The organism is Stenotrophomonas sp. 22LJNL06-5-1, from assembly GCF_056861455.1.
The window spans coordinates 452612-562763 of sequence record NZ_JBSPUE010000001.1 but is presented as its reverse complement, the minus strand read 5'-3'; the positions used below and the strand labels follow the sequence as shown (position 1 = coordinate 562763).

Annotated in this window: 116 protein-coding genes and 2 pseudogenes (2 of these 118 cut by a window edge); 46 read left to right on the top strand and 72 right to left on the bottom strand. The window is 66.4% G+C overall.

Features of this window, described 5'->3' with window-relative positions; all coding sequences use genetic code 11:
* From AC13GF_RS02650 to AC13GF_RS02590, 13 genes are all read right to left on the bottom strand, one after another.
* A protein-coding gene (locus AC13GF_RS02650) for a GPW/gp25 family protein (protein WP_483003137.1) crosses the window boundary here: on the bottom strand, positions 1 to 250 show its 5' portion. The gene continues 89 nt to the left of window position 1, outside the view; the window shows 250 of its 339 coding nt (coding positions 1–250); it begins with the start codon at positions 248 to 250; its stop codon lies off the left edge, out of view.
* 52 nt (positions 251 to 302) lie between these two features.
* Entirely contained in the window at positions 303 to 893 is a 591-nt protein-coding gene (locus AC13GF_RS02645; RefSeq protein WP_317614005.1) for a phage baseplate assembly protein V, read from the bottom strand.
* Complete coding sequence (locus AC13GF_RS02640) at positions 890 to 1444, bottom strand: hypothetical protein (protein ID WP_483003136.1); 555 nt, start codon at positions 1442 to 1444, stop codon at positions 890 to 892. The genes AC13GF_RS02645 and AC13GF_RS02640 overlap by 4 nt, the downstream gene beginning before the upstream one ends.
* Before the next feature lie 110 nt (positions 1445 to 1554).
* Positions 1555 to 1818, bottom strand: a complete 264-nt coding sequence (locus AC13GF_RS02635) for a hypothetical protein (RefSeq protein ID WP_483003135.1) — start codon at positions 1816 to 1818, stop codon at positions 1555 to 1557.
* Positions 1802 to 2179, bottom strand: coding sequence for a hypothetical protein (locus AC13GF_RS02630; protein WP_483003134.1), 378 nt, complete (start codon positions 2177 to 2179; stop codon positions 1802 to 1804). The genes AC13GF_RS02635 and AC13GF_RS02630 overlap by 17 nt, the downstream gene beginning before the upstream one ends.
* Entirely contained in the window at positions 2176 to 2661 is a 486-nt protein-coding gene (locus AC13GF_RS02625) for a glycoside hydrolase family 24 protein (protein WP_483003132.1), read from the bottom strand. Before AC13GF_RS02625 ends, AC13GF_RS02630 begins: the two co-directional genes overlap by 4 nt.
* Positions 2658 to 3008: a hypothetical protein gene (locus tag AC13GF_RS02620; protein ID WP_005408337.1), complete on the bottom strand. Its 351-nt coding sequence runs from the start codon at positions 3006 to 3008 to the stop codon at positions 2658 to 2660. Before AC13GF_RS02620 ends, AC13GF_RS02625 begins: the two co-directional genes overlap by 4 nt.
* Complete coding sequence (locus AC13GF_RS02615) at positions 3005 to 3433, bottom strand: Mor transcription activator family protein (RefSeq protein WP_019336914.1); 429 nt, start codon at positions 3431 to 3433, stop codon at positions 3005 to 3007. Before AC13GF_RS02615 ends, AC13GF_RS02620 begins: the two co-directional genes overlap by 4 nt.
* Before the next feature lie 355 nt (positions 3434 to 3788).
* On the bottom strand, positions 3789 to 4172 hold the full coding sequence (locus tag AC13GF_RS02610; protein WP_478471978.1) for a hypothetical protein: 384 nt from the start codon (positions 4170 to 4172) through the stop codon (positions 3789 to 3791).
* 154 nt (positions 4173 to 4326) lie between these two features.
* Positions 4327 to 4965, bottom strand: a complete 639-nt coding sequence (locus AC13GF_RS02605) for a deoxynucleotide monophosphate kinase family protein (RefSeq protein ID WP_483003130.1) — start codon at positions 4963 to 4965, stop codon at positions 4327 to 4329.
* A gap of 41 nt (positions 4966 to 5006) precedes the next feature.
* Positions 5007 to 5234 carry a hypothetical protein gene (locus AC13GF_RS02600; RefSeq protein WP_010483758.1) on the bottom strand — a complete coding sequence of 76 codons (228 nt, stop codon included), beginning with the start codon at positions 5232 to 5234 and terminating at the stop codon, positions 5007 to 5009.
* Between the two features lie 65 nt (positions 5235 to 5299).
* Positions 5300 to 5584, bottom strand: a complete 285-nt coding sequence (locus AC13GF_RS02595) for a DUF7696 family protein (protein ID WP_483003128.1) — start codon at positions 5582 to 5584, stop codon at positions 5300 to 5302.
* Complete coding sequence (locus AC13GF_RS02590; protein WP_483003126.1) at positions 5584 to 7920, bottom strand: VapE domain-containing protein; 2337 nt, start codon at positions 7918 to 7920, stop codon at positions 5584 to 5586. The genes AC13GF_RS02595 and AC13GF_RS02590 overlap by 1 nt, the downstream gene beginning before the upstream one ends.
* A gap of 488 nt (positions 7921 to 8408) precedes the next feature.
* Here AC13GF_RS02590 and AC13GF_RS02585 point away from each other — a divergent pair, with 488 nt between their 5' ends.
* The 5 genes from AC13GF_RS02585 (at position 8409) to AC13GF_RS02565 (ending at position 13290) form a co-directional block, all read left to right on the top strand.
* Complete coding sequence (locus AC13GF_RS02585; RefSeq protein ID WP_054171133.1) at positions 8409 to 8633, top strand: hypothetical protein; 225 nt, start codon at positions 8409 to 8411, stop codon at positions 8631 to 8633.
* Positions 8634 to 8644: 11 nt separating this feature from the next.
* Positions 8645 to 8899: a hypothetical protein gene (locus AC13GF_RS02580; RefSeq protein WP_054171134.1), complete on the top strand. Its 255-nt coding sequence runs from the start codon at positions 8645 to 8647 to the stop codon at positions 8897 to 8899.
* A gap of 210 nt (positions 8900 to 9109) precedes the next feature.
* On the top strand, positions 9110 to 9505 hold the full coding sequence (locus AC13GF_RS02575; protein ID WP_483003125.1) for a DUF2946 family protein: 396 nt from the start codon (positions 9110 to 9112) through the stop codon (positions 9503 to 9505).
* Between the two features lie 129 nt (positions 9506 to 9634).
* Positions 9635 to 11773, top strand: coding sequence for a TonB-dependent receptor (locus AC13GF_RS02570; protein ID WP_483003123.1), 2139 nt, complete (start codon positions 9635 to 9637; stop codon positions 11771 to 11773).
* An 11-nt stretch (positions 11774 to 11784) separates the two neighbouring features.
* On the top strand, positions 11785 to 13290 hold the full coding sequence (locus tag AC13GF_RS02565) for a PepSY domain-containing protein (RefSeq protein WP_483003122.1): 1506 nt from the start codon (positions 11785 to 11787) through the stop codon (positions 13288 to 13290).
* Between the two features lie 9 nt (positions 13291 to 13299).
* Here the strand turns inward: AC13GF_RS02565 and AC13GF_RS02560 are convergent, their stop codons facing one another.
* On the bottom strand, positions 13300 to 14433 hold the full coding sequence (locus AC13GF_RS02560; RefSeq protein ID WP_483003120.1) for an MFS transporter: 1134 nt from the start codon (positions 14431 to 14433) through the stop codon (positions 13300 to 13302).
* A gap of 11 nt (positions 14434 to 14444) precedes the next feature.
* Positions 14445 to 15221, bottom strand: a complete 777-nt coding sequence (locus tag AC13GF_RS02555) for a DeoR/GlpR family DNA-binding transcription regulator (protein ID WP_483003119.1) — start codon at positions 15219 to 15221, stop codon at positions 14445 to 14447.
* A gap of 160 nt (positions 15222 to 15381) precedes the next feature.
* Between AC13GF_RS02555 and smqnr the strand changes: the two genes are divergently transcribed.
* Complete coding sequence (gene smqnr, locus AC13GF_RS02550; RefSeq protein ID WP_483003118.1) at positions 15382 to 16029, top strand: SmQnr family pentapeptide repeat protein; 648 nt, start codon at positions 15382 to 15384, stop codon at positions 16027 to 16029.
* A 3-nt stretch (positions 16030 to 16032) separates the two neighbouring features.
* Here smqnr and AC13GF_RS02545 read toward each other — a convergent pair whose 3' ends face one another.
* A complete protein-coding gene (locus AC13GF_RS02545; protein ID WP_483003117.1) occupies positions 16033 to 16707 on the bottom strand; it encodes a class I SAM-dependent methyltransferase in 675 nt (224 codons plus the stop codon).
* 87 nt (positions 16708 to 16794) lie between these two features.
* Positions 16795 to 17493: a glutathione S-transferase family protein gene (locus AC13GF_RS02540; protein WP_483003116.1), complete on the bottom strand. Its 699-nt coding sequence runs from the start codon at positions 17491 to 17493 to the stop codon at positions 16795 to 16797.
* A gap of 115 nt (positions 17494 to 17608) precedes the next feature.
* On the opposite strand from AC13GF_RS02540, the gene AC13GF_RS02535 reads away from it, so the two are divergent.
* On the top strand, positions 17609 to 18553 hold the full coding sequence (locus AC13GF_RS02535) for a LysR substrate-binding domain-containing protein (RefSeq protein ID WP_483003114.1): 945 nt from the start codon (positions 17609 to 17611) through the stop codon (positions 18551 to 18553).
* Here AC13GF_RS02535 and AC13GF_RS02530 read toward each other — a convergent pair.
* Entirely contained in the window at positions 18492 to 19871 is a 1380-nt protein-coding gene (locus AC13GF_RS02530; protein ID WP_483003113.1) for an aminotransferase-like domain-containing protein, read from the bottom strand. The genes AC13GF_RS02535 and AC13GF_RS02530 overlap by 62 nt on opposite strands.
* Positions 19872 to 20004: 133 nt before the next feature.
* Between AC13GF_RS02530 and AC13GF_RS02525 the strand changes: the two genes are divergently transcribed.
* The 3 genes from AC13GF_RS02525 to AC13GF_RS02515 all read left to right on the top strand — a co-directional run bounded on the left by AC13GF_RS02525 (position 20005) and on the right by AC13GF_RS02515 (position 22826).
* Positions 20005 to 20868, top strand: coding sequence for a DMT family transporter (locus AC13GF_RS02525; RefSeq protein ID WP_483003112.1), 864 nt, complete (start codon positions 20005 to 20007; stop codon positions 20866 to 20868).
* Between the two features lie 159 nt (positions 20869 to 21027).
* The gene (locus AC13GF_RS02520) at positions 21028 to 21909 is read left to right on the top strand and encodes an SDR family NAD(P)-dependent oxidoreductase (RefSeq protein ID WP_483003111.1); all 882 of its coding nucleotides are present in this window, start codon (positions 21028 to 21030) and stop codon (positions 21907 to 21909) included.
* A 38-nt stretch (positions 21910 to 21947) separates the two neighbouring features.
* Positions 21948 to 22826: a LysR family transcriptional regulator gene (locus tag AC13GF_RS02515; protein WP_483003109.1), complete on the top strand. Its 879-nt coding sequence runs from the start codon at positions 21948 to 21950 to the stop codon at positions 22824 to 22826.
* Between the two features lie 13 nt (positions 22827 to 22839).
* Here AC13GF_RS02515 and AC13GF_RS02510 read toward each other — a convergent pair.
* The 4 genes and pseudogenes from AC13GF_RS02510 to AC13GF_RS02495 all read right to left on the bottom strand — a co-directional run.
* Positions 22840 to 23007 (bottom strand): annotated as a pseudogene (locus AC13GF_RS02510) (LysR family transcriptional regulator); the annotation flags it as partial.
* A complete protein-coding gene (locus AC13GF_RS02505; protein ID WP_483003107.1) occupies positions 23008 to 25101 on the bottom strand; it encodes a TonB-dependent siderophore receptor in 2094 nt (697 codons plus the stop codon).
* Positions 25102 to 25199: 98 nt separating this feature from the next.
* Positions 25200 to 26576, bottom strand: a complete 1377-nt coding sequence (locus AC13GF_RS02500) for a sensor histidine kinase (RefSeq protein ID WP_483003697.1) — start codon at positions 26574 to 26576, stop codon at positions 25200 to 25202.
* Entirely contained in the window at positions 26563 to 27246 is a 684-nt protein-coding gene (locus AC13GF_RS02495) for a response regulator transcription factor (protein ID WP_126928577.1), read from the bottom strand. The genes AC13GF_RS02500 and AC13GF_RS02495 overlap by 14 nt, the downstream gene beginning before the upstream one ends.
* A gap of 303 nt (positions 27247 to 27549) precedes the next feature.
* Here AC13GF_RS02495 and AC13GF_RS02490 point away from each other — a divergent pair, with 303 nt between their 5' ends.
* Both AC13GF_RS02490 and AC13GF_RS02485 read left to right on the top strand, forming a co-directional pair.
* On the top strand, positions 27550 to 28590 hold the full coding sequence (locus tag AC13GF_RS02490) for an efflux RND transporter periplasmic adaptor subunit (protein ID WP_483003105.1): 1041 nt from the start codon (positions 27550 to 27552) through the stop codon (positions 28588 to 28590).
* Positions 28591 to 28593: 3 nt separating this feature from the next.
* On the top strand, positions 28594 to 31689 hold the full coding sequence (locus AC13GF_RS02485) for an efflux RND transporter permease subunit (RefSeq protein WP_483003104.1): 3096 nt from the start codon (positions 28594 to 28596) through the stop codon (positions 31687 to 31689).
* A gap of 271 nt (positions 31690 to 31960) precedes the next feature.
* On the opposite strand, the gene AC13GF_RS02480 is transcribed toward AC13GF_RS02485, so the two are convergent.
* Positions 31961 to 32365 (bottom strand): GFA family protein, encoded by a 405-nt coding sequence (locus AC13GF_RS02480; protein WP_483003103.1) that lies wholly within the window; start codon positions 32363 to 32365, stop codon positions 31961 to 31963.
* A 171-nt stretch (positions 32366 to 32536) separates the two neighbouring features.
* Here AC13GF_RS02480 and AC13GF_RS02475 point away from each other — a divergent pair, with 171 nt between their 5' ends.
* The gene (locus tag AC13GF_RS02475; protein WP_483003695.1) at positions 32537 to 33511 is read left to right on the top strand and encodes an Lnb N-terminal periplasmic domain-containing protein; all 975 of its coding nucleotides are present in this window, start codon (positions 32537 to 32539) and stop codon (positions 33509 to 33511) included.
* Complete coding sequence (locus AC13GF_RS02470; protein WP_483003101.1) at positions 33511 to 35532, top strand: esterase/lipase family protein; 2022 nt, start codon at positions 33511 to 33513, stop codon at positions 35530 to 35532. The genes AC13GF_RS02475 and AC13GF_RS02470 overlap by 1 nt, the downstream gene beginning before the upstream one ends.
* A 38-nt stretch (positions 35533 to 35570) precedes the next feature.
* On the opposite strand, the gene AC13GF_RS02465 is transcribed toward AC13GF_RS02470, so the two are convergent.
* Positions 35571 to 36992, bottom strand: a complete 1422-nt coding sequence (locus AC13GF_RS02465; RefSeq protein WP_483003099.1) for an MFS transporter — start codon at positions 36990 to 36992, stop codon at positions 35571 to 35573.
* 29 nt (positions 36993 to 37021) lie between these two features.
* Between AC13GF_RS02465 and soxR the strand changes: the two genes are divergently transcribed.
* Positions 37022 to 37456, top strand: a complete 435-nt coding sequence (gene soxR / locus AC13GF_RS02460) for a redox-sensitive transcriptional activator SoxR (protein WP_032127734.1) — start codon at positions 37022 to 37024, stop codon at positions 37454 to 37456.
* 66 nt (positions 37457 to 37522) lie between these two features.
* On the opposite strand, the pseudogene AC13GF_RS02455 reads toward soxR, so the two are convergent.
* Positions 37523 to 38152, bottom strand: a pseudogene (locus tag AC13GF_RS02455) (short chain dehydrogenase); the annotation flags it as partial.
* 71 nt (positions 38153 to 38223) lie between these two features.
* Here AC13GF_RS02455 and AC13GF_RS02450 point away from each other — a divergent pair.
* Positions 38224 to 39099, top strand: coding sequence for a LysR family transcriptional regulator (locus tag AC13GF_RS02450; RefSeq protein ID WP_483003097.1), 876 nt, complete (start codon positions 38224 to 38226; stop codon positions 39097 to 39099).
* A 59-nt stretch (positions 39100 to 39158) separates the two neighbouring features.
* Here the strand turns inward: AC13GF_RS02450 and proC are convergent, their stop codons facing one another.
* Complete coding sequence (proC, locus tag AC13GF_RS02445) at positions 39159 to 39980, bottom strand: pyrroline-5-carboxylate reductase (protein ID WP_483003096.1); 822 nt, start codon at positions 39978 to 39980, stop codon at positions 39159 to 39161.
* 18 nt (positions 39981 to 39998) lie between these two features.
* Entirely contained in the window at positions 39999 to 40676 is a 678-nt protein-coding gene (locus AC13GF_RS02440; RefSeq protein ID WP_043398305.1) for a YggS family pyridoxal phosphate-dependent enzyme, read from the bottom strand.
* A gap of 87 nt (positions 40677 to 40763) precedes the next feature.
* On the opposite strand from AC13GF_RS02440, the gene AC13GF_RS02435 reads away from it, so the two are divergent.
* The 3 genes from AC13GF_RS02435 (at position 40764) to AC13GF_RS02425 (ending at position 44208) form a co-directional block, all read left to right on the top strand.
* Positions 40764 to 41801: a type IV pilus twitching motility protein PilT gene (locus AC13GF_RS02435; RefSeq protein ID WP_006422551.1), complete on the top strand. Its 1038-nt coding sequence runs from the start codon at positions 40764 to 40766 to the stop codon at positions 41799 to 41801.
* A 100-nt stretch (positions 41802 to 41901) separates the two neighbouring features.
* Entirely contained in the window at positions 41902 to 43044 is a 1143-nt protein-coding gene (locus AC13GF_RS02430; protein ID WP_006422552.1) for a PilT/PilU family type 4a pilus ATPase, read from the top strand.
* Between the two features lie 180 nt (positions 43045 to 43224).
* Complete coding sequence (locus AC13GF_RS02425) at positions 43225 to 44208, top strand: aldo/keto reductase (RefSeq protein WP_483003094.1); 984 nt, start codon at positions 43225 to 43227, stop codon at positions 44206 to 44208.
* Positions 44209 to 44258: 50 nt separating this feature from the next.
* Here AC13GF_RS02425 and AC13GF_RS02420 read toward each other — a convergent pair whose 3' ends face one another.
* Positions 44259 to 45155 carry a LysR family transcriptional regulator gene (locus AC13GF_RS02420; protein ID WP_483003092.1) on the bottom strand — a complete coding sequence of 299 codons (897 nt, stop codon included), beginning with the start codon at positions 45153 to 45155 and terminating at the stop codon, positions 44259 to 44261.
* Between the two features lie 93 nt (positions 45156 to 45248).
* Here AC13GF_RS02420 and AC13GF_RS02415 point away from each other — a divergent pair, with 93 nt between their 5' ends.
* From AC13GF_RS02415 to AC13GF_RS02405, 3 genes are all read left to right on the top strand, one after another.
* The gene (locus AC13GF_RS02415; RefSeq protein ID WP_005412490.1) at positions 45249 to 45458 is read left to right on the top strand and encodes a DUF4287 domain-containing protein; all 210 of its coding nucleotides are present in this window, start codon (positions 45249 to 45251) and stop codon (positions 45456 to 45458) included.
* 95 nt (positions 45459 to 45553) lie between these two features.
* Positions 45554 to 46003 (top strand): GNAT family N-acetyltransferase, encoded by a 450-nt coding sequence (locus AC13GF_RS02410; protein ID WP_483003090.1) that lies wholly within the window; start codon positions 45554 to 45556, stop codon positions 46001 to 46003.
* A gap of 92 nt (positions 46004 to 46095) precedes the next feature.
* Complete coding sequence (locus AC13GF_RS02405; protein ID WP_024956077.1) at positions 46096 to 46803, top strand: YitT family protein; 708 nt, start codon at positions 46096 to 46098, stop codon at positions 46801 to 46803.
* Positions 46804 to 46885: 82 nt separating this feature from the next.
* Here the strand turns inward: AC13GF_RS02405 and AC13GF_RS02400 are convergent, their stop codons facing one another.
* Both AC13GF_RS02400 and AC13GF_RS02395 read right to left on the bottom strand, forming a co-directional pair.
* Positions 46886 to 47431 (bottom strand): DNA-3-methyladenine glycosylase I, encoded by a 546-nt coding sequence (locus AC13GF_RS02400; RefSeq protein ID WP_483003088.1) that lies wholly within the window; start codon positions 47429 to 47431, stop codon positions 46886 to 46888.
* Positions 47428 to 49215: a DUF4153 domain-containing protein gene (locus AC13GF_RS02395; RefSeq protein ID WP_483003086.1), complete on the bottom strand. Its 1788-nt coding sequence runs from the start codon at positions 49213 to 49215 to the stop codon at positions 47428 to 47430. Before AC13GF_RS02395 ends, AC13GF_RS02400 begins: the two co-directional genes overlap by 4 nt.
* 91 nt (positions 49216 to 49306) lie before the next feature.
* Between AC13GF_RS02395 and AC13GF_RS02390 the strand changes: the two genes are divergently transcribed.
* From AC13GF_RS02390 to AC13GF_RS02375, 4 genes are all read left to right on the top strand, one after another.
* On the top strand, positions 49307 to 49873 hold the full coding sequence (locus AC13GF_RS02390) for a YqgE/AlgH family protein (protein ID WP_005408377.1): 567 nt from the start codon (positions 49307 to 49309) through the stop codon (positions 49871 to 49873).
* The gene (gene ruvX / locus AC13GF_RS02385) at positions 49866 to 50360 is read left to right on the top strand and encodes a Holliday junction resolvase RuvX (RefSeq protein WP_483003084.1); all 495 of its coding nucleotides are present in this window, start codon (positions 49866 to 49868) and stop codon (positions 50358 to 50360) included. Before AC13GF_RS02390 ends, ruvX begins: the two co-directional genes overlap by 8 nt.
* 15 nt (positions 50361 to 50375) lie before the next feature.
* Entirely contained in the window at positions 50376 to 51326 is a 951-nt protein-coding gene (locus AC13GF_RS02380; protein ID WP_126928593.1) for an aspartate carbamoyltransferase catalytic subunit, read from the top strand.
* A 132-nt stretch (positions 51327 to 51458) separates the two neighbouring features.
* On the top strand, positions 51459 to 51950 hold the full coding sequence (locus AC13GF_RS02375; protein WP_483003082.1) for an REP-associated tyrosine transposase: 492 nt from the start codon (positions 51459 to 51461) through the stop codon (positions 51948 to 51950).
* A gap of 69 nt (positions 51951 to 52019) precedes the next feature.
* Here the strand turns inward: AC13GF_RS02375 and AC13GF_RS02370 are convergent, their stop codons facing one another.
* The 16 genes from AC13GF_RS02370 to AC13GF_RS02295 form a co-directional block, all read right to left on the bottom strand.
* The gene (locus AC13GF_RS02370) at positions 52020 to 52817 is read right to left on the bottom strand and encodes a carboxylesterase family protein (protein WP_483003080.1); all 798 of its coding nucleotides are present in this window, start codon (positions 52815 to 52817) and stop codon (positions 52020 to 52022) included.
* 70 nt (positions 52818 to 52887) lie between these two features.
* On the bottom strand, positions 52888 to 53154 hold the full coding sequence (locus AC13GF_RS02365) for a hypothetical protein (RefSeq protein ID WP_483003078.1): 267 nt from the start codon (positions 53152 to 53154) through the stop codon (positions 52888 to 52890).
* 60 nt (positions 53155 to 53214) lie between these two features.
* Entirely contained in the window at positions 53215 to 54576 is a 1362-nt protein-coding gene (gene mgtE, locus AC13GF_RS02360) for a magnesium transporter (RefSeq protein ID WP_010483662.1), read from the bottom strand.
* 194 nt (positions 54577 to 54770) lie between these two features.
* On the bottom strand, positions 54771 to 56540 hold the full coding sequence (ptsP, locus tag AC13GF_RS02355; protein WP_483003076.1) for a phosphoenolpyruvate--protein phosphotransferase: 1770 nt from the start codon (positions 56538 to 56540) through the stop codon (positions 54771 to 54773).
* 2 nt (positions 56541 to 56542) lie between these two features.
* Positions 56543 to 56812 (bottom strand): HPr family phosphocarrier protein, encoded by a 270-nt coding sequence (locus tag AC13GF_RS02350; protein WP_005408385.1) that lies wholly within the window; start codon positions 56810 to 56812, stop codon positions 56543 to 56545.
* Positions 56805 to 57197 carry a PTS sugar transporter subunit IIA gene (locus AC13GF_RS02345; RefSeq protein ID WP_010483657.1) on the bottom strand — a complete coding sequence of 131 codons (393 nt, stop codon included), beginning with the start codon at positions 57195 to 57197 and terminating at the stop codon, positions 56805 to 56807. The genes AC13GF_RS02350 and AC13GF_RS02345 overlap by 8 nt, the downstream gene beginning before the upstream one ends.
* Before the next feature lie 412 nt (positions 57198 to 57609).
* A complete protein-coding gene (rapZ, locus tag AC13GF_RS02340; protein WP_483003074.1) occupies positions 57610 to 58494 on the bottom strand; it encodes an RNase adapter RapZ in 885 nt (294 codons plus the stop codon).
* 27 nt (positions 58495 to 58521) lie between these two features.
* Positions 58522 to 59472: an HPr(Ser) kinase/phosphatase gene (hprK, locus tag AC13GF_RS02335; RefSeq protein ID WP_005408388.1), complete on the bottom strand. Its 951-nt coding sequence runs from the start codon at positions 59470 to 59472 to the stop codon at positions 58522 to 58524.
* Entirely contained in the window at positions 59469 to 59921 is a 453-nt protein-coding gene (locus tag AC13GF_RS02330) for a PTS sugar transporter subunit IIA (RefSeq protein ID WP_032130191.1), read from the bottom strand. Before AC13GF_RS02330 ends, hprK begins: the two co-directional genes overlap by 4 nt.
* A 21-nt stretch (positions 59922 to 59942) precedes the next feature.
* Positions 59943 to 60260 carry a ribosome hibernation-promoting factor, HPF/YfiA family gene (gene hpf, locus AC13GF_RS02325; protein ID WP_004147311.1) on the bottom strand — a complete coding sequence of 106 codons (318 nt, stop codon included), beginning with the start codon at positions 60258 to 60260 and terminating at the stop codon, positions 59943 to 59945.
* A gap of 58 nt (positions 60261 to 60318) precedes the next feature.
* Positions 60319 to 61743 carry an RNA polymerase factor sigma-54 gene (locus AC13GF_RS02320; protein ID WP_483003072.1) on the bottom strand — a complete coding sequence of 475 codons (1425 nt, stop codon included), beginning with the start codon at positions 61741 to 61743 and terminating at the stop codon, positions 60319 to 60321.
* Between the two features lie 39 nt (positions 61744 to 61782).
* Positions 61783 to 62502, bottom strand: coding sequence for an LPS export ABC transporter ATP-binding protein (gene lptB, locus AC13GF_RS02315; RefSeq protein ID WP_126928598.1), 720 nt, complete (start codon positions 62500 to 62502; stop codon positions 61783 to 61785).
* Complete coding sequence (gene lptA, locus AC13GF_RS02310) at positions 62502 to 63053, bottom strand: lipopolysaccharide transport periplasmic protein LptA (protein ID WP_483003070.1); 552 nt, start codon at positions 63051 to 63053, stop codon at positions 62502 to 62504. Before lptA ends, lptB begins: the two co-directional genes overlap by 1 nt.
* 104 nt (positions 63054 to 63157) lie before the next feature.
* The gene (gene lptC, locus AC13GF_RS02305) at positions 63158 to 63733 is read right to left on the bottom strand and encodes an LPS export ABC transporter periplasmic protein LptC (RefSeq protein WP_126930646.1); all 576 of its coding nucleotides are present in this window, start codon (positions 63731 to 63733) and stop codon (positions 63158 to 63160) included.
* Positions 63730 to 64278 carry a KdsC family phosphatase gene (locus AC13GF_RS02300; protein ID WP_483003069.1) on the bottom strand — a complete coding sequence of 183 codons (549 nt, stop codon included), beginning with the start codon at positions 64276 to 64278 and terminating at the stop codon, positions 63730 to 63732. Before AC13GF_RS02300 ends, lptC begins: the two co-directional genes overlap by 4 nt.
* A gap of 66 nt (positions 64279 to 64344) precedes the next feature.
* The gene (locus AC13GF_RS02295; RefSeq protein WP_483003067.1) at positions 64345 to 65346 is read right to left on the bottom strand and encodes a KpsF/GutQ family sugar-phosphate isomerase; all 1002 of its coding nucleotides are present in this window, start codon (positions 65344 to 65346) and stop codon (positions 64345 to 64347) included.
* A gap of 54 nt (positions 65347 to 65400) precedes the next feature.
* Between AC13GF_RS02295 and AC13GF_RS02290 the strand changes: the two genes are divergently transcribed.
* The 3 genes from AC13GF_RS02290 to AC13GF_RS02280 are packed head-to-tail and all read left to right on the top strand — an operon-like array spanning position 65401 to position 67247.
* Positions 65401 to 65631, top strand: coding sequence for a BolA family protein (locus AC13GF_RS02290; RefSeq protein ID WP_005408396.1), 231 nt, complete (start codon positions 65401 to 65403; stop codon positions 65629 to 65631).
* Between the two features lie 21 nt (positions 65632 to 65652).
* Positions 65653 to 66924: a UDP-N-acetylglucosamine 1-carboxyvinyltransferase gene (murA, locus tag AC13GF_RS02285; RefSeq protein WP_010483637.1), complete on the top strand. Its 1272-nt coding sequence runs from the start codon at positions 65653 to 65655 to the stop codon at positions 66922 to 66924.
* Positions 66921 to 67247, top strand: a complete 327-nt coding sequence (locus AC13GF_RS02280) for a hypothetical protein (RefSeq protein WP_049459898.1) — start codon at positions 66921 to 66923, stop codon at positions 67245 to 67247. The genes murA and AC13GF_RS02280 overlap by 4 nt, the downstream gene beginning before the upstream one ends.
* Positions 67248 to 67361: 114 nt before the next feature.
* Here the strand turns inward: AC13GF_RS02280 and AC13GF_RS02275 are convergent, their stop codons facing one another.
* The 7 genes from AC13GF_RS02275 to purM all read right to left on the bottom strand — a co-directional run bounded on the left by AC13GF_RS02275 (position 67362) and on the right by purM (position 72289).
* Positions 67362 to 68045, bottom strand: a complete 684-nt coding sequence (locus AC13GF_RS02275; RefSeq protein ID WP_010483632.1) for a DUF3108 domain-containing protein — start codon at positions 68043 to 68045, stop codon at positions 67362 to 67364.
* A gap of 2 nt (positions 68046 to 68047) precedes the next feature.
* Complete coding sequence (locus AC13GF_RS02270) at positions 68048 to 68872, bottom strand: DUF3108 domain-containing protein (RefSeq protein WP_483003065.1); 825 nt, start codon at positions 68870 to 68872, stop codon at positions 68048 to 68050.
* A gap of 67 nt (positions 68873 to 68939) precedes the next feature.
* A complete protein-coding gene (gene purN, locus AC13GF_RS02265) occupies positions 68940 to 69599 on the bottom strand; it encodes a phosphoribosylglycinamide formyltransferase (protein WP_483003064.1) in 660 nt (219 codons plus the stop codon).
* Positions 69596 to 70258 carry a DUF2238 domain-containing protein gene (locus AC13GF_RS02260; RefSeq protein WP_483003062.1) on the bottom strand — a complete coding sequence of 221 codons (663 nt, stop codon included), beginning with the start codon at positions 70256 to 70258 and terminating at the stop codon, positions 69596 to 69598. Before AC13GF_RS02260 ends, purN begins: the two co-directional genes overlap by 4 nt.
* A 41-nt stretch (positions 70259 to 70299) precedes the next feature.
* Positions 70300 to 70722 (bottom strand): hypothetical protein, encoded by a 423-nt coding sequence (locus AC13GF_RS02255; protein ID WP_483003061.1) that lies wholly within the window; start codon positions 70720 to 70722, stop codon positions 70300 to 70302.
* Positions 70719 to 71207 (bottom strand): hypothetical protein, encoded by a 489-nt coding sequence (locus AC13GF_RS02250; protein ID WP_483003059.1) that lies wholly within the window; start codon positions 71205 to 71207, stop codon positions 70719 to 70721. Before AC13GF_RS02250 ends, AC13GF_RS02255 begins: the two co-directional genes overlap by 4 nt.
* 23 nt (positions 71208 to 71230) lie before the next feature.
* On the bottom strand, positions 71231 to 72289 hold the full coding sequence (purM, locus tag AC13GF_RS02245; RefSeq protein ID WP_094002053.1) for a phosphoribosylformylglycinamidine cyclo-ligase: 1059 nt from the start codon (positions 72287 to 72289) through the stop codon (positions 71231 to 71233).
* Between the two features lie 99 nt (positions 72290 to 72388).
* On the opposite strand from purM, the gene AC13GF_RS02240 reads away from it, so the two are divergent.
* The 3 genes from AC13GF_RS02240 to hda are packed head-to-tail and all read left to right on the top strand — an operon-like array spanning position 72389 to position 75401.
* Entirely contained in the window at positions 72389 to 73528 is a 1140-nt protein-coding gene (locus tag AC13GF_RS02240; RefSeq protein WP_483003057.1) for a DUF2066 domain-containing protein, read from the top strand.
* Positions 73525 to 74694 carry an AI-2E family transporter gene (locus AC13GF_RS02235; RefSeq protein WP_483003056.1) on the top strand — a complete coding sequence of 390 codons (1170 nt, stop codon included), beginning with the start codon at positions 73525 to 73527 and terminating at the stop codon, positions 74692 to 74694. The genes AC13GF_RS02240 and AC13GF_RS02235 overlap by 4 nt, the downstream gene beginning before the upstream one ends.
* Entirely contained in the window at positions 74694 to 75401 is a 708-nt protein-coding gene (gene hda, locus AC13GF_RS02230; protein ID WP_032130359.1) for a DnaA regulatory inactivator Hda, read from the top strand. Before AC13GF_RS02235 ends, hda begins: the two co-directional genes overlap by 1 nt.
* 426 nt (positions 75402 to 75827) lie before the next feature.
* On the opposite strand, the gene murU is transcribed toward hda, so the two are convergent.
* From murU to AC13GF_RS02210, 4 genes are all read right to left on the bottom strand, one after another.
* Positions 75828 to 76538: an N-acetylmuramate alpha-1-phosphate uridylyltransferase MurU gene (murU, locus tag AC13GF_RS02225; RefSeq protein WP_483003054.1), complete on the bottom strand. Its 711-nt coding sequence runs from the start codon at positions 76536 to 76538 to the stop codon at positions 75828 to 75830.
* On the bottom strand, positions 76535 to 77560 hold the full coding sequence (locus tag AC13GF_RS02220) for an aminoglycoside phosphotransferase family protein (RefSeq protein WP_483003052.1): 1026 nt from the start codon (positions 77558 to 77560) through the stop codon (positions 76535 to 76537). Before AC13GF_RS02220 ends, murU begins: the two co-directional genes overlap by 4 nt.
* Positions 77561 to 77623: 63 nt before the next feature.
* Positions 77624 to 77893 carry a GlsB/YeaQ/YmgE family stress response membrane protein gene (locus tag AC13GF_RS02215; RefSeq protein WP_483003051.1) on the bottom strand — a complete coding sequence of 90 codons (270 nt, stop codon included), beginning with the start codon at positions 77891 to 77893 and terminating at the stop codon, positions 77624 to 77626.
* Positions 77894 to 77963: 70 nt separating this feature from the next.
* The gene (locus tag AC13GF_RS02210) at positions 77964 to 79457 is read right to left on the bottom strand and encodes a M20 family metallopeptidase (RefSeq protein ID WP_010483606.1); all 1494 of its coding nucleotides are present in this window, start codon (positions 79455 to 79457) and stop codon (positions 77964 to 77966) included.
* A 199-nt stretch (positions 79458 to 79656) separates the two neighbouring features.
* On the opposite strand from AC13GF_RS02210, the gene AC13GF_RS02205 reads away from it, so the two are divergent.
* The 4 genes from AC13GF_RS02205 (at position 79657) to AC13GF_RS02190 (ending at position 82807) form a co-directional block, all read left to right on the top strand.
* A complete protein-coding gene (locus tag AC13GF_RS02205) occupies positions 79657 to 79983 on the top strand; it encodes a ComEA family DNA-binding protein (protein ID WP_012510302.1) in 327 nt (108 codons plus the stop codon).
* 352 nt (positions 79984 to 80335) lie between these two features.
* Entirely contained in the window at positions 80336 to 81421 is a 1086-nt protein-coding gene (locus AC13GF_RS02200; RefSeq protein ID WP_483003049.1) for a L,D-transpeptidase, read from the top strand.
* A 17-nt stretch (positions 81422 to 81438) separates the two neighbouring features.
* Positions 81439 to 82164: a murein L,D-transpeptidase catalytic domain family protein gene (locus tag AC13GF_RS02195; RefSeq protein ID WP_483003047.1), complete on the top strand. Its 726-nt coding sequence runs from the start codon at positions 81439 to 81441 to the stop codon at positions 82162 to 82164.
* A gap of 34 nt (positions 82165 to 82198) precedes the next feature.
* The gene (locus AC13GF_RS02190) at positions 82199 to 82807 is read left to right on the top strand and encodes a HutD/Ves family protein (protein ID WP_483003046.1); all 609 of its coding nucleotides are present in this window, start codon (positions 82199 to 82201) and stop codon (positions 82805 to 82807) included.
* Between the two features lie 112 nt (positions 82808 to 82919).
* Here the strand turns inward: AC13GF_RS02190 and AC13GF_RS02185 are convergent, their stop codons facing one another.
* The 13 genes from AC13GF_RS02185 to AC13GF_RS02125 form a co-directional block, all read right to left on the bottom strand.
* Complete coding sequence (locus AC13GF_RS02185; protein WP_483003044.1) at positions 82920 to 84524, bottom strand: sulfite reductase subunit alpha; 1605 nt, start codon at positions 84522 to 84524, stop codon at positions 82920 to 82922.
* Positions 84521 to 85492: an FAD:protein FMN transferase gene (locus AC13GF_RS02180; RefSeq protein ID WP_483003043.1), complete on the bottom strand. Its 972-nt coding sequence runs from the start codon at positions 85490 to 85492 to the stop codon at positions 84521 to 84523. Before AC13GF_RS02180 ends, AC13GF_RS02185 begins: the two co-directional genes overlap by 4 nt.
* Positions 85493 to 85546: 54 nt before the next feature.
* The gene (locus AC13GF_RS02175) at positions 85547 to 86350 is read right to left on the bottom strand and encodes a DUF4198 domain-containing protein (RefSeq protein WP_483003041.1); all 804 of its coding nucleotides are present in this window, start codon (positions 86348 to 86350) and stop codon (positions 85547 to 85549) included.
* A gap of 75 nt (positions 86351 to 86425) precedes the next feature.
* Positions 86426 to 86944 carry a DUF2271 domain-containing protein gene (locus AC13GF_RS02170; protein WP_004147429.1) on the bottom strand — a complete coding sequence of 173 codons (519 nt, stop codon included), beginning with the start codon at positions 86942 to 86944 and terminating at the stop codon, positions 86426 to 86428.
* A 26-nt stretch (positions 86945 to 86970) separates the two neighbouring features.
* Entirely contained in the window at positions 86971 to 87609 is a 639-nt protein-coding gene (locus AC13GF_RS02165; RefSeq protein ID WP_407626434.1) for a PepSY-associated TM helix domain-containing protein, read from the bottom strand.
* 201 nt (positions 87610 to 87810) lie between these two features.
* The gene (locus AC13GF_RS02160; RefSeq protein ID WP_483003040.1) at positions 87811 to 90231 is read right to left on the bottom strand and encodes a TonB-dependent receptor domain-containing protein; all 2421 of its coding nucleotides are present in this window, start codon (positions 90229 to 90231) and stop codon (positions 87811 to 87813) included.
* 146 nt (positions 90232 to 90377) lie between these two features.
* Positions 90378 to 90779, bottom strand: a complete 402-nt coding sequence (locus AC13GF_RS02155) for a hypothetical protein (protein WP_483003039.1) — start codon at positions 90777 to 90779, stop codon at positions 90378 to 90380.
* A gap of 164 nt (positions 90780 to 90943) precedes the next feature.
* Complete coding sequence (locus tag AC13GF_RS02150) at positions 90944 to 91621, bottom strand: Fe2+-dependent dioxygenase (protein ID WP_483003038.1); 678 nt, start codon at positions 91619 to 91621, stop codon at positions 90944 to 90946.
* Positions 91622 to 91631: 10 nt separating this feature from the next.
* Positions 91632 to 92351 (bottom strand): tetratricopeptide repeat protein, encoded by a 720-nt coding sequence (locus AC13GF_RS02145; RefSeq protein WP_483003037.1) that lies wholly within the window; start codon positions 92349 to 92351, stop codon positions 91632 to 91634.
* A gap of 69 nt (positions 92352 to 92420) precedes the next feature.
* Positions 92421 to 94712, bottom strand: coding sequence for a TonB-dependent receptor (locus AC13GF_RS02140; protein WP_483003035.1), 2292 nt, complete (start codon positions 94710 to 94712; stop codon positions 92421 to 92423).
* Between the two features lie 150 nt (positions 94713 to 94862).
* The gene (locus tag AC13GF_RS02135) at positions 94863 to 95267 is read right to left on the bottom strand and encodes a hypothetical protein (RefSeq protein ID WP_483003033.1); all 405 of its coding nucleotides are present in this window, start codon (positions 95265 to 95267) and stop codon (positions 94863 to 94865) included.
* Between the two features lie 203 nt (positions 95268 to 95470).
* The gene (locus tag AC13GF_RS02130; RefSeq protein WP_483003032.1) at positions 95471 to 95803 is read right to left on the bottom strand and encodes a non-heme iron oxygenase ferredoxin subunit; all 333 of its coding nucleotides are present in this window, start codon (positions 95801 to 95803) and stop codon (positions 95471 to 95473) included.
* Entirely contained in the window at positions 95800 to 96339 is a 540-nt protein-coding gene (locus AC13GF_RS02125) for a GNAT family N-acetyltransferase (RefSeq protein WP_126928473.1), read from the bottom strand. Before AC13GF_RS02125 ends, AC13GF_RS02130 begins: the two co-directional genes overlap by 4 nt.
* A 241-nt stretch (positions 96340 to 96580) precedes the next feature.
* Here AC13GF_RS02125 and AC13GF_RS02120 point away from each other — a divergent pair, with 241 nt between their 5' ends.
* The 10 genes from AC13GF_RS02120 to AC13GF_RS02075 all read left to right on the top strand — a co-directional run bounded on the left by AC13GF_RS02120 (position 96581) and on the right by AC13GF_RS02075 (position 108701).
* A complete protein-coding gene (locus AC13GF_RS02120; RefSeq protein ID WP_483003031.1) occupies positions 96581 to 101899 on the top strand; it encodes a wall-associated protein in 5319 nt (1772 codons plus the stop codon).
* A gap of 3 nt (positions 101900 to 101902) precedes the next feature.
* A complete protein-coding gene (locus AC13GF_RS02115) occupies positions 101903 to 102916 on the top strand; it encodes an RHS repeat domain-containing protein (protein WP_478465578.1) in 1014 nt (337 codons plus the stop codon).
* Positions 102917 to 103059: 143 nt separating this feature from the next.
* Complete coding sequence (locus AC13GF_RS02110; protein ID WP_279937795.1) at positions 103060 to 103395, top strand: hypothetical protein; 336 nt, start codon at positions 103060 to 103062, stop codon at positions 103393 to 103395.
* A gap of 608 nt (positions 103396 to 104003) precedes the next feature.
* Positions 104004 to 104396 (top strand): hypothetical protein, encoded by a 393-nt coding sequence (locus AC13GF_RS02105; RefSeq protein ID WP_483003030.1) that lies wholly within the window; start codon positions 104004 to 104006, stop codon positions 104394 to 104396.
* A 172-nt stretch (positions 104397 to 104568) separates the two neighbouring features.
* Positions 104569 to 105552: an RHS repeat-associated core domain-containing protein gene (locus tag AC13GF_RS02100; RefSeq protein ID WP_483003029.1), complete on the top strand. Its 984-nt coding sequence runs from the start codon at positions 104569 to 104571 to the stop codon at positions 105550 to 105552.
* A gap of 415 nt (positions 105553 to 105967) precedes the next feature.
* Positions 105968 to 106384: a hypothetical protein gene (locus tag AC13GF_RS02095; protein ID WP_483003028.1), complete on the top strand. Its 417-nt coding sequence runs from the start codon at positions 105968 to 105970 to the stop codon at positions 106382 to 106384.
* 153 nt (positions 106385 to 106537) lie between these two features.
* Positions 106538 to 106702, top strand: coding sequence for a hypothetical protein (locus tag AC13GF_RS02090; RefSeq protein ID WP_483003027.1), 165 nt, complete (start codon positions 106538 to 106540; stop codon positions 106700 to 106702).
* Positions 106699 to 107205, top strand: a complete 507-nt coding sequence (locus AC13GF_RS02085) for a hypothetical protein (RefSeq protein ID WP_483003025.1) — start codon at positions 106699 to 106701, stop codon at positions 107203 to 107205. The genes AC13GF_RS02090 and AC13GF_RS02085 overlap by 4 nt, the downstream gene beginning before the upstream one ends.
* Before the next feature lie 590 nt (positions 107206 to 107795).
* Positions 107796 to 108329, top strand: a complete 534-nt coding sequence (locus AC13GF_RS02080; protein WP_483003023.1) for a hypothetical protein — start codon at positions 107796 to 107798, stop codon at positions 108327 to 108329.
* 69 nt (positions 108330 to 108398) lie between these two features.
* Positions 108399 to 108701, top strand: coding sequence for a hypothetical protein (locus AC13GF_RS02075; protein WP_483003021.1), 303 nt, complete (start codon positions 108399 to 108401; stop codon positions 108699 to 108701).
* Between the two features lie 172 nt (positions 108702 to 108873).
* Here AC13GF_RS02075 and AC13GF_RS02070 read toward each other — a convergent pair whose 3' ends face one another.
* Positions 108874 to 110130: a cysteine desulfurase gene (locus AC13GF_RS02070; RefSeq protein WP_005408431.1), complete on the bottom strand. Its 1257-nt coding sequence runs from the start codon at positions 110128 to 110130 to the stop codon at positions 108874 to 108876.
* A protein-coding gene (gene sufD / locus AC13GF_RS02065; protein WP_483003019.1) for a Fe-S cluster assembly protein SufD crosses the window boundary here: on the bottom strand, positions 110127 to 110152 show its end. 1237 nt of this gene lie beyond the right edge of the window; 26 of the gene's 1263 nt are visible here — the last part of the coding sequence; its start codon lies beyond the right edge, outside the window; its stop codon occupies positions 110127 to 110129. Before sufD ends, AC13GF_RS02070 begins: the two co-directional genes overlap by 4 nt.

The window sequence follows — 110152 nt, the reverse complement described above, 5'->3', positions numbered from 1 at the left end:
GGAGGGAGACGTCGACGTTCTCGACGTGAAGCCGCGGTTCCCATCGCGCGAGTGCGTCGACGGTGGCCGCGATCAGGTCCATGCGCAGCGAGCGGTTGGTCGGCGCATCGATCAGTTCGAACACGCGCGAACCGTATTCACGGCGCAGTACCCGGGAGCCAAGGGGCGTGGTGAGAACGTCACGCACGGACTGGTGCAGATGGGCGAGCCCATCCAGTGATTTGCCGGTGTTGGCGTCGATTCCTCGCATGGCCTCTATCGTCGTGGAGTGCGGGTTTTCAGGGCATTGCACGCGTGGCCGCTCAGGGCTGCGCGGGCGTGGTGGGTGCGGTGGGACCCTGTGCGGTGTGCTTGTGTGCCTTCAGGCCGATGGCGCCGGCCTTGACCTCGCCCGGTGTGCTGATGTCCTTGCCGGCACTGATCGCACCGGTGACGTCCAGGTCGCCGGTCGCCTTGATCGACGGCGTATCGAGCACGATCGATTCGCTGGCGATCACCTGTGCACTTGCACAGGTGACGATCACCTTGCCGCTGCCGACATCGACGTTGAGCGTGGCGGTTTCCTGGTCGTACTCGACGACGCTGCCGTCGGCGAACTCGGTGCGGTGCCGCAGTCGCGAGTCGGCCGGCGCCGGGAACCGATCCTGGTACAGGCTGCCGAGAACGAGTGCCTGGCCCGGGTCGCCATAGGGACAGGCCAGCAGCACCTGCTCGCCGGGTTCGGGGGCACACCAGCTGCGCACGCCTGGACCAGCACGGCGCTCCAGCCAGGGAATCCAGTCGGTCAGCATGCCGTCTGCATCCACGCGCACGCGGCCGCCCGCTTCGTCCAGCTCGCGCACGACGCCGATCATCAGCAGATTGCCGATCAGGCGTGCGTGTTCGGCGCTCATGGTGTTGCTCCTTCAATGGGCTGGTAGCGCGCTTCGTGATCACGACCGATCTCCGGTACGAAGCTGTAGAAGGCCTGGGGAACTGCGCCTCCGTTCTCCTCCCAGGCGTTGCTGCCCAAGGCGACCGGCAACGACCACTCCACCAGCCAGGTGCGAAGGCCTGGCTGCGCCGCCGCCGCGTCTTCGGGCAGTGCGGCGATCACTTCGATCGCGCCGCTGGCCGCACCGGGGAACCGGCCAAGCTGGTGCAGCCAGGTGGCGAGCGCGACGGCGGCCTTGCGCAGCTGCAGTGCTGAGCCGGCAGTGGCGGCAGCGACGACGACGCGTGCCTCGAAGCGCAGCAGTGCCTGCATCTGCCCGCTGCCATCGTCCTTGTCCTTGCTGCGATCACAGCGGGTCATCGCCAGCAGGCAGGCCGGCGTGGCCAAGCCTTCAGCGCTGGGTTCGCGATAGAACTCGACGGTTGCGAAGTCCGGGAAGCGCACGCGGATCGCGGCTTCGATGGCGGAGTGCAGTGTGTCGAGAATGGAAGAGGGGGAGTCGGTCGCCATGTCAGCTCGTGCGTTGAATGGGAGGACGCGCCTGGTTGGAGACGCGCGCTGTCTGCATCCAGTGTTGCCATCACCCGTCGCATGGGACATTGCAGGCGTGGCCGCGGGGATCAGCGCTGTTGTTGCGTGGTGGCAGTGCCGGTGGCTGCGCACTCCGCAGGTGCTGTTGGCGCTGTACCGTTGAGGGTGATCCCCTGCTGGCTGCCGAGGCTGCACAGCAGGGCACGCAGCTGGTCCGCCAGTGCGTGGTACTGCCGCGCGACCGCAACGTGATTGCGTAGCAGCGCATCGTCGTTGGCCGCCTGCAGGTCTGGAAGCTCATCCGGCGCACGCAGCTGCGCCGGGGCGATGCTGAGATCAACGCGACAGGGCACGGCCGGCGTTGGCTTCGCGCCAGATGCGCACGAACTCAGCATCAGCATCGCCGCGATCACGGCCAGGAGTCTTGGCATGGGTCTCGATGTCCTGTTGCAGGGTTTGGAACTGCCGGGTGCGTTCGGCCTGCGTGGCCAGGCGCTGCGATTCGGCCTGCGCACCTGCGCGGGCGTTGCCGAGGTCCCGCTGATGTGCGGCCTGCGCCGCATCAGCGCGCGATGCCTGCTGTGCGGTCTGCACGGTGGCGATGGCAAGGTCCGCGCTGCGGTCCCGCAGCGTCCACCCCAGCCAGGCGCAGCCTGCGTGGGTACCGGCAAGGACCAGCAGGCCCACGCGGAAATGCAGGGCGAGGGGCGTCACTGCAGGCCTCCGCCGGCGGCGCGGTAGGCCACGCGCAGTGCTTCCAGTGCGTGCTCCTTCTGCCCGTAGCCGGCGCCCGGCAGTGACGCCCAGATGCGTCGTGCGGCGTTGACGCCGGCATCGAAGCGACCGAGGCGGATCAACTCGTAGGCACCGCATTGCTTGAGCAGCGCCACGGCCGCGCGGTCCTGCGAAACCGGGCCGAAGTCGGGCAGGCCCAGCCGCGCGCGCAGATCATCCCAGGTACTGCGCAGGAACTGGTAGCGGCCGGCGGCACTGGATTTGATGCCATAGCGTGGCAGCGACACCAGCACGCGGGGATGGTCGCGGTAGTCGTTGAACAGCTGACCACCAACGATCACGTCGTAGCCGCGGTCACGCGAGCGCTGGCTGGGAATGTCGGTGCCTTCGGATACCGCCAGCATGTCCAGGAATGCGGCGACGTTGGCACCACCGAGGGCGCTGGCTGCAGCGGCGGTCACGCGGCGGCCCCCGGCTGCTTGCGCACCAGGTTCAACAGAGCGTCTATCTGCACGCTCTGCTGGGCGATCTGCGCGCGCAGGGCGCTCACTTCTCCGCGCAGCTGGCCGATCTCCTGGGCCATGGCTTCGCGCTCGTGCATCAGGCCGTCGGCGCGGGTACGCTCGGCTGCGAGCTGCTCCTGCAGGGTGCGCAGGGTGTTGCTGGTGGCCTCGTCTGCGGTGCGGTCGACCTTGGCCGACGACAACCACTGGCGCAGCCACAGCGACACCGCGATCAGTACACCCGAGGTTCCCCCCAGATATTTGGCCCAGTCCGGTACACCGGCCAGCAGGTCGCTCTCGTTCATGCGCGTGCGTACCCCTTGAGCAGGGCCGGATGGACCGCGGGCGGTGGCGCGGAACGGGCGCCACGCAGGGCGCGCTTGATGGTGGTCTGCGAAACACCGAACTCGCGCGCGACGTGCTCGCGCGGCATGCCGCAGGCGACCGCTCGTGCGATCTGCTCGCGGCGCTCATGGGCATTGGCTGCAAAGCACGAGGCCAGGAACAGCAGCTCGCCACCGAAGTGGGTGACCAGCCGCTGGGCCACGTCGCGGCCGAGGATGTCGATCAGGCGATGCTGGTCGGGCAGGGTGGAGGGAACGTAGACGATGACGCGATGACGGCCGGTGGTGCTGGAGGTGGTCGGCGGCCACGCACGCACCAGCGTGAGGGCTGCGGATTCGCCGATGACCTCGGCCAGGGTCTGGATGCTGTCGGGCAGGGCGTTCATGGAGGATGTCTTCAGTGGCATTGATCTCCACTGTTGCCATCCCACTTCGCCAGTCAACACCTTTCGTCTACTTTCAGCTGTGTGTGCTGAAGATGTTCATCGGCACCCCGAGGACGGGTGAGGAGGGCTGCACGGCAGCGTGTGACGCCCTGCGGCTACTGGCTGTTGCTACTGGTGTTCGCTCTTTCCTTCGTACTCGCAGTCCTCACAGGGGGAGGGAAAGGCAGATCAAGGGGCTGTGGCAGGTACGGGGTGAGGATGGCGTCCCGGTGGCCGTCCTCATGCAGGTGAGCAGGCCCTGAAACGAAAAAGCCCCGGACGATGCCGGGGCTTCAGGACTGCAGGTGATGCTGGATCAAAGGTCGAATACCAGGTTGCCGCCGGTCTTGCGCGGAATGTAACCGGCATCACGCAGCCAGCGCGCTGCATTGACCTGGTCCATGCGCTTGACCGGGAAGCGGTTGGCGAACATCAGGAACCGCGCCACGGTGATCGACTCGCCCTTGCCCTTCAGGGCGGCCAGGGTCTCGGTGAACCACGGCGCGGGCGGCTGCTGGCTGCCGGGACGAGCCGCAGTGCGATCCTGCCGGGTGGTGCCGGTCTCGGCCCGGGCGTTGGCCAGCGAGCACAGCGAGATGAAGATCGCGTCCAGGCTCACGATGTCCTTGCCACCCTTGGGCTGCGACTTGAACAATTCGATGGCCTTCTGGCGCGTCGACGTGAACTGTTCGACCTCCATGACAATTCCTCTTTGCGAAAGTGGTTGGGGATGCAGGGTGACGACAGGTGCCGTCGGTGATGGGGGACGACCTTACATCATTTTCGCCGATGATGGGCCGGAACCTGCGGTTGGGGCAGGGGAAGCTGCAGGGCAGCGCGGCCCTGCTCCAGGCTCAGATCACGCCGCGCGACAGCAGCTGGTCCAGCGTCCTGCGTACCAGATCAGCCTGGCTGCCGTCGTTGCTCACCTCGATGTCGACCAGGTCATCGGGCAGTGGCTGCTCGCTGGCGTGGGTGTCATGGCCTCCATGACCCGGGCGGCTGACGCGGATCACGACACCCCCGCGGCGACGGATCGCGCGGGCTTCATTGCTGAAGCGGACGTCGGGAACCAGTCCTCCCGCAGGCAGGCGCGCGAACAGCGAGCGTACCCACAGCTCGGGATGGACGCGGTCGCGCCCCCATTCGGTACCCGCGGTCTGCATCAGGTGGCGAGGAGTGAGTTCGGCCAACCAGTCGATGGTGTCCTCCTTGCGGCTGTCCAGTTCACGCAGGGAGAGCCCGAGGATGGACGCGACGAACTGCCGCAGCGGTGCGGCGAAGCTGTCGCAGGGCAGTGCCAGTGCCGACGCCAGCCCGTTGGCGAGGGTGTCCTTGCCCGCACGCTTGGCGCCGGCGATGCCGATGTAGAGCGGCGGACCCGCCTGCGGGCGTGCGCGAAGCGCAGTGCTGGCCAGGGCAGGCCCGGCACGGAACGCGGCCAGTGTATCGGCGATCATGCGATGGCCGCTGTCGAGGGAAGCGGGAATCATGGGGAATCTACTCCTGGAAGGACGTGGCCGCTGCCGGTGGATCAGGAATCACGTGCGGCGGTGCTGCGGGCGCGCAGGATGCGCTGGGTGATGCGGCCACCGCGCGCAGCCGCCGCGATCGGGTCAAAGCACAACATGGCGGTACGCGTACGGCGGCCGGCAGCAAGGTGATCGCGGATGGTCCGCTCGGACAGTACCGGTACCCGTTGGTGGATCTGTCGCACGGTGAGCTGCTCACCTTCGAAGGCATGCAGTCGGGGTCGAGGCATGGCGGAAGCGCTCCTGGAAGGTGGCGTGGCCGATACAGTCATCTTGCCCTTGTGGACCATTCCAGTCAACACCTTTCATCTACTTGCGTCCTCGCCGGGTTGGGAGGGGGAGTGGCGATCCATTGCCGTACCGCCAGCGACGCCAATCGCTCGCGCTCCACAGGACCCCTGGCGGCCTGCACGCGCGCCAGGTACTGCTGGCGATGCCGGCGCGGACTGATCGTTCTGCACCGCCCTTGAGCGTCGGTGCAGCGATAGCCCGCCAGTTGCAGCAGGCGACGTGCCTCGCAGTCCAGGCGCCACTCGGCGCTGTCGCTGCCGACTTCGCGGCCATCATGGGTACGTGGCATCAGAACGGTCCTGCGATGTGTTCGGCGATGCTGCGGCTGCGCGGTGGCATCAGCCACACCTTTGCCCGCTCCTTGCCCACCACGCGGGTGCGTACGCCATGCCGCTTCACCACGTAGGCGGCAGCCTCGTTGACCTCGCGCCGGTTCGGTTTGTCGATGCCGACCGCGATGACGATCTCGGTGGCACGGTAGTGCGCGCTCCAATGCTCGGCGGGCAGGGACCAGTCGAAGTGGCGGTCGATCAGCTCGGCGATCGGTGAGATGGGCTCGTGCTCGCTGTTGGTGGCATTGAGGGCATCCAGCTCTTCGCCGGACAGGTGCCAGCTCTCGCCATTGCGGTACAGCGCATGGGCTTCGGCCCACACCTGCTGCATGTCGATCCGCGCCGGTTCTCCCAATGCCACGGCATGCACGGTCCACCAGCGGCTGTTGCCGGTCGCGTCACGCAGGAAGCGCTCGTCGTTGACACTGGCAAACAGGATGGTGCGCCGCGCATAGCGCGATTCGGTACGTGCGTAAGGCCGGCGGATTTCATCGTGGCTGCGCGAGATGAATGATTTCAGCGCGGCTATGTCGGTGCGGCGGAAGGTGGCGTCGACTTCACCCAGTTCCACGATCCACTTGGAAATGACCTGCTTGACGCTGTCCTTGTTGGCGGGGTCGAGTACCACGCCATCGGCGATCAGCTGCAGTTCGGCAGGTGCCAGCTGCCGTGCCCAGCGCGTCTTTCCCAGATTCTGCTTGGAGACGAAGGTCAGTACACCACGAGCGACCACGCCATCCGGTTCAAAGGCGGCCGCCACGCCGGAGATCAGCCAGCGCTGCATCAGCACCTCCTTCAGGATGCGGCCATCGGCCATGCGCGTGGGCTGGGCTTCCTGCACGGTGTCGAAGAACGCCTGGAGGCGGGACTGGCCATCCCAGGGCTGCGAGGTGATCCAGCTGGCAACGGGATTGTAGGGATTGGCTTCGGCCACCTGGCACAGGTTGGTCTCGAAGCTGGCGGTGGCCATGCCGGCACGGTGCATGCAGTCCATCACTTCGCCGGCGGCAACCTCCTTGGCATTGTCGATCGTGGACTGGAGGTCCGGCACCAGGATCTCCAGGTCCTTGCGGATGACGTTGTAGCGCACCGTAACGCCGGTGCGCCGGCACAGCTCGGCGAGATTGCGCGCGGTCGGCAACGGGCGGCCGCGTGCACTGCTGTCCGGGAACGGAGTGAAGGTATCGAAGGCGGAGAGGTTGCCGGGAACCTGGTAGCTCGCGGCGGCCGGGGAGCGTGTGCCGCTGTCGGCGGGTGCTTCGTCCGGTGCGCACGGCGGGTCGGGAAGCAGCTGCGCGCGCAGTGCCTCCAGGCCTTCACGCCGATGCAGGTCGTTGAAGTCGGTGGGGCGATCATCGTCGCCGTGCACGATGGCGAATTCCGGCCAGACCACCCGAGCACCGATGTCCGCCGCAGCCTGCGTGGCCTGGCTGACACCAGGGTTCTCCAGTGGTTGCAGCGTCCATTGGTCGTTATCCGCGCAGAGCACGAACGAGGCGTCGGGTACGGCGTTGTGCCAGGCACGGGCCACGGCCGTCAGGTTGCCTGCATCCCATGCGACCACGACGCACCAGCCGGTGGCCTGATGGATCGACGCTGCTGTGGCATAGCCCTCGGCAATGGCGATGGGAAGCCCGGGCAATGGCTTGCCGATGACATGGAAGCAGCCCTGCTTGCGGCCACCGGCCAGGAAGTCCTTGTCGCGTCCCAGTGCCGGGTCGGTGCGGGGAAGGATCGCCTGCAGGGAGACGATGCGCCCGGCAGTGTTCACCACCGGCACCAACAGCGCATTCTCGATGTGGCGGAACACCAGTCCATCGCTGTTGCGGACCGGCCACGCCGCCACGCGCAGGCCGTGAGCGTGTACACCCTTGCGGGCAAGATAGGGGTGGCTGTCGTCGGCGGGCATGGCCCGCTGCCACAGTACGTTGGCGGCCTTGGCTGCGGCATCCTCGCGCTCGCGTTGTTGCCGCTCCCGTTCGGTCCGGGCCGATTCCTGGCGCTGCCGGATCGCGCGCTGCTCGGTGGGACTCAGCGTGGCCGGTGATTGTGCACACCAGGCGTGACGGGTGCCGGTACGCCAGCTGCCGAACTCGCCGGCGGGTACGTTGTCGCCGAACAGGACCGCCCAGCCATTGCGCGTGCCACGGCGGTCACCCTCCACGTGGAAGCGCACCAGCGTGCCGTTGGCGTTGAGTGCATCGCGTCCGCGCGCATCCGGCACGATGCCGTGTGCATGCATGGCCTGCAGGAACGCTGGGACGACGTCCTGCGTTGGGTGCGGTGTGTACATTCGGCGGGACCCCTTTGGAACATTGTTCGGTGCACAGCGGCCGTGGATGGCAACGGCGCTGTGCGATGCCTGCCCTGTGCAGGCCATGCGGCGGCGGCCCGACGCGAAGTGGTCAGTAGGTGATGGGAGGTGTTGATGTGTTCATGGTGTCGGATGGATCCACCATTTGCAACACCTTTGGATACCTGCCGTCCCCGGAGACGCCACAGGCACTCCATGCGGTTGGACATGCGACTGCGATCGCAGATCAGCATCATCGCCGTCATGCGTCGCAATCGGCGAGAACCGGTTTCCGGATGATGGCCGGGCCGTTCGACGCGGCCCTTCACTCTCTCTCAAACGCCCGCCAGGGCGCCCATGCACAAGGAGCCCGCATGACTGAAGCCGACCTCAATGAAATGTCCTGGCACAACGCCACATGCGCGCCGCAGACTGCGGACGCGGCGTTCTCAATCAGTGCGACGACCCCTCGATAAAATACAACCCGCATGACGGACACCATCGACGAAGCGCAGGAACTGGACGCGCGCCATCTGCAACGAGCACTGGCCCAGCACGCAACGCGGGCCCGCAGCGTTGCCCCTCTCACGCCCATTGGGGAATGCCACAACCCGGACTGCAGCGAAGACTTCGACAACGATCCGGCCAGGCTGTTCTGTGGGCCCGCCTGTGCCGAGCGTTTCGAAGCCATCCATCAACACCGCAACGCATAGGAACAGGGGACATGTCTCTGAACAGCAACGACGCTGGCTTCACCGAACGCATCGCCGGATTGTCGGCCGAGCTCGCCCTGTTGGTGAGCCTGGTGGAGAACCACATCCATCTGCAGTTGGCTGACCTGGCCGACTCGGGTGATGTGGATGCACAGGAGCGATTCGCGGTGGCCGATCCGGAGCGCTGGTTGGAGAACGCCCGCAACAGCCTGCAGGCGGGCGTCATGTTCCTGGAACGCGCGGTGCAGCAGCCCGCGCGGTTCTAGCGATGTGACGCGGGGACGGAAGGGGCCGTCAGGTCGCCTTCCGTCCCCCTTGGTGCCATGGAGAGCGCCTGCGTCCGTGGCTGCGTCATAACGTCGCACCACCTTTCTGGAAACCCTGAACGTGGTCCAAGGTTGGCTGCAGCCCCGTAGAATGGCGGCGTGCTCCGTTCTGCTCTCCACCGCCGGTTCCAGGTCCTGGCATGGCTTGCCATGCTGCTGGTGCTGCTCGCCCCGCTGGTGAGCCGCTGGCTGGCGCATGGTCACGTGGCTACCGCTGCGCCGGTTGCGGCGATGGACCACGCGATGCACGCAGAGCATGCGCAGCACACGATGGAAGGGCACCACGAGCATCACGCGATGGCGATGCCGCACGGCGAGGCTGCAAAGAAGCCCGCTGCCGATCCACACGCCGACCATGAGATGGGCGTGGACTGCGATTACTGCCTGATCGCCGCGCGGCTGATCACTCTGCTGGTGGCGGCGTTGCTGCTGTTGGCGCCGATGGCGCCGGTATGCCGCGCGTTGCGCGGTGCGGTGCAGGCGTTGCCGCAACGGATCAGCGGCACATTGGGAGCGCGTGGGCCGCCGGCACTGATGGCCGTCTGAGCCCTGCGCGCACGCCTTTGGATTGATTTTCCCAAGCTGCCAGGCATGACCTGGCACTACTGCGTGCGCGTTCCCCGAACTCCCTGAGCTGCCCTGCCACTGCGGGGGGGCCCTGCATGCCGTGAACAAATGAAAACCAACCCCAACTCCGCGCGCCTGCGCAGGGCGACGCTGCCTGCGCTGTGCATGTCCCTGCTGCACGCCGTGCCGGCCCTTGCCGCCGATACGGCACCCCCGACCACGCTGGATACCGTGCGCGTGGTCGACACCCGCAGCGGTGAACTGTCTTCCACCGCCAGCGCCGGGTCTGCGCTGGGCCTGAGCGTGCTGCAGACGCCAGCAAGCCTGACCGTGATCTCGCGCGAACAGCTGGAGCAGCGTGGCGATGCCAACCTCAACGATGCGATCAGCCGGGCAGGCGCGATCAGCGCCATGCCGCACCCGGGCAATGGACTGAGTGCGCTGTCCAGCCGTGGCTTCACCGATGGCGCCTCGGTGATGCGCCTGTACGACGGGCTGCGCCAGTACGGTGGCGTGGGCATCACCTTCCCGTTCGATACCTGGTCGATCGAGCGCATCGAAGTGCTGCGCGGGTCGGCTTCGGTGATCCATGGCGACGGTGCGATCGGCGGCGTGATCAACATCGTGCCGAAAAAGCCCACGCGCGGTGCAATCGAAAACGAGATCAGCGTGACCGTGGGCAGCGAGGACACCGCGCGTCTGGGCTTCGGCAGTGGTGGCGCGCTGACGCCCGAGCTGGCCTACCGGCTGGATGTGAGTGGCAACTACAGCGGTGGTTGGGTTGATCGAGGGCGCAACAGTGACGCGACGTTCTCCGGCGCCTTGCTGTGGCAGCCCCGGCAGGACCTGCAGCTGACGCTCACCCATGCGCAGGGCTATCAGCAACCGATGCGCTACTTTGGCACGCCGCTGGTCGAGGGCCACCAGCTGGAGGCGCTGCGCCACCGCAACTACAACGTGGACGACAGCGAGATCCGCTACCGCGACCGCTGGACCCAGCTTGATGCGCTGTGGACACCGAACGCAAACGTCGAATGGCGAACGCGCCTCTACCAGATCGACAGCCAGCGCGATTGGCGCAATGCCGAAGCCTATGTCTACAGCCGCGCTACCGGCTTGATCGATCGCTCGGGCAATACCGAGATCACCCACAACCAGGACCAGACCGGGTTGACCTCGACGCTTCGGGTACAAGGGAACATCGCGGGCCTGGCCAACAGCTTCGCCGTGGGCCTCGATGCCAACCGCGCGCACTTCAAGCACACCAACAACACCTACGCGGGCAGTTCGGGCCCGGTCGACCCGTTCGATCCGGTGCCAGGCCAGTTCGCCAGCGATGCACCAAACCTGCCGCGCTATCGCAACCGCGCCGAGCAGTACGCGCTGTTCGTGGAGGACCGGCTGGCGTTGAGCGAACGCTGGTCGGTACTGGGTGGGCTGCGCCACGACCGCGCGCGCATCGATCGCACCGATCTGATCAGCGGCCAGAACGCGTTCTCGAAGACCTACAGCAGCACCGGCTGGCGTGCAGGTACGGTGTTCGCATTGCAGCCGACGCTGAGCCTGTATGCGCAGTACTCGCAGGCGGCAGATCCGGTCAGCGGACTGCTGATGATCAGCCCCGCCAATGGAGCGTTCGATCTGGCCAAGGGGCGGCAGCTCGAGGTGGGCCTGAAGCAGGCCTTCGACGGTGGCGAGTGGACGCTGGCGGCGTATCGCATCCGCAAGACCGGGCTGCTCAGCCGCGATCCACTGGTGCCGGATCGCCGGGTACAGGTGGGCGCGCAGACCTCGCGCGGTATTGAGGCGTCGCTGAACTGGAACTTCGCGCCGCACTGGTCGCTGGATGCCAATGCCACGGTACTGAAGGCCGAGTTCGAGGACTTCCTGGAAACCACCGGTTCGCCGGCGGTACTGGTATCGCGAGATGGCAACGTGCCGCCGAACGTGGCCGAGCGCTTGGCCAATGTGTGGCTGAGCTGGCAGTTCGCACCGGACTGGAATGCGACAGGTGGCGTGCGTTACGTCGGCAAGCGCTACGCCGACAACGCCAACACATTGGAGCTGCCCGGCTACAGCACCACCGACCTGGCACTGACCTGGCAGGCGGCACCGCGCACGCGACTGTCCGCGCGGCTGTTCAATGTGTTCGACAAGGCGTACTACGCCACCGCGTACTACACCAGCACGCAGTGGCTGCTGGGTGCGGACCGGCGCGTCGAATTCACCGTCGACCATCGCTTCTGAGGACGCCGGCCATGACGCTGTCATCCACCGCCAAGCGCTGGACCTACCTGGTGCATCGCTGGCTGGGCATCGGTGGGTGCCTGCTGATGCTGCTGTGGTTCGTGAGTGGCATGGTGATGCTGTTCATCGGCTACCCGAAGCTGACGCCGGGTGAGCGGCTGGCGGCGTTGCCGGTGCTGGCGGATGCCCGCGGCTGGCAGGGGCTGTCGGCATTGCCGGCCGCCGTGCAGAACGAGCCGGAGGCCGTGGCACTGACGACGCTGCGTGGCGAGCCGGCCTACGTGGTGCGCAGTGGCAGCAACGTGGGTGCCTGGTCTGCGGTGACCGGCCAGGCGCTGCTGCCGGTGTCGGCACAGCGCGCCGAAGCATCCGCTGCACAGTTCGCGGGCGGCCAGGCCTTCGTGGGTGCGATGCGCGTGGAGGAGGACCGCTGGACGCATTCGCGCGCACTGGATGTGCATCGACCGCTGTATCGCGTTGAGGTGGGCGGCGCGCAGCCGGGCGACCTGTATGTGTCCTCGCGTACCGGTGAAGTCGTGCTGGACGCTCCGCATGTGCAGCAGCGCTGGAACTATGTGGGCGCCTGGCTGCACTGGCTGTACTTCCTGCGCATGCAGTCGGTGGACCCGGTGTGGACGTGGGTGGTGATCGTGCTCTCCGCGCTGTGCACCGTTGCCGCCGTCAGCGGCATCGTGGTGGGAGTGTGGCGCTGGCGTTTCCATGGGCACTACCGTTCGGGTGCGAAGACGCCATACGTCGAACCATGGATGCGCTGGCACCATCTGATCGGGCTGGTGGCTGCGGCCTTCGTGTTTACCTGGATCTTCAGCGGGCTGATGTCGATGAACCCGTTGGGCGTCTTCAGCAGTACGCGCGAAGCGATCGACAGCGGACGCTATCGTGGCGGCGCGGTAGCGGTGGATGGCGCGCTGGCTGAGCCGGCAAAGCTTCTGGCGGTGGCCGATGCCGAGCGCTTCCGGCCGGTGGAGATCCAGTGGCGACGCATCGGTGGTGAGCTGTTTGCAGTGTTGCTGGACGGGCAGGGCGATACCCGCATTGTGTCCGGCAGTGACGGCCATCTGCAGGTTGCTCGGTTGCTGCCGGCCGCGTGGCTGCAGCAGAAGGTGCGGGCGCTATCGGATGCACCCATGCAGGGCTACCGGGTCCAGCATGCGGCGGATGCGTACTTCTACCCGCGTGCACCGGAAGCCATGAACGGCGCAGCGGTACGCCGCTTCCCGGTGGCGGTGGTGGATTTCGGCGATGCCGAGGCGACGCGCGTCTACCTCGATCTGGCCACCGGCGATCCGTTGCTGACGATGGGGCATCGCGAGCGGGTGGGGCGCTGGCTGTTCTACTTCCTGCACAGCTGGGACCTGCCGGCGATGCTGCGTCAGGACACCACCCGGCTGGCTGTGTTGCTGCTGCTGAGCCTGGCGGGCACCGCGCTGTGCGCGACGGCCACGGTGATCGGCTACCGCCGGTTGCGGATGAAGCTGCGGCGCAGGCTGCGCTGATGCCCTGGACTACACCCGCAGCCAGCGCGTGGACACGGCCACCAGCAACAAGGCGGTGGCCACGCCGACGAACGCGGCGATCAGGCCGAAGTGGTTGGCGGCAAAGCCGATCAGCGCCGGTCCGGCGAGGATGCCGGCAAAGCCCAGCGTGGAAACGGCGGTGATGGCCAGTGCGCCGGGCATGCGGGTCTGGTGGCCAGCCAGCGAGAACAGTGCGGGCGCGATGTTGGCGCAGCCGAGGCCGACCAGCACATAGCCGACCAGCGACGCCTGCCACGGCGTGACCAGGGTCAGCACCAGCACGCCCGCCGCAGCAAGCAGAGCGCCAAAGACAATCGCGCGCTGGCGGCCCACGCGTGCCACCAGTGCATCGCCGAACAGGCGTGCGACCGTCATGGTCAGGGTGAAGGTCACATAGCCGATGCCGGCGAGGCTGGCATCGACGCGACGCACATCGCTGAGGAACACTGCGCTCCAGTCCAGCATCGCGCCTTCGCCGAGGAAGGCGACGAAAGCGAGTACACCGATGAACAGCACGATGCCATGCGGCAGGGCCAGCATCGGTGTGTCATGCGGCATGCGTTCGCTGTGCCAGTGCGCTGCCGACAGCAGCATCACCAGCAGCATGGCGCCCACCCCGATCAGCACCGATGCCAAGGGCGGCAGCTGTGCGGACAGCAGCACGGTCATGGTGGCCGCGCCGAGGAAGCCGCCGATGCTGAAGAAGGCATGGAAGCCGGACATCATCACGCGCCGCGCTTCGCGCTCGACGATGACAGCCTGCACGTTCATCGTGCAGTCCATCGCGCCCACGGCGGCACCGAACACGAACAGCACCAGGCCCAGCGCCCACGCCGAACCGGCCAGTGCCAGGCCGGGCACGGTCAGGCAGATCAGCAGGCTGCTGGCCACCATCACCCGGCGGCAACCGAGGCGCGCGGCCAGCACGCCGGACAAGGGCATCGCCAGCAGCGAACCGGCACCGAGGCAGAGCAGTACCAGCCCCAGCGTGGCGTCGTTGATTTCGGTGCGTGCCTTTGCGAACGGCACCAGGGTGGCCCACAGCGCGGTGGCGAAGCCGGGAATGAAGAATGCAGCGCGGGTCGCGTGCTGTTCGGCACGCGCGCGGTTGGCAAGGGACATGAGCGGGACGGTCAGGGGGGAGTGGGGTGCACCGCGATGCCGGCGGCGCGGAAGCGTGCCGCCAAGGCGGGCGGTGCGGTGGTGGTCAGCACCAGGTCGTCGATCTCGTCCAGGCTGGCGATCTGCCAGTTGCCGCGCGCGCCGAGCTTTTCAGTGGTGGCGGCGACGATGACGCGGCTGCTGCAGGCCACCATCGCGCGCTTCAGCGTGGCTTCTTCCGCATCCATCGCCCACACGCCGGTATCGCCGTCCACCGCGCATGGGCCGGGCAGGTACACATCGGCACGCAGGCGCTGCACCTGGGCCAACGCTTCGGCACCGACCGCACCGCCACCGCTGGCCAGGCGGCCGCCGATCAGCTGCACCGAGGTGCCTTCCAGCATGCTGGCGGCGGTGGCGATCTGCGGGGCATTGGTGATCACCGTCAGCCCGAGAGCGGCCGGCAGCTGCTGGGCGATCGCCAGGTTGGTTGAACCGGCGTCGAGCAGTACGACCTGGCCGGGGTGCAGCAACGCGCAGACGCGGGCGGCCAGCTCGGCCTTGTCGCCGCGGTCGCGGGTCAGGCGTTCGCGCAACGGGCGTTCCTTGGGTGGCGGCAGCACGGCGCCGCCGTAGACACGCTGGCACAGCCCCTGCGCAGCCAGCTCGCGCAGGTCGCGGCGGATCGAATCTTCAGAGACGGCATAGCGGCGCGCCAGTTCGGCGGCGACCACGCGGCCCTGCTGGCGCAGTTCCTCGAGGATCTGCCGGGTGCGCTGGGCGGGGAGGGGGCTGGGATCGGAGCTCATGACGCAAGTCTGCACGTTCGCGCATAAACGTGCAACAACGTGCATTGGATGGAAGTGGGCACAGGGCGGCTGGACTGCCGGTGAACCCGCCGGCGCCCGGGGTCTATGGATCGCCCTCGCGGCCCGGCATCATGGCGGGGCACTTGGCATGGAATCCCTGATGTCCCCCACCGTTCACCGCAAGCTGCGCATCGGCGCGGACCAGTACACCGGCCAGAAAGTGGTCGACCAGCAGTTCCACGAGTGCGATTTCTCCGGCGCGGACCTGACCGGCACCGAGTTCATCAACTGCAGTTTCTACGATGCCGACAGCCGCACCGGCTGCCGCTTCAACGGCGCCACGCTGAAGGAAGCCAGTTTCCGCAGCTGCGACATCAGCATGTGCCACTTCAACTTCATCAAGGCGCTGGGCCTGGAGATCAGCGAGTGCCGTGCGCAGGGCGCGGACTTCAGCAACGCCAGCTTCATGAACCAGATCACCACGCGCAGCTGGTTCTGCAGCGCCTTCATCAAGAAGTCGAACCTGCGCTATGCCAATTTCTCGCGGGTGACGCTGGAGAAGTGCGAGCTATGGGAAAACCGCTGGGACGGTGCGAACGTGAGCGGCGCCAGCTTCGCCGGCTCGGACCTGTCCGGCGGCCAGTTCGAGGGCATCGACTGGAACAGCGCCAACTTCACCGACTGCGACCTGACCAACTCGGAGCTGGGCGAGCTGGACCTGCGCAGCACCAACCTGCGTGGCGCCACGCTGGACGTGCAGCAGGTGGCGCTGTTGATGCAGCGGATCGGCATCACGGTGGTGCCGTAGGCATCACCCGGCGTACGCCACCCAGCCCTTGAAGCTGAAGCCGGCATAGAACAGTTCCACGCCGTCGAAGCCGGCCTCCTGCAGCAGCGCCACTTCCTGTTCGGGGGCCAGCAGCGGCAGCCGCTCGGCAATGGCGTCGATCGCGCGCTGCGCATCGGCCCGGGCAACCCCCGAAGCTTCGGCGAACGCTGCGTAGCGCTGCAACCAGCGCAGCTTGCCGGCCGGATCCTGCGGCACGCTGTGGTGCGCCACCACCAGCGGCGCGCCGGGCTGCAGGCGCCGGTGCAGCTCGCGCAGCGTGTGCAGGCGCTGCCCGGCATCGAGGAAATGCAGGGTCAACAGGCAGCTGGCACCGTCGAAGCGCAGATCGGGCGCATCGTCGATGTAGCCTTCCAGCAGCTGCACGCGCGACATCAGCGGACCCAGTGTCTGTTCGGCCAGGGCCAGCATCGGTGCAGCCGGGTCCACGCCCAGCAGCTGCCAGCCCGGCTGCGCCTCGGCAAAAGCCTTCAGTTCCAGCCCGCCACCGGCGCCCAGCACCAGCACACGGCCCTGCGCAGGAACGCGTTCGGCCAGCAGCAGGCGGCTCATCTGCTGCAGGGCGAGGAAGCCGGGCACCTGGCGCAGTGGCGCTTCGGCATAGCGGGCCACCGCCTGCGGGTCGGAGAACGTGGACATGCGCGGATTCCTGCGGCGGGGGACATACCACTGTAGCGCGGCGCGCAAGAGGCATTGCGCGCCGCTGCCGCACGGGCAGGACAGGGCTCAGGCCGCCGCTGCCTCAAGCACGTCTTCCAGCCGCACCTCGCCGAGGAAGCCACCGCTGCTGGTTGCCGGCTGCTGCGCTTCGATGGCGTGGGCGAACTGCACGCCGGCGTCGTCCTGCAGGCGCTCGAACAGCTGCTGCACCCTGGGAAACTCGCGACGATCGACCACCTGGTGATAGTCGTTCCAGCGCGCGATGCCGGCGAAGTAGGCATCGGCAAAGCTGCGCTGTTCGCCCAGCAGCCACGGGCCCGTGCCGATCATCTGCTCCAGCGCCTGGTGGGCGTGGCGCACCTTGGTGGTGCCATAGGCACGCAGCGCCTCGCCGTCATCGCCCTCGGCGTGTTCCAGCGCATGCCAGAGCGGGGCGTAGGCACCGAAGAAGCTGGTGTTGAGATAGGCCAGCCGATGATTGAGGCTGTCGAAGCCGGACGTGCCCTGTGCGAAGCCCAGCCCACGCGCGATACCCAGCGCAGCCAGGTGGTTGAGGATGGCCAGGCTCTCGCTGAGCAGTTCGCCCCGCGCAGTGCGCAGGGTCGGGGTTTCGCCCAGCGGATTGAGGCGGCGGTAGTCTTCGCCCTGCACCTGGCCGGGCATGTCGATGCGGCACAGGTGATACGGCTGGCGCAGCCACTCCAGCGCAACGATGGAGCCGAACGAGCAGCCCGAGGGCACGCCGTAGAAGAGGATCGGGGTCATGGCAGGTTTCCGGTTCAAGCCGCGATGCGGCGGGTGATCAAAGCGTGCCTGCGTGGACATTGCCCCGGAAGCCGTTCGAATGGCATCCTGAAGTCCACATCTGTGGACGTTGCCCGTGCTCAACCTCAACGATCTGGCCCTGTTCGTGACCGCAGTGGAGCAGGGCGGGTTCGCTGCAGGCGGGCGCCATCTGGGCCTGCCGCGCTCGACCCTGAGCAAGCGCGTGGCGCTGCTGGAAGAACAGCTCCAGGTGCGGCTGCTACAGCGCAGTTCGCGCCGCTTCGCATTGACCGAGGTCGGTCAGGAGTTCTTCGAGCGTGCACGCGCGGCGCTGTCCGAGGTTGAGGCTGCCGAGGCCATTGTCCGCGACCGCCAGGCCGAACCCAGCGGCACCGTGCGCATCAGCGCTTCGATTCCGGTGGTGCAGGGCGAGCTCGCCACGTGCCTGCCTGCACTGGCCCGCCGCTATCCACGGCTGCGTATCGAAGTTGAAGTGAGTGATCGTTTCATCGATCTGGCGCAGGAAGGCATCGACATCGCCCTGCGCAGCCACTTCGGTCCGCTGCCGGATTCCGGGTTGGTGCAGCGAATGCTCGGCAGCGAACGCATCGTGCTGGTGGCGTCACCTGGTTATCTGGCAGCCGCGCCGGCAGTGGACACGCCCGAGCAGCTACGCGTGCATGCCGGCCTGCTGACCGCGCGCCATGCAACGCGCTGGACGCTGCACGGCGCCGACGCCCGCACCGTGCAGGTGGAGCCGCAGGTGGCGCTGGTCGGCAATGAATCGCAGCTGCTGATCGCGGCGGCAGAAGCGGGTCTTGGCATCACCGTGCTGCCACACAGCCTGTGTGCTGCGGCCATCGCCGCCGGCCGCCTGCAGCAGGTGCTGCCGGCGTGGCATGCCGGCGAAGTCACCACCAGCGTGCTGCTGCCGCATCGTCGCGGCCAGTTGCCGGGCGTCCGCGTGGTGGTGGATGCGCTTGTCGCGCATTACCAGCTCAACGCAGCGCGCGCGCCAGTACCTGCCAGATCCTTGGGTCCTGGCACTGCGAAACGTTGAAACGTACATAGTCGGCCGCGCGCTGCGACTGGCTGAACGCGTTGCCCGGCGCCAGCACGATGCCCTCGCGCAGGCATTGCCGCGCCAGTGCGGCGGCGTCGCGGCCATCGGGCAGCTGGCACCACAGGAACAGGCCAGCTTCCGGTTGCAGCCACGGCGTGATGCCCAGCGTCTGCAGCTTGCGCAGCGTGTGCCGGCGTGCATCGGCCAGGCGCGAACGTATCGACTGCATGTGGCGGCGGTAACCGCTGTCGGTCAGCGCGATGTGCATCAACTGTGCGGCCAGATGGCCACCGCCGAAGCTGGTCGCCAGCTTCAGGTCGGTCAGTGCCTCGATCCAGTCGTGGCGCGCAGCGATGTAGCCGCAGCGCGACGCTGCCGACAGCGTCTTGGAGAAACTGCCGACGTGGATCACCCGTGACAGCCCATCGAGCGCGGCCAGTCGCGGCGCCGGCTCCAGTTCGAAGTCGGCGAAGATGTCGTCCTCGACGATGATCAGTTCGCTGCGTTCGGCCAGGCCCAGCAGGCGGTGTGCGGTGCTCGCGGAAAGTACCGCACCGGTCGGGTTGTGCAGGCCGGAATTGGTGATGTACAGCCGCGGCGAATGCGCCTGCAGTGCCTGCGCGAACGCCTCCAGGTCCGGGCCGCTGTGCGTGTACGGCACGCCGATGGCCTGCACCTGGTGCGCCTTCAGCAGCGCGTGGTAGTTGAAGTAGCTGGGGTCATCGACCAGCACGCAGTCGCCGGGCTTGAGCAGGAAACGGCAGAGCAGATCGACCGCGTGCGTACCGGATTCGGTCAGCAGGATCTGCTCCATCGGTGCATCGATGCCGAGCGTGGCGCTGCGCCTCTGCAGCAGCTGGCGCAACGCGGGCAGCCCGAGCGGGCCAGCGTAGTCGACCAGCTGCATGGCATCGGCACGCGCCAGCCGGCGCAGGCCGCGGCGCACGCCATCGTGATACAGCCAGTCACTGGGCATCCAGCCGCAACCTGGCTTGAGGTGGCCCGCGGGCGTTTCCAGCGATTGCCGTGATACCCACAGCGGATCCACCGCGCGGTCCAGCCGCGGCTCCATCTCGGCCAGCGCCAGCGGTGCGGCCGGGCCACTGACGTAGAAGCCCGAGCCTGCGCGCGCACTGATCAGGCCTTCGGCCGCCAGGCGCTCGTAGGCTTCGACCACGGTGGAGACCGATACCCCCATCGCCGCCGCCTGCGCACGTACCGAGGGCAGGCGTGAGCCGGGGCCATCCAGCCGCGCACTGATGCGGGTGCGGACGGTCTGGATGACCGATTCGATGCGGGTGAGCGGACGCGGCATGGCGGAACCGTAGTGGAAGTGTGGGCAGTACAGTTACTTGCGACTGTACTGGATTGTAGCTGGGGTCGTCCCGCGCTGGATGCTTCCATACAGGTCCAGCCGGGCATCGTCCGGCACCTTCAGGAGTACAGGCGTGGAACGGTCGGCGAGTGGTTGGATCAATGGCTTCATCGGTGTGGTGATCTTCGCTGGCTCCCTGCCGGCCACCCGCCTGGCGGTGCTGCAGCTGGACGCCGGATTCGTCACTGCTGCACGCGCCACCATTGCCGCCGTGCTCGGCCTTGGCCTGCTCCTTCTGCTGCGCCAGCCGTGGCCGCGGCGCAATGACCTGCCCGGGCTGGTAGTGGTCAGCCTCGGGGTGGTGGTCGGCTTTCCGCTGTTGACCGCGCTCGCCCTGCGGCATGCGTCGTCGGCACACACCATCGTGTTCCTCGGGCTGTTGCCACTGAGCACTGCGGTGTTCGGCGTGCTGCGCGGTGGCGATCGACCGCGCCCGGCCTTCTGGCTGTTTTCGTTGCTGGGCAGTGCCTGCGTGGTCGGCTATGCGGTGCGCAACGGCATCGAGGCCTCGCTGCAGGCTGACCTGCTGATGCTGGCGGCGATTATGGTGTGCGGGCTGGGCTATGCCGAGGGCGGTCGGCTCGCCCGCCACCTGGGCGGCTGGCAGGTGATCAGCTGGGCGCTGCTGCTGGCCTTGCCGGTGATGCTGCCGCTGACAGTGCTGATGCGCCCGGCCTCCTTCACCGCGGTCGATGCCTCGGCATGGTGGGCGCTGGGCTACGTTGCGGTGTTCAGCATGCTGATCGGCTTCCTGTTCTGGTACCGCGGGCTGGCCCAGGGCGGTATCGCCGCCGTCGGCCAGCTGCAGCTGCTACAGCCCTTCTTCGGCCTGGCCCTGGCCGCGCTGCTGCTGCATGAATCGGTCAGCCTCAGCATGGTGCTGGTGACCGTGGTCGCGGTGATCTGCGTCGCCGGCGCACGCCGCTTCAGCCGCTGAACGAAAAAGGGGACGGAGGGGATTAAGTCGCTATTGCCCCTTATGTGCCGGAAGCGACTTAATCCCCTCCGTCCCCTTTTTCGGTGATAGCGCGGGCGTATCGTGCGCGGTGGTCAACGGTATTGGCCGAGTGCAGTGCGCTTGGCCGAAGCTGTGCCGATGCAGCCAATTTCTCGTATTTTCTTTGAGGGCCAGGTGGGCCTGGTGACCGGTGCCGCGGGTGGGTTGGGCCTGGCCTACAGCCGCCTGCTGGCCGAGCGCGGTGCGCAGGTGCTGATGCATGATGTCGGCGCCGGTACCGACGGCCGCGGCGCCGATCCACAGCGCATCCTGCGCAGCGTCGAAGCGCTGCAGCGGCAGGGTTTGCCGGTACAGGCCGCAAGCGGTCCCATCGACCATCGCGCTGGTTGCCATGCGCTGGTGCAGGAACTGCTGCAGGCGCACGGCCGCATCGACTTCCTGATCCACAACGCGGGCTGGGTCGAGTACCAAGCGCTGGAAGCGATCGAGGACGAGGCGCTGGAACAGATGCTGTGCCTGGCCGCGAAGACGCCGCTGTGGCTGGCGCAGGCGGCGTGGCCCGCGATGCGCTCGGCCGGCGGTGGACGCATCGTCATCACCACCTCCGATCGCGCGCTGTATCCGCAGTACGCACAGCGCGGACTGGCGGCCTACGCGATGGGCAAACTGGCCGCGCTCGGCCTGGTCAATGTGCTGGCGCTGGAAGGCGCCGAGCATGGCATCGTGGTCAACGCGGTTTCGCCGGTGGCGAAGACCCGCATGTGGGGCATCGACGGCGAGCCCGACGAACTGCATCCGGATGCAGTCGCGCAGGGCGTGGCCTATCTTGCATCCACGCGCTGCCACGAGGGCGGATGGGTGCTGCGCGCCAGCAACGGGCAGTTCCATGCACTGCGACTGCAGGAGGCCGAGCACGTGGCGTATCCGCGCGATCTGCGTGCGGTCAGTGCCGACAGCATCGAATCGGTCGCACTGCAATGGCCAGCCATTGCCCGCGCCAGCGTGGACGCGCGCAGCTGAGGGCGTACCCTAGGCGGGTTCCCACTGCCTGCATCGAGATGATCGACCTGCGCCTGCTTCGCCAGTTCGTGGCCGTGGCCGAAGAGCTGCATTTCCACCGTGCCGCAGCCCGCCTGCACATGTCGCAGCCGCCGTTGACGGCGGCAATACGACGGCTGGAAGACGAACTCGGAAGTGAACTCATCGTGCGCGGCAACCGTACCCTGGGCCTGACCGTGGCCGGGCAGACGCTGCTGGTGGAGGCGCGGACAACGCTGCAGCAGGCCGAGCAGGCGTTGCAGCGCACGCGCGAAGCCGCCGCCGGGCAGTCCGGCAGCCTGCGCGTGGGCTATGTGGGCAGTGCGCTGTATGGTCGCCTGCCGGGCTTGATCCGCCGCTTCCGCCAGATCTACCCGCACGTTCAGCTGCACCTGCAGGAAGCCACGTCGCGCCAGCAGCAACTGTGGCTACGTGAGCAGCGCATCGACGTCGGCGTGCTGATTCCGCCGATTCCCGCCGCCGAGCTGGTGCTGCACGATTTCGACCATGACCGCCTGGCCATCGCGCTGCCGCGCGCTCATGCGCTGGCCGACGCGCCGGAGGTCAGTGTGGCGATGCTGGCCGACGAACCGTTCGTTTCATGGCCGGCGGGCGAGGGCATCGGCTTCCACGCACAGGTGCTGGGCCTGTGCACCGCGGCGGGCTTCACCCCGCGCGTGGTGCAGGAAGCGCAGGGCATGCACGCGGTGTTGTCGCTGGTGGCGGTGGACGCCGGCGTGGCGATCGTCCCGGCCAGCATGGCCAGCTTCCGCCCGCAGGAAATCGCCTATCGCGTGCTGGAGGGCGAAGCCGCCCGCTTCGCCCTGCAGTTCTGCGTGCGCCCGGAACCAACGTCGCCGGTGCTGGGCAATTTCCTGCAGACGGCGGGTGCGAACTGATTCTGTGGATCCGCTACGCCTCATCGTCGCGGAACAGGTTGGCAACGGCATAGTCGATGAACACCCGCAGGCGTGCACTGGGATGGCGCCCACCGGGCCATAGCAACGAGAACTGCCCCTGATGCGTGGGCAGTGCTGGCAGTACCCGCTGCAGGCGGCCGTCGGTCAGCGCTGGCAATGCTCAGAACCGATAGCTGATGGTGCCGGTCACCACGCGCGGGTAGCCGGCGAAGCAGTCGCCAAACGTGCGGCACGGGGCGTAGTAGCGCTTGTCGGTGAGGTTGGTGATGTTCAATGCCATCGTCCAGTCGGTCACCTGCACTTCCACCAACGCATCGGCCAGCGTGTAGCTGGGAGTGATGATGCGTCCGCCATTGCCCAGCGACACCGTGTTGCCGACATGGCGCACGCCCAGGCCCAGGCGCAGGCGTGCGGCATCGTCCAGCTGGAAGCCCTTGGATACCCAGGCCGAGGCCAGGTCCTGTGGGGTGTCGTTGAGGCGCTGGCCCACTTCCAGCGCGAAGTTGCTGCGGCTGACCTCGGCCTCGTTGCGCGCAACGGCGGCGGTGATCGTCAGGTCGTTGGTGAACTGGAACTGGCCTTCCAGTTCCACGCCCTTGGAGCGGATCTGCCCGGTCTGCACCACGTTCAATACGTTGTCCGGGTCGTTGGTCTGCCGGTTGGTTTCTGTGATGCGGTATGCCGCCATCGTCAGCAGCAGGTTGCGTGCCGGTTGCCACTTGATGCCGGCCTCGCTCTGGCGGCCGCGCATCGGCTTGAAGGCCTGGCCGAACAGGTCCTGGCCAGTGACCGGGAGGAACGATTCGCTGTAGCTCAGGTAGGGTGATACTCCCGCGCCGAGGTCACCGATCAGGCCGGCGCGGTAGGTGGTGGCGTTGTCGGTCTGGCTGGGTTGGCCTTCGGTCCTGGAGCGTGCATGGTCGCGGCGCGCGCCCAGTACCAACGAGACGCGGTCGGCCCAGCGGATCTGGTCCTGCACATAGACACCCAGCTGGGTGGAGGTCTGGTCCGGCTGTCGATTCCAGCCACGCACGATCGGTGCGACCGATACCGGGGTGTAGATGTCGATCGGCGTGCCGGTGGCGTCCAGCCGCTGCAGCTGCTCCTTGTATTGGCTGTAGTCCACGCCGGCCAGCAGCAGATGCTGGAAGGCACCGGTGGCGAAGTCGAACTGCAGCGCATTGTCGGCGCTGAAGATCTGCACGTCGGGGCGGGTGCCGTAGGCGGTGCGGTTGACCACGCGGCGGTCGGCGTCGATGAAGGGATCTGCCGGATTGCTGTAGCTGTCCACGTACATCTGCTGCAGGGTGGTCCTGCCATCGATGTAGCGCACCGCCGAGCGCAGACTCAGCACATCATTGAAGCTGTGGTCGAACAGCGCGGTCAGGCTGTAGACGCGCGAATCGATGCGATCAAAGCCGGGGTGGCCGATGAAGGTGGAGGTGTCCAGGCGACGGCCTGGCGGCGCCAGCAGGGTCGCTGCCAGCGGCAGGAACTGCTGGCTGGAGCCGGTCCTGTCGTGCTGGTAGCTGGCCAGCAGGGTCAGCGTGCTGCGTTCGCCGCGCCAGCTGATCGAGGGTGCCAGGTAGATGCGGTCGTCGTTGAGTACATCGGTCTGCATGTTCGATTCACGCACCAGCCCGACGAAGCGTCCGGCAACCGTACCGGCATCGTTCAAGGCGCCGCCGATGTCACCCTGCAGCTGCCTGCGGTCGAAGCTGCCGAGCTGCACGCCGACCTCGCCCCTGAGGGCGTCGAAGGTCGGGCGCTTGCTCATCGCATTGATGATGCCGCCGGTGGCGCCGGCACCGTACAGCACCGAAGACGGGCCGCGCAGTACTTCCACGCGTTCCAGGCCGTAGATCTCCGGGCGGGCGAGGGGGCTGAAGCCGTAGCTGCGGCGCAGGCCATCCTGGTACTGCACCGGGTCCAGGCCGCGTACGGAGGTCGCATCGTTGCGGGTATCCAGGCCCCAGGCATCGGCGGTGACGCCAGCGCTGTAGCGCAGCACTTCCTGCAGGTTGTGTGCACCGCGGTCGGTGAACAGCTGCTGGGTGACCACGCTGATCGCCTGCGGCGTCTCGGTCAGGGCGGTGTCGGTCTTGGTCGCGGTGCTGGCCCGCTCGGCCACCACGGTCACCTTGTCCAGGGTACGTGCCGCTGGGTTGTCCTGGGCCTGGGCGATGGCCGAGGCCAGCAGGGTGGGCAGGGCGAGCGTGTACAGCAGCGGGCGGCGCGGCGACAGGGCGGGCATCGTCAGGAATCCGGGAAGGGCGGTGACGGCGGATTATCCGGATGCCTGTCCGCAAATACAAATGATTCCCAAGTGCGATTGAGTGCCCGAGGTGGATGTCAGGGCAGGCCGTCCGAGGCGCCGCGGATGCTCAGCCAGGCGCCACCGCCCGGGGCGCTGCCCGCGCGCAGCCGGAAGCCGTGGAGGCCGGCAATGGCGGCCACGATCGACAGGCCCAGGCCGAATCCCGGCCCCTGGCCGGCGCTGCTGCTGCCTCGGAAGAAGCGCTGGTAGATCAGCGTGCGGTCCTGCGGCGGGATGCCGGGCCCGTTGTCGATCACATCGATCCTCGGCGCGCCGTGATCATCGACCGCACGCAGCAGGATACGGCCGTGCGCAGGGGTGAACTGCAGGGCGTTGGACAGCAGGTTCGCCACCGCTTCGAACAACAGTTCACGGTCGCCACGCAGCAGGCCCACCTGTGGCTCCACCTGCAGCTCCAGCAACTGCTGCTTCTCTTCGGCCAGTGGCAGGTAGAACTGGTGCAGTTCCTGCAGCAGCTCGGCAACGTCGACCTCGTCGAAGGCCGAACGCCGCTGGTGGCTTTCCAGTTCGGACACCCGCAGCAGCGCGGTGAAGCGCGCCATCAGCATGTCCGTTTCCGCCAGTGCCTTGTCCAGCGGGTCGGCATGCGGATCCTGCTCGTCCAGGCCGACGCGCATGCGGTACAGATGCGCGCGCAGGCGGGTGAGCGGGGTGCGCAGATCGTGGGCGATGCTGTCGCACACGCCTTTGACCTCGGTCATCAGCTGTTCGATGCGTTCCAGCATGGCATTGACGATGCTCGACAGCCGATCGATCTCGTCGCGACGGTTGGATACCGGCAGGCGTTGACCGAGGTCACCGGCCACGATGCGGTTGGTGGCGGCTTCGATCTGCTGGATCCGCTTCAAGGGCCGCCGGCGCAGCAGATGCCATCCGGCCAGGCCGGGAATGACGGTCAGCGATACGCCCCACAACAGCGCATCGAGGATGATGCTGTTGACGGCGGTGAGCTTGCCGTTCTGGCGGACGAACACCAGCGTCCGCCCATCCCGGGTCACCATGCCCAGCGCATTGCCGCCGCTGTCGTGCCGGCCTCCGGCCAGCGTCCAGCCCTGTACCGGATGCGAGCGGCCATCCAGCGGTAGTCCGTCGGGAATGGCGATCAGCGTGCCGCCCTTGGGCGAGCCGCGGCTGTCGAACAGCCCGTAGGTGTACACCTGGTGCAGGTCGAAGCGCTGGCTGTCGCGCAATGCATCGTCCAGTGCCTGGCCGTCGAATGCCATGAACAGATGGGCACGCTGCTGCAGCCCGGATTCGGTCAGGTCATTGAGATAGTCCGAGATGCGCCAGTACATCACGCCCAGCAGCAGGCTCGACCAGGCCACGAACAGGATGCAGTACAACCCGAGCAGGCGGCTGCTGGACGAGCGCCACTGGTCAGGATTGCGCATCGAAGACATAGCCGGTTCCACGTACGGTGGTGATGGGTTGCGGGCGGCCCGGCTGCTCGATGCGTTTGCGCACGCGGCCGATGTGGACGTCGATCAGGTTGGTGCCGGGGTCGAAGTGATAGCCCCAGACTTCCTGGAACAGCATGCTGCGGGTGACCACCTGGCCGGCATTGCGGACCAGGAATTCGAGCAGCTTGAACTCGGTCGGCAGCAGGCTGATCTCCTGCCCGCCACGCCGGGCCGAACGGGTCATCAGATCCAGTTCGAGGTCGCCGGCGCGCAGGACACTGTCAGCAGGGCCGGACGGGTTGCGGCGGCGGATCAATACCTCCACGCGGGCCGCCATCTCATCGGAGGCGAACGGCTTGGTCAGGTAGTCGTCGCCGCCTGCACGCAGGCCGCGCACGCGCTCGTCCACGTCCGACAGCGCGCTGATCATCAGTACGGGGGTGACGATACCTTCGCGCCGCAGCGCAGTGACCAATGCCAGGCCATCTATGCCGGGCAGCATGCGGTCCAGGGTGATCACCGCGTAGTCGCCTGCACGCGCCAACGCGAGGCCGGCGGTGCCATCAACGGCAACGTCGACCTCGAAGCCATGGCTGCGCAGCTCGGTTGCGATTTCCTCCGCAGTGACAAGGTCGTCCTCGATGGTGAGTACGCGCGGCATGGGCCAGTGTGCAGGTTGGATGGCTGCCATCCTCGCAACCGTTCGCGGTGACTGCAAATGAAAAATGTTTCATGCGCGATTCGCCGGATTCCGCGCACGGGTCTTCTATATTCGGCGCCGAGCGTCTCCCCCCGGCGCGCGGAATCCCGGCACCCGATGAATCTCCTGCACACCCCCTTGCCACGACATGCCCGGCCACCGCGGCTCCGGCGGCCCCTGCTGCTTGCGCTCATTCTGCTCGGCCTGTTGACGGCCTGCGGCAAGGAGGCGCCCAAGACGGCCGGCAGGCTTCACGAGGTGGAAGTGCTGACACTGCTGGAAAGGCCGCTGGCGATGGAACAGGAGCTGCCGGGGCGGACCATCGCATCGCAGGAGTCGGACGTGCGTCCGCAGGTGGATGGCGTGCTGGTGAAACGCCTGTTCGAAGAAGGCGAAACCGTGCGTGCCGGGCAGCCCTTGTTCCAGATCGAGCCGGCCCTGTACCAGGCGGCACTGAACCAGGCCCAGGCCAACCTGAAAACCGCCGAAGCGGCGGCAGTCACCGCACGCCTGCGCGCGCAGCGGATGCAGGCGCTGGGCGGCGAGCAGCTGGCCGCGCGCCAGGACGTGGACGACGCCATTGCCAGTGGGCAGCAGGCCGCAGCCGCGGTGCAGGCGGCACAGGCGAGCCTCGATACCGCGCGTACGCGGCTTGGTTTTGCCACGGTTACCGCGCCGATTGCCGGGCGCATCGGTCGTGCGCTGTTCACGCCGGGCGCACTGGTCACCTCCGGCCAGGCCGACCCGCTGGCGCGGATCCAGCAGGTCGACCCGATGAACGTGGACATCACCCAGTCCAGCAACGAGTACCTGGCCTTGCGCCGCGCGATCGCCGACGGTGGCGTGCAGGCCACCACCGCCGCGGTGCGGCTGCGCCTGTCCGATGGCAGTGCGTATCCGTTGCCCGGTACCCTGGAATTTGCCGATATCGACGTGCAGCAGGAAACCGGCAGCATCACCCTGCGGGCACGTTTCCCCAATCCCGCCGGGCAACTGCTGCCGGGCATGTACGTGCGGGCGCAGGTGGGGCAGGGTACGCAGCGGCAGGCGCTGCTGGTGCCGCAGTCGGCGGTGGACCGCAGCCCGAAGGGCGAGGCGCAGGTGTGGGTGGTGGATGACGGCGGCAAGGCAAAGCTGCGCCTGTTCCGTACCGCCCGCGCGATCGGCGACCAGTGGCTGGTGCTGGATGGCATCGCCGCCGGTGAACGGGTGGTGGTGGCCGGCGCACAGGGGCTCTCCGATGGCATGGCGGTACAGGTGAAGCCCGCGCCGGCAGCCGTGCCGGCAGCGGCCGGGAAGGGCTGAGCCATGTTGCCGCGTTTCTTCATCCATCGCCCGGTGTTCGCCTGGGTGCTGGCGATCTGCATCATGGCCTTCGGCGCGATTGCCGTCAGCCAGCTGCCGGTCGAACAGTACCCGGACATCGCGCCGCCGCAGGTCAACATCACCGCCAACTACACCGGCGCTTCGGCGCAGACGGTGGAAGACAGCGTCACCCAGGTGATCGAGCAGCAGATCAAGGGCATCGACCACCTGCTGTACTTCTCTTCCACCAGTTCGTCGTCGGGCCAGGCGCGGATCACGGTCACCTTCGACCAGAGCGCGAACCCGGATATCGCCCAGGTCCAGGTGCAGAACAGCGTCAACCAGGCCATCAACCGGCTGCCGCAGGAAGTGCAGCAGCAGGGCGTGACCGTGGCCAAGTCGCAGGGCGATTCGCTGATGGTGGTCTCGCTGTACGACACCAGCCGGCGCATGGAACGCGTGGACGTCTCCGACTTCCTGGTCAGCAACGTACAGGACCCGATCAGCCGCATTCCCGGCGTTGGCGAGATCAACGTGTTCGGTTCGGCCTATGCGATGCGCGTGTGGCTGGACCCGCACAAGCTGCGTGCCTACGACCTGATGCCGGCGGACGTGCGTACTGCGATCCAGGCGCAGAACACGCAGGTGACGGCGGGTGAGCTGGGCGCGATGCCGTCCAGTCCGACGCAGAGCCTCAACGCCACGGTCACCGCGCAGTCGCGCCTGCAGACGCCGGAACAGTTCCGCGCGATCATCCTTCGTACGCTTCCCAGTGGCGCGGCGGTGTTGCTGGGCGACGTTGCACGGGTCGAGATCGGCGCGGAGAACTACCAGACCAGCAGCTATCTCAACGGTTATCCGGCGGCCGGCTTCTCGGTGACCCTGGCCTCCGGTGCCAATGCACTGGCTACTGCCGATGCGGTGCGCGCGGAGATCGAACGGCTGCGGCCGACCTTCCCGCCGGGGCTGCAGGTGGCCTATCCGCGTGACAGCACACCGTTCGTGCGGGTCTCGATCGAGGGGGTCATCCATACCCTCATCGAAGCCATAGTGCTGGTGGTGGTGGTGATGTTCCTGTTCCTGCAGAACCTGCGTGCCACGTTGATCCCGGCGATCACGGTGCCGGTGGTGCTGCTGGGCACCTTCGGCGTGCTGGCCGTTGCCGGATTCACCATCAATACGCTGACCTTGTTCGCGATGGTGCTGGCGATCGGCCTGCTGGTCGACGATGCCATCGTGGTGGTGGAGAACGTGGAGCGCATCATCCACGACGAGCATCTGCCGCCACGCGAAGCGACCGAAAGATCGATGGGCGAGATCACCGGCGCGTTGATCGGCATCACCGTGGTGCTGGGCGCGGTGTTCCTGCCGATGGCCCTGTTCGGTGGTTCCACCGGCATCATCTACCGGCAGTTCTCGATCACCATTGCTTCGGCAATGGCGCTGTCGGCGCTGGTCGCGCTGACGCTGACCCCGGCGCTGTGCGCGACCCTGCTCAAGCCATCTTCGGCGCAGAAGCCGCAGGGCCGATTCTTCAGGGCGTTCAACCGGGGTGTCGAGCGCAGCCAGTTGGCCTACCAGGGAAAGCTGGGGGGCGTCGTTACCCGGCCGCGGCGCTGGATGGCGTTCTACCTGCTGCTGGTGGTCGCCATGGTCGCGCTGTACGCGCGCATGCCCACCGGCTTCCTGCCGGTGGAAGACCAGGGCCAGGTGACCTTCCAGTTCTCCACGCCGGAGGGCACGCCAATGGCGCGTACCGAAGCGCTGGGCGAGCAGATCAGCCGCTACTTCATGCAGCACGAGAAGCAGAACCTTGACGTGGTGTTCGTGGTGGTCGGCCGCAACAATGCCGGCACCGGCCAGAACGCCGGCCAGGGCTTCCTCGCGCTCAAGCCGTGGGACGAACGCACGGGCGACAACACCGCTGCGGCGATCATCACGCGTGCCAATGCCTACTTCCGCAGCTTGCCGGATGCCAAGGTCAATGTACTGGCACCGCCGGCGGTGCGCGGCCTGGGTCAGTCCAGCGGCTTCGAACTGTGGTTGCAGGACACCAGTGCTGCCGGGCGCGTGGCGTTGCAGGCGGCGCAGGAGCAGGTGGTGCGCGCGGCCGGCGAGGACGATGGGCTCACCTCGGTGCGCCTGAACGGCCTGGGTGACAAGGCCGAACTGCGGCTGGACATCGACCATGCCCAGGCCAGTGCGCTGGGCCTGTCCCAGGCCGACATCAACTCAACCCTGTCTGCTGCCTGGGGCGGCAGCTACATCAACGACTTCCTCGACCGTGGCCGGGTCAAGCGGGTCTACATGCAGGGCGACCAGCCGTACCGCAGTATGCCCGACGACATCGGCCAGTGGTATGTGCGCGGTGGCAATGGCCAGATGGCGTCGTTTGCCAGCTTCGCCAGCAGCCACTGGGCGCGCGGGCCGCAGCTGCAGCAGCGCTTCAACGGCCTGCCGGCAATGCAGATCCAGGGCAGCGCCGCTGAAGGGCGCAGTTCGGGCGAAGCGATGCAGCGCATGCAGGCGCTGGTTGCCGATCAACCCGGGTTCGACCTGCAGTGGAGTGGCCTGTCCTACCAGGAACAATTGGCCAGCAACCAGACATTGTGGCTGTACACCGCCTCGATTGCCTTCATCTTCCTGTGCCTGGCCGCGCTCTATGAGAGCTGGACGGTACCGGTGGCGGTGGTGCTGGTGATTCCCTTGGGCGTGATCGGTACCGTGCTGGCGACCACGGCGGCAGGCTTCGTCAATGACATCTACTTCCAGGTGGGGCTGCTGACCACCATCGGACTGTCGGCGAAGAATGCGATCCTGATCGTTGAGTTTGCCGAAGCCCGCTATCGCGCCGGCAGTTCTGCGGTGGAGGCGGCGCTGCAGGGCGCACGCCTGCGCCTGCGCCCGATCGTGATGACGTCATTGGCCTTTGTGGCCGGTGTGATTCCGTTGGCGTTGGCCACCGGTGCCGGTGCGGTCAGTCGCCGTGAGATTGGCATGAGCGTAATCGGCGGCATGGTGTCCGGCACGGTGCTGGCGGTGGTGCTGGTGCCGCTGTTCTTCGTACTGGTGCGCCGCCTGGGCCGTGCGCCGGCCTGATGGCCGGTGCCGGCTGTCATCTGGCTGCAGCGAGGCCCTCACCCGTCCTTTGCCGGGCCATCGGTAGCGTAGAGCGTCCCCGTCCCCCACGGAGACCTGCCATGTGGCTGCTCGATCATCTCTGGCCCGGCCGCAGACCTGTTCCTCCCCCGGTCGCCGCCGAACCGCAGGCGACGCCGCGCCGGCCCTGGTTGAAACGCCCGGTGCGGGCCGGGCGCAGCGGCATGGCCCCCTGGCAGAAGGTCGCCGCGCCGCCGCGACGCACGCGCCACTAGGCGCCGCGGTCGGCCGGGTGGTTGACCCCGTCGTTGACTGGAATGATGCCCAGTGCGAACGGGTCGATGCCCTCCAGGCAAGCCACGTTGTAACCGTACTGGTCGGGGTTGGAGCGGCGCCGGTGATGGGTGTAGATGCCGCACACACCGCAGAAGTAGTGTTCGGCCACATGGGTGTTGAACTGGTACATCTGCAGGTGATTCTGCCCGCGCACCACCTGCAGGCCCTGGCGGGTGACGCTGGCGGCAATGGCGCCACGGCGCCGGCACATCGAGCAGTCGCAGCGGCGGGGATCGACGATGCCGTCCGGCAGGTCCAGCAGCAGCTCGACCGTGCCGCAGTGGCAGGTCGCACGGTGCTGGGGTTGGACCGGAACGCCGGCCACGGAAGTGATGCCCATCGTTGCTCCTGTGAGGTGAATCTGGCCGCAGAGGCCGCCGCCGACGGTGCGCCGGCCTGCCTGAACGGGCCGTAGATGCCACGGTGAACCCGCTTGTGGCTAACTATGCGGCTTCAAGACCGCGACAGGATGCCAGTGAAAGCCGCAGGACGATGGATGACAGGAAGTGCCATGGCGCTGCTGGCGCTGTGGGTGACCGGGCTGCTGGCCTATCAGTTGCCAGGGCCGGGCTGGCTGGCCACCGGCGTCGCCGGGCTGTGGCTGCTGGTTGCGCTGTGGGCGTCGTGGCGGGTCGCGCGGGGCCGTGCCTCGCGCCGCCTGGGTCTGGCGTTCGGGGCATCGCTGGCACTGGCCGGCCTGTGGTGGCTGCTGCTGACCCCGCGCCAGGACCGGTTGTGGGCCGATGACGTGGCCCAGCGCCTGCACGTGGTGTCCTTCGATGGCCGCCATGTGGTGCTGGACAACGTGCGTGACTTCAGCTGGCGCACCGAAACCGACTACGACGCACACTGGGTGCGCCGCGAGTACGACCTGGACCAGCTGCGCTCGGCCGACCTGGTGCTGTCGTACTGGATGGGCCCGGCCATCGCCCACACGCTGATCTCGTTCGGCTTCGAGGACGGTCGCCACGTGGTGTTCTCGCTGGAGATCCGCAAGGAGCGCGGTGAGTCGTTCTCGGCGCTGGGCGGCTTCTTCCGCAAGTTCGAGATGACCCTGGTGGCTTCGGAGGAGACCGACATCATCCGCACACGCACCAACGCGCGTGGCGAGGATGTCTACCTGTACCGCCTGCATGGCATGGACCGCGCGCAGCTGAAGGAACTGTTCGCTGCGTACATCGCGCAGGCCCGCGAACTGGATGCGAAGCCCGGCTTCTACAACACGTTGACCAGCAACTGCACCACGATCGTCTTCGACCTGGCCCGCCACATCGCACCGCGCCTGCCGCTGGATTACCGCCTGTTGCTGTCCGGTTACCTGGCCGAGTACGCGCAGGAGGTCGGCGCGCTCACTCCGGGCGTGCCGTACGCCGAGCTGCATGACAAAGGCCGCATCACCCAGCGTGCACTGGACCTGGGTGACGGCGACCACTTCTCCACCGTGATCCGCCAGGGCGTGCCCGGCACCGAGCAGGACCCGCAGTAATGAGCCAACTCTCTCTGACCCGCTGGCAGCGCCTGCTGCCGGTGTTGTTTGCCGCCTTCCTGCTGCTGGGCAGCAGCGGCTGCGCGATGGTCACCGTCAAGCAGGTCAAATCCAGCGATTCGCTGGTCAACAAGCGCGCGGACGTGCTCAACACCGGCAAGCTCAGCCCGGCCGCGCGTGAAACGCTCAGCGCGGCGGGGCTGGACGAGTCGCAGTGCGAGAAGGACTTCCTGGTCTGCCGCAGCACGCTGCTGATGACCGATGACCTCAATGTCGAGCAGCGGCTGTCGGCGCTGTCCGAACTGTGGGTGAAGGCCGCGCTGGCGATGACGCCGAAGAAGACGGCTGCCGGCGATCCGCCGATGAGTGATGCGGCATTGGATGCCTGGCTGGAAGCCGCGCGCTATGCCTATGCCTACCTGTTCTACAGCGGCCGCTCACCGTCCGACCGTGCCTTCGAGGACCGCCAGACGCAGGTGCGTGACTACTACAACTACGCGGCCGAGAAGGCGGCGGTGGTGCTGTTCGTGCGCGCACGCGCCGCTGCGCTGGCTGGCGAGGACTACACGAAGCCGCTCACGGTCGGCAGCTGGTCGCTGGCCTCCAACTACCAGCAGCTGGGCCTGAAGAGCATTCCCGCGCAGCTGGTGCCGGCGGGAACGGTCAGCTTCGTCGGCCTGCGCAGCACCTATCGCCGCGATGGCTTCGGCGCCGAACTGGTGATGGTGATGGACCCACCGAAGCTGGTCGCGCCGGTGATCGCGCCGGACGGCCCGAAGGCCGAAACGGCATCGGACGATGAGGACGGCGAGCGCCGTGGCCGCCGCCACCGGCATGACGATTCGGTGCCCGAGTTCAGTGAGATGTCCTCGATCAACGTCACCGCGCTGCTGCGCTTCGAGGGCAGCAGCCTGGAAGACGTGATGCGCACGCGCCGGGTCGAGCTGGATGCCTATTCGCCGGAAGCCACCGAGCGCATCACCCTGCACGGTGAGCAGGTACCGCTGGCCGGCAACTTCACTGCGGCCTACGGCCTGTGGCTGGCACAGAGTGGCTTCGCCCGGCAGTCGCTGCGCACCCTGTTCGGCATGAGTGAGGGCATCGGCGAACCGCACATCTACCTGATGCAGCCGTGGGACCCGAACCGCCGCATCATCTTCATGCTGCATGGCCTGGCCAGCAGCCCGGAAGCCTGGGTGAACCTGGCCAACGAGATCATGGGCGATCCCGAGCTGCGCCAGCAGTTCCAGGTGTGGCAGGTCTATTACCCGACCAATGCGCCGATCGCGCTGAACCGCTACGAGATCGCCAATGCATTCAACGACACGCTGAAGCATTTCGACCCCAACGGCACCACGCGCGCATCGAAGGACATGGTCTACATCGGCCACAGCATGGGCGGCGTACTGGCCCGGCTGCTGGTGAGCGATTCGGGCGACGTGCTGTGGAACGACCTGCTGGCCAACTACGATCTGAAGGGTGAACGGCTGAAGCGGGTGCAAAACAAGCTGGGGCCGTTGCTGCACTTCAAGGCGCAGCCGAACGTGGAACGCGCGATCTTCATCGCCGCGCCGCACCAGGGCACCGACATCGCCGGCAACAAGGTCGGTCGCCTGATCGGTCGCCTGGTGCGCCTGCCGCTGACCATCCTCGGCAAGTTCGAGGACGTGTTCATGGCACTGGCGCAGGCCGAGCAGCAGGTCGACGGCACCGCCAAGCCGAAGATCCCGAACAGCATCGACAACCTCAAGGCCAGCGATCCGTTCGTGAAGGCCGCCGCACAGCTGCCGATCGAAGCGGGCCTGAAGTACCACTCGATCATCGCCCAGCGCAAACCGGAACTGCCGGTGGACAAATCCGATGACGGGCTGGTGCCGTACTGGAGCGCGCACCTGCCGGGTGCATTGTCGGAGAAGGTGATCATTTCCGGCCACAGCGTGCAGGAGACCCCGCAGGCGGTGCTGGAGGTGCGGCGCATCCTGCATCGGGATATCGATGACATGGGGACTGGCCCCCGCTAGTGCCGGCCGCTGGCCGGCAATCCCGCAATGCGGCGGCGCTACACCCGCCGCGCGATTACCGTGGCCAGCAGCGCCAGGCCGAAGGTGATTGCCAGGCACAGCACGTAGCCGGTGTGGGGTGCGCTTTGCACGAACAGCGCGAACAGTGCGCCGGAAACCGCCAGCGCGGTGGTCACTGACAGCGCTTCGCTCAGCTGCAGTGCCGAGGTGTTGGCACCCTGCTCGTGCGGTGCGGACAACGACAGCGTAAGCACCGACAGGCTGGCGTAGATCATGCCCATGCCGAAGCCGGTCATGGCCCAGCCGATCAGGGCCACCGGCAGCGGCACCGCGTTGAACAGCACGGCCAGTGTGGCGGCGATACCGATCGTCATCAGCGGCGTGCCCATGCGCAGCAGCTGATGGCGCGACCAGCCACGCTGCTGGTGGCCCTGCAGCCATGAACCAGCGAACCAGCCCAGTGCGCCAAGACTGAGCACGGCGCCGGCCCAGCTGGGCGAGAGCCCGCGTTCGCGCTGCAGCAGCAGGGGCAGATAGGCCTCGCAGGCGAAGAATGCGGCTGCCGCGACGCCGCGCAGCGCGATCACGCTGGGCAGTCCGCGGCGCAGGATCAAAGTGCCGGCCGGCAGCAGGCGGTGCACGCAGAACAGCAGCGCCAGCAGTGCCACACCGATGCAGAGCAGCGCAGGCAGGCCCTGCTGCTGGCCGCCGAAGTAGAGCAGCAGCGCCGCCAACGAGGCGCCACTGGCCCAGCGCACCACGGTGCCTCGCCCATCGTCGGCGAGGCCGCCATCGGTGGGTTGCATGCGCGTAAGTGCCGGGCGCAGCAGCAGCGCGGCCGGAATGGCCAGCAGTGGCACGGCCAGGAACACCCAGCGCCAGCCGAGATGCTGCACGATCAGCCCGCTCAGCGCGGGGCCGATCATTGACGGCACCACCCAGCCCGCGGAGAACGCGGCGAATACCTTTGGGCGCAGGTGTTCGGGATAGCTGCGCCCGACCATCACGTACAGCGAGACCGAGATCGCACCCGCACCCAGACCCTGCAGCAGGCGCCCGGCCACCAGCATGCCCATGCGCATCGCAAAGCCGGCCAGCAGCAGCCCCAGCACGAAGCAGGCCAGGCCGTACCACAGTGGCTTGGCGGGCCCCTGGCGGTCGGCCCAGCGTCCGGCCAGGGTCATGCCGATCACGCTGGTAGCCAGGGTGCCGCCGAAGGCCAGCGCATACAGGCGCAGGCCATCCAGCGCCTCGGCCACGGTCGGCATGGCCGCCGCCACCGCCAGGGCTTCGAAGGCATGCAGTGCCACCAGCGCCACCATGCCGATGGTGGTGGCGCGATAGCGGGGGGACAGGATCGACGTATCAGCCGGCGCACGGGCGTCGGCGGGCGAAAGAGTGGGGGACATACGAGTCAGATGCGGGCCGCGCTTGTCAACTGGCGGCGAAGATAGCAGCATGCCACCTCAACCGCAGTTTAGGTCAAGCAATGGTGTCCCAGGAACTCAGCGTTGGCGAAGTCTCCCAGCGCAGTGGCGTGGCGGTTTCCGCGCTGCATTTCTACGAGCGCAAGGGGCTGATCAGCAGCCTGCGCACCTCGGGCAACCAGCGTCGCTACAGCCGTGACGTGCTGCGACGGTTGGCCGTGATCCGCGTCGCGCAACGGGTGGGCATGCCGCTGGAAGCCGTCGGCCGTGCCTTCGAAAGCCTGCCCGAGGGCCGCGCGCCGACCAAGGCCGACTGGGCCAAGCTGTCCGCGCGCTGGCGCACCGAGCTCGAGGAGCGCATCCACATGCTGGAACTGCTGCGCGACGAACTGACCGGCTGCATCGGCTGCGGCTGCCTGTCGCTGCAGCGCTGCCGCTTGGCCAACCCCGAAGACGTCCTCGGCGAACGCGGCGACGGCCCGATGCGCTGGGAATGAAAAAGGGGACGGAGGGGATTAAGTCGCAAATGCACAAACGACTTAATCCCCTCCGTCCCCTTTTTCTTACCAGACCGTGATCGTCTCGCCGCTCTGGATGCCTTCCACTGCACGCTGGAAGGCCAGCGCCGCGCGCTGTGCGCTTACCGCTTCAAAGCCCGGGAAGTAGGGGCCGTAGGTCGCCATTGATTCGACCAGCACGTTCGGGCTGACCACGTTGATGCGCAGGCCACGCGGCAGCAGTTCCAGCGCCGCCGCGCGCACGAAGCCTTCCAGTGCGGCATTCACCGAGGTGGCGTTGACGCCGTCGCGGATCGGTTGGGCGCTGATGATGCCGCTGGTCAGGGTGATCGAGCCGCCGGCGTTGAGGTGGTGCTGGGCGGCCAGTGCCAGCCGCACCTGCCCCAGCAGCTTGTCCTGCAGGCCGGTGTTGAACTGTGCTGGCGTCATCTGCTGCAACGGACCGAAGTGCACCGAGCCGGTGGTGGAGATCACCGCATCGACCGGACCGGTGCGCGAGAACAGTTCGGCGACGCTGGCGTCGTCGGTCAGGTCCACGCGCAGTTCGCCGCTGTTGCGGCCAGCGGCGAGAATCTGATGCTGTTGGCCGAGCTGTCGGGCGACTGCCTGGCCGAGGGTGCCGCTGGCACCGACGAGAAGGATCTTCATGGCCGTTCCTTGCGTGAGGGAGTGAGCGCAGTCTGCGCCGTCACAGTGGGGTTAGGTAAGCGGGGTATGCTTCGCAGATTCCTAACTCTGGATTAGCAATGGATACCCTTCGCTGCATGCAGGCTTTCGTCGCGGTAGCCGAGCGCGGCAGCTTTGCAGGGGCCGCCGAACAGCTGCAGGTGTCGGCGGTGATGGTCGGCAAGTACATCCAGCAGCTGGAGGCGCACCTGGGCACCGCGTTGCTGCAACGGAACACCCGCCGCCAGCGCCTGACCGAAGCCGGCAGTGCCTACCTGGCCGGGTGCCGGCAGGTGCTGGAGCAGGTGCAGCAGGCCGAAGCCGACGTGGCCGGCCTGCAGGTACAGCCGCGTGGCCTGCTTCGGGTTACCGCGCCGACCACCTGGGGCAGCTGCGTGCTGGCGCCGCAGCTGGCCGGCCTGCTGCGCGCGCAGCCGCAGTTGAACATCGAACTGGAGCTGAGCAACCGCCGTGTGGATCTGATCGAGGACGGCTTCGACGTGGCGATCCGGGTCGGGCCACTGCCGTCGCAGGAGGTGGTGGCGCGGCCGCTGCCACCGTATGCGATGAGCCTGTGTGCGGCACCGTCCTACCTGCGCCGGCGCGGCACGCCGCGTACGCCCGCGGATCTGCAGGGGCACGATTGCCTGAGCCACCTGGCCTGGCGCGGAGGCCATGGTTGGCAGCTGGCCAACGGCGAACAGGTGGACTGGGAGGCGCGCTTGACCTGCAATGATGGGTTGGCGCTGCGCGAAGCCGCCGTGGCCGGAGCAGGGCTGGTGCTGCAGCCGACCGCACTGCTGGCCGGCGAAATCGCGGCAGGGCGGTTGAAGCCGCTGCTGCGCGACTACCTGCCCGAACCGCGGCCGATGCACCTGATCTACCTGCCTGACCGCAGGCCGCGCCCGCGTTTGCAGTGCTTCGTCGATTTCGTCATGACCACGTTGGGGCAATGAGCATCCACGCATGGCGTGGATGACGGTGGGTGCCGACCGTTGGTCGGCACACATCGGGATCAATCATTCGCCGCAGACAGTTCCTGCCCACGCACCTGCGCGGCGCGCAGTGCGGTGTCTACCAGCGCCTCGAAACCACCGGCCTGGAAGCTCTCGATCGCGGCCTGGGTGGTGCCGTTCGGCGAGGTCACGCGGCGGCGCAGTTCCGCCGGGCTCTCACCAGCCTCATCCAGCATGCGCGAGGCGCCCAGCAGGGTCTGCACCACCAGCGTGCGCGCGGCGTCGGCCGGCAGGCCCTGGGCAATACCCGCCGCTTCCATCGCTTCGGCCAGCAGGAACACATAGGCCGGTCCGCTGCCGGATACAGCAGTGACCGAATCCATCAGCGATTCGCTGTCGATCCACACCGTGCGCCCGGCACTGGCCAGTACCTGTTCGGCCTGCGCGTGCTGCTGTGCATCCACCGAGGGTGTGGCGTACAGGCCGGTCACACCGGCGCCGAGCAGGGCCGGGGTGTTCGGCATCGCACGCACCACCGGCAGATTGCCGCCCAGCCAGCGTTCCAGCTGGGCGCTGGTGATGCCGGCGGCAATCGACACCACCAGCGGCTGGTTCGCCTGGGCCAGCGCCTGCAGCGACTGGCAGACCTCACGCAGCACCTGCGGCTTCACCGCCAGCAGCCAGATGCGGCCCTGCGCGGCGGCATCGGCGGCGTTGTCGTGCACCTGCACGCCGAAGTCGGCCGCCAGTGACGCGCGCAGTGCGGCGACCGGTTCGGCCACGTGGATGTGCGCGGCCGGCACGCCCTGGCGGATCAGGCCGGCGATCAGGCTGCGGGCCATGTTGCCGCCGCCGATGAAGGTGATGGAATCAGCTGCCATGGAAGTCTCCTTGGAAAATCAGGCCGGGCGCGGGCGCGCGCCGAACAGGGCGGTGCCGATGCGCACCAGGGTGGCGCCCTCGGCGATGGCTTCGGCGTAGTCGCTGCTCATGCCCATCGACAGCGTGTCGATCTGCGCGTGCTGGGCGGCCAGCGACTGGAAAAGTGTGCGCATGCGCACGAATGCATCCCGACGGCGCTCGGCCTCGGGCCACGGCGCGGGAATCGCCATCAGGCCACGCAGGCGCAGGGTGGGTTCGGCGGCAATCGCTGCGGCCAGTGCATCCACTTCTTCCGGTGCACAGCCATGCTTGCTGGATTCGTCGTCGATATTGACCTGGATCAGCACGTTCAGCGGGCCGCGCGCAGCCGGGCGGTGGCGTGCCAGCGCAGTCACCAGCTTGGGCCGGTCCACGCTCTGCACCCAGTCGAAATGGCTGGCCACGGCATCGGCCTTGTTCGACTGCAGGTGGCCGATCAGGTGCCACTCCAGCGCCAGGTGCTGCAGTGCCTGCATCTTGGCCAGGGCTTCCTGCACATAGTTTTCGCCGAAGGCATGCTGGCCCTGTGCGGCCAGCGCGGCCACGGCCTCGGCCGGCTGGGTCTTGGACACCGCTAGCAGGCGTGGATCGGGCCTGCCCGCGGCCTCGGCGGCGGCATGCAGGTTGCTCAGGATCTGGGGCAGGGGAGTGGCCACGTAACGCGTTCCGTTGAATCAGGAGGCTATACTGCCGCCCGGGGAAAGATCCTTCCAGTCGAAGCCGTTATTGGGGAGTAGCCGCTCATGGATATCGCCGAGCTGTTGGCGTTTTCCGTTAAGAACAAAGCGTCCGACCTGCACCTGTCCGCAGGCCTGCCGCCGATGATCCGCGTGGACGGCGATGTTCGCCGGATCAACATCCCAGCCCTGGACCACAAGCAGGTCCATGCGCTGGTGTACGACATCATGTCCGACAAGCAGCGCCGCGATTACGAGGAATTCCTCGAAGTGGACTTCTCCTTCGAGATTCCGTCGCTGGCGCGCTTCCGTGTGAACGCGTTCAACCAGAACCGCGGCGCCGGTGCGGTGTTCCGTACCATTCCGTCCGAGGTGCTTACCCTCGAGGACCTGGCCTGCCCGCCGCTGTTCCGCGAGGTGATCCAGCAGCCGCAGGGCCTGATCCTGGTGACCGGCCCGACCGGTTCGGGCAAGTCGACCACGCTGGCGGCGATGATCGACTACATCAACAAGAACGAATACGGGCACATCCTCACCGTCGAGGATCCGATCGAATTCGTGCACACCTCGCAGAAGTGCCTGATCAACCAGCGCGAAGTGCACCGCGATACGCATGGCTTCAATGAAGCACTGCGCTCGGCGCTGCGTGAAGACCCGGACATCATCCTGGTCGGCGAACTTCGTGACCTGGAAACCATCCGCCTGGCACTGACCGCTGCGGAAACCGGCCACCTGGTGTTCGGCACCCTGCACACCAGCTCGGCGGCTAAGACCATCGACCGCATCATCGACGTGTTCCCGGCCGGCGAAAAGCCGATGGTGCGCTCGATGTTGTCCGAGTCGCTGCGCGCGGTGATCTCGCAGGCGCTGCTGAAGAAGGTCGGCGGCGGTCGTACCGCTGCGTGGGAAATCATGGTCGGCACCCCGGCCATCCGCAACCTGATCCGCGAGGACAAGGTGGCGCAGATGTATTCGGCCATCCAGACCGGCCAGCAGTACGGCATGATGACCCTGGACCAGCACCTGCAGGACCTGGTCAAGCGCAGCCTGATCACCCGCAACCAGGCCCGCGACTACGCCAAGGACAAGCGCCTGTTCGAGTAAGGCGGGGCCGCAACGGGGCGGCGTGCGCCAGTGCGCCGTCGTTCCCGCGCCGTTTCCTCCACCGACCGTTTCCTGGTACACGCCCCATTGGGAGCCCGCCGTGAACACCACCGCGACCACCATCGATTTCACTTCGTTCCTCAAGCTGATGGCGCACCAGCGCGCCTCGGACCTGTTCATCACCGCAGGCATGCCGCCGGCGATGAAGGTCAACGGCAAGATCTCGCCGATCACGCAGACCCCGCTCACGCCGCAGCAGAGCCGCGACCTGGTCCTCAACGTGATGACCCCGGCACAGCGCGAGGAATTCGAGAAGACCCACGAATGCAACTTCGCCATCGGCCTGTCCGGTGTCGGCCGCTTCCGCGTGAGCTGCTTCTACCAGCGCAACCAGGTCGGCATGGTGCTGCGTCGCATCGAGACGCGTATTCCGACCGTGGAAGAGTTGAGCCTGCCGCCGATCATCAAGACGCTGGCAATGACCAAGCGCGGCATCATCCTGTTCGTCGGCGCCACCGGCACCGGTAAATCGACCTCGCTGGCGGCGATGATCGGTTACCGCAACCAGAACTCGACCGGCCACATCATCACCATCGAAGATCCGATCGAATTCGTGCACAAGCACGAGGGCTGCATCATCACCCAGCGCGAAGTCGGCATCGATACCGACAGCTGGGAAGCGGCGCTGAAGAACACCCTGCGCCAGGCGCCGGATGTGATCATGATCGGCGAGGTGCGTACCCGCGAAGGCATGGACCACGCCATCGCGTTCGCCGAAACCGGCCACCTGGTGCTGTGTACCCTGCATGCCAACAACGCCAATCAGGCGATGGACCGCATCGTCAACTTCTTCCCGGAAGACCGCCGCAACCAGCTGCTGATGGACCTTTCGCTGAATCTGAAGGGCGTGGTCGCGCAGCAGCTGATTCCTTCGCCCGATGGCCGCTCGCGCAAGGTGGCGATGGAGATCCTGCTGGGCACGCCGCTGGTGCAGGACTACATCCGCGACGGCGAGATCCACAAGCTGAAGGAAGTGATGAAGGACTCGGTCCAGCTGGGCATGAAGACCTTCGACCAGAGCCTGTTCGAGCTGTACCAGGCCGGCGAGATCAGCTACGAGGACGCGCTGCGTTACGCCGATTCGCAGAACGAGGTGCGCCTGCGCATCAAGCTCAGCCAGGGCGGCGACGCGCGTACGCTGTCGCAGGGGCTGGATGGCGTGGAGATTTCCGAGATCCGGTGACCTGCGTGTTCCGTAGAGTCGAGCTTGCTCGACTGTTCTTTTCGAGTCGAGCAAGCTCGACTCTACGGGCGGGCGGCTCTGCGCATTGATGAATTCCAGTCATGACCAACTGCGATGCTGCCCATTCAATCGGCGGCCCCTGCAGGCGTATCGTCAGCGCTCCCCCTCTGGAGCACGACGATGCAGACACGTGAACTCGGCCGCAGTGGCCTGAAGGTTTCCGCCCTGGGCCTGGGCTGCATGGGCCTGACCCACGCCTACGGCCAGCCGGTGGAGCAGGGCCAGGGCATCGCTCTGCTGCAGGCCGCCGTCGAGCGCGGCGTGACCTTCTTCGACACCGCCGAAGTGTATGGCCCGTACACCAACGAAGACCTGCTCGGCCGGGCGTTGGCGCCGTACCGCGACAGGCTGGTGATCGCCACCAAGTTCGGCTTCAAGGACGCGCGCGTCGACACCGGCCTGGACAGCCGCCCGGAGAACATCCGTGCAGTGGCCGAAGCCAGCCTCAAGCGCCTGCGCACCGACCATATCGACCTGTTCTACCAGCACCGCGTCGATCCGAACGTGCCGATCGAAGATGTGGCCGGCACCGTGCGCGACCTGATCGCCGAAGGCAAGGTCGGCCACTTCGGCCTGTCCGAGGCCAGCGCCGCCACCGTGCGCCGTGCGCATGCGGTGCAGCCGGTCACCGCCGTGCAGAGCGAGTACTCGCTGTGGTGGCGCGAGCCCGAGCGCGAGCTGCTGCCAACTCTGCAGGAACTGGGCATTGGTTTCGTGCCGTTCAGTCCGCTCGGCCGCGGCTTCCTGACCGGTGCGATCAACGCCGATACCACCTTCGACGCCAACGACTTCCGCAACACCGTGCCGCGCTTCGAAGTGGAAGCACGCCGCGCCAACCAGGCGCTGGTGGATCGCATCAGTACGATCGCTGCGGCACGTGGCGCGACGCCGGCGCAGGTGGCGCTGGCCTGGCTGCTGGCGCAGGCGGCGTGGATCGTTCCGATTCCAGGCACCACCAAGGTCCATCGCCTGGAAGAAAACCTGGGCGCGGCCGACCTGCAGCTGGCGCCGGAGGAACTGCAGCGCATCGCGCAGGCGCTGGATGAAGTATCGATTGTTGGTGAGCGCTACAACCCGCAGCGTGCGGCGCAGGCCAAGGGCTGACTCGCACCGTTGGTGGTGGGTGCGGACCGTTGGTCCGCACTCCTCAACCCTCACCCCATCGGCCCGCGCAGCGCATCAAGCACCGTGCGCATCGCCACGGTGACGTGGCGGCGCGACGGGTAGTACGCGTAGTAGCCATCGAAGTGCGGGCACCAGTCGTCCAGCACCGACTGCAGGCGGCCGTCGTCCAGCATCGGCTGCACCTGGTCTTCCGGCAGCCAGGCCAGTCCGCTGCCGGCCAGCGCAGCGGCGCGGGTCATGCCCATGGTGTTGAAGGTCCACTGGCCGCTCACGCGCACGCTCAGTTCGTTGCCGTCCTGGCCGAAATCCCACGGCATCAGCCCGCCATGCGTGGGCAGGCGCAGGGTCACGCAGTTGTGGTCTGCCAGCTCGTCCGGATGGCGTGGCACTACATGCTGGCGGAAGTAGCCAGGTGCACCGACCACGCGCATGCGCAGCGGCGGGCTGATCGGCACGGCGACCATGTCGCGCGCCAGGCGCTCGCCGAGGCGGATGCCGATGTCGTAGCGCTCGGCCACGATGTCGGCCAGCCCGTAGTCGGCAGCCAGTTCCACCTTCAAATCCGGATACTGCTGCAGCAGCGGCGCCAGCCGTGGCCAGGCGATGTACTCGGCGGCGTGGCCGGTGGCATTGATGCGGATGGTGCCGGCCGGGCGTTCCCGGTACTCGGCCAGTGCGGCCAGCCCATCCTCGATCTCGGCCAGGCGTGGGCCCAGGGTGTCGAGCAGGCGGGCGCCGGCTTCGGTGGTGGACACGCTGCGGGTGGTGCGGGTCAGCAAGGGCACGCCCAGGCGCTGTTCCAGGCCGCGCATGGCATGGCTGAGCGCGGACTGGGAGACGCCCAGCTGGGCGGCGGCCTTGGTGAAGCTGCCCTCGCGGGCAACGTGCACGAAGGCCTGCAGGTCGTTGAGGTTTTCGCGGGGCATGATCGGATGATAAGGCTCCCGGATTGAACGGGCCTGTCGAATTCCGGCTCCCCTGTTCGTCGTACCGGTACATCCAACGCAAGGAGCTTCCGCATGAGCACTGAAAAGCCCAAGGGCCCGGCCTCGTACTTCCCCTCCATCGAGAAGACTTACGGGCAGCCGGTTGCGCACTGGTTCGGGCTGCTGGCCGGGAAGAAGGGCCTGAAACACATGGAACTGGTCAGCTTCCTGAAAAGTGAGCATGGGCTGGGCCATGGCCACGCCAACGCGCTGGTGGCGCACCACCTGGCCGGCAAGGGCTGAGCAGGCAACCCCGCGCTGAACGGTTGTCGGCGGCCTCGCCCCGCGGATTGCAGGGGCGGGCAGACTGGGCGTTCATCCTCAGGCAGGACGCCCGCATGCAGGTCACGCTGGAAACGATCACCCCCGACAACTACGAGGCGGTGTGCGACCTCGACGTCAGCGAGGCGCAGCAGGGCTTCGTGGCCAGCAATACCTGGTCGCTGGTGCAGGCGGCATTCCATCCCGGGTACCAGACCCGCGCCATCCGTGCCGATGGCGAGTGGGTCGGGTTCTTCATGTGGGTGCCGGAGACGCCGCAGCGGATGTCGATCTGGCGCTTCATGGTCGATCAACGCTGGCAGGGCCGTGGCATCGGTCGACGCGCTCTGGAACTGGCGCTGGCGCAGATCCGGGCCACGCCCGGGCTGGCCGAGATCGAGATCTGCTACAACCCGCGCAACCCGGTGGCCGGCGCCTTCTACGGCAGCTTCGGGTTCGTCGAGACCGGGATGGACGACGACGGAGAGGACATGCTGGCCGTGCTGCCTGCAGTGGTCCCGAAATAACCTGAATGGGCGAAGTTGGCTGAACGATTTCATCTGCAACTGTCATGCAGATCGTGTCTAATACCGCTCCCCACCTGCTTTTCCCCACCCGCATGTCCCTTCCCTCCCATGGCCCCGCGCCGTGCGACGACGCTGACGGCCACCTGGTCACCGCTGGTCCGCTGACCCCGCCGCCCGACAGCGCCGGCACCACCGCCGACGAAAAAGCGCTGCGCCACTCGATCGCCGAGGACGTGCAGGGCATGGTGCTGGCCACGATGGTGGCCTCGCTGGGCCTGGCCATCTTCGCCAAGGGCGGGCTGATGATCGGCGGCATGGCCGGCATGGCGTTCCTGCTGCACTACTCGATGGGCTGGAACTTCGGCCTGGTGTTCGTGCTGGTCAACCTGCCGTTCTACTGGGTGGCGCTGCGGCGCATGGGCTGGGAATTCACCCTGAAGACCTTCGCCGCGGTCACCGCCTGTGGCGTGCTGACCGACCTGCTGCCGCGCTGGATCGACTTCTCGCACATCAACCCGCTGTATTCGGCGATCGTGGGCGGCGCGTTGTCCGGCCTGGGCATCCTGTTCTTCATCCGCCACCGCGCCAGCCTCGGTGGCATCGGCATCCTGGCGGTGTACCTGCAGCGCACCCGTGGCTGGAGCGCGGGCAAGGTGCAGATGTCCTACGACGCCTGCCTGATGGTGGCCGCGTTCTTCGTGCTGTCGCCGTCGAAGGTGCTGTACTCGGCCATCGGTGCGGTGGTGCTCAGCCTGGTGCTGATGTTCAACCACCGCCCGGGCCGCTACATGGGCGTGTGACGTCCAACGGGGTTGCCGGCCAGCGGCCGGCACTATCGGAACCCATGCGTGGTAACGCCGGGCCATGCCCGGCGGATACTCATCAACCGCCGGCGGCCTTCAGCCACGGCGGCGACAGCTTCAGCAGCCGCGCATGCACCGGGCAGTCCTCAGCATGCGCACCGGGCAGGTAGCCCAGGCTCATCAGGAACTCGCCGGTGATCTCGCCGCCGGTGAAACGGAATGTCTTCTTGAACAGCTTCACCCAGTCGGCCTTGCTGCGCGGGTGATGCGCATCCAGCCACGCCGCGAAGCTGCCATGACTGGCCCGCAGCTGCTGGATCACCTGCGCGTTGTGGATCGCCGCCAGTACCTTCAGCCGGTTGCGGATGATGCCTGCGTCCGACAGCAGGCGTTCGATGTCCTGCTCGGCATATGCTGCCACGCGGTCCACATCGAAGCCGTCATAGGCTGCGCGGAAGCCCTCGCGCTTCTTCAGGATTGTTTCCCAGCTCAGGCCGGCCTGATTGATTTCCAGCACCAGCCGCTCGAACAGCTCGCGCTCCTCACGCTGCGGGAAGCCGTACTCGTTGGCGTGGTAGTAGTCGTGCACCGGATGGCCCGGGGCGATGAGGCAGTAGCCGCTCATGGGGAAGACTCGTTGGATTCGGGTTCGGGATCGATGGCCAGCGCAGGGCGCCCACCGATGGACAGCATCGGCCAGCGCGGTGGCACGGGAGTGAGTTCGCCATCACGCAGGGCCTGGTTGATCGCCTCGGCCTGGCCGCTGACGGTGCCGAACAGTGAACCGGCCCGGCGCCACCGGGCATCCCTGCCACGTGCGTACAGCACGCAGTCCGGCCCACGGTGGGTGTACAGCTCGCACAGCAGCACTTCGCCGGTACCGTCGCCGTCCAGGTCGCGATGCACGATCAGGCAGTCGCGCTCGCTCTGGGCGCAGGATTCGCCATTGATCGCGCGCGTGGCCAGTGCCTGCCACCAATCGTCCGGCGGCGAGCTCGATCCCTTGGCCAGCTTCAGCGCGCGCTGCAGGGCGACGACGTCCTGCGGCCCCTTGTCGAGGCGCTGTCCGTCGTCCCAGCGTGAGGTACGTGCCAGTGCTGCGGCGATCACCTGTGGCGCGTTGGCATCGGCGGTGATGGCCGGATCACGCTGCAACTCGCGCAGCGCCTGCACGCCACGGCGCCCAAGATCGAAGCGCAGCACGTTGACGTCACTGCTGGTGATCGCCGGCGGGTCCGCGCGCAGGCGTGCCAGCTGGCTGGACAGGGCCAGCCGCACCGGGTCCAGCAGCGGCGAGTTGCCCAGCAAAGCCAGTGCCAGCACCGCCCAGCACATCCAGCGGTTGACCGACTCCAGCATCTGTAGCCAGCGGCTCTGCCGGCGCAGCACCGCCAGCGCGTAGCCCACGGCATAGCCGGCCACGGCCAACGCGATGAGTACTGCCCAGAACCGGTCCACGGTCCAGCCGTACTGCGCGACGCGCAGGCCCAGCGCGTACAGTGCCAGGGCCGCGTAGACCGGCAGCGCGAGCAGGCTGGCTTCAACAAGGCGGCGCAGCAGCAGGGGGTAGGGGGCGCTGTCTTCCCCCTGCTGGTAGACCGCATTGGTGAACGTCACCAGCAACAGCGACAGCACCAGCAGCAGGCTGGCGGCCGAGCGGGTCTTCCACAAAGGCTCCAGCCCGGTAAGCGGCAGGCTCAGCACGAACAGCACGGCGATGAACGAGAGCAGCGGCAGCAGCCCGCGGCAGATCGCGAACAGCACCTGGCGGGTGATCTGGATCGCGCGGTGCTGGGTGCGCCCGATCAGCACACCGAACCCAGCCAGGCTGCCGGTGGCCAGCGCGATGAACGCGTCCTGCCGGAACAGGTCGCGGAAGAACGTCACCTCCAGCAGCTGGAACAGCGCCGCCCACAGCCACAGCAGCAGCCAGGTCAGCCCGGTGAACAGTGCGGCGAGGGCCAGGGTCAAACCGTTCTGCCAGGCGCGCTCGAACAACTCGGGGTAGCTGGCGCGCCAATGCCCGTGCTGCAGCTGGAACTGCCACCAGGGCAGGGCCACGAACACCGCCACGGCCATGCCCAGGGTCAGTGGAAACTGCAGCGCGCTCGACTCCAGTGCGGTCTCGCCATTGAGGTTCCAGCCGATCCAGGCGGCCAGCGCCAGCACCACCGCCGAGCCGAGCGCGGCCTGCAGCCACAGGCGGCGCTGGCCCAGCTCGACCAGGCTCAGCGCCACCGCGCTGGGAATGGCCAGCACCCAGGCGTACCAGCAGTAGCGCCAGCCGATATCGCGGAACGGCCACGCATCGGACAGTTCCTGCGCGGCATACAGCATCAGACCCTGCAGCAGGGCGATCAGGACGATAGCGCTGCGTGCCGGCAGGGTCAGGGGCGATGAAGACTGCATCGATGACCTTCCATGGCAAAGCACCATCCTAGCCCATCGCTGTTCGGCGCCATCGCGCGACCATCCCGCCCCCAGCAGGTAGAATGGGCCCATGCCTGTAACGCCGACCTCCCTTGCCGATCACCTGCTCGTCGCGCTGCCGTCGCTGCTCGACGCGACCTTTGCCCGCAGCGTCGCGCTGATCTGCCAGCACGACGAGAACGGGGCGATGGGTGTGCTGGTCAACCAGCCTTCCGAGTACACGCTGGGTGAAGTGCTTGCACAGATGGACATCACCACCGGTGATGGCGACCTGCAGGCACGCATGGTGCTCAACGGCGGCCCGGTACATCCCGAGCGCGGCTTCGTCATCCATGACGACGCGCGGGCGTGGGATTCCAGCCTGACCGTGGGCGACGGCCTGTACCTGACCACCTCGCGCGACATCCTCGAAGCGATGGCGCGCGGCGAAGGTCCGGCCAATGCCGTGGTCACCCTCGGCTGTGCAGGGTGGGGCGCTGGGCAGCTGGAAAGCGAGCTGTCCGAGAACAGCTGGCTGACCGTGCCGGCCGATGCCGAACTGGTGTTCCAGCTGCCGCTGGAGCAGCGCTGGCAGGGTGCGGCCTCGCGCATCGGCGTGGACCTGTTCCGGCTGACCGACTACAGCGGCCATGTCTGAGCCCATCGCGCCCGCGTCGGATTCTGCTGCCCCGGCAATCCGTCGTGATGGCACCGTTCTGGGTTTCGATGTCGGCTCGCGCCGTATCGGTGTAGCCATCGGCAGTGCCTTCGCCGCGCATGCGCGTGCGGTGGCCGTGGTCGATGTGCACGGCAACGGCCCGGACTGGACCGCGATCGAACGCCTGCTCAAGGAATGGAAGCCCGACGGCCTGGTGGTCGGCGACCCGCTGACCCTGGACGGCCAGGACCAGCCCAACCGCAAGCGTGCGCAGGGCTTCGCCCGCCAGCTGCGGGAACGTTTCAAGCTGCCGGTGGTGATGATCGACGAGCGTTCCAGCTCTGTCGAAGCCGCCCGCCGCTTCGCCGTCGAGCGCGCCGAAGGGCGCAAGCGCCGCCGTGATGCGGCCGCCCTCGATGCCGTGGCCGCGGCGGTGATCATCGATCGCTGGCTGTCGTCCCCCGACGACGCCACCCCCATTCCCTGACTGCCCGACACCGCCATGACCGCCCAGCAAATCGATGCCTCCGGACGCCTGCGCCACCTGCTGACCCTGGAGGGCCTGCCGCGCGAGACCCTGCTGCAGCTGCTTGACCGCGCAGGCCAGATCCGCGATGCCGCAGTCGGCCGCGTCGGCAACAAGCGCCACGTGCTGGCCGGTTCGGCGGTGTGCACGCTGTTCTTCGAACCCTCCACGCGCACCCGCAGCTCGTTCCAGCTGGCCGCACAGCGCCTGGGCGCCGACGTGCTGAACTTCGATGCCTCCACCTCTTCAACGCGCAAGGGCGAAACCGCCTGCGACACGCTGCGCAACCTGGAAGCGATGGGCGTGCGTGGCTTCGTGGTGCGCCACCCGGATGATGGCGCCGTGGCCGCACTGGCCGAAGCGGCGGGCGAGGGCACTGCGCTGATCAACGCCGGCGACGGCCGCAGCGCGCACCCGACCCAGGGCCTGCTGGACATGCTGACCCTGCGCCAGGCCAAGGGCCCGGATTTCTCGAAGATGAAGGTGGTGATCGTCGGCGACGTGAAGCACTCACGCGTGGCCCGTACCGACCTGCATGCGCTGCGTACGCTGGGCGTGGGCGAGATCCGCGTGTGCGGCCCGCAGTCGCTGCTACCGGACGACGAGACCCTGAAGGGCTGCGTGGTCGGCGATGATTTCGACGCGATGCTGGAAGGCGTCGACGCGCTGATGATGCTGCGCCTGCAGCGCGAGCGCATGGAGGAAGGCCTGGTGCCGTCGCTGGAGCAGTACCACGCGCAGTACGGCCTGACCAATGATCGTCTGGCCCGCGCCGGCAAGGATGCAGCGGTGCTGCACCCGGGCCCGATCAACCGCGGCGTGGAAGTGACCGACGAGGTGGCCGACGGCCCGCAGTCGTGGGTGCTGCGCCAGGTCGCCAACGGCGTCGCCGTGCGCATGGCCGTGCTGGAAACCCTGCTGGGCTGATCGCCCTGGTGGGTGCCGACCTTGGTTGGTATTGCTGGTGTGGTGGGTGCCAACCTTGGTTGGCACTGGCCTACTCGGGCGAAGGTGATTTCCCTATGTTCAGGGAACATGCGCCCGCCCATGCTCTTCTGCATGAACAGCACCCGCCTCCTGCTAGGCCGTCATTCCAGTATCGGCCAGAGCTACATCCTCACGACGAACGTGCATGGCCGGGCGGCTCTGTTCGCCAATGACACCGTTGCGGTTACCGCCATGCAGGAGTTCCAGCGTCTGGATCTGGAAGGTCTGACCCATTCGATCGCCTACGTGGTCATGCCGGATCACGTCCACTGGTTGATGCAGCTGCGCGCGGCATCGCTCGACGTTGTCATGAAGCGCTTCAAATCGCGTACGGCCGTGCACGCAAACCGGGTACTGGGCAGGGTGGGGCGCTTCTGGCAGTCCTGCTATCACGATCATGCGATCCGCTCTGATGAATCGCTGTTCCGGCACGCAATGTATTTGATGGCGAATCCGATCAGGGCGGGGCTGGCAACACAGCTTGGTGAGTACCCGCATGCGTGGTGTGAGTGGGAACTCGAAGGTTCCTGTGCCAAGGCGAAGTTCATGGGCGCGGACAAATAGTGCCAACCAAGGTTGGCACCCACCGAAACCAGGCTTCAACCTTGGTGGGTACCTACCGGATGTCGTGGTTCATCGCTTCTGCGCGAACAGCCATTCCCACATTGCCGGGTCCGCATAGGTGGCGTCCCAGGCGTTGTGGTTGCCTTCCGGGAACTCGGTGTAGCGCACGTCACGTGCAGCGGCGCGCTGGAATGCGGCATGCAGTCTGCGGTCGTCGTCCGGCGGCACCACGTCATCCAGCGCGCCGTGGAAGATCCAGATCGGCGTGTGCCGCAGGCGCTGCGCGATCACGGCATACGGGTCGGTTTCCTGGGCGACCTGCTCGACGAACAGGGTCGGGCGCTTTGCGCGTGGTGCCAGCACGGCGCCACACACAGGCACGATCGCGGCAAAGCGGCGCGGGTCGTCCAGAGCGATGTTCCAGCTGCCGTAGCCGCCCATCGACATGCCGGTCAGGTACTGCCGTGCCGGGTCGGCGCCGAATTCGGCGATCGTCGCGTCCAGTGCGGCCACTGCCGCACGGTTGTTGCGCCCGCTCCATTCCTCGTGGCCCGGTACCTGCGGGAACACCACCAGGGCGCGAAAGTCGGGATGCTCGCGCAGGTAAGGTCCCAGCCCGGCGTGGGTCTGCTTGATGCCATCGGCGCCGCGCTCGCCGGAGCCGTGCAGGAACAGGATGACCGGGAGGTTGGTGGGAGCGGTGGCCTGCACGCCGGCCGGAATGAACACCTGGTAGTAGGCCGTGTCCCCGTCCACCTTCACCGCGCGGGCTTCGAAGCGGCCACGCGCGCTGTCCGGCAGCGACGTGCAACCACTCATCATCAGGAGGGCCAGCAGTGGCAGCCAGCGCGACAGCAAACGGACCATGGGGTTTCCCGAAGCGGCGAGATCGCCTGCATCGTAGTCCGCCGACGTCGGCCCGGCATCGTGCGCCGCGTCACTGCGGGCGCGGGAAGCTGGCGATGATGTCCAGCTGCTCCTGCGCCTCGGCATTGCCTTCGGCGGCAGCTGCCTGTACCTGCGTCATGTCCGGATGCAGCACCACCAGCAGCGGGTTCTCGCAGACCGGGCAGTCGTACTCGGTGGCATCCTCGTCCAGCTCCATCACCATGGCGCGCGAGCAGCCCTTCCATTCGCAGGCCGGGCAGGTGTGCTGCTGGTCGCGCCAGCCGGGCTGGAAGTAGTTTTCGATCGTTGTTGCCATGGGTGTTCCAGTTGGGATCGGATCAGAGCCCCGCGTGGCGGGGATCCGACCCTGCAGGGTTCAGTGCAGCAGTACCAGCGTGGCCAGGCCAAGGAAGGTGAAGAAGCCCATCGAGTCGGTCACGGCGGTCAGGAAGATGCCGCTGGCCAGCGCCGGATCGAAGCCGAAGCGTTTCAATGTGAGCGGCACCAGCACGCCGGCCAGTGCTGCGAACAGCAGGTTGCAGGTCAGCGCGATGGCGATCACCGCCGACAGCCCGGGTGAATGGAACCAGGCGAGCACGATCAGCCCCAGCACGGAACCCAGCATCACACCGTTCAACAAGGCGACCCGCACTTCCTTCCACAGCAGCGTGCGCGCGTTGGAGGCGCCCACCTGGCCCAGTGCCAGGCCGCGCACCATCAGCGCCAGCACCTGGGTGCCGGCATTGCCACCCAGGCCCGCCACGATCGGCATCAGCACGGCCAGCGCCACCAGCTTGTCGATGGTGCCTTCGAAGTGACCGACCACGCTGGAGGCCAGGAACGCCGTGCACAGGTTCACCGACAGCCACATCAGGCGGCGGCGCATGGCGCGCCAGACCGGGCTGAACAGATCTTCGTCCTCGTCCAGACCGGCGGCGCCCAGCGCCTGGTGTTCGGCCTGGCCGCGGATGATGTCGACCACGTCATCGATGGTGATGCGGCCGACCAGGATGTTGTTGTCGTCCACCACCGGCGCCGAGATCCAGTCATGGTCGGAGAACTGGCGGGCGACCTCCTGGTCGCTTTCACCGACATCGATCGCCGGCTGCTCGTCGTCGATCAGGCGGTTGATCGGGGTAGTGTCCTCGTGGGTCACCAGTGCCGCCAGCGACACCCGGCCGAGGTATTGATGGCGCCGGCTGACCACGAACAGGTGGTCGGTGTGGTCGGGCAGTTCGCCACGCAGGCGCAGGTAACGCAGCACCACGTCAACGTTGACGTCGGCGCGCACGGTCACCACGTCCGGGTTCATCAGGCGGCCGGCGCTGTCCTCGGGGTAGGACAGCACCTGCTCCAGGCGCTCGCGGTTCTCGCGGTCCATCGACTTGAGGACTTCGTCGATGACCGTGTCCGGCAGGTCTTCGACCAGGTCGGCCAGGTCGTCGATGTCCAGGTCTTCGACCGCGGCGATGATTTCGTCCGGGTCCATGTCCGCGAGCAGGCTCTCGCGCACGTCGTCGCCGACGTGGACCAGCACCTCGCCGTCATCTTCCGGATCGACCAGGCCCCACACCACCTCGCGCTTGCCCGGCGGCAGCGATTCGAGCAGGTTGCCGATCTCGGCCGGGGCCAGGGTGTTGACCAGGCGGCGCACCGGGCCCAGCCGACCGCTGTCCAGCGCGTCGGACAGCATCCGCAGTTGGCGTGCAGTCTTGTCGTGGCGTACAGCTTCAGCCATCGCAGCTCCCGCGGGATAAGAAAAGCCGCGATCCCGGCAAGGATGCGGCAACAGGGGTGTTCAGCGCGTCATTATCGCAAGGGGATGTTTCAACGCATAGCCGCCGGGCGGTGGTAGTGCCGGCCGCTGGCCGGCAATCGTCCCCATCGAAGCCCGTGAGGTTGCCGGCCAGCGGCCGGCACTACCCTGGGCGCTCAGGCCGTTTCGGCCACCAGCGCCAGCCAGCGCTCGATCGCGCGGCGGTCGCGTGCGGCCAGCAGCTTCGGTGCGCGCGCACGCAGCGTGGCCAGGTCGGCCTCGCGGATCGCGCGGCGCACCTCCAGCAGTGTGCCGGGGTGCAGGCTGAACTCGCTCAGGCCCAGCGCCAGCAGCAGCGGAGTCATCCGTGCATCACCGGCCATCTCACCGCAGACCGCCACCGGAATGCGATGCCGCGCGCCGGTCTCGATCACCATCTGCAGCAGCCGCAGCACGGCCGGATGCAGCGGCGAATACAGCTCGCCCAGTGCCTCGTTGTTGCGGTCGGCGGCCAGCAGGTACTGCACCAGGTCGTTGGTGCCGATCGACAGGAAGTCGACCAGGTCGATGAAGCTTTCCAGCGCCAGCGCAGCGGCCGGCACCTCGATCATCGCCCCCAGCGGCACATGGTCGGACACCATGTGGCCTTCGCCACGCAGCTGCTCGGTCAGCTTGAGCATGCGCCGGCGCACCGCCAGCAGTTCCTCGCGGGTGCTGACCATCGGCACCAGCACGCGCAGCTTGCCGTAGGCCGAGGCGCGCAGGATCGCGCGCAGCTGGGTGTCGGCCACCTTCGGCCGCGCCAGCGACAGGCGTACGCCGCGCAGCCCCAGCGCCGGGTTCTCTTCATTGCTCAGGGTCAGGCCGGTGCGATCGGCCTTGTCCGCGCCCAGATCGAGCGTGCGGATGGTGACCGGTCGCCCGCTCATGCCCAACGCGGCATCGCGGTAGGTCTGGAACTGTTCTTCTTCGTCCGGCAGCTCGTTGCGCTGCAGGAACAGGAATTCGGTGCGGTACAGGCCCAGTCCCTGTGCGCCCAGCGCATGCGCCTGGGTGACGTCCTCCAGCGATTCGGCATTGGCCAGCAGGGCGATGTCGACCTGGTCGCGGGTACGGCTGGGCTTGCTGCGCAGGCGGCCGAGCTCGCGCTGCTCGCGCGCATGCTCTTTCAGGCGCGCGCGGTAGTCACGCAGGTTGTCGGCCTGCGGGTTGGCGGTGATGCTGCCGTCGGCGCCATCGATGATCAGCACGTCGCCATCGGCGATGCGGCTGAGCAGCTGCGGCACGTTGACGATCAAGGGCAGGTGCAGGCTGCGCGCCAGGATCGCGCTGTGCGACAGCGCGCTGCCGGCGGCGGTGACGATGCCGACCACGCCCTGTGCCTGCAGCTGCGCCAGCTCGGACGGGGCGATGTTGTCGCAGACCAGGATCTCCCCGGCCAGGCCCTTCATCACCGGCGGCCGTTCGGGCTGCAGGAAGGCGTGGATGCGGCCGATCACATGGTCCAGGTCGTCCATGCGGCTCTTCAGATAGGCATCGTCCATGCCATCGAAGACCTTGGCCAGGCGGTCACGCTGCAGGCGCAGTGCGTAGCCGGCGCTGTAGGGGCCGCTGCGGATCAGTTCGTCCAGCCCGAACAACAGCTCGGGATCGTCCAGCAGCAGGGCATGCAGGTCGAGGAACTCGCCCACTTCCTGGTTCAGGGCGCCATGCAGGCGCTGGCGCAGCTCGTGCATTTCCGTGCGCGCGGCATCCACCGCACGGTGCAGGCGCGCCAGTTCGGCCTCGACCTGATGGGCGGCGACGCGCTGCTCGGCCACTTCCAGCGCATGCGGCAGGCGCACTCGCGCCCGGCCCATCGCCGCGCCACGGGCAGCACCGTGCCCGGCCAGCAGCTGTACCGGCCGCTGGCCGGAAGGGACCTGGCCGGCGCGTGCGCGTGGCACGCTCAGCTGTCCTCGTCGAAGCGGCGTTCGAACAGGCCGACCACCGCTTCCATCGCGGCGGCTTCGTCCTCGCCGTTGATGCGCACCGTGACCGGGGTGCCCTGGCCGGCGGCCAGCAGCATCACGCCCATGATGCTCTTGGCGTTGATCTCACGGCCCTTGGCGGCCATGGTCACATTGCAGCGGAACGGCGCCAGGGTCTGCACCAGCTTGGCGGTGGCCCGGGCGTGCAGGCCCAGGCGGTTGCTCACGGTGAGTTCTCGTTCAAGCATCGTCGACTATCGCTCCATTACGGGTACCCGCCGCGGCTGTGGCGGGCAGTTGATCCAGTCCCTGTTCCGGATAATTCATCACCCGCAGCAACATCGGCAGGCTCAGCGCCGACACCCGGCGAACCGGGGTCCCCAGCCGGGCCAGCTGCCCGGCAAGGTTGGCGGGGCTGGCGCCGTACAGGTCGGTCAGGATCAGCACACCTTCACCGCCATCGACCCGCCGCAGAGCGGCCGAGGCAAGCGGGAGAAGAGCGTCCAGGTCTGCGTCGAACGGTACTTCGAAAGCTTCGGTTTTCAGCGGCAATTGCCGCAGGAGCCGGGTCGCCACGTCAAGCAGGGCGGTCCCGACCCCGGGATGTGTTACTAGGAGAATGCCACAGGTCATTACTGCACGTTAACAGGTCAAGGTGAATCGGCGATAGCAGCAGATGAGGGGCACTGTGTCCCGTATTCAGTGTTGCTCGCAGGCGAGCCCTTTTTCGTTGAAAAAGAGATCCGACCCCATCCGTTTTTCGATGCCTGACAGCGATTCATCCACGCATGGCGTGGATCCATCGTGTCGACCAAGGTCGACACCCACCAACAGCACACGGAATCTGTCAGAGGCGGGGCGGTGTGGGTATGCAGGACCGTTGGCGCCATGGATGGCGCCATCGAGCCCCCAGGGACGGGTTCACGGCGTGTCCTGCATACCCACACCGCCCCGCCATCCCACGGAATGCCGCTTCTGCTGTTGCTGTTGCCGACCAGCGGCCGGCACTACCCGCGGGTGCCGGGCGCAGCCCGGCCGCCCCCCCTCAATCCTGTTCGCGGTGGTACGTCGCCACGTCTTCCCAGCCCATCTCGCGGGCATGCCGGGCCAGGCGCTCGGCCAGGAACACCGAACGGTGCTTGCCGCCGGTGCAGCCGAACGCCACGGTCACATAGCTGCGGGTGCCATCACCCAGCTTCGGCAGCCAGGTATCGAGGAAATCCATCAGCTGGGTCAGGTAGCGCTGCACGTCCGGCTGCGCTTCCAGGTAGTCGCGTACACCCGGTTCGCGGCCGCTGAGCGCGCGCAGGTCCGGGTCCCAGTGCGGATTGGGCAGCACCCGCGCGTCGAACACGAAGTCCGCCTCGGCCGGCACGCCACGCTTGTACGCGAACGATTCGAACAGCAGCGACAGGCCGGTGGCATGGTCCATCGCGAACTCGGTGATGATCCGCCGCCGCAGCTGATGCACGTTGAGGTTGCTGGTATCGATCACCGCATCGGCCTCGCGGCGCAGCGGTGCCGTCAGTTCACGCTCACGGGCGATCGCTTCGGGCAGCGACAGGCCCAGCTGGCTCAACGGATGGCGGCGACGGGTGTCGGCGTAGCGCTTGAGCACGGCCTCGTCGCTGGCCTCGAAGAACAGCACCTTCACTTCCACGCCGGCGTCGGTGGCCAGCTGCCGCCAGTCGCCCAGCTGGCTCAGGTCGGCCTGGCCGCGAACGTCGATGCCTACCGCCAGGCGGCGTGGTGCGCTGCCGTCGTGGTTGGCCAGCAGGCTGCGCACGAAGTCGGGCAGCAGGTGGATCGGCAGGTTGTCCGAGCAGTAGTAGTCCTGGTCCTCGAAGGTCTTCAGGGCGACGGATTTACCCGAGCCGGACAGGCCGCTGACGATGATCAGGGTCGGGGCGGAGGGGGTGACGGTGCTCATGGACAGGCTCTTCGAAGGGCAGGGAAATCAGGGCGTTCGCCGTTCCAGCAGGTTGCTGTGGCGGGCGATGAACATGGCCGCCGGGTCGATCCCCTTGGTGCGCAGGATGTGCAGGCGGGTGGCCGCCTCGGTCAGCACGGCCAGGTTGCGGCCGGGCATCACCGGCAGGGTGATCAGCGGTACATCCAGGTCCAGCACATGGCGGGTGCCCGAATCGCCGGTCAGGCGCTCGTAGCCATGCGGGGTGGGTTCGGTCATCGGCTTGGTCAGGTGGACGATCAGCCGAAGGTACTTGTTCTTCTTTACAGCCGTGTCGCCGAACATCTCGCGCACGTTCAGTACGCCCAGGCCGCGGACTTCCAGCAGGTCCTGCAGCAGTTCGGGGCAGGTGCCATCGAGCACGTCGGGCGCGATCTGGGTGAATTCGGGGGCATCGTCGGCAACCAGGCGGTGGCCGCGGCTGAGCAGCTCCAGCGCCAGCTCGCTCTTGCCCGACCCGGCCTCACCGGTGATCAGCACGCCGATCGAGTAGATCTCCATGAACACGCCATGCAGGATCACCCGCGGCGCCAGCGTACGCGCCAGGTGGTAGGACAGGTGGTTGAGCAGTTCGTGGCCGCGCTTGGGCGACAGCCACAGCGGCGTGCCGGATTCATCCGCGGCGGCGCGCAGGTCTTCCGGGCAGGCCTGGTTGCGGGTCAGCACCAGCGCCAGCGGGTGCGACTGCATGATCTTTTCGATGGTCTCCCAACGCTGGCGCGGTTCCAGCGCATCCAGCCAGGACAGTTCCTCGGTACCCAGGATCTGCACCTTGTTGGGGTAGATCGCATTGAGGTAGCCGGCCAGCGAGGGGCGCCGCGAGACCGTGTTGCCGGCCTCCAGCTCGCGCTTCTCGCCGGACTTGCCGGCAGCCCAGCGCAGCCCCAGCCGCTCGCGCTGCTGTTCGAACAGTTCACGGGCGGTGATGCTGGTATTCATGCGGCGCTCGCAGGTGGGGTCATGTCCAGCGCCTCGCGCAGCGCCCGGGCATCGCCCGCTTCGCGCAGGGCCTGGCGGATGTCCGGCGCCGAGAACAGCTCGGCCAGCTCGGACAGCAGCATCAGGTGCTGGTGGGTGTAGTGGGCGGGGACAGCCATGGCGAACACCAGGTCCACCGGCTCGTCGCCACCAAAATCGACCGGGGTGGCCAACCGCAGCAGGGCGCCGCGGGGGCGGTCCAGGGTTGGCGCGCGGCCGTGGGGGATGGCGATGCCGTGACCGATCGCAGTGCTGCCCAGCGCTTCGCGCTGGCACAGGTTCAGATAGATCTGTTCGGCGTTGGCCTGGCGGCAGGCCAGCAACCCGGCGGCGGCCTGCAGGACGCTGTCGCGGTCGGTGGCCGTGCAGAGCTGGGTCTGCACGGCCGCCAGGAGGTCAGTCAGGGGCATGTCTGCGGGGAACGGTGGCGATCAGCCACCATTGTCGCCCACCGGCAGCGGTGCGTGCTGCTGTTTTTTCTCCTTGTGCTTGATCACCAGACGGTCAAGCTTGTCCGCAAGCAGGTCGATCGCGGCATACATGGTCTGGGCATTGGCCTCAGCGTGCAGGGTCTGGCCGGGAATGTTGAGGCTGGCGTCGACGTGGTGTTCGGTCTTCTGCAGCTTGAGGGTCACCCGCGCTTCGCAGTGCTGGTCGAAGTGTTTGCCGATCCGGGCCAGCTTCTCCTCTACATAGGACTGCAGGGCCGGGGTGACTTCGACATCTTTGCCAAACGTTTCGATGCGCATCGGGTTTCTCCTGTGTTCGGATGTGCCAATGAACCTCTCCGCCGGGCGCGGCGGCGCGTCAAGCGATTCTGACCCTTTCGTGCGAGGCGGAAATGTTCATGGCTTCACGATACTTCGCCACGGTGCGTCGCGCTACTGGAATTCCCGACGATTTGAGCAGGTCAGCCAGCTTGGCGTCAGAAAGCGGCTTGCGCGGGTTCTCATCGTCGATCAGGCGCCGGATCATCGCCTGGATGGCGGTACTGGACGCCTCGCCACCGCCCTCGGTATCGATGCCTGAGGCGAAGAAGGCGCGCAGCGGCAGGGTGCCTCGCGGGGTACGCACGTGCTTGCGGGCGATCGCGCGTGAGACCGTGGATTCGTGCAGGCCGAGCTCGGCGGCGATCTCGCGCAGGGTCAGTGGACGCAGCGCCTGTTCGCCGAATTCAAGGAAGCCAGCCTGCTGCAGGATCAGGCTGCGCACGACGCGCAGCAGGGTCTCGCCACGCTGCTGCAGTCCTTTCAGCAGCCAGCGCGCTTCCTGCAGCTGGGCACGCAGGTAGCCGGCATCGGCGTCGCCACAACGTCGGATCAGCTGTTCATAGCCGCGATGGATCACCACCTTCGGCCCGGCATGCGCCGCCAGCGCAGCGCGCCACACACCGTTCTGCCGCCACACCACCACGTCCGGCACCACATAGGTGTCCTGCGACAGCGGCGCGATCTGCGTGCCCGGGCGCGGGTCCAGCGAGCGCAGCAGCGCCACGGCAGTCTCGACCTCGTCCAGCGGCTGCTTCAACTCGTGGGCAAGCCCGGCGACGCCGCTGCGCGGCAGCCGTTCCAGCGGGCCTGCGGCAATCTGTCGCGCCAGCGCCAGTCCCGGCGTGTCGGCAGGCAGCACATCCAGCTGCAGCTGCAGGCATTCGCCGAGCGTGCGTGCAGCCACGCCGACCGGGTCGAAACGCTGGATGCGATGCAGCACAGCGAGGATCTCGTCCTCGTCGGCGTGGATTGCCGGCAACAGGGTTTCAGCGATGGTGGCCAGCGGCTCGCGCAGGTAACCGTCATCGTCCAGTGCATCGATCAGTGCGGCACCGATGCTGCGATCACGCGAGGACAGATGCGACAGATGCAGCTGCCACAGCAGATGGTCGGCCAGTGTTTCGGTTTCGGCTACGCGCTCGGCAGCGCTGCCGTTGTCGTCGTCATCGTCGAAGCTGCCGCCGCTGCCGGCCGCGCTCCAGTCCAGCTCGGCCGGTGCCCAGTCGTCACCGGCATCGGTGCGTTCTGCGGGGGCGTCACTGTCGTTGCCATCGCCGGCTTCGTTGGCGGCGCTGCTGCTGTCACTGCTATCGGCCCAGTCCAGCAGTGGATTGCTTTCCACCGCCTGGGCGATTTCCAGCTCCAGCTCGGTGGTGGACATCTGCAGCAGCTTGATCGCCTGCTGCAACTGGGGCGTGAGCACCAGTTGCTGTCCCAACGATGTCTGCAGCCGAGTCTTCATGCCTGTGCCGAAAGGAAGGAAAGGGACCCGGCGACTGCTTCACAGCTTGAAGGAATCCCCGAGGTAGACGCGACGCACGTCGGCGTTGTCCAGGATCGCTTCCGGCGAACCCTGGGCCAGTACGCTGCCCTCGGCGAGGATATACGCGCGGTCGCAGATACCCAAGGTCTCGCGCACGTTGTGGTCGGTGATCAGCACGCCGATGCCACGTTGCTTGAGATGGGTGACGATGCGCTGGATCTCGCCGACCGAAATCGGGTCGACACCGGCGAACGGTTCGTCGAGCAGGATCAGGCGCGGCTGCGCGGCCAGGGCACGGGCGATCTCGCAGCGCCGACGTTCACCACCGGACAGGCTGGCGCCGAGCTGGTCGGCGACGTGGCCCAGCTGCAGTTCGTCGAGCAGGCTGTTCAATTCGCGCTCGCGGCCCTTCGAATCAAGGTCCTCGCGCAGTTCCAGCACCAGCCGGAGGTTGTCGGCCACGGTCAGTTTGCGGAACACCGACGGTTCCTGCGGCAGATAGCCCACACCCTGCTTGGCGCGGGTATACATCGGGTCGCCGGTGATGTCCTTGCCGTCGAGCACGATGCTGCCGGCATCGGCGGCAACCAGGCCGACGATCATGTAGAAGCAGGTGGTCTTGCCGGCGCCGTTGGGGCCGAGCAGGCCGACCACTTCACCGGCGTCGAGGGTCAGCCCGAAGTCCTTGACGACTTCGCGTTGCTTGTACTTCTTGCGCAGGCCCTTGGCGACGAGCATTACTTCCTGCTCCCGGCCGGCTGCGCCGGCGTGGTGGCCTTGGGCTGTGCCACAGGCGCGGCCGGGGTCTTGTTCTTCGGCGGGATGACGGTGCGCACGCGGCTGCCGTCGCCACCGGAGTTCATTTCGCCGGTGCGGGTGTTGTAGACCATGCGCTGGCCGGCATTGGTGCCGCGCGCGCTGGTGACCTTGTAGTTGCCGGTCAGGGTGATGATCTCGGTCTTGATGTCGTAGTCGATGCGGTCGGCCACGGCATCCATCCAGGTGCCGTCATCGAGCTGCTGCTTCATCTTGGCCTGCTTGCCGGTGAACACCGCGCGTACGGCTTCGCCGTCCTTGAGGTAGATCTCGGCCTCGGACGAACGCAGGTCCAGCGTGCCCTGGGTGATGACCACGCCCTGCGACAGCACGGTCTTGCCGTCGCCGGTGAGCGTGCCCGACTGGGCGCCGGAATCGATGTGCATGTCTTCGTTGCGGTCGGTGGACTTGGCGAAGGCGGCGCTGGGGACAAGAAGACCAAGCGCGAGTACGGCGGCAAAGGGAATCTTCATCGGGGTCCGTTCTACCGGTGGGGGCCTCCCGGGTGGACCGGGGGCGGGCGGGTGGGGCTGCCGGCCTTGCGCCTGTCCGGAGACGTCGCAGGCTGGCGGCGGAATCAGCGTTTGGGCGTGTAGCGGCCCTTGGACTGGCTGAGGAAATGATACGTGTTGTTCTTCGAATCCACTTCGAAGCCGACGCCGGACTGTTCCATGCCTGGGCGGGTCATGGTCACCAGGGCGTCGGTGCGGGCGCGGTTTTCCTTCGGGAACACGTCCAGATGGTCGGTGCGGAAGGTGGTCGGCACCGCGCCGGGGCCGGCCGGGCTGTCGCCGGCGACATTGCCGCGCAGCTTCATTTCGTCGCCCTTGGCGCTGAGCCAGCCGGTCTCGGCACGCAGAGTCCAGTGCCTGCCATCCTTGTCCGGCATCTCGAACAGCGGCGTGGCGATGTTGATGGTCTGGTCACCGCGCTGGCGTTCCAGCAGCGGCGCACGCAGGGTGGTCGATTCCTTGCCGTGCTCATCCAGGGCGACGATCTGGAAGTCGTGCAGGATGTAATCCACGCCCACTTCCTGGCCGCCACTGGCTGGCCCCTTGTCGCGGTTGCGCAGCGCCGCCCAGCTGCTCAGCAGGGCGGCCAGCAGCAGGCCGATGCCGAGCACGGTGCGCCAGTTCAGGGTCGGCAGGTTCATGCGCCGAACCTCGCCAGTACGGCGTCCACATGCCCCTGTGCGGCCAGCAGGATGTCGCACAGCTCGCGCGCGGCGCCACGCCCACCCTCGGCGCGGGTCTGCCAGTGCACGCGCTCGGCGATCCACGGATGGGCGTTGGCCGGGGCCACGGCCAGGCCGACCGCGCCCAGCGGCGCCAGGTCGGGCAGGTCATCGCCCATGAACGCCACCTGTTCCAGGCCGATCCCATGCTGCGCGCACAGCGCCTGCACGCTGGCCAGCTTGTCGCCCACGGCGATCTGGGTGTCGATGCCGAGGTCGGCGCCGCGCTTGAGCGCGGACTGGCTGTTGCGCGCGGTGATCAGCACGGGGTGGATGCCGTGCTGCTGCAGCAGTTTCAGGCCCAGGCCATCCTGCACGAAGTACGCCTTGCTCTCGTTGCCGTCCTTGTCGTAGTACAGCCGACCGTCGGTGAGGGTGCCGTCCACGTCGAAGCAGGCCAGGCGGATACGGGCCGCGGCGGCATGCAGGTGGGCGGGGAAGGCGGGCAGGGGGGACCAGGGCATCAGGGCGGCAGGCTCGTTGGGGGCAGGTGCGGCGTTACAGACTGAATGGGGTCTACGGACTGTCGGTTAAACCACCCGGGCCCGCAACAGGTCATGAATGTTCAGGGCGCCGACCGCACGGCCCTGGCCATCGACCACGATCAGGCCGGTGATCTTGTGGGTCTCCATCAGTCGCGCCGCCTCCACCGCCAGCTGGTCGGCGCCGATGGTGCGCGGGTTGCGGGTCATCACATCGGCGATCTTCGCGGTGCGCACGTCCAGCGCGCTGTCCAGCGCACGGCGCAGGTCGCCGTCGGTGAACAGGCCGATCAGTACGCCAGCGGCATCGACCACGGCGGTCATGCCCAGCCGTTTGCGGCTCATCTCCATCAGCGCTTCGCTGAGGCTGGCGTCGGCACCCACGCTGGGCAGGTCCTCGCCGGTGTGCATGACGTCGGTGATGTGCAGCAGCAGGCGGCGGCCGAGGCTGCCGGCCGGGTGCGAGCGGGCGAAGTCATCGGCGGTGAAGCCACGCGCGTCAAGCAGGGCCACGGCCAGCGCATCGCCCATCGCCAGCGAGGCGGTGGTGCTGGAGGTCGGCGCCAGCGCCAGCGGGCAGGCTTCGGCCGGCACGCTCACGTCCAGGTGGATGTCGGCGGCGGTGGCCAGGCTCGATCGCGGGCGGCCGGTCATGGAAATCAACACGTTGCCCTGGCGCTTGAGCACCGGCAGCAGCATCAGCACCTCGTCGGACTCGCCCGAATAGGACAGGGCCAGCACCACGTCGTCTTCGGTGATCATGCCCAGATCGCCGTGGCCGGCTTCACCGGGATGCACGTAGAACGCCGGCGTACCGGTGGACGCCAGGGTGGCGGCGATCTTGCGGGCGATGTGGCCGGACTTGCCCATGCCGGTGGCGACCACCCGCCCGCGGCTGGCCAGGATCGCCTGGCAGGCCTGCTGGAAGGCCTCGCCAAGGCGGTCGGCCACGGCATCCAGCGCCTGCCGCTCGATCTCGAAGACGCGGCGGCCGCTGGCGACCAGGCCGGCAGGGTCGACGGAACGGGGGGGCAACAGGGATTCGGCCATGCGGACGCCACGCAGCGGAAGTAGAATGGAGGCACATTTTATTAGGAAAGCCCGTTGGACGCCGACACCATCCGCAATCTGATCGAAACCGGCCTGCCCGGCGCCCGCGCCGACGTGCAGGGCGACGATGGCGTGCATTTCGAAGCGACCGTGGTCTGCGAGGCCTTTGCCGGCAAGATGCCGCTGGCCCGCCACCGCATGGTGTATGCCACGCTGGGCGACCTGATGGGCGGCGCGATCCACGCGCTGGCGCTGAAAACCGTGACCCCGGCCGAAGCCGGCTGAACCGCAGAAGATCCCGAATACATGGCCAAGATCGTTGTGACCGGCGGCGCTGCGCTGCACGGTGAAGTGAGCATCTCCGGCGCCAAGAACGCCGTCCTCCCCATTCTCTGCGCGACCCTGCTGGCCGATGCGCCGGTGGAGATCACCAACGTGCCGCACCTGCACGACGTGGTCACCACGGTGAAGCTGCTGGGCGAGCTGGGCGCCAAGGTCACCATCGACCAGGGCACGCTGTCGCGCGGCAGCGCGATCGTGGTCGACCCGCGTTCGGTGAACCAGCACGTGGCACCGTATGAGCTGGTCAAGACCATGCGCGCCTCGATCCTGGTGCTGGGCCCGCTGCTGGCCCGCTTCGGCGCGGCCGAAGTGTCGCTGCCCGGCGGCTGCGCGATCGGTTCGCGTCCGGTCGACCAGCACATCAAGGGCCTGCAGGCGCTGGGTGCCGAGATCGTGGTCGAGAACGGCTTCATCAAGGCCACCGCCAAGCGCCTGAAGGGTGGCCACTTCACCTTCGACATGGTCAGCGTCACCGGCACCGAGAACGTGCTGATGGGCGCGGTGCTGGCTGAAGGCACCACCATCCTCGACAACTGCGCGATGGAACCGGAAGTGACCGATCTGGCGCACTGCCTGATCGCGCTGGGCGCGAAGATCGAAGGCCTGGGCACCGCCCGCCTGGTGATCGAAGGCGTCGAGCGCCTGTCCGGTGGCCGCCACGAAGTGCTGCCCGACCGCATCGAGACCGGCACCTTCCTGGTGGCCGCAGCGATGACCGGTGGCAAGGTCACGGTCAACCGTGCGCGCCCGAACACCATGGACGCGGTGCTGTCCAAGCTGGTCGAAGCCGGTGCGAAGATCGAGACCACCGACGACACCATCACCCTGGACATGCAGGGCAAGCGGCCGAAGGCGGTCAACCTGACCACCGCGCCGTACCCGGCATTCCCGACCGACATGCAGGCGCAGTTCATGGCGCTCAACTGCGTGGCCGACGGCGTGGGCGTCATCAACGAAACGATCTTCGAGAACCGTTTCATGCACGTCAACGAACTGCTGCGCCTGGGCGCGGACATCCAGGTCGAAGGGCATACCGCCATCGTGCGTGGCAGCGAGCACCTGAGCGGTGCACCGGTGATGGCCACCGACCTGCGCGCTTCGGCCTCGCTGATCCTGGCTGGCCTCATGGCCAGTGGCGATACCACCATCGACCGCATCTACCACCTTGATCGTGGCTACGAGAACATCGAAGAGAAGCTGTCTTCGCTCGGCGCCACCATCCGGCGCGTGCCATGATCCTGCGCGGCAAGTTCAGCCCGCGTCGCAAGGCGCTGCTGGCCCTGGTGCTGATCGTGCTGGCGTGGCTGGGCTATGCCTGGTACGCCAACATCGCCATCACCCAGGGCATCGAGCAGAAGGACATGGACTGGAACGGCGATGGCACGGTCTCGCGTGATGAAATCATCGAGTCGTTCTATGCGGTCGCAGTGAACGACAGCCAGGACGGCAACCGTCATTGCCGCACCTTCGTCTGGCGCAGCACCGGTGAGCAGATCCGCGTGGACTGCCGCACCGAGTTCAAGGCGGCCGAAGAGAAACCGGCCGAAGCGAAGAAATAAGAAAACGCCCGCGAAAGCGGGCGTTTTTTTTGGGATACACGCATCCACGCATGGCGTGGATCTACTGGAACGTGAAGTAGATCCACGCCATGCGTGGATGACGTGGATCTCCAGTCAGTTCATCGCCTTGATGGTCAGGTCCAGCGCATCGCGGCCGCTCTCACGCTGCAGCATGCGCGCCGGCACCGGGAACTCCGGCACGATCCAGGCGATCAGTTCCTTGTTGCCGTCGGCACGCGAGACCTTGGTGGCCTCGTAGCTCTTGCCGCCCACGGTGATCGACTCCTTGCCGATCACACGGTACGTCATGTTCTTGATGCGGCCTTCGTCGACCATGCGATAGGTCAGCGGCTTGCCGGCGGCCAGGTCACGGGCGATCGCCAGGTTGATCAGCAGCGCGTCCATGTCGCCTGCCTTCAGCGCGATGGGGCCCGCACGGTCCGGCTTGATGTCGCCGGTCCAGGTGGCCTGGTTGCTGGTCCAGTTGTAGTTGGCCTGCACGTTGCGCTTCTTCACCAGCAGCGCCGAACGGTCCTGGCTGCTGAGCGGGCGCAGCTGGCCACGCACTTCCTCGAACACCGTGCTCTGGCTGAGGTCGGCCAGCTGGTTCTTCACCTGCAGGCTGTAGCGCCACTTGTTGCTGCCTTCGCTGGCCAGGGTCATGGTGCCGTTGGCCTGCATGCCCATGTAGCTGGCCAGGTAATCCGCCTTGAACGGTTCCAGGGCCATGGCCGGCAGGCTGGCCACGGTCAGGGCAGCGGCTGCGATCCAGGTGAGGGGGCGGGTCAGGGTATTCATGCTCAGACTCCTTGGTATTCGATCAGGCGCAGATCGACGCGATCTTCGCCGTCTTCGCGTTGCAGGATGCGCACCGGGGTGGGGACACCGTTGGCGATCCAGAGAATGGTTTCGTTTCTGCCACCGTTGGTCCGGTAGACCCGCAGCGCGTTGTAGGACAGGTCGCCGACCTCGACGTTTTCGGTCTGCGGCGCGGCCTGGTAGTCGTGTTCGCGGACCTTGCCCATGTCCACGTAGCGGTAATGCATGGAGGCGCCCGGACGCGCATCGCGCATGATCGCCAGATTGATCAGCAGCGCGCTCTGGTCACCCGCCTGCAGCGGGATCGGCTGCGCGCGTTCCTTCTTGACGTCGCCGGTCCATTGCGCGGTGCCGGCCTGCCAGTTGTAGGTACCGACCGCCTTCTTGCCCAGGAACAGGCCCTTGCGCACCGTGCTCTGGCTGAGCGGCGCATACACGCCGCTGCGTTCCTCGAACACCGTGCTCTGTTCGATGTTCAGTCCCAGCACGCTGGCAAAGCCGCGGCGGCCGACCACCTGCATGTCCACCCGCCACTGGCTGCCGCCGGTGTGGGTGACCTGCATGCTGGCATCGCCCGCTTCCTTGCCCTTGTAGAACGCCTGGTAGGTGGCGCTGAACGGCTGCAGCGGCGGTGGCTCCCAGGCCAGTGCCGGTGGCATCGGTACGGCCGGCGCCTCGGCAGGCGGCTGCACTGCGGGAACCGGTGCCGGCGGGGTGGCGGGCGCCTGTGCCTGGCCCCAGCCCACGCCGGGAAACACGGCAAGCGACAGCAGCAATGAGGTGGACAGCAGGGTCGTGGTCTTCATGGAGGACAGGGACCGCAGGAGGGGGCAGGATGCCAGCCCCGCAGTCAGCGGGGCGTGTGCATGGGGACTACCGGTTCAGGTTCCCGGCGGAATCTAGGGCCAACGGGCTAAACAGGGGGTGACCGTCCAGTTGCGGCTGGCCCTCCCGTTCAGCCAGGCGGCCGGCGCACAACAGCTGCAGGGTGGCGATCAGCAGCGGATGCTCCACCGCCAGCACGCGCGCGGCCAGGGCCTGCGCGTCATCACCCGGCTGCACCGGTACACGTACCTGCGCCAGCACTGCGCCCGCATCCAACTCGGGTACGACCAGATGCACGCTGGCACCGTGCTCGGCGTCGCCCGCCTGCAGCGCCCGGGCGTGGGTGTCCAGGCCCTTGTGCAACGGCAGCAGCGACGGATGGATGTTGACCAGCCGGCCATTGAAGCGCTGCACGAAGGCGGCGCCGAGGATGCGCATGTAGCCGGCGCAGACGATCCAGTCCGGTTGTACTGCGGCCAGCGCATCGCCGAGCGCCTGCTCGTAGCTGGCGCGGTCGCTGAATTCCTTCGGCGCATGCGCCCAGCGCAGGCCGGCATCGACACGCAGCAGGGCCTCTGCGGCGGGGCGGTCGGAAAACACGCCGACCACCTCGGCCGGCAGGCGGCCGTCGGCAATGGCATCGAGGATGGCCTGCAGGTTGCTGCCGCGACCGGAGGCGAGCACGGCAATGCGGGTGGACGCGGTCACGGCTGGGCGCTCCGGCGGACCAGCGGCCAGACCAGCAGGCTGCCGAGGGTGGCCATCAGCATGTCGGCGTGCGCGTCCCACATGTCGCCCTGCTGCCCGTTGTAGGCCTCGGCAGCATCCGGGGACAGCGCCAGCGCGATGGCCCACTCGAACCATTCGTAGACCAGGCTGGCACACATCACCGTCATCACCGCCAGGGTGAAGGCCTGGCCCAGGCGCAGCGCCGGCCACGCGTGACGGGCCAGCTGCAGCAGCGCGGGGGTGAAGCAGACACCGAACAGGAAGTGGATGAGGCGGTCGAAATGGTTGCGCTGCCAGCCGAAGGCCGTATTCGGCGACCAGCCGGTCAGCGTCTGCGCCCAGGCGTCGTAGGGCACGTTGGAATACAGCCAGCGTGCGGCCACGCAGTGCAGGGCAATGAAGCCGCAGATGGCGATGAAGGCGCCATTGCCCAGCCAGCCGCCGCGACGATCGACCCACAGCAGCGCGGCCAGCCCGATCACGGTCAGGGTGCTGTGCAGGGCCTGTTCGGTAGGCCACAGCGGATGGACCCAGCTGATTGCGAACACCGCCAGCACGGCGGCAAAGGCCAGCTTCTTGGGGCCCGAGAAACCGTGGGTGGTGGGCGAAGCGGTCGTCGGGAGGGCAGGCGCGGACATGGGAAATCGATCAGGAAAGGACGGGGCGTCTGCCGGCAGGTTCAGACACTGAGGTGGTCGCCGCGGTCGAACAGCGCGGCCATTTCAGGCTTGGACAGGAACACCCAGGCATAGGCGGCCAAGGCCATGCCCAGCGGGCCGGCCAGCACGCCCAGCCAGGCTGCGCGCTGGCACCAGGCCAGCCCGGTGCGATGTGACAGCTGGCGCGCGGTGTGCAGCTGCACGAACCCCAGCACGGCCGCCAGCACGGCGATCGACGCATAGACCGTGGTCAGCATCCAGGCATCGTCCAGCCCGCGCGAGTGGGCCACCCAGCCGCTGAGGCCAAGGAACGCCACTGTGGCGGCCCAATGGAAGCCGGCCAATGCGTAGAACAGCACTTTCAGCGTCTGCAGATGGCTGGTCAGCTGCAGCTGCGCCAGGGTCTGATGTGGCAGCGGCGGCGGATTGCCGGAGGCGGTCATGCGGTCGCGGCGGGAAGGTCGAAGGCGGCCTTGACCTGCGGGCGCACCAGGGTGATCAGGCTGAACACCCCCAGCGCGGTGCCGATCGGCGCGAACAGGCAGGCCAGGCCGGCCACGATCAGGCACAGCAGGTAGCGGCGGCGACGGCTCAGGCAGCGGCCGGCGTAGGCCACGAACGCGCCCAGGGTCACGCCACCGAACACGATGATGCAGCCGACGATTGTGAACATCCAGCCGAACAGGCGCTCCTCGGCCGGCGACGACGGCTGGCCGCCGGAATTCATCGGCAGGTTGCCGGTGAGCGCGGTGATGCCCAGCACGATGTGGATGATGAAGATCAGCGAGAACAGCGCGATCAGGGCGCCGACCACGTAGTGCGCGATGGCCAGCATGCGCAGGTGGTCGGCATCCTGCGCGCTGAACACCGGTACCGTCGCCAGCGGCGGCGGCACGGGGGCGGGCGACAAGGGGGGCGTTGCGTCCATGCGGGGCTCCTGGGTTGCCGGGGTCAGCCGATGTGGACGCGCTCGGCGCCTTCGGCGGTGACCACCTGGCCGATGGTCCAGTGCTCCAGGCCCTGCGCCTTGACTGCGTCGGACACCGCGGCCACCTGGTCCGGCGCCACGATCAGCACGAAGCCGATGCCGCAGTTGAAGGTGCGCCACATCTCGCTGTCGGCTACTGCGCCTTCCTTCTGCAGCCACTGGAACACCGGCGGCAGGGTCCAGGACGAGGCCTGGATGTCCAGGCCGAGGCCTTCGGGCACCACGCGGATGATGTTCTCGGTCAGGCCGCCACCGGTGATGTGGGCCATGCCGTGGATGGCCTCGCCGTGCGACTTCAGCAGCGACAGGATCGGCTTGACGTACAGGCGGGTCGGCGCCATCAGCGCATCGACCAGCTTCACGCCGCCTTCCAGCTCCAGCTCGGCCGGGCGGCCGGCACGGTCGTAGATCCGGCGCACCAGCGAGTAGCCGTTGGAGTGCGGGCCGGACGAGGCGATGCCGATCAGCACGTCGCCGGCAGCCACGCTGGCGCCGTCCTTCAGTTCGCTCTTCTCGACCGCGGCCACCGTGAAGCCGGCCAGGTCGTACTCGCCCGGGGCATACATGTCGGGCATTTCAGCGGTTTCGCCGCCGATCAGTGCGCAGCCGGCCTCGGTGCAGCCGTTGGCGATGCCGCCCACGACCGCTGCGGCGGTGTCGATGTCCAGCTTGCCGGTGGCGAAGTAGTCCAGGAAGAACAGCGGTTCGGCGCCCTGCACCAGCACGTCGTTCACGCACATGGCGACCAGGTCGATGCCGATCGTATCGTGGCGGTTCAGCTGGTGGGCCAGCTTCAGCTTGGTGCCCACGCCGTCGGTACCCGACACCAGCACCGGCTCGCGGTACTTGTTGGACAGGTCGAACAGGGCGCCGAAGCCACCCAGGCCGCCCATCACTTCCGGGCGGAAGCTGCGCTTGACCAGGGGCTTGATCCGCTCGACCAGCTCGTTGCCGGCGTCGATGTCGACACCCGCGTCACGGTAGGTGAGGGGGGAGGGGGCGGAAGACGGGGTGTTGGTCACGGGCGTCGGCGCTGGCAGGGGTTGAACGGGCGATTTTAACAGGCCGCATTGGCGCAAAGGCCGTATTCGGGCAACAATTCCCCCGGATACGTCGAGCCAATGGATGTCCTGATGCGCCGCAGCCTGATTCTGACCCTGCTCCTTGCGCTGAGCCTGCCGGTGGCCACGATGGCCCAGAGCGGCCTGCGCACCGAGGGTGATGTTGCCACCGCCACTGGCGCGTACGAGGCCGAAGTGCCCGTCAACAGCCAAGCCGAAGCCGACCGCAACGGCGCGCTGGCCCGCGCCTTGAGCGTTGTACTGGGCAAATTGTCCGGCGATCGCAGCGTGATGTCGCGCCCTGGCGTGGCGCAGGCGCTGCGCAATGCCAAGGATTACGTGGCCAGCTATGACTACAAGCAGGACCAGAGCGTGAGCGCCAGTGGCGCCCCCAGCTTCCGCACCCTGCTGGTGGCCCGCTTCCGCGAGGACGATGTCGACTCGCTGGTGTCGGCGCTGGGCCTGCCGCTGTGGCCGCAGCCGCGCCCGAAGCCGGTGCTGTGGCTGGCCGTCGACGACGGCAGCGGTCCGCGCCTGGTCAGCGTGCAGCAGGCCAACGCCGCCCGCCCGTTGCTGAACCGCGCCATCGAGCGCGGCTACAAGCTGGGCCTGCCCAGCGGTGGTGCCGCCGAACAGGCACTGGCCGGTGCCATCTGGCGCCAGGACAGCGCCGCCGTGGCCCGCGCCTCTTCGCGCTACTCACCGCCGATGCAGCTGATCGGCAAGCTGTACCGCGCCAACGGCGGCTGGCAGGCGGACTGGGTGTTCGTCGACAACGGCCGTGAGCTGAACAAGTGGACCAGCAAGGATGCCAACGCGATGCGCGCGATGGCCGCCGGTGCCGATGGTGCCGCCGATGCGCTGGTCAAGCGCTATGCCAAGGCCGGTGCGGCCGTCGGCCAGGCCGGCACCTACCGGGTGGTGGTCACCGGCATCAACAGTGCCGATGACTACCTGCGCCTGGCTGCCGGCCTGCGCGAGGTACCGGTGGTGCGCAACGTCACCCCGCTGCACGCCTCTGCCAGCCAGCTGGAGCTGAGCCTGGAGATGACCACCGGCCTGGCCGGCTTCAACCGCATGCTGGGCGACAACGGCGTGCTGGTGCCGAGCGCACCGCTGCCGGCCCTGCCGACGCCGATCGATGACACCACCGGTACCCCGGTGGCCCCGCCGGTCAGCAACGAGTACCGCCTGCGATGACTCTGACCCCGGAAGCAGAAATCGCGCAGTTCCTGCGCCGCCTGAAGTACATCCTGTTCGCCGGCATGATCGGCTGGGTGGTGTGGTTGCTGGCGCCGATCCTGACCCCGTTCGTGCTGGCGCTGGCGCTGGCCTGGCTGGGTGACCCGCTGGTGGACCGCATCGAGGCCACCGGCCGCTCGCGCATGACCGGCGTGGTGCTGGTGTTCGCGGCGATGGTGCTGGTGATCGTGGCGCTGCTGCTGGTGCTGGTGCCGATGATCGAGCGCCAGATCACCACCCTGATCGCGGTCGCGCCGCAGGCACAGGCGTGGTTGATGGAAAAGGGCATCCCCTGGTTCGAGCAGAAGACCGGCCTGGAAGTGATGCAGTGGATGGATCCGGACCGTCTGATCGAATGGGTGCGCAGCCACTGGCAGCAGGCCGGCGGCTTTGCCACCACGTTCATGGGCTACGTCTCGCGCTCGGGTTTTGCGATGGTGACCTGGGTGGTCAACATCCTGCTGCTGCCGATCCTGGCGTTCTACTTCCTGCGTGACTGGGACAAGCTGGTCGAGCGGGTGGCGTCGGTGATTCCGCGCAACCAGATCGGCACCATCAGCGCGCTGGCGCGTGAGTCCAACGAAGTGCTGGGTGCGTTCATCCGTGGGCAGTTCCTGGTGATGCTGGCGCTGGGCGTGATCTATGCCGGTGGCCTGTCGCTGGTCGGCCTCAAGCTGGGCCTGCTGATCGGCCTGATTGCCGGCCTGATCAGCTTCATTCCCTACCTGGGCGCGACCACCGGCATCCTGATGGCGGTGGTGGCCGCGCTGGTGCAGGCGCAGGGCTTCGACCTGAAGCTGCTGATCCTGGTCGGCGTGGTGTTCACCGTGGGCCAGCTGCTGGAGAGCTACGTGCTGACCCCGCGCATCGTCGGCGACAAGATCGGCCTGCACCCGGTGGCGGTGATCTTCGCGGTAATGGCCGGTGGCCAGCTGTTCGGCTTCCTCGGCATGCTGCTGGCGCTGCCGGTGGCAGCGGTGACCAACGTGCTGCTGCGCTACGCGCACCAGCGTTATCGCCAGAGTGAACTGTACGTGGGTGAGAAGCCGGCGATCGTGCTTGATGGCGTGGTCGACGCCCCCCATATCATCATTCCGAACGACAAGGGCCCCGACCTGAAGTGATGGGTGTGCCGCAACTGCCGCTGGCCCTGCATTACCCGCGGGACCAGCGCCTGGAGACCTTCATCGGCGCGCCGGATGGCGCGCTGGCGCAGCTGCGCGCGATCGCGGTGGGTGCCAGCCACGATTGGGTCTACCTGGAAGGTGCGGCGGGCACGGGCAAGACCCACCAGGCGCTGGCGATGTGCTCCAGCGCCGAGCAGGCCGGGCGCCTGCCGACCTACGTGCCGCTGGCCAGTGCCGCCGGCCGCGTACGTGCGGCACTGGATGGGCTGGAGGCGCGCGAACTGGTCGCGTTGGACGGTCTGGACGAGGTGGCCGGCAACCGCGAGGACGAGATCGCACTGTTCGATTTCCACAACCGTGCGCGCGCTGCGGGCGTGACCGTGCTGTACACGGCGCAGAAGGCGCCGGAAGAGCTGGGCCTGGTACTGCCCGACCTGCGTTCGCGGCTGGGCCAGTGCGTGCGTGTGTTGCTGCAGCCGCTGGACGAGGAGGGGCGTGCAGCGGTGCTGCGCGAGCGCGCGCTGCGGCGTGGGCTGGCGATCGACGAGGCGTCCATCGAGTGGCTGCTGTCGCACACCGGGCGCGAGCTGGGTGGGTTGATCACGCTGCTGGACTGGCTGGACCGCGAGTCGTTGGCGGCGAAGCGGCGGATCACCGTGCCATTCCTGCGCCAGGTGCTGGAAGAAGGCCGGCCTCGTTACTGAGGGATGTTGTTCGGCAGGGCTGCGCCCTGCACCCGCAGAAGCCGAAGCAACGTCAACGTCAACGTCAAAGGCTGGCTTCCTGAGGGGAGGCGGGGTGGCTCAGGTTGCGGGGACGGCGCAAGTACGTCCCTGTAGCCTCGATCGCGCCATCCATGGCGCTCACGCCCCCGCAACCTGAGCCACCCCGCCTTCGACAGATTTCCGCGATCTGCCGGGACTGCGTACTGCACTGCTGTTGGTGGATGTCGACCTTGGTCGACACGTGTCTTGCTTGTGGTGGGTGACGACCGTTGGTCGTCACCAGAGCGAGCGCAGCGAAGCGATCCGCTTTCGATTTTCTTTCTTTCTTCCGTGGCTGGACCCGCCCGGCCAGCTCACAATGCCAGTCGACTAGCAGTCGACTCTACGCGACCAGCCACGAGGGGCTCAGCCGTTCGCCGCCAACTCCACATCCAGCGCGCGCAGGCGATCCACAGTGCCGACATCGGTCCAGCGCCCGCGATGGTGCTGCCCCGTCATCAACCCCTGCGCCATGAAGTGCTTCTGCAGCGGCACCACCGAGAACTTCGGCGGCATCCGCTCGCTGCCCGGCGCATCGCCGATCACCGCGCGCCAGTCGGCCACGATGGAAGGGCGATACACGCCGATGCCGGCATAGGTCAGGCACGGCCCTTCGCGGTCGTGGTGCAGCAGCCCCTGCGCATCGAGGCGGTAGTCACCGTCCGGGTGTTGCGCCGGATTGTCGACCAGCACCAGGTGGGCCTGGCCCTGCGGTTCGCGGGGCAGTGTGGCGAAATCGAAGTCAGTCCAGATGTCGCCGTTAACCACCAGGAACGGGGCGTCGCCCAGCACCGGCAACGCGTTGAGGATGCCGCCGCCGGTTTCCAGCGGGGTCTGCCCTTCATACATGAAATGCAGGCGCAGGCCCCATTGGCTGCCATCACCCAGCGTCGCCGGGAACTGCTCGGCCAGCCATGCGGTGTTGACCACCACCTCGCGCACGCCGAGTTCGGCCAGGCGTTCCAGCTGCCAGACGATCAGCGGCTTGCCGGCCACTTCCAGCAGCGGCTTGGGCGTGTGCAGGGTCAGCGGGCGCATGCGCTCGCCGAGGCCAGCAGCAAAGATCAGTGCCTTCATCGGGCCACGCGCATCGGTGCGGCCAGCTCGGCCAGCGCCGGCTTGATGCGGTATTCCAGCAGTTGCTGCAGCGGTGCCAGCTCGCGGTAGCGCGGCAGCACTTCATCCAGATAGGTGATGAAGCGCGGTGCGTCGTCGAGGTAGTGGCCCTTGTTGTCGCGGTAACGCAGGCGGCAGAACAGGCCCAGGATCTTCACGTGGCGCTGGATGCCCATCCAGTCGGCATCGCGCAGGAAGGTGGCGCGGTCGGGCACCGGCAGGCCGGCGTCGCGGGCGCGCTGGTGATACTGCGCCAGCCACTCGTCCACGCGCTGCAGCGGCCAGCTCAGGAACGCGTCCTTGAACAGGCTCATCGCATCGTAGGCGATCGGGCCGCGCACCAGGTCCTGGAAATCCAGCACCGCGGGGCCGTCGTCGACCGGCATCAGATTGCGCGGCATGTAGTCGCGGTGGGTCATCAGCTGGGCCTGGCCCAGCGCGTTGTCCATCAAACGGCGGTGTACCAGCTGCAGCCCTTCAATCTCGCCGCAGTCCAGCTCCAGGTTCAGGTGGCGCTGCAGGAACCATTCGTCGAACAGGCCGACATCGCGCTGTAGCAGCGCCTCGCCGAACTGGCCGAAGTCGGCCGGCACCGGGATCGCCTGCAGGCGCAGCAGCTGTTCGATCGAACGGCCGAACCATTCGTCAGCATTGCGCTCGTCGAGGATCTTCGCCAGGGTCGGGCCGCCGAGATCTTCCAGCAGCAGGAAGCCGGCATCCAGATCCTGTGCCAGCAGCGCGGGCACACGCAGGCCGTTGTCGTGCAGCAGGCCGCGCATGCGCAGCCACGGCCGCGGATCTTCCAGCCCCGGCGGGGCGTCCATCACGATGTGGCTCCCGCGCGTGCTGGTGGTGCGCCAGTAGCTGCGCATGCCGGCATCGACCGAGGCGCGTTCGACCACCGCGCTGGCATCATCGAGCTGGGTACGGGCCCACTGCAGGCGCTGCGCGCTGCGCTGGGGGTCGGAGGCGGGTTCGGTCATGCAGGCATATCCGGGCGCGCCGGGCGCGCCTTCGTCGGGAACAGGAAAGGAAGGGGAGCGGGGTCAGCGGCGGCCGCTGAACAGGCGCAGGACGGCCAGCACGGCCACCGCACCCACTACCGCACCGAGGAAACCGGCCGGCTCACCGGGGGCGTACCAGCCCATGTACTGGCCGAACCAACCGGCCACCAAGGCGCCAATGATGCCCAGCACGATGGTCAGCAGGCAGCCCATGCGGTTGTTGCCGGGCATGAAGAAACGCCCAAGCAGGCCAACGAAGAAGCCGACCAGGATGATGTAGATCCAGCTGCTGCTGCCGAACAGACCATTCATGCGCGCGATTTCCACCAAGGGTGGACGCAGCCTAGCAAGGCCAGGCTGCGTCCGTCACGGTGTGCCGTAATCAGCAGCAGCCGTGGTCGCCGTGGCGAGTGCCACTGTCGGCAGCCACCGGCGAACCGCTGGTCTCGCCGCGCAGGCTGGCGGCGTAGTGCTCGCTGATCACCTTGGACACGCAGGCGGTGACCTTCTTGCCCATCGGGATGTGCAGGAACTCGTTCGGGCCGTGCGCATTGGAGTGCGGGCCGAGCACGCCGGTGATCATGAACTGGGCGCCCGGGAATTTCTCACCCAGCATGCCCATGAACGGGATCGAGCCGCCTTCGCCCATGTACATCGCCGGCTTGCCGAAGAAGGCCTGGCTGGCGTCGTCGATGGCCTGGGTCAGCCACGGCGCCATGGCCGGGGCGTTCCAGCCGGTGGAGGCCTTTTCCAGATCCAGGGTGACCTGCGCGCCGTTCGGCGGGTCACGCAGCAGCGCTTCCTTCAGCAGCTCGCCGCAGGTCTTGCCATCGGCGGTCGGCGGCAGGCGCAGCGACAGCTTCACCGAGGTCTGCGGGCGCAGCACGTTGCCGGCCGATTCCAATGCCGGCATGCCACCGACGCCGGTGACCGACAGCGCCGGGCGCCAGGTGCGGTTGAGCACCAGCTCGGTCAGGTCCTCGTTCATCGGACGCAGGCCGTCGACCATCGGGAACTTCTCGAAGATCTCGGTATCGACCACTTCGGCGGCGCGCTTGGCCTGTTCCTGGCGCTCGGCCGGGATCTCAACGTTCATGCCGTCGATCAGGATGCGGCCGGTGTCCTGGTCCTCGATGCGCGACAGCAGCTGGCGCAGCAGGCGGAAGCTGGACGGCACCACGCCGGAGGCATCGCCGGAATGCACGCCTTCGTTGAGCACCTTCACGGTGAAGTTGCCGCCGGTCAGGCCGCGCAGCGAGGTGGTGCACCACAGCTGGTCGTAGTTGGCGCAGCCCGAATCCAGGCAGACCACCAGCGATGGCTTGCCGATGCGGTCGGCCAGATGGTCGACGTAGGCCGGCAGGTCGTAGCTGCCGGACTCTTCACAGGCTTCGATCAGCACCACGCAGCGGGCGTGCGGCAGGCCCTGGGCCTGCAGCGCCAGCACGGCGGCCAGCGAGCCGAAGATGGCGTAGCCGTCGTCCGCACCGCCGCGGCCATACAGCTTGTCGCCGCGCAGGACCGGGGTCCACGGGCCGAGGTCGTCGTCCCAGCCGGTCATTTCCGGCTGCTTGTCCAGGTGGCCGTAGAGCAGGATGGTGTCGTCGCCGGTTTCGGCGCCGGTAGCCGGAATTTCCAGGAAGATCAGCGGGGTACGGCCTTCCAGGCGCACCACTTCAACCTTCAGGCCGGGCAGCTGCTGGGCCTTGGCCCAGTTCTCCATCAGCGTGACCGCCTGTTCCATGTAGCCGTTCTGCACCCAATTGGCGTCGAACATCGGCGACTTGTTGGGAATGCGGATGTAGTCGACCAACTGCGGGACGATTTCGCTGTCCCACTTGTCATTGACGAATTGGCCGAGCTTGGCGCTGTCCATCTGAAACTCCGGTTGCATGGGCTGATCCGGCCATTCTACGCCTGTGCCACGGGTAGGGTTTTTCCTACATCACGTCGGGTATTTGGCTGGCTTTTAGAAATCCAGGAAACCGATAGGCTGTGTGCATGTGGTGACGGACACTGTTCCTGCCGACGGGATTGCCGGTCGGGACGGCCAGAATCACAAGGAGATACACGTCGTGCCTTGGAGTGTCGTGTTGAGGGCACTGGTGCTGGTCGTGTGGATCGCTGGGGCGCATGCCGCCGAACCGATCGACATCAACCGCGCCGATGCCCAGGCGCTGCAGCAGGGATTGACGATGGTCGGAGCCGCCAAGGCCGAGGCGATCGTCGAGCACCGGCGCAGACACGGCCCGTTTCATCGCGTCGAGGACCTGACGCAGGTGAAGGGGATAGGGAAAGCAATCGTCGAACGGAATCGACAGCGGATCACCGTAGGCAACAGGTTGTTGCCGGCGGATCCGGTACCCGGATCGGTACCGGTGCGAACCGTACCGAGGCGCTGACAGCAGGAATCGTCGGAACCGGCAGGAGGCTGGTTCACCGGTCACGGACAGGACGCCCGTGACCACCGACCGCCGCAGGACGCGGCACCAATCACCAGGATGGTGGCATCACAGACCTGTGGAAGGGGCTGAGATACAAACAGGACAGACGCGGCCGCGTGCAGGATGCAACGCTTCCCCCACAGCGCAGGATGCGAGGGGGCGGCAGCAGGCCGACAAGGACGTAACGATTGCCCGGTACGACACATGGCTGTGTCGCCGGGCAGTTTCATTTCCGGCGCCTGGTTTTGCCGCGGCCACCACGGGCCGATGGTGTACGGTGGCCGCACCGCATGGAAAGGACCCCCGCTGGATGCTTCTGCACCGCCCCTCGACCCTGATGCTCGCCCTTGCACTGGCCCTGCCGCTGCTGGCCCATGCCGCTGCGCCGACGCCGGCTGCCAAGCCTGCAGCTGCCGCAGCCAGCACCGCCGAAGTGCGCGGACCGACCGACCTCAAGCCGGGCGAATACCTGTGGCATCCGGAAATCTCGCCGACCGGCCCGATCGTGCTGGTGGTCAGCCTCGATGAGCAGCGCGCCTACGTGTACCGCAACGGCATTGCCATCGGCCTGACCACGATCAGCTCGGGCAAGGCCGGGCACGAGACGCCGACCGGCGTGTTCACCATCCTGCAGAAGGACAAGGACCACAAGTCCAACCTCTACAACAGCGCGCCGATGCCGTACATGCAGCGGCTTACCTGGGACGGCATCGCCCTGCATGGCGGCAGCCTGCCCGGGCATCCGGCCTCGCACGGCTGCGTGCGCCTGCCGCAGGCCTTCGCGCAGAAGCTGTTCAGTGAAACCCAGCGCGGCGATACGGTGGTCGTGGCCGATGCCAAGAGCTCACCGATGACCCTGGCCTATCCGTCGGTGCTGGCGCCGGTGAACGCGCGCGGCCAGGCCCTGCCGGAGACCGAGGGCGGCGCCCCGGCACAGGCCTGGTGGGATGACGCTGCGGCGCCGGCCGGGCAGGTCGGCATCCTGGTCAGCCTGCACGACCAGCGCCTTTACGTGCTGCGCGATGGCGTGATGATCGGCGAGTCGCCGTTGAAGGCCGACGCGCTGCCGGCGTTCCAGGGCACCACGCTGTTCGTGATGGGGCAGGGTTACAGCGATACGCCCAGCCCGTTGGACGTGAACCAGCGCCTGCACCAGTGGACGGCCTATCCGCTGCTAGGCCAGGACCGCGCCCAGGCCACCCCGGACCTGCTGGCCACGCCCTCGCTGCCGATGGCGCTGCCGACCGATTTCGCTCGCCAGCTGTACCAGGTGCTGGTGCCGGGCACGACCCTGCTGGTGACCTCGCTGCCAGCGGTCCGCCCAAGCCCGGCTGAATCCGGAATGCAGCCGGTCTTGGAATCCGAGCCGCCAGGGTCCACCCTCAGGGGCAACTGAGTCCCCTCGTTGTGCCCATGACTGCATCCCGCCTGTGCCGGCTGGCCGCGTTCGGCCTGCTGGCGACCTCGGCCAGCGCCCCGGCGCTGGCACAGACGCCCGCCCTTGCCACCAGCGCCGATGATCTGGCTGCCTTACTGTCGCGCAGTGCGCCCAAGGCAGACCGCCACGTGTTGCAGCTGGCGGCGCACGCCATGCGCTGTGCGCTGCAGCGGCCGGAACTGGGCATCAATGGTGATCGCCTCAGCGTGATCGACTATTCGCGCCCGTCCACTGAGCCGCGCCTGTGGGTGTTCGACCTGGCCCACCAGCGACTGCTGTTCGAGGAATGGGTGGCGCATGGCCGCAACAGCGGCGAGAACCGCACCGAGCACTTCTCCAACCGCGATGGCAGTTTCATGTCCAGTCTCGGCGCATTCACCGCGCAGGAGACCTACATGGGTGGCAATGGGTATTCGCTGCGCCTGGCCGGCCTGGAACCGGGCTTCAACGACCGCGCGCGTGACCGAGCGATCGTCATCCATGGTGCGCCTTACGTGAACCCGGCTACCGCGCAGTTGCAGGGGCGGCTGGGCCGCAGCCTGGGTTGCCCGGCGGTGCGGCTGTCGGTGGCCAGGCCGCTGATCGATGCGTTGCGTGGCGGCACGATGGTGTTTGCTTACTACCCCGACCAGGATTGGCTGAAGCACTCGCAGCTGCTGGCCGGCGGGTGCGGTGGCGAGGGCACGCTCGCCACGCGGTGATGCACGACGGCGCGCGGCATGATGCAATGCGCCGATGAATATCGACTCCCTGCTGCACACTCCGAGCCAGGTGATCTCCAGCCTGGACTACCGCCGCGAACGCTGGCGCAACGGCCTGGGCTGGACTCGCGAGATCCTGCGTCTGCCCGCGCAGGGTGATGACTGGGCGCTGCGCCTGTCGGTGGCCGAGATCGAGCAGGATGCGGCGTTCTCCGCCTTCCCCGGTGTGGAGCGTGAACTGGTGCTGCTGCAGGGCAATGGTGTGCGTCTTCGCTTCGAGGATGGCCGTGTGGCCGAGGTTCTGCCGCCGCACGGGCGCGTGCGCTTTGCCGGCGAGGAAACGCTGCACGGCGAACTGGTCGATGGCACCACCCACGACTTCAACCTGATGTGGAAGCGCGAGCTGCTGCAGGCCGAACTGCTGCACCGGCCACTGGTGGGCGCGATGTTCTTCTTCTGCGAACCGGGCGTGGCCTGGGCACTGCATCTGCTGGCCGGTCAGGCGGAGTTCGGTGCCGACAGCGGCCTGCCGGCGCTGCAGGCGGGCGATACCGCGTGGTTGGCGGCCGGTGAACGACAGCGGCACGCGTTGCAGGGCGGTGGCGAGTTGCTGGCGATACGGGTCAGTGCAGCGGCGGAATGATTCCTGGGTGCCGGTGGCTCAATCCACGCATGGCGTGGATCTACTGGTGTGGTTGCCACCATGCCTGGACACGCCGCGCAGTAGATCCACGCCATGCGTGGATGCGGCCGCCTCAATACACATCGCGCCGGTAACGGCCGGCCAGCAGCAGTGCTTCCTTGCCCGCAACACCCAACACCTGCTCGATCACCGCATCCACCGCCGGGGCCATGCCCTGCAGGCTGCCGCAGACCAGGATCGTCGCGCCCTCATCCACCCACTGCCGCAGCGTTGCCGCTTCGGCCAGCAGCCGGTCCTGCACATAGCGATGCGCGCCGCCATCGCGGCTGAATACCGCATCCAACCGCGCCAGCGTGCCGTCTTCCAGCATCGCCTGCAGTTCTTCGCCGAAGTGGAGGTCGTGCGCGGCGGTACGCTCACCGAACAGCAGCCAGGTACGGCGCGCGCCCTGCTGGGCACGTTCGTGCAGGTGCGCGCGCAGGCCGGCAATGCCGGTGCCGTTGCCGATCAGCAGCAGCGGCACATCGGCGGGCACGCCATGGAAATTGGCGTTGCGGCGCAGCCGCAGTTGCACCGGTTCGCCGATGGCCGCGTGGTCGCACAGCCAGCCGCTGCCGATGCCGGGTGTTCCATCGGCGCGCACCTGGCGGCGCAGCAGCAGCTCCACCGCACCGTCGGCCATCACCGAGGCAATCGAGTACTCGCGATGCGGCAGCGGTTGCAGGGTCGCCAGCAATGCAGGCAGATCACCCGGGGGAACCAATGAGGGCAGGTGCGAGCGCGCGACGCGTGCCAGCAACGTCTGCCCGTCATCCAGCACGATGTCCGCGTCAAAGCGTTGTGTGTCCAGCCAGGCACGCACGGTGTGCGATGCGTGTTGTGGGCCGATCTCGGCGATGTCACCGGCCTGCCATTGCGCATCTGCATCGGCTGGGGGCTGCAGGCGCAACCAATACACGGGGCCGCCGGGGCTGCCCGGGTTCAGATGTTCGCGTTGCAGCAGCGTCCACGGCTGGTACTCGGCCGGACTCCAGTCGGGCAGTTCGCTGGCGCCATCGCCGAGTTGACCCAGCAACTGCTGCCAATGACGCAGCGCCGCCGGATCGGCGTTGTCGACTTCGATCGCATCGAACAGTGGATGCGCGCCGTGCTGGCGCAGCCATTGGTCGAGCTGGTGGCCGAATCCGCAGAAGTGGCCATAGCTGCGGTCGCCCAGTGCGAGCACGCCGTAGTGCAGATGCTGCAGCGAGGGCGGCGTGGCCATCACCCCGCGCAGGAAGGGCAGGGCGTGGTCGGGGGGATCACCTTCGCCGGTGGTGCTGGCGATGAACAGCGCGCGCTGGCTGTCGGCCAGCAACACGGCGCCGACCTCATGCAGTCCGCGCACGCGCACGGGCACACCGGCACCGCGCAGGGCCTCGGCACTGCGTTCGGCCAGTTCGCGGGCAAAGCCGGTCTGGCTGGACCAGACCAGCAGGATGGGCGCGGTGTCTCCGGTTGCGGCATCGTCGTGCGGGCGCCCCCGCCACCACAGTGCAGCGCAGGCCAGCGCATACAGCACCGTGGCGAGCACCGCGATCTGCGACTGCCGCGCCGGTGGCGCGCCCTGCCACCAGGTTTCGCCCAGATGCAGGCGCAGCAGCGCCCAGCCGATCACTGCCAACAGGAACAGAACCAGTGCGTTGCCAAGCCACGCGCGCGATGGACGTGCGCTCATGCGTCCTGCTCGTCGAGCAGGCGCTGGAAGGCGCTGCTGAGACATTCCCGCGGGCCGTCTGCAGCACGCTGCAGGTAGCGTGCTGCCAGTCCTTCGCGCTCGGCCAGTGCCATGCCCTGTTCGCGACCGAGTACAGTCAGTGCGGTGGCCCAGGCATCGGCGTGCATGGCGTCGTCGGCCACCACGGTGACTGCCGCGGCGACCTGGCGCACCGGTCTGCCCGATCGCGGGTCCAGGCTGTGGCTGTAGGCCTCGCCACCGGCCTGGTACTGGTGCCAGCGATCGCCGGAGGTGGCCACCGCCTTGCCGTCCAGCACCAGCACCCGTGGTGGGGTATCGGTGTGTGCATCCTCTTCCGGTGCGGACTCCACCAGCACGCGCCACGGTTGGCCATCCGGCTTGCGGCCATAGCCGGCCAGTTCGCCACCGACTTCGATCAGCGCTGCTGCGATGCCTTCTCCACGCAACCAGGCGGCCACGTGATCGACGCCGAAGCCCTTGGCGATTGCAGAGAGATCCAGTTCCAGCCCGCCCGGTTGCAGCAGCGCATTGCCCTGCCACTGCAGGCGCTGCCAACCACAACGCTCACGCGTGGCCTGCAGGGTAGCGTCGTCGGGCTGGCGGCGTTCACCGGCATGTGCACCGAAGCCCCACAGGGCAACCAGCGGACCGAGGGTGGGATCGAAGGCGTCGCCACTGGCCGAAGCGATGGCCTGTGCGCAGGCCAGAACGCGGCGGGTCTCAGCCGGCAGCACGCACCATTGGCCAGCGTCGGCGCGGTTGTAGCGGCTCAGGTCCGAACCGGGCTCCCAGGTGCTCATCTGCGCGACCACCTCGTCCAGCCGCGCCTGGATGCCAGCATGCAGCGGGTGCAGGTCGCGCTGGCGCGGCGCGACCAGCGACACGCTCCAGGTGGTGCCCATGGTGGTGCCACCGAGGCGGGCGATATCGAGCAGGGAATCGGTCATGGTGGTGTGCTGCAGATGCGATGCCGGGGCTGCCCGGCATCGCGGTCCACGTCATTACTGCGGCAGTACTTCCAGCGTGGCGACGTAGCTCAGGCGGCGCTTGGCGGCTTGCTTCACCGACGTCTTGTTGTCCTCGGTGCCGGTTTCCAGCCAGTACATGCCGGCTTCCGGCCAGGTCACCTTGATCTCGCCCTTGGCATCGCTGGTGACCTTCAGTTCGTCCTGCGCGTTGCGGTAGCGGGTACCGCCACGCACGATCTCGAATTCCAGGCCGGCGGCAGGCTTGCCATCGACCAGCACACGGAAGGTGGCTTCCTCGCCAGCGAACAGATCGTTCGGGTGGCCGACGGCGACCAGCTCGATGCCACGGTTGGTCGGCTTCAGCGCAGTATCGTTCGGCGCGCCGTTGGTGACGAAGGTCTCCACGCGACCGACTGACTGGCTCACTTCCAGCTTCTTCGCATCCTTCGGCAGTTCGCCGAAGGTGGCAACGCTGCCGCGCCAGCGCTTGCGCTCTCCGTTCTGCTCGTAGGTGGCGAACAGGCCATCGTTGACCGACGCGATGCGGTAGGTGCCCGGCTGCTTCAGTTCGATGTCGAACACGCTGCGGTACTTGCCGGTCGACGCGTTCTGCGGCTGCACGGTGCTGCCGTCCGGTGCGGTGATCACCAGCGATTCCAGGCGCAGCGGCACGTGGTTGAAGTAGAACAGATCGTTGGAGACCGCACCGTCGACGGTGATCCACGGCGCGTTGCCGGCGATCACGGTCTGCGAGGGCAGCAGCCAGGCCTTGTGGGCCAGGGCGGAGAAGGGAAGGGCAGCGGCCAGAGCGGCGGCGAGGACGAGCGTGCGCTTCATGCGGAAGACTCCAGTGGATGCGGGGTGATGCGACTAGGGCGAGGGGATTACGACTTAATCCCCTCCGTCCCCTTTTCAGGGTTTGACGGCGAGGGTGACCTGGCCCAGTTCGGTGGCGCCCTGCGCCTTGCCGTTCTGCGCGGCGGTGGCTGGCCAGGTGAAGGGGATCTTCAGCAGTTCGCGGCCGCCGACTTCGCGCACCGCTTCCACTACCAGGGTGTAGTTGCCCGGAGCCAGCTGCTTCAGTGCCGGCTGCTTGTCGTTGAACGACAGCGCGTGCTTGCCGGCCGGGCGGGTCGGACCCGTCACGCCATCCACCGGCACCTGCAGGGTGCGGCCGCTCTTGCGCCACCACTGGCGCAGGTCGGGCAGCCACTTGGTGCCATGGCCTTCGCTGTTGCTGGTCTGCTGGTACCAGACCGACAGGTTGGCCGCGACCTTCTGGTCGGCGCCTTCCAGCCACACCGCCACGTACGGGCGATGGTATTCGGCCACGTTGAGCTTGGGCACTTCGACGTTGATGTCGAGGGTGGTGGCATAGGCCGGCGAGGTGGCCAGCAGGCCGCTGAGGGCGATGGTCAGGGTGACGCGCATGGGGCGGCTCCGGAAACGAAGGAAAGTCAGTGGATCAGCAGCAGGGCGATCAGCAGCGGGATCATCAGGCCGAGGCCGACCAGCGGCCAGGTCATGCGCCGTTGCCGCGCATGCAGGTGCAGCAGGAACAGGCCGGTGATGCAGAACACCAGGCAGGCCACGGCGAACAGGTCCAGGAACCAGCCCCACGCCGGGCCGGCATTGCGGCCCTTGTGCAGGTCGTTGAGGTAGGACACTGCACCACGGGAGGTCGATTCGAACTCCACCGCGCCGGTCTCGCGATCGATGCTCAGCCAGGCGTCGCCGCCGGGGCGCGGCAGCGACAGGTAGATCTCTTCGGGTGACCACTCGGCCGGGCGGCCGCCGATGGCGATGCCCAGCTGCGTGTCCAGCCATTGCCGGGCAGGGCGCGGAATCGGTGCGTTGCCGTCCTCGCGCGTGCCCAGTTGGCCCAGTAGCGCAGCCGGCAGTTCCAGATGCTGGTTCTGCACCTCGGGCTTGGCCTCGATCTTCGCGGCATGGTTGAGGGTCAGGCCAGTCACCGCGAACAGCAGCATGCCGATCAGGCACACCGCCGAGCTGATCCAGTGCCACTGGTGCAGCGTCCGCAGCCAGAAGCCACGGTTCTGTTGCTGCTGCACGGTGGAAGAGGCAGGACGGCTCACGGCACGGTTCGGGGCGGACGAGGACTGCCCATTACATCATTGATGAGAATAGCTCGCAATTGCGTGTCGTTCTGTATCCCTGGAGGGGAATTGCCGGCGGTTGGCCGGCGGCCGGCACCGTCGCTGATCAGTAGATCCACGCCATGCGTGGATGAAGCGGTGCCGACCAAGGTCGGCACCCACCAGGGTAGGGCGCGGCGATCAGAACTTCGCGTTGAGCGAGATCCAGTAGCTGCGCCGCTGGTCCTTGGTCGCGTAGTCGTCCACGCAGCTGAACTCACTGGGATTGAGCAGCAGGCACGACTGCGAAACGAAGTCCTTGTCGAACAGGTTGTTGACCCGTGCGTTGACCGTCAGCCACGGCGTGGCCTTCCAGCTGCCGCCGAGATGGAAGATCGTGTAGTCCTCGTAATAGCGCACGTGGCGGGTGCCGGCACTGTCGATGAGCGTATCGCGATAGCGGTCGTAGCGGCCCTCGCCAATCAGCGACACGCTGACCGCGTCATTGATCTGCCAGTTGAGGCTGGCATTGGCCATGTGCTTTGCCGGCGTGGTGCCTGAGATCGGGCGTCCCTTGTCAGGGCCGCTGGTCTGTTCGCTCTTGGTCCAGGTGTAGTTGCCGCGCAACTGCAGGTTGTCGAGCAGGTCGACATGACCGGCCAGTTCTGCACCGCGGGTCTCGGCCTTGTCGATGTTCACGCTCTGGGTGAAGGTGCTGTAGCCCAGTGCTGCCCAGCCTGGGCCGATGTCCACGCAGTAGCCGCTGCCGGCGCGGGCCACTTCGCAGTTCGGGAACGTGCCGCCGCTGGCGATCTTGTCTTCGAACTTGTTGAAGAAGCCGGTGACGTTGAAGCCCCAGCGCTGGCCTTCGTAGTAGGCGGCCAGCTCGTAGTTGGTGCTGGTTTCAGGCTTGAGGTTCGGGGAACCGACCAGAGGCAGCACGCCCTGGCCACCGAAGCCGGTGATGCCCGGGAACAGCTGGTCCGGGCGCGGGGTCTTGTAGCCGGTGCTGACGCCACCCTTGAAGGTCCACGCGTCGCTGGCGTTCCACACCAGGTAGCCGCGCGGGCTGACATGGCTGCCGAACACGTTGTGGTCGTCGTAGCGCAGGCCGAAGGTAGCGGTGAGGGTATCGGTCAGCGACCAGTTGTCCTCGGCGAACAGCGCCCACATGCGGTGCTTCTGCTTGGTGTTGCTGCGGTAACCGGCGCCATCCATGCCGAACACGCCGTCTATCATGTCGGTGTTGTTGTACTGGCCGCCAACGGTCAGCTTGTGCGCGCCGAAGTCGAGGTCGAGCATCGTGTCGAGCACGTAGCCTTCCAGTTCCATGGTGCGCAGCGGACGCGGCAGGAACGCCTGCAGGCGCGCCATCTCGCTCGGGTTGAGGGCGGCCAGGGCATTGCCACGGCCAGCCGCACAGTTGTTGGCGGCACCGGTGCGGCGGCAGACGTCATTCCACAGCGTCTGCAGGTTGGCGCGCTCGTCCAGGGTCAGCGGCAGCGAACGGCCCAGGTTGCTGCTCTTGCTGTGGGTCAGCGAGGTCTGCCAGGTGCCGAAGCTGTAGCGGCCCTGGTGGGTCAGCGACAGCTGATCACGCTCGTAGCGCTGGTAGGCGGTGTAGCCCACGCGCGGCTGCACCACGCGGCGGGTGACGGTGCCGCTGCCGTTCGGGTTCGGGATGACCGCATTGCCGACGCGCCACAGGCTGGCCAGGCTGTCCAGCGTGCCGGTCTGGCCTTCGCTGTTGTCGTACTTCTGTCGTGACACGTCGTAGTCCAGCCACAGTTCGTGGTCATCGTTGACGCGGAAATCCAGGCGTACGCCAGTGTTCCAGTTGGTGTTGGCCACCGACTTGCCACCACCACCGAAGCCGATGCTGCGCTCCCACAGGCTGCCGTCGGGCAGGGTCAGCGCATCCCACTCTGGATTGGAGGCCTTGGCGTCGTAGTAGCTGCCGCGCACCGCCAGGCTGAGGCGGTCCTTCAGCAGCGGGCCGCTGAGGTACAGGTCGGTGGTGCGTGCATCACCGAACTGGTCATCCTGCTGCACGGTGAAGCCCTGGGTCACGGCGCCGTGCCAGCTGTCCTGGTTGCGTCGGGTGATGATGTTGATCACGCCACCCATCGCGTCCGAGCCGTACAGCGTGGACATCGGGCCGCGCACGACTTCGATGCGTTCGATCGCGTCCAACGGCGGCAGGTAGGCGAACTGGCCGCCACCGAAGTTGTTCGGATACAGCTGGCCGACATTGCTCTGGCGACGGCCGTCGATCAGCACCAGGGTGTACTCGGACGGCAGGCCGCGCATGGAGATGGTGGCACGACCGTTCTTGTCGCTGGCTTCCAGGCCGACATCGATGCCTTCGACGTCGCGCAGCGCGTCGACCAGGTTGGTGTAGGGGCGCTTGCTGAGTTCTTCACGGCTGACCACGCTGATGCTGGCCGGCGCATCGATGACCTTCTGTTCGAAGCCGGAGGCGGTGACCACCACCTTGTCCAGCGTCTGTGGCGCGCCGGAAGCGTCACCGTGGGCGAAGGCAGGGGCGGTCATGGCCGCCAGCACGGCGCTGGTCAGCAGGGTACGGGGCAGGGACGAACGGACACGATGGCGCTGGGCCATGGCAGTAACCTCGAAGGATGCAGGGTGGTGCGATGCCAGGCGCGAACGGCGCGGCATGCACGGGGAGGCCCGGTCAGGGGCGGCAGGGATGAAGCAGGCAGCGGCGCGCGGGCACGACCGCGCAGGCGGTCACGCGGGGCCGTGAATCAGGCGAGCGGCGGCGCCTGGCCGCGTTGCTGGCGGCGCCCGGGCGCATCGGCCCAGGGCGTGTCCGGAGCGGCCAGCGGCCAGTCCGGGCGCACGCCGGGCATGGCCGGCGTGGCGGGAACGAGGTCGAGTTCAGTGCGCAGCCATTGGCTGGCCAGCAGCAACGGCGGGCGCGCCTTCTCGGCTGATCTCACCGGAGCGGCAGCACAGCGGCGCAGCTTGGCCGGTGCCTCTTCCTGCAAGGGGCCTTCGCCACCGCGCTCTTCCAGCGGCATCTGCACGGCCATTCCGGCCTGGCCGTGTGGCAGCAGCGGCAGGGTGCCCAGCAGCAAGGCCAGCATCGCCACCCACGCCAGCAGGCTGGCCAGCGCAGGACGCTGGCCGCGCATGGCGGTGCCCATCTTGCGATGGATGAGCGGACGAGGGCGAAGCGGGCGCAGCAAGCAGGGGTCCCCAGGGGTCTGCCGGCAGCGGCCGGCATCAACGGGGCGTGATTGTAATGAGAGCTGTTAGCTGTTGCAAATGAGAATGATTGCCAAAATGTCGCAGGCCAGCCCGACGGGGCTCAGACCTCGCTCCAGCGCCGCAGCAGGTTGTGGTACACGCCGGTCAGCTGCAGCACCGCCTCGGCGTCGCCGCCGGTCTGCCGCAGGCGCTCGATCGAGCCGTCCATTTCCCACAGCAGGCGGCGCTGCACATCGTCTCGGACCATGCTCTGCACCCAGAAGAACGAGGCCACGCGCGCGCCGGCGGTAACCGGCCGCACCTGATGCAGGCTGCTGGACGGGTACACGATCAGGTCGCCGGCGGGCAGCTTCACTTCGTGCTCGCCGTAGGTATCGCTGATGATCAGTTCGCCGCCCTCGTACTCGTCCGGCGCCGACAGGAACAGGGTGCAGGAAATGTCCGAGCGCAGCTGTTCGCCGTTGGCCAGGTTCATTACCGCGCCATCGACATGGAAGCCATAGGTGCCCCCACCGCTGTAGCGGTTGAAACGCGGTGGCAGGTATTTCAGTGGCAGCGCGGCGCTGAAGAACAACGGGTGCCGGGCCAGTGCGACGAGGATGATCTCGCCCAGTTCGCGGCGCAACGGCGAGGCCTCGGGCAGCTGCTGGTTGTGCTTGGCCTGCGCGCCCAGATGGCCGACCGTCTCGCGGCCATCGGTCCAGTCGGCGGCATCGAGGCGGCGGCGAAAGTCGGCCACCTGTTCGGCGCTGAGAATGTCGGGGATGTGCAGCAGCATGCGGGATTCCTCAGAGGGACGGCGGCGCGACCAGGGCGCGGACCTGTGGATGCGGCGACGCGGCCAGTTCCGGCACGATGTGCGCCATGAACGCCGGGCTGCCGTGGGCCAGTGCAAGCTGCAGCCAGTGCACGGCCTGGTCGATCTGACCGGCCTGCAGCAGGATCGAGGCGTAGTTGGCCTGGCCGCGGAAATCACCGGCTTCGGCCGCGCGCTGGTACCAGGCCAGCGCTGCCTGCGGATCGGGTGCGGTATCCAGGCCGTCTTCGAGGTGGCGGGCCAGCAGGTTCATCGATTTGGCATGGCCCAGGTGTGCGGCACGGGTGTACAGGGCCAGTGCCTGTGCGCGGTCCTGGGTCACGCCGCGGCCGGTGGCCAGCAGGTTGGCCAGGTTGTACAGGCCCCAGTCCAGCCCGGTGTCGGCCGCGCGCCGGTACCACACTGCGGCGAGTGTCGGGTCGGGCGCGGTGCCCTGACCCAGTTCGTGGCAGCGGCCAAGCATGTTCATCGCCATCGGCGCGCCGTTGTTGGCGGCGGTTTCGTACCAGAGCAGTGCCGCCGAGGCGTCCTGTGCGGTGCCTTTGCCTTCCATGTGCATCTGCGCGAGCAGCAGTTGTGCCTCGACCTGTCCGGCCTGCGCAGCGTCGCGCACGCGCGCGAAGGCAGCCTGCGGATCGTGCTGCAGCAGCTCGGCCAGAGCATCGCTGTCGATGGGGGTAAGGGTCGCCATGGGGTGAGTATCGCCGGAAACAAAAACGGCGGCAGGAGAACCCTGCCGCCGTGGTGGAGCGGAGCTACATCAGAACTTCACGTTCAGTGCCAGGGTGGCCGAGCGACCCGGGGCGATGCTCGCGTAGTGCGAGGCATAGGCCTTGGTGAAGTAGGTCTTGTCGGTCAGGTTCTGCACATTGAGCTGCAGGCTGATGTTGTCCTGGATCGCGTAGCTGGCCATCGCGTCGAAGCGGGTGTAGCTGGCAATCCACTTGGTGTTGGCCACATCACCGTACTGCTTGTCCGAGTAGAACGCACCGGCGCCGATGGTCAGGCCGATCGGGAAGCGGTAGGTGGTCCACAGGTTGGCGCTGTGCTTGGCGGTGTTCGGGAACACGTTGCCGTTGTTCGGGGAGACCACGTAGGTCGGGCAGGGCTGGCCACGCGGTACGCTGACGCCGCAGACGAAGCCGTTGTCCTTCAGTTCCGAGTCCAGGTAGGTGTAGCCACCGTACAGGCTCCAGGCGTCGGTCAGCTGGCCGGTGAAGCCCAGCTCGAAGCCGTTGATTTCCTTCTTGCCGGCATTCTGGCTGGTGCCGTTGTCGATGGTCACACGCGCGTTGTTCATCACGGTGTGGAAGATCGCTGCGGTCAGGTTCAGGCGCTTGTCGAACAGGTCCCACTTGGTGCCCAGCTCGAGGTTCTTGGTGTCCTGCGGCTTGAGGTCGGCCACGGCGGCGCTCAGGCCGTCCGAACCGTCACCACCGTCCATGCCCGGCGGGGTCGAGGAGGTGCCCCAGGACAGGTAGATGCTGCCGTTGGCGGCCGGCTTGAACACCACGCCGGCCTGGTAGTTCAGGAAGTCGTTGCTGTTGCGCACGCGGGTCGGTGCCTTGCCGGCCACCGGAGTGGTCAGGGTGGTGCGGAAGTCGTCGTAGCGCAGACCGAGGTTGATCATCCACTGCTCATTGAGCTCGATGGTGTCGAACACGTAGGCCGAGGTGGTCTTGGTGCGCTGCTCGACGTCCAGCGCCTTGTCGCTGCGGTACACCGAATGGGTGGCTGCCCACGGATCGCGCGGGTTCGGATTGGCGAAATCGGTGCAGTTGTAGCCGGTGGCCGCGCCCGTGGTCGGGCACTTGCTGTTGCCGGTGAGCGGGTTGCTGGTGCCCGGGGTCATCAGATAGCTGCCGCGGGTCATCTTCTCGTCGCTGTACTCCACGCCTGCGCTGTAGCTGTGCTTGAGCGCACCGGTCTGGAAGGCGCCGGTCAGACCCAGCTGGTCGGCGAAGCTCTTGACGTCGACGGCGCGGCTGTTGGTACGGCGCCACAGGGTGCCGTAGTTGTTCGGGTTGCCCTGGCTGTCGTCCGGCTGGGTCCACAGGTAGTCGTTGCTGGTGTTGCCCAGGCGCGCGATGTTGCGCAGCTTGTGGCCGCCGAAGTCATAGCTGGCGTCCAGGGTGCTGATATCGGCGCGGGTACGCTGGAAGTCACGGTCGACCAGGCCGTAATAGTTGTTGCGGTCCGGCACCATCGGGCGACCGTCGACCCACTTCGAGGCCGGCGCACCGTTCGGATTGCCGTACGGGAAACCACCCGCGTCCGGCAGGTCATCGCTCTGCATGTGGTAGTGGCTGGCGATCAGCTGCGCCGGGCCGTTCAGGCCGAACGCGATCGACGGCGCGATACCCCAGCGGCTGACGTTGGCGGCGTCACGGCCGGCGATGTCCGACTCGTGCTTCATCAGGTTCAGGCGGGCGGCGATGCCGTCGCCCAGCACGTAGTTGGCGTCCACGGTGCCGCGCGCGTAGCTGTCGGTGCCGATGCCCATGCTTGCGCTGGTCTCGTTCTTCAGCTTCGGCGTCTTGCTCACCAGGTTCAGGCTGCCACCGCCGGAGTCACGGCCGCCGTAGGCCGAGCTCGGGCCCTTGACCACTTCCACCTGCTCCAGGTCGAAGATTTCGCGGGTCTGCGAGCCGACATCGCGCAGGCCGTCGACGAAGACGTTGCTCTGCGAATCGAAGCCACGGATGAACGGGCGGTCACCGGTCGGGTTGCCACCTTCGCCGGCACCGAAGGTGATACCCGGGACCATGCGCAGCGCATCCTGCAGGTTGGTCGCACCGGTTTCGGCGATCAGCTTCTCCGACACGATCGATACCGACTTGGGGGTGTCCAGCAGTTCGGCGGTGAACTTCGGCGAGGACGGATTGAACCAGCTGCCGCGCACCTGCACCTTGTCCAGGTCGGTGGCCTTGCGGGAGCTGGCATCGGCGCTGTCGGCGGCCTGTGCGGCCAGCGGTGCGAAGCCGGCGGCCAGGGTGGCGGTAGCGAGCAGGGAAACGCGCGGGGCGTGCTTGCGGGACGTGATGTGGGTCATGGTCTGGGTGGCGGTGGCTTGGATCGGGAAAGGGCGAGGGCCGAAGCGCAGGCAGCGCGACGACACGTGGAGAGCTTCTTCTGTAGAGCCGAGCCGATGCTCGGCTGGCAGGAAACGCAATCAGGCGCACGGCAACGGCCGCAGGGCGCCTCAGCTGGCGTGCGGTGCGGGCGGAGCGTGGCCGGGGTTCAACCGCAGTGCGGGATCGTGCAGCTGCCAGCGCAGGGCGTCGGAGCGCCACAGCGGAACATGCGCGACCAGGGCGGCGCGCGCGGGAGCCAGTCCGGTACAAGGCGTGGTGCCCTCGCCATCCAGCGGCGGCTCCGGTGCCGGTGCGGCATGGTGCGGGCACTCATCCGCCGGCGGGGCCGGCATCGGCATGAGCTGCTGCAGATCTTCAGCGTGTGCCTGCCAGCCGTGGGCAGCCGGGTTGTTGCCGCGTCCTTCGTGCAACGCAGACCAGCCCAGCAGCAGCGTCAACAGCCCGGCCACAAGCAGCGCCCACCCTTGGCGGGCGAGCTGGCACAGCGTGGCGGTGAGCGCGGGCGAAGCCATGGCGCGAGGGCGGAATCGTTACGAAGATGTTACGTAGAATAACATCAACGATAATGATTCGCATGTACGGGGCGTGGCGGGTCGCTGGGGCCGCCCCGGAACGGCCTGGGGAGGCCCTCATGGCCTTCCGGTAGATCCACCCCATGGGTGGATGCTCTCCCGCGGGGCGCCCTCTGGGAGATCTCTCCGGGCCGAGCGCCGCCTCAATCCCGGTCGTCGCGGGTCCAGACAGCGTCGTGCTTGCGCTTCACCGGAAACTTGGGCACAGGGCTGTAGGCCGGGGCACACAGGGCGCGGCCGTCACGCACGTCGAAGCGCGCGCCGTGCAGCACGCACTCCACGCTGCCTTCGGTGGTGTTGAACTCGCCCGAGGACAGCTCGAACTCTTCATGCGTGCACTGGTCTTCCAGGGCGTACAGCTCGCCGTCGAGGTTGAACACCACGATCGGCGTGCCGGTCACTTCGTCGAACACGCTCTTCATTTCACCCGGCAGCAGCTCGGTGCCGGCACAGACGAAGGTCCAGGTATCGCTCACGCGGCGGCTCCGGCCAGCGGCTTTTCCAGGATCTCGAAGCGCAGGTCGTCGCGCTTGGGAATGCCGAAACGCTCGTCGCCGTACGGGAACGGCTTCTTGATGCCGGTGCGCAGGTAGCCGCGGCGCTCGTAGAAAGCGATCAACTCGTCGCGCACGTCGATCACCGTCATCTGCATCACCGGCACCTTCCATTCGCGTGCGGCGTGCGCTTCGGCGGCGTCCATCAGCTGCTTGCCGACGCCGCCGCCCTGCTGGGCCGGGTCGACCGAGAACATGCCGAAGTAGCCCTTGCCGTCGACATCGGCGACATGGGCGCAGGCCACCAGCTGATCCCCGCGCTCGGCCAGCAGGATGGTGGAGCGCGGGCGGTCCAGGTCGGCCTGGATGCCTTCGGCGTCGATGCGGGCGCCGTCCAGCAGGTCGGCTTCGGTGGTCCAGCCAACGCGGCTGGCATCGCCGCGGTAGGCCGAGGTGACGAGGGCAATGAGGGCGGGGATGTCGGCCGACGTGGCGGCGCGGAAGGTCAGGGTGCTCATGGGGACATTCTAGGTGGAGCGGGGAAGGGCGCGGGAGGCTGCAGATTGGGGTGACTTTGCCAAGTTTGGCCAATACGCGGGGTTGACGCCATCTTCATTATTCGTTCATATCTGTGGCCAGCACCCGCCCACCGTGAAGCAACGCGTGGCTGTCTGCCGGAGTGGGTGCCGCCTGGTCGAAGGCCAACTGCCGTTCGGCGCAGGTGGGGCACACAGGGACGTCGATCCAGGGAGGATCTTCATGCAGTCTGGCCTCATTTCTCATCCGCGCGCCGCAACGGCTGCCAAGGGTCTGCTTCTGGGTGTCTTTGCCCTGTGCGTGCTGGCACCGGTCGGCGTTTCCGCCCAGATTGTTCCCACCTGGCGCCAGGAGTACGACAAGCGGCTGAAGTACGGGGACATTGTCGAACCGCTGAAGGGCGAGATCTTCGGCGAGCAGGTCAACCTCTATGACGGTTCGATCAGCTTCAAGGCCACGGATGTTTCGATTCCGGGCAATGGCAGCCTGACGATGACCTTGGGCCGCAGCTATCGCGATGGCGATCGCAGTAGTGAGAGCCCATTCTCGGATTGGGATCTGGATATCCCGTCCATGTCCGGCGTCTATGGCGATCTGCCGGAGACCGCTGCTGTCGGCTATTGGGCGCCCGCTGCGCGCTGCAGTACGGTGGCGGCGCCTCCGTCACTGGAGGTCTGGAACCGTCGCCGCACCCAGACCGTAAATTTCTATCCCAATACTTTCTGGGATGGCGTGCGCCTCTCCCTGCCAGGTGGTGGCGGTGAGCCGGTCCTGGGAGGCAGCGGTGATGCGCGTCAGCCGCAGCCACAGTTTGGCGAACCGGCGCCTTGGAATACCAAGGGCGGCTGGACGTTCAGTTGCCTGACCGCCCTGAAGAGTGGACAGCCGGGACAAGGCTTCCTTGGCCATGCTCCCGACGGTACCAAGTACTACTTCGACTGGATGGTCGCCAAGCCCCACAACGGTGCAACGCTGCAACCCTACGGACCTGAAAGCAATGCACTGCTGAATCGAAAGCTTGTGTTCCTGTACCCATCGCAGGTTGTGGATCGCTTCGGCAACTGGGTGCGCTACGAGTGGAGCGGAGACCGGCTGTTGCGCATGGTTGCCAACGATGGCCGCGAGATCAGCCTGGCCTACAACGCGAAAGGACTGATCGCATCCGCAACCGCTGCAGGGCGCACCTGGATTTACGGGTACACGGAGGCCGATATCCTGCGGACAGTGACGCTGCCGGACGGAACCCAATGGGTCTACAACCTGCCGCCGCTGTCAGTCACCCACAAGTACGCCGACTACATCGGGCAGGGCATCTGGGAGTACATGGACTACCCGGCCACATGCTCGCGCGTCAACAAGATCGTACCCAGCGAGATCACCCTGAGTATCCAGCATCCGTCGGGTGCGTTGGGAACGTTCCTGTTCCGTCCGTTCCGCCATGGGCGCAAGAATGTGAAGCTGGATTGCCAGACCTCTGGTGACAATCACCTGTTTGCCGATGGCTGGAACTACACGCCGGTCTACCGTGACGCAATGTCGCTGGTGGCCAAGACCATCAGCGGTCCGGGGATGCCTACTGCACAGTGGACCTATCAATACACCAATCTCAATGGTGCCTACGCTCAGGACCTGGGCGGTCCAGTAATCCCGGTAGGCCAGGCGGAGCCGAAGATCACTACCGAGACGTTGCCCGATGGTGTCGTTCGCGTCTACGAGTTCGGCAAGGAAGTTGCCTACAACGACGGCCTGTTGCTGTCCACGACAACGCGATCGGGTGGCTCGGTCGTGCGCGTTGACCGCAACAATTACTATCCGGATGCCCAGCTGGATGCGGCGCCCTTCCCGAAAGAGGCCGGCAAGGACTTCAAGTACGGTGCGAGCGATCTCAAGGCCCATTACAACCGCCCCGTCCAATCCACCGTTGTGGAACAGGATGGCGTGCAGTTCACCCGCACCGTGCAGGCCTTTGATGCATTTGCGCGCGAAGTCACCGTCGTCGAAGCGAATTCCGCTGGCCAGAGTCGCACCAGCAGCACCAGCTACTACGACAATCCCACGCTATGGGTGAACGGCCAGGCGGCGCGCAGTGTGCTCAATGGTATCGAACAGTCCCGCACCGAATTCGATACGGCCAAAGCATTGCCTCTGCGCGCCTACGCATTTGGCCGCTTGGCCCAGCAGGTGACCTACGCAGCCGATGGCACGGTTGCCTCGGTGGCCGATGGCCGCGGCAATACAAGCCATCTGTCGGGATGGAAGCGTGGTGTTCCGCAGCAGCTCCGCATGCCGGCCACGCCCGAAGCGCCCAATGGTGCGGTGCGCACGGTTGCCGTCGACGACAACGGTTGGATCACCTCGCTGACCGACGAAACCGGCGCAACCACCAGCTTCAGCTACGACAGCATGGGCAGGCTGCGCAGCCAGCAGTTCCCTGGCGGTGACAGCGTGAACTGGAATGGCGTAACCATGGACCTGCAGCGACTGGGGGGCGCGCAGCTGGGGGTGCCCGCCGGCGCATGGAAGCACTCGCGCACGCAGGGCGGGCGGCGCACGGATACCTACCTGGATGCGATGTTCCGCCCGGTGCTGGTGACCGAAAACGCCAACAACGTGCTGGACAGTGCCGTGGTGACCCGCTACGACACCAGCGGCAAGACCGTGTTTGCCTCGTATCCCACGCGGCAGCTCTCCGATATCAATGCCGCCCTGACCGGCACCACGACGCAGTACGACGCGTTGGGCCGCCCCACCGTGGTCAGTCAATCGTCCGAGTTGGGGGCACTGGTTACCCGCACCGAGTACGTGGGCAACCTGTCAGTGAAGGTGACCAATCCCCGCGGCCAGGCCACGACGACCCGTCATCTTGCCTACGACCAGCCCAGCTACGAGATGCCGCTGACGCTGCAGCACCCGGAAGGCGTGGTGACCGAGATCCAGCGAGATACGCTGGGCAAGCCGCTGGCGATCACCCGCCGCAATGCGGACGGCAGCCAGTCGCTGACCCGCCGCTACGTCTATGACGGCTACCAGCAGCTGTGCAAGACCATCGAGCCGGAAACCGGTGCGACCGTGCAGGACTACGACGCGGCAGGCAACGTGCTGTGGTCGGCGGCCGGCACGGGTTTGACCAGCACCACCGACTGCAACCGCAGTGAAGCCCTGGCCAGCGGACGTGCGGTGAAGCGTAATTACGACGCCGCCAACCGCTTGTCGGCCCTGATCTTCCCGGATGGGCGTGGAAATCAGAACTGGTCCTACGCGCCTGATGGTCTGCCGGCCGAGATCAGCACGCAGAACGATCCGGCCCGGCCGATGGTCGTCAACCGCTACCAGTACAACCGCCGCCGCCTGCTCAGCGGCGAAACCCTGCAGCATCCGGATCTGGGTAATCTGAGTCTGGCCTATGGCTACGATGCCAACGGCACACTGGCCAGCAATACCTATCCGGGTGGGCGTGTCGTCAGCTATGCGCCGGATGCACTGGGTCGGGCGACGATGGTCGGCGGCTATGCAAAGGAGGCCAGTTATTTCGCCAACGGCGCGCTGGCCCGCTTCGTATATGGCAACGGGATCGTGCACACGTTGACCCAGAATGCCCGCGGGTTGCCCGACCGCAGCCGCGATGCCACCGCAGCGGCCGCAGTGCTGGATGACAGCTACGATTACGATGCCGGCGGCAACGTGATGGCCATTTCCGATGGTCTGCCCGGGGCGCCCGGCAACCGGGACATGACCTATGACGGCCTGGACCGGTTGCGGACGGTCACTGCGCCGGGCTTCGGCAACGCCTTGTATGAGTATGACGCGCTGGACAACCTGCGCCGTGCCAAGGTCGGCAGCCGCGATCGTACGCACTATTTCGATCCGACGAATCGGCTGGTCAACGTGATCGAAACCGGAACCGGGGCAACCGTGACCGGTCTTGGCTATGACGTGCAGGGCAATCTATCGGTGCGCAATGGTCAGGCTTTCGCGTTTGATTACGGCAACCGGCTGCGTGCGGCGGGTACAGCAGAGAGCTACGAGTACGACGCCCACGGGCGCCGGGTGAAGGCCAGCGCCAGTGGCAAGGGGGCAATCTATTCGTTCTACGACAACGGCGGCGTGCTGCGATTCCAGCGCAACGAACGTACCGGCAAGCAGACCGAGTATCTCTACCTTTCAGGCAGCCTGGTTTCCCAGGTGCATGGTGAAGCCGCACCCAGCGTTCCCGCGCTGAGTGCGCCGGGATACATCACCCAGGGCAGCGTGAACCTGACCTGGAGCCCGGCCGGTGGTGCCAACCGCTATGAGCTGCAGCGTGCCCTTGCGGGCACCTGGAGCACGGTCTTCGATGGCGCGGCGCAATCATTCACCAGCACCGGCCTGGTCACGGGGACCTATCAGTTCCGGGTGCGCGGCTGCCGGGCGGTGTGCGGCGGATGGAGCAACGTCGCATCAGTGGCCGTGGCATTGGCGCCATCCACCGTGCCGACCTTGAACCTGCCTGCCACGGCCTTCAATGGCAGTTACAGCGTGGCTTGGTCTGCGGCTTCCGGTGCCGAGCGCTATGAGCTGGAGGAAAGCGCCAATGGTGGCGCTTGGGTCCAGGTGCACAACGCCATTGGCCAGTCCAAGGCCTTCAGTGGCAAGGCAGCGGGAAGCTACAACTACCGGGTTCGCGCATGTAATCCGGTGGGGTGCACGGGATACAGCGCCACGGCTGCGGTGACGGTGCTGTATCCGCCTGCCAGTGCGCCCGGTCTCTCTGCGCCGGCACGCGCTGCGCCGGGCAGTATCGGCATTGGCTGGAACGGGGTGGCCGGTGCCACGCGTTACGCCTTGCAGGAAAGCAGCAATGGTGGCGGATGGGTCACGCTGTTCGACGGCAACGCGGGTTCCTATGCCACCGCAGCGCGCGGTGTGGGCAACTATGGCTATCGGGTTGCCGCCTGCAATGGCGCGGGCTGCGGACCGTGGTCGGCTACGTCGACGGTAGCGGTGATCGGGCCGCCGACGATCGAGCCGGTGATCAGTGCGCCGGGCCTGGTGAACGTGCCGCAGTACAGCCTGAGCTGGTCGGTGCCGGCCAACAGCGAGAGCTTCGTGCTGGAGGAGAGTGCCAACGGTGGTGGCTGGACGGTGGTGCATAACGGCGGCGGGAACAGCTTTGGTGCCAGCCGTGGCAAAGGCAGCTACGCCTATCGCGTGAGGGCGTGCAATTTCGCGGGGTGCAGTCCGTACTCGGGAGTCGTGACTGTCGCGGTGGTGCTGCCGCCGGGGGCGACGAGTCTCTATCTAGCAGAGTGGTTGACGACCCGCAGGCCGCCCTATCAGGTCCAGTGCTCTGCAGGATGGAGTCTGGTGGCAGACGCAACCGAGTATCAGCTTGAAAGCGGTGGCGGTGGCAAGCGTCTTTACACGGGCCCCAAGACCTACGTGCAGTCGAATGGCGGGACCTACTGCGCGCATGAGTATCGCGTGCGTGCCTGTAATGCAGGCGGTTGCTCCCCATGGTCGGCCGAACGGCCGGTCACCCAAGGTGTACTGAGCTGGGACTAAGCCATGAATGGACTCTCTTCGCTGTTGATTCGGGCGGTACTCGCGGTGGTGGTGCTGGCGGCCTGCGTGGCTCCGGCAGTCGCCCAGGAAGTGGTCGAGTACATCCACACTGATGCACTGGGTTCACCGGTGGCGATCACCGATGCCAGCGGAAACGTCATCGAGCGTACGGTGTATGAGCCGTATGGGGCGGTGGTCAATCGGCCGTTGAAGGATGGGCCGGGATATACGGGGCATGTGACGGACTCCGGGACCGGGCTGAGTTACATGCAGCAGCGGTACTATGATTCGACGACTTCATCGTTCCTGAGCGTTGATCCGGTTTCGGCTTTCCAGAGCTCGGTGAATGCTTTTGGCCGGTATCGGTATGCAAATGCAAACCCATATAGCCTAATCGACCCGGATGGACGGCGAGCGTGCGGGAAGGACTGGGACTGCAGAATGACCGAGCATGCAGGCGGAAAAAGTCTATCTCGCGGGCAGCTGGCGGCAATCAAGAGGGATCCGCAAGCGTACATTGACAGGGCGAACAGTATTCCCAACCGACAAAGTTCGGAGGCGGGATCTGCCAGATATTTTTCGGAAGTTGCCCGGCCTGTCACGATTGCGACCAATTTGGAAGTAGGGGCTGATATCGCGCAACTTTCTGATCAGTCTTACACAGCAGTCAATTTTGCTTTGGGCGATGCGACTGCGGGCGCTGGAGCAGGTAGCGTCGTTCAAGGGCAAAACAACTACGCAGGCCCAGGTGTCAGGGTAGCCATTGCTCATACACACCCAGTGAATACAGCGTTCAGCTACTGGAAGGGATCCTGTTTCTGCGGTGGTCGATGGGAGGGGAGTCTCTATCGAGGTGATCTGGAGAGAGCAAGATCTGCAGGTGTTAACAGCTATGTGGCCACTCCTAGCGGTTCCGTCATGGGATTCGACTTCAGGGGTATGAATGGAGCGGTCAATGCTAGAACGAACCCTGGCGCGTACATCGCGGCCGAAGACTACTTCTTTAAGGTGAAATGATGGATCCCGGACGTCGGTGGTTTGCAGTTGTTACGCTGGTTTTCATCCTTGGTGCTTGTTCGTCATCCAGTCAGGAAGGGAGCGCGGCGGGAGCTTCAAGCGCCTGTAAATTTCGAGGCAATGATTTAGGGTATGAAACGTGCATGACCACGATGTCTGCGCTGTTGTCTCAGCCAGAAAAATTTGACGGGCGATTGGTTTCTTTCTATGCATGGATAGATCAGGTCAACGGTGTGATCTTGCTCTTTCCCTCGCGTGATGAACTGGACGCAAGGAACTCATTCAGTTCATTGGTGGCCTACCCAGAATCAAGCCCGGATGCCTTTCGAGAGATTCCTTCGGTTGAGAGTGGGGAGGAGAAATTCCTGCGGGTGACCGGCACGTTTCGCTGGAATCGCGATGGTGCTCCCAGGCCCCCAAGTGCTCCAGTGGATGTAGATCGAATGGGGGTGATGGAAGGCGTTCATTTGGGTTTATAGTGAATGAGTCGAGTGGGTTGGTGACAGGTGCTTGGCGAGCGTTGTCGGCACCGCTTGTCGTTGCTCGTTTGGTGCATGATGGAAGTGCTCACCTCGTGGGCGTTCTATGCAGAGTTGCATTGGTTGGCGCTTGCGTTCTTTCCTACGCAAGTCGCCTTTTACGCCCGACATTCAGCGGGTCGATCTGGGCAATTGTTAGGAACAGAAGCGCCGCAGTCTCCCGCGGCGTTCTCGTCTTGCTCGCTGCTACTCAAAACACACCCCAGCAACTTCCGCGCCGTCGCCAACGCCGTCATGAACGGTTCGATCTTGGCGTGTGCCATGTAGGACGCCAAGGAGGTACGGCAGGTGGCCGCGACGCTGAAGTGCTGCATCAGCGGGCGGGCGTAGTGCGGGCCCTATCGTACTTTCATTCTTTCAGACTGTGCAGGATCACCAGTTGTTCATGGACGTGCTCGCCGCTGATCACGGGCGGGACCGCGGCGGCCTTCCCTGCACCTCCCCGATAATCCGCAGGCCGGCGAGGCGGCGCAGCTCTTCGGTGAAGTGCGCCAGTAGTTCCACCTCGCGTGCTTCCGCGTTTTCCTGGCTTGGCTGCTACAGGAGAGATGATCGGGCCGCCGACGATCGAGCCGGTGATCAGTGCGCCGGGCCTGGTGAACGTGCCGCAGTACAGCCTGAGCTGGTCGGTGCCGGCCAACAGCGAGAGCTTCGTGCTGGAGGAGAGTGCCAACGGTGGTGGCTGGACGGTGGTGCATAACGGCGGCGGGAACAGCTTTGGTGCCAGCCGTGGCAATGGCAGCTACGCCTATCGCGTGAGGGCGTGCAATTTCGCGGGGTGCAGTCCGTACTCGGGCATCGCCAGTGTCTCCGTGGTGCTTCCTCCTGCAGCCACTCAGATCTACGTGGCGGAGTGGCTCAGCACGCGCAAGGCGCCCTATCAGGTGCAGTGCAGCGTCGGCTGGCGCGCGGTTCCGGGGGGCAACGGAGTATCAGCTTGAGCCTTCCGGAGCTGGACGGCGCCTGTACACCGGCCCCAAGACCTACGTGCAGTCGAACGGCGGGACCTACTGCGCCAGTCTCTACATTGTCAGGGCCTGCAACGCCGGAGGCTGTTCGGCATGGTCCGCAGACTTCCCCGTCACCCGTGGCGTATTGAACTGGGACTAAGCCATGAATGGACTCTCTTTGCTGTTGATTCGGGCGGTACTCGCGGTGGTGGTGCTGGCGGCCTGCGTGGCTCCGGCAGTCGCCCAGGAAGTGGTCGAGTACATCCACACTGATGCACTGGGTTCACCGGTGGCGATCACCGATGCCAGCGGAAACGTCATCGAGCGTACGGTGTATGAGCCGTATGGGGCGGTGGTCAACCGGCCGTTGAAGGATGGGCCGGGATATACCGGGCATGTGACGGACTCGGAGACCGGGCTGAGTTACATGCAGCAGCGGTACTATGATCCGGGAGTTGGGGTATTTCTATCGGTGGATCCAGTCACTGCCATTCAAAGTCACTACGCGAACTTTCAGAGATATCGGTACGGAGATGGGAATCCATACAAATTCGTGGATCCTGATGGTGCAGATGCAATCTATTTTTCAGATGTAAATGTCCTGGTAATTCCGGTTCATTTTACAGGGCCGTCCGCAACCAAGACCAACGTGGAGGCAATTAGGAGTCGAGTGGATTCGATTGCCTCCGAATACCGTGGTATTAAAGTGAGACTACAGGTGTTGGGTGCTCCCGGCGGGGCTGGGCAAAATTCAATGAACCTTGGGCCCGGAAAGGACTACGCCAATTACCCTCGTGCTGGTCAAGGGGTCTATGGTGGTATTGGGGGTAGGACGGCCCATATTGACAGCTCTGAGGAGAACTGGATTGGTGCGGCTGTCCACGATATTCTGCATTTTGCAGGCGCGCGTGAAGGCTATCGCGACTCCGGGTCGCGAGATGGTCGTACGTCGAGTCCGATTGAGGGCTATTCTTCCGATCATATTATGGCTGATCGAAGTGGTACGCGAATTAACGCGCGAGACGAGGATGCGATGCTGAGTAACGACACGACGTCTCGACATCGACTCAGCGATTTCAAGGGGTTCTTCAGGGTCGAAGGGCGGCTTGACGCAAAGCGTCTTGATAAGCAACTCTCGGGGAAGTGACTGGGTTCGGTTTCGATGAAGATCAAAATTTTTCTATTTTCTGCCTTATCGGTGCCGCTTCTTGCCTCTTGTGTGCAGGACCGCGGTTGTCTTCTTCGGGTGGCCAACCAGGACCACGACAGCTCCTCATCTCAGAAGATCCATGCTGATATGGATGAACTAGTACATTCGCGCCCTATGGATGGGGCGCGGGAAGTGAATGCAGAGTTGGTGGTATCACAGCTCGAACTCTCTCGCGAGGGGCGGAGAAATAGAAGGATTTTCTATGTATTGACTGATGGCAGCGGGAGATTCTTGACTGCGGGGACTTGTGGTATCGACGAAGGTCAGTGTGCCTCGGTCATTGTGAAGCGAATGATCGGGTTCTGTGAAAGGATGTAGATTGCGGGTGCGCTAAGTTTTGGGAGGGGTTTCAGTGAAAAATTCCCGGGTGTTTGATCGCTTTGGGCGGCTGGTCGATATTATTGTGGCGGCGCTTTGCTTGTTGGGAATTGCAGCCTGTGGCGGAAGAGATGAACGTTTGGGTGTGGTGATGAATCATGAGCCGGGAAACGCAGCGGCTAATCAATATGCACTGGCGCTCGAGTCAGTTTTCAGTTCTTCCGAGAGTGTGCCAGAAGCACAAATATGCAGGGTGCATTTAATTGATGTCAGGAAATCATTTGATCAGGCTGGAAGCGAAAGGGTGAGGGTATATTTCGTCTTGGCCGATCATCAAGGTGTCGTCAGGTCGGCGGACACCTGTGGGCTTCCTATGAATGAGTGCGTGATGACTATTGCCGAGAGGTCGAGGGTGAGCTGTCGGCTGGAAAAAGGGCTGGCTCCCCACTGATTCGGGCGGTACTCGCGGTGTTGGTGCGCGTGGCCTGGACATGGTGCTGACTGCTGCCCGGGAAGTGGTCGAGTACACTGACACTGATGCGTTGGGTACACCCGTGGCGATCACCGCTGCCAATGGAGCCGTCCGATGAGCTGAAGTCATTTCATGTCGGTTGGGATTCCAAGTGCAGGGATTTTGTTGATGAGCTTGGCTATCAATGATTCAGTGATTTTTTCGGCTGACAGACGGGGCTTGGGTTTGTGGGTGTGGAGCGAAGAAATTGAGCGGTATTCCATGGCGCTGGATGGCGACGCGGAGGTGTTGGCGTGAATGTTGATTTCCGGTTTTTCATGGTTATTGTTTTTATTTTCTATGGGGCTGGTTGCAGGTATCAAGAAGGTGGGGGCGCACCGTCTGGAAAGACCTGTGGGGTCGAGGGCAGCTCCGCTTGCCGGGTCAGCTTCCGGGAACTAGCTGCTACGCCCCGGCTATTCGATGGAAAGTTGGTGCGGATGGAGGGCTATCTCGGGGTGAGCCGGGAGCTCTTTGTACTGAATTCAAGCAAAGAGTTGTTTGAGGCCGGGGTGACTGAGGAGAACCAAGTTCGAATTAGAGGGCCAATAGATCTGCAGCAAAGCGTATTTGATGAATACTCGTATTCATGGGTCTCGATAATCGGGGTATTCAGGACAAGGGAGAGTGACAATTCGACAGGTGATCTGCTGCTTGGCGAAATTCACGCCCCCCTTGAAGTCCGCTCCCTACGAATCCCTGGTCCCGTGCCACGTGCGAGATTTGGAGATGTGCTCGTCAATCTTGAAGATCTGAAGTGAGTGATAGGTTGTGGAAATGGCGTTATGTGCTTTCATTTCTGCCTTCTGTAGCAGGAAAGCGGGATGATCCACAGGCGCGCCTAACATGTGATCGCATGGTCCCCATGTTAGGGTTGATATTTGTCACAAAGGGGCTCCGGCACAATCTCAATGGCTTGCAGAGTCGCAGGTGTCACGATAGGTCACGGCACTCCTGGGCAGCTCAGTTCTCCACGTTGCGCGATTGCGTCTGTGTCATTGCGAACTGATCGATCACGTCGATAAGCTTTGGGGGAATTTCCCCTTGGTTGAAGAATATGAGGTTTCGCATTGAGTGCTATCGATGAAAAAAATCTCGTTCTAGCCTGTCTGTGGAGGCTGTTGGAATCCGAGCCTGCTTCCGTGGAACAGGTGTCTGGCTGGTACCAGAGGGCGGAACTTATCAAAAACGTGCTTCGGTCAAGTTCGTATGAAATCGGGGTTCCTCACGTGATATGGCACTATCTTGATGATGCCGATATCCGTATTCGCGATCCCCGCTATGCCGAAGCACAGGTGTTGGCCGTTAGGCGGTGTATTGATGACTGGGCTTGAGTGCATTCAGAGAAGCCATGAACAATGCATGCTGCTGGCCTGACTTCATCGCGCTGTCCCTCTCTAATGTGACCCCTCCTGATGTCCCCCTGCTCAGGGAGGATTGGGCAGGGATGGCGTTTGATCGCAACCTGTATGAGGATTTTGCTCCGAACGATGTTTGGGTGGCGTGGCTGAGCGCACTTTCGGAGCACTTTGCAGATATCGCGATGTGCGCGGTTCGATGTTCAGAGTGCTCCGACAGGGGAAGCCCCGTGGAAATTGAGCGAGGTCTGGATGGCCTGCGCTCCTACTGGCTGGAAGATGGGAACTTCATGCGTGATCATTTTTTGTTTTCGCGTGATGGTCGCTGGGTTGTAAAGCTGGATCAGGACGTGACGTTATTTGCGGGAGATGTCACTTTCCTTGCGGATGTTGTCGCGCGACTTGGTGGTGTAGAGCATGTCGAGAAGATGATGCGACGGGACCTGATTGGTACAGCTGAGGACGTTGTTGGCCTCGGTGGGTACGTCAAGGAGCTTCTTGCGCCCTTGAACACATCGACTCCATAGCTGATTGCTGCGTAGAAGATTGGGTGTGCAGGCGCTATGTGATGGAGTAGCTTCAAAAGGAGGAGCGGAGTGCCAGAGTTTGTTGAGAGCTTCCCCATTTGGGCTTCCATCATTCTAGGTGCCATGTGGATAAACGCATTTGCGGCTCACAGGATGTTGCTGAAAATCGAGCGTGAACGACCGGAAGTACTCGCTGCAGTCGGAATCATCAAGGTTGATTGGTGGCTTAGGTGCTTGCGCGGTATTGCAGTGCTTGCCCTTACTTCCAAAGGGCAGGCGCTCCATCAGGGGGAGCGTTGGGTGTTGAGGGGCGTCGTGACGATGTACGTCTTCTTGATTGCTTCCGGGGTATCCATGCTTGTTGGCATGTAGGGGACGGTGCCTCAAGGTCGTTGATGGTGGATGGATCGGCGTTACGGTGAGATTGCCCGTTCCTGGCATCGCTCAGCGTTTCCCGGTTACACCTCTGCTTGCGTCCAGCGCGCAATAAAAAACGCCGCAGTTTCCTGCGGCGTTCTTGTACTTTCCTGGTTCTGGCGGATCCTCAGCCCAGCAGCTTCCGTACCTTGGTCAGCGCGGTCATGAACCGCTCGATCTCGGCATGCGTGTTGTAGAACGCCAGCGAGGCGCGGCAGGTAGCCGCGACGCCGAAGTACTGCAGCAGCGGGTGTGCGCAGTGCTGACCCGAGCGCACGGCCACGCCTTCCAGGTCGAGCAGGGTCGCCAGATCGTGCGCATGCGCGCCATCGATCAGGAACGAGACCACGGCGGCCTTCTCCGGCGCTTCGCCGATGATGCGCAGGCCGTCGACGCGGCGCAGCTCTTCGGTGAAGTGCGCCAGCAGTTCGGCTTCGCGTGCTTCCACGTTCTCCTGGCCAAGCTGCTGCAGGTAGTCGGCAGCCACACCCAGGCCGATGAAACCGGCGATGTTCGGGGTGCCGGCTTCGAACTTGTGCGGGGCATCGTTGAACACGGTGCCGTCGAAGCTGACTTCCTTGATCATCTCGCCGCCACCGAGGAACGGCGGCATCGCGTCCAGGTGCTCGCGGCGCGCCCACAGTGCGCCGGTGCCGGTCGGGCCGCACATCTTGTGGCCGGTGATGGCGTAGAAATCGCAGCCGATCGCGGCGACATCGACCTTGCGGTGCGGTACCGCTTGCGAGCCATCGACCACGGTGATGATGCCGCGCTTGCGCGCTTCGCGGCAGATCTCGCGCACCGGGTTGACCGTGCCCAGCACGTTGGAGACGTGGGTGACCGCCAGCAGCTTGACCTCGGGGGTCATCGCTGCGCGCAGCGCATCCAGGTCCAGCGCACCATCGGGAGTGATCTCGGCCACGCGGATGGTGGCGCCGGTACGCTGCGCGACCAGCTGCCACGGCACGATGTTGGCGTGGTGCTCCATGCGCGTGATCAGGATCACGTCGCCGGCCTTCAATCGCGGCAACGCCCACGAGTAGGCAACCAGGTTGATGGCGAAGGTGGTGCCACTGCACAGCACCAGGTCGCTGGGGCGCACGTTGAGGAAGCGTGCCAGCTTGTTGCGTGCGCCTTCGTAGGCATCGGTGGCTTCGCTGCCCAGTGCATGCACCGCGCGGCTGACGTTGGCGTTGTAGCGGCGGTAGAACTCGTCCACCGCGCCGATCACCTGCACCGGCTTCTGGCCGGTGTTGGCATTGTCGAAATAGACCAGCGGCTTGCCATGCACTTCACGCATCAGCAGCGGGAAGTCGAGGCGGACGCGGTCCCAGTCGGGGGCGCCGGTGCGTTCTTCGATCGGTCGCGGCGTGGACAGGTTCATGCCACACCCGCCTCGGCGAGGG

Excerpts from the sequence above, each read along its gene's own strand:
- AC13GF_RS02645 (WP_317614005.1), bottom strand. The coding sequence starts at position 893 with ATGAGCGCCGAACACGCACGCCTGATCGGCAATCTGCTGATGATCGGC.
- AC13GF_RS02640 (WP_483003136.1), bottom strand. The coding sequence starts at position 1,444 with ATGGCGACCGACTCCCCCTCTTCCATTCTCGACACACTGCACTCCGCC.
- AC13GF_RS02620 (WP_005408337.1), bottom strand. The coding sequence starts at position 3,008 with ATGAACGAGAGCGACCTGCTGGCCGGTGTACCGGACTGGGCCAAATAT.
- AC13GF_RS02615 (WP_019336914.1), bottom strand. The coding sequence starts at position 3,433 with ATGAACGCCCTGCCCGACAGCATCCAGACCCTGGCCGAGGTCATCGGC.
- AC13GF_RS02610 (WP_478471978.1), bottom strand. The coding sequence starts at position 4,172 with ATGGAGGTCGAACAGTTCACGTCGACGCGCCAGAAGGCCATCGAATTG.
- AC13GF_RS02605 (WP_483003130.1), bottom strand. The coding sequence starts at position 4,965 with ATGATTCCCGCTTCCCTCGACAGCGGCCATCGCATGATCGCCGATACA.
- AC13GF_RS02600 (WP_010483758.1), bottom strand. The coding sequence starts at position 5,234 with ATGCCTCGACCCCGACTGCATGCCTTCGAAGGTGAGCAGCTCACCGTG.
- AC13GF_RS02595 (WP_483003128.1), bottom strand. The coding sequence starts at position 5,584 with ATGCCACGTACCCATGATGGCCGCGAAGTCGGCAGCGACAGCGCCGAG.
- AC13GF_RS02590 (WP_483003126.1), bottom strand. The coding sequence starts at position 7,920 with ATGTACACACCGCACCCAACGCAGGACGTCGTCCCAGCGTTCCTGCAG.
- AC13GF_RS02585 (WP_054171133.1), top strand. The coding sequence starts at position 8,409 with ATGACGGACACCATCGACGAAGCGCAGGAACTGGACGCGCGCCATCTG.
- AC13GF_RS02580 (WP_054171134.1), top strand. The coding sequence starts at position 8,645 with ATGTCTCTGAACAGCAACGACGCTGGCTTCACCGAACGCATCGCCGGA.
- AC13GF_RS02575 (WP_483003125.1), top strand. The coding sequence starts at position 9,110 with ATGCTGCTGGTGCTGCTCGCCCCGCTGGTGAGCCGCTGGCTGGCGCAT.
- AC13GF_RS02570 (WP_483003123.1), top strand. The coding sequence starts at position 9,635 with ATGAAAACCAACCCCAACTCCGCGCGCCTGCGCAGGGCGACGCTGCCT.
- AC13GF_RS02565 (WP_483003122.1), top strand. The coding sequence starts at position 11,785 with ATGACGCTGTCATCCACCGCCAAGCGCTGGACCTACCTGGTGCATCGC.
- AC13GF_RS02560 (WP_483003120.1), bottom strand. The coding sequence starts at position 14,433 with ATGTCCCTTGCCAACCGCGCGCGTGCCGAACAGCACGCGACCCGCGCT.
- AC13GF_RS02555 (WP_483003119.1), bottom strand. The coding sequence starts at position 15,221 with ATGAGCTCCGATCCCAGCCCCCTCCCCGCCCAGCGCACCCGGCAGATC.
- smqnr (WP_483003118.1), top strand. The coding sequence starts at position 15,382 with ATGTCCCCCACCGTTCACCGCAAGCTGCGCATCGGCGCGGACCAGTAC.
- AC13GF_RS02545 (WP_483003117.1), bottom strand. The coding sequence starts at position 16,707 with ATGTCCACGTTCTCCGACCCGCAGGCGGTGGCCCGCTATGCCGAAGCG.
- AC13GF_RS02540 (WP_483003116.1), bottom strand. The coding sequence starts at position 17,493 with ATGACCCCGATCCTCTTCTACGGCGTGCCCTCGGGCTGCTCGTTCGGC.
- AC13GF_RS02530 (WP_483003113.1), bottom strand. The coding sequence starts at position 19,871 with ATGCCGCGTCCGCTCACCCGCATCGAATCGGTCATCCAGACCGTCCGC.
- AC13GF_RS02520 (WP_483003111.1), top strand. The coding sequence starts at position 21,028 with ATGCAGCCAATTTCTCGTATTTTCTTTGAGGGCCAGGTGGGCCTGGTG.
- AC13GF_RS02515 (WP_483003109.1), top strand. The coding sequence starts at position 21,948 with ATGATCGACCTGCGCCTGCTTCGCCAGTTCGTGGCCGTGGCCGAAGAG.
- AC13GF_RS02505 (WP_483003107.1), bottom strand. The coding sequence starts at position 25,101 with ATGCCCGCCCTGTCGCCGCGCCGCCCGCTGCTGTACACGCTCGCCCTG.
- AC13GF_RS02500 (WP_483003697.1), bottom strand. The coding sequence starts at position 26,576 with ATGCGCAATCCTGACCAGTGGCGCTCGTCCAGCAGCCGCCTGCTCGGG.
- AC13GF_RS02495 (WP_126928577.1), bottom strand. The coding sequence starts at position 27,246 with ATGCCGCGCGTACTCACCATCGAGGACGACCTTGTCACTGCGGAGGAA.
- AC13GF_RS02485 (WP_483003104.1), top strand. The coding sequence starts at position 28,594 with ATGTTGCCGCGTTTCTTCATCCATCGCCCGGTGTTCGCCTGGGTGCTG.
- AC13GF_RS02480 (WP_483003103.1), bottom strand. The coding sequence starts at position 32,365 with ATGGGCATCACTTCCGTGGCCGGCGTTCCGGTCCAACCCCAGCACCGT.
- AC13GF_RS02475 (WP_483003695.1), top strand. The coding sequence starts at position 32,537 with ATGGCGCTGCTGGCGCTGTGGGTGACCGGGCTGCTGGCCTATCAGTTG.
- AC13GF_RS02470 (WP_483003101.1), top strand. The coding sequence starts at position 33,511 with ATGAGCCAACTCTCTCTGACCCGCTGGCAGCGCCTGCTGCCGGTGTTG.
- AC13GF_RS02465 (WP_483003099.1), bottom strand. The coding sequence starts at position 36,992 with ATGCTGCTATCTTCGCCGCCAGTTGACAAGCGCGGCCCGCATCTGACT.
- soxR (WP_032127734.1), top strand. The coding sequence starts at position 37,022 with ATGGTGTCCCAGGAACTCAGCGTTGGCGAAGTCTCCCAGCGCAGTGGC.
- AC13GF_RS02450 (WP_483003097.1), top strand. The coding sequence starts at position 38,224 with ATGGATACCCTTCGCTGCATGCAGGCTTTCGTCGCGGTAGCCGAGCGC.
- proC (WP_483003096.1), bottom strand. The coding sequence starts at position 39,980 with ATGGCAGCTGATTCCATCACCTTCATCGGCGGCGGCAACATGGCCCGC.
- AC13GF_RS02435 (WP_006422551.1), top strand. The coding sequence starts at position 40,764 with ATGGATATCGCCGAGCTGTTGGCGTTTTCCGTTAAGAACAAAGCGTCC.
- AC13GF_RS02425 (WP_483003094.1), top strand. The coding sequence starts at position 43,225 with ATGCAGACACGTGAACTCGGCCGCAGTGGCCTGAAGGTTTCCGCCCTG.
- AC13GF_RS02420 (WP_483003092.1), bottom strand. The coding sequence starts at position 45,155 with ATGCCCCGCGAAAACCTCAACGACCTGCAGGCCTTCGTGCACGTTGCC.
- AC13GF_RS02415 (WP_005412490.1), top strand. The coding sequence starts at position 45,249 with ATGAGCACTGAAAAGCCCAAGGGCCCGGCCTCGTACTTCCCCTCCATC.
- AC13GF_RS02410 (WP_483003090.1), top strand. The coding sequence starts at position 45,554 with ATGCAGGTCACGCTGGAAACGATCACCCCCGACAACTACGAGGCGGTG.
- AC13GF_RS02405 (WP_024956077.1), top strand. The coding sequence starts at position 46,096 with ATGTCCCTTCCCTCCCATGGCCCCGCGCCGTGCGACGACGCTGACGGC.
- AC13GF_RS02400 (WP_483003088.1), bottom strand. The coding sequence starts at position 47,431 with ATGAGCGGCTACTGCCTCATCGCCCCGGGCCATCCGGTGCACGACTAC.
- AC13GF_RS02395 (WP_483003086.1), bottom strand. The coding sequence starts at position 49,215 with ATGCAGTCTTCATCGCCCCTGACCCTGCCGGCACGCAGCGCTATCGTC.
- AC13GF_RS02390 (WP_005408377.1), top strand. The coding sequence starts at position 49,307 with ATGCCTGTAACGCCGACCTCCCTTGCCGATCACCTGCTCGTCGCGCTG.
- ruvX (WP_483003084.1), top strand. The coding sequence starts at position 49,866 with ATGTCTGAGCCCATCGCGCCCGCGTCGGATTCTGCTGCCCCGGCAATC.
- AC13GF_RS02380 (WP_126928593.1), top strand. The coding sequence starts at position 50,376 with ATGACCGCCCAGCAAATCGATGCCTCCGGACGCCTGCGCCACCTGCTG.
- AC13GF_RS02375 (WP_483003082.1), top strand. The coding sequence starts at position 51,459 with ATGAACAGCACCCGCCTCCTGCTAGGCCGTCATTCCAGTATCGGCCAG.
- AC13GF_RS02370 (WP_483003080.1), bottom strand. The coding sequence starts at position 52,817 with ATGGTCCGTTTGCTGTCGCGCTGGCTGCCACTGCTGGCCCTCCTGATG.
- AC13GF_RS02365 (WP_483003078.1), bottom strand. The coding sequence starts at position 53,154 with ATGGCAACAACGATCGAAAACTACTTCCAGCCCGGCTGGCGCGACCAG.
- mgtE (WP_010483662.1), bottom strand. The coding sequence starts at position 54,576 with ATGGCTGAAGCTGTACGCCACGACAAGACTGCACGCCAACTGCGGATG.
- AC13GF_RS02350 (WP_005408385.1), bottom strand. The coding sequence starts at position 56,812 with ATGCTTGAACGAGAACTCACCGTGAGCAACCGCCTGGGCCTGCACGCC.
- AC13GF_RS02345 (WP_010483657.1), bottom strand. The coding sequence starts at position 57,197 with ATGACCTGTGGCATTCTCCTAGTAACACATCCCGGGGTCGGGACCGCC.
- rapZ (WP_483003074.1), bottom strand. The coding sequence starts at position 58,494 with ATGAGCACCGTCACCCCCTCCGCCCCGACCCTGATCATCGTCAGCGGC.
- hprK (WP_005408388.1), bottom strand. The coding sequence starts at position 59,472 with ATGAATACCAGCATCACCGCCCGTGAACTGTTCGAACAGCAGCGCGAG.
- AC13GF_RS02330 (WP_032130191.1), bottom strand. The coding sequence starts at position 59,921 with ATGCCCCTGACTGACCTCCTGGCGGCCGTGCAGACCCAGCTCTGCACG.
- hpf (WP_004147311.1), bottom strand. The coding sequence starts at position 60,260 with ATGCGCATCGAAACGTTTGGCAAAGATGTCGAAGTCACCCCGGCCCTG.
- AC13GF_RS02320 (WP_483003072.1), bottom strand. The coding sequence starts at position 61,743 with ATGAAGACTCGGCTGCAGACATCGTTGGGACAGCAACTGGTGCTCACG.
- lptB (WP_126928598.1), bottom strand. The coding sequence starts at position 62,502 with ATGCTCGTCGCCAAGGGCCTGCGCAAGAAGTACAAGCAACGCGAAGTC.
- lptA (WP_483003070.1), bottom strand. The coding sequence starts at position 63,053 with ATGAAGATTCCCTTTGCCGCCGTACTCGCGCTTGGTCTTCTTGTCCCC.
- lptC (WP_126930646.1), bottom strand. The coding sequence starts at position 63,733 with ATGAACCTGCCGACCCTGAACTGGCGCACCGTGCTCGGCATCGGCCTG.
- AC13GF_RS02300 (WP_483003069.1), bottom strand. The coding sequence starts at position 64,278 with ATGCCCTGGTCCCCCCTGCCCGCCTTCCCCGCCCACCTGCATGCCGCC.
- AC13GF_RS02295 (WP_483003067.1), bottom strand. The coding sequence starts at position 65,346 with ATGGCCGAATCCCTGTTGCCCCCCCGTTCCGTCGACCCTGCCGGCCTG.
- murA (WP_010483637.1), top strand. The coding sequence starts at position 65,653 with ATGGCCAAGATCGTTGTGACCGGCGGCGCTGCGCTGCACGGTGAAGTG.
- AC13GF_RS02280 (WP_049459898.1), top strand. The coding sequence starts at position 66,921 with ATGATCCTGCGCGGCAAGTTCAGCCCGCGTCGCAAGGCGCTGCTGGCC.
- AC13GF_RS02275 (WP_010483632.1), bottom strand. The coding sequence starts at position 68,045 with ATGAATACCCTGACCCGCCCCCTCACCTGGATCGCAGCCGCTGCCCTG.
- AC13GF_RS02270 (WP_483003065.1), bottom strand. The coding sequence starts at position 68,872 with ATGAAGACCACGACCCTGCTGTCCACCTCATTGCTGCTGTCGCTTGCC.
- AC13GF_RS02260 (WP_483003062.1), bottom strand. The coding sequence starts at position 70,258 with ATGTCCGCGCCTGCCCTCCCGACGACCGCTTCGCCCACCACCCACGGT.
- AC13GF_RS02255 (WP_483003061.1), bottom strand. The coding sequence starts at position 70,722 with ATGACCGCCTCCGGCAATCCGCCGCCGCTGCCACATCAGACCCTGGCG.
- AC13GF_RS02250 (WP_483003059.1), bottom strand. The coding sequence starts at position 71,207 with ATGGACGCAACGCCCCCCTTGTCGCCCGCCCCCGTGCCGCCGCCGCTG.
- AC13GF_RS02240 (WP_483003057.1), top strand. The coding sequence starts at position 72,389 with ATGGATGTCCTGATGCGCCGCAGCCTGATTCTGACCCTGCTCCTTGCG.
- AC13GF_RS02235 (WP_483003056.1), top strand. The coding sequence starts at position 73,525 with ATGACTCTGACCCCGGAAGCAGAAATCGCGCAGTTCCTGCGCCGCCTG.
- hda (WP_032130359.1), top strand. The coding sequence starts at position 74,694 with ATGGGTGTGCCGCAACTGCCGCTGGCCCTGCATTACCCGCGGGACCAG.
- murU (WP_483003054.1), bottom strand. The coding sequence starts at position 76,538 with ATGAAGGCACTGATCTTTGCTGCTGGCCTCGGCGAGCGCATGCGCCCG.
- AC13GF_RS02220 (WP_483003052.1), bottom strand. The coding sequence starts at position 77,560 with ATGACCGAACCCGCCTCCGACCCCCAGCGCAGCGCGCAGCGCCTGCAG.
- AC13GF_RS02215 (WP_483003051.1), bottom strand. The coding sequence starts at position 77,893 with ATGAATGGTCTGTTCGGCAGCAGCAGCTGGATCTACATCATCCTGGTC.
- AC13GF_RS02210 (WP_010483606.1), bottom strand. The coding sequence starts at position 79,457 with ATGGACAGCGCCAAGCTCGGCCAATTCGTCAATGACAAGTGGGACAGC.
- AC13GF_RS02200 (WP_483003049.1), top strand. The coding sequence starts at position 80,336 with ATGCTTCTGCACCGCCCCTCGACCCTGATGCTCGCCCTTGCACTGGCC.
- AC13GF_RS02195 (WP_483003047.1), top strand. The coding sequence starts at position 81,439 with ATGACTGCATCCCGCCTGTGCCGGCTGGCCGCGTTCGGCCTGCTGGCG.
- AC13GF_RS02190 (WP_483003046.1), top strand. The coding sequence starts at position 82,199 with ATGAATATCGACTCCCTGCTGCACACTCCGAGCCAGGTGATCTCCAGC.
- AC13GF_RS02185 (WP_483003044.1), bottom strand. The coding sequence starts at position 84,524 with ATGAGCGCACGTCCATCGCGCGCGTGGCTTGGCAACGCACTGGTTCTG.
- AC13GF_RS02180 (WP_483003043.1), bottom strand. The coding sequence starts at position 85,492 with ATGACCGATTCCCTGCTCGATATCGCCCGCCTCGGTGGCACCACCATG.
- AC13GF_RS02175 (WP_483003041.1), bottom strand. The coding sequence starts at position 86,350 with ATGAAGCGCACGCTCGTCCTCGCCGCCGCTCTGGCCGCTGCCCTTCCC.
- AC13GF_RS02170 (WP_004147429.1), bottom strand. The coding sequence starts at position 86,944 with ATGCGCGTCACCCTGACCATCGCCCTCAGCGGCCTGCTGGCCACCTCG.
- AC13GF_RS02160 (WP_483003040.1), bottom strand. The coding sequence starts at position 90,231 with ATGGCCCAGCGCCATCGTGTCCGTTCGTCCCTGCCCCGTACCCTGCTG.
- AC13GF_RS02155 (WP_483003039.1), bottom strand. The coding sequence starts at position 90,779 with ATGGGCACCGCCATGCGCGGCCAGCGTCCTGCGCTGGCCAGCCTGCTG.
- AC13GF_RS02150 (WP_483003038.1), bottom strand. The coding sequence starts at position 91,621 with ATGCTGCTGCACATCCCCGACATTCTCAGCGCCGAACAGGTGGCCGAC.
- AC13GF_RS02145 (WP_483003037.1), bottom strand. The coding sequence starts at position 92,351 with ATGGCGACCCTTACCCCCATCGACAGCGATGCTCTGGCCGAGCTGCTG.
- AC13GF_RS02140 (WP_483003035.1), bottom strand. The coding sequence starts at position 94,712 with ATGACCCACATCACGTCCCGCAAGCACGCCCCGCGCGTTTCCCTGCTC.
- AC13GF_RS02135 (WP_483003033.1), bottom strand. The coding sequence starts at position 95,267 with ATGGCTTCGCCCGCGCTCACCGCCACGCTGTGCCAGCTCGCCCGCCAA.
- AC13GF_RS02125 (WP_126928473.1), bottom strand. The coding sequence starts at position 96,339 with ATGAGCACCCTGACCTTCCGCGCCGCCACGTCGGCCGACATCCCCGCC.
- AC13GF_RS02120 (WP_483003031.1), top strand. The coding sequence starts at position 96,581 with ATGCAGTCTGGCCTCATTTCTCATCCGCGCGCCGCAACGGCTGCCAAG.
- AC13GF_RS02115 (WP_478465578.1), top strand. The coding sequence starts at position 101,903 with ATGAATGGACTCTCTTCGCTGTTGATTCGGGCGGTACTCGCGGTGGTG.
- AC13GF_RS02110 (WP_279937795.1), top strand. The coding sequence starts at position 103,060 with ATGACCACGATGTCTGCGCTGTTGTCTCAGCCAGAAAAATTTGACGGG.
- AC13GF_RS02105 (WP_483003030.1), top strand. The coding sequence starts at position 104,004 with ATGATCGGGCCGCCGACGATCGAGCCGGTGATCAGTGCGCCGGGCCTG.
- AC13GF_RS02100 (WP_483003029.1), top strand. The coding sequence starts at position 104,569 with ATGAATGGACTCTCTTTGCTGTTGATTCGGGCGGTACTCGCGGTGGTG.
- AC13GF_RS02090 (WP_483003027.1), top strand. The coding sequence starts at position 106,538 with ATGTCGGTTGGGATTCCAAGTGCAGGGATTTTGTTGATGAGCTTGGCT.
- AC13GF_RS02080 (WP_483003023.1), top strand. The coding sequence starts at position 107,796 with ATGAACAATGCATGCTGCTGGCCTGACTTCATCGCGCTGTCCCTCTCT.
- AC13GF_RS02070 (WP_005408431.1), bottom strand. The coding sequence starts at position 110,130 with ATGAACCTGTCCACGCCGCGACCGATCGAAGAACGCACCGGCGCCCCC.